The organism is Streptomyces sp. NPDC004126 (assembly GCF_050275515.1).
GTDB lineage: Bacteria > Actinomycetota > Actinomycetes > Streptomycetales > Streptomycetaceae > Streptomyces.
In genome coordinates this window covers 223,630-326,983 of record NZ_JBNNPF010000002.1, presented here as the reverse complement: position 1 = coordinate 326,983, position 103,354 = coordinate 223,630, and the positions used below count along the sequence as shown (strand labels likewise).

Sequence of the window (103,354 nt, the reverse complement as noted above, 5' to 3'; positions counted from 1 at the left end):
TCAAACGCCGGACGGGCTATCCATAGCCTCGCCGGCGTTTGAGGACCGGGGTCAGGGGCGGAGCCCCTGGGAACGGTGGAAGGGCGGGTAGGGGACCAGCCCCGCGCAGCGGCCCACCCACCCGCAGGCGACACACGCACCCCCACCCCGGCCCGGAGAAAGGCCGTGCCGCCGCGCACCGCACCGGCGTTGAACCGGCGCCGGCCGACCAGACTTCCGCCCCCGCACGCAGGGGCGGCTCACCGCTCCGGAGGAGCCATGCAGATCGCCGTACTGCTCTACGACCGCTTCACCGCGCTCGACGCCGTCGGGCCCTACGAGACCCTCAGCCGCATCCCCGAAGCCGAGACCGTGTTCGTCGCGGAGCGCCCCGGTCCCGTCCGGACGGACAACGGGGTGCTGGGGCTCGTCGCCGACAAGGCGCTCGACGAGGTGACCCGGCCGGACATCGTCATCGTGCCCGGCGGGCCGCACCCCGAGGTGGAGATGAAGAACCCCGCCGTGCTCGACTGGCTGCGGGCCGTGGACGCCACGACCACCTGGACCACCTCCGTCTGCACGGGCTCGCTGCTCCTCGCCGCCGCCGGCCTGCTCGACGGGCGGCGGGCCACCAGCCACTGGCTCTACCTCGACAAGCTGGTCCCCTTCGGCGCCCGGCCGACCGGCGAGCGGGTGGTCTTCGACGGCAAGTACGTCACCGCGGCCGGGGTGTCCTCCGGCATGGACATGGGCCTCGGCCTGCTCGGGCGGATCTCCGGGGACGAGTACGCGCAGGCCGTGCAGCTGCTGTGCGAGTACGACCCGCAGCCGCCGTACGACGCCGGCTCCCCGGAGAAGGCCCCGGCCGAGCTCGTCGCCCGGATGCGCGCCGCCAACCCGCTCAGCTAGGACGCCAGCCGAAGGCGGGAGCCCGCCGTTCCAGGAACGCGGCGACACCCTCCGCGGTGTCGCCGCTCGCGGCGGCCTGGGCCGCCCAGTACGCGTCCCGGCCGGTGCGGCCGTCCGCGAACTCCTTGGCGGCGGCCTGCGTCAGCCGCGAGCGGGTGGTCAGGGTCCGGGCGAAGGCGGCCACCCGCTCCTGCAGGCCGCCCGCCGGCAGCAGCTCGTTCAGGAACCCGGCCCGCAGGGCCGTCTCCGCGTCGATCAACTCTGCCGAGAAGAGGAGGTACTTGGCCCACGCCGGGCCGACCACCGAGGCCAGCCGCCGGGTGGAGGACGCCGGGTAGACGATGCCCAGCTTCGCCGGGGTCACCCCGAACGACGCGCCCTCCTCCGCGAAGCGCAGGTCGCACGCCGCCGCCAGCTGGCTGCCGCCGCCGACGCAGAACCCGCGGATCGCGGCCAGCGTCGGCTTCGGGAAGGCCGCGAGGGCCTCCTCCGCCGCCACGGACAGGGCCTGCGGGTCGTCCTTGCCGGTGAGCGAGGAGATGTCGGCCCCCGCGCAGAAGGTGCTACCGGCCCCGGTCAGCACCAGCACCCGTACGGCGTCGTCCTCGGCGAGCAGTTCCAGCAGCTCCGGCAGCGCCCGCCACATGGAGGCGGTCATGGCGTTCCGCTTGGCCGGGTGCGAGATGACGACGGTGGCGACCCCGTCGCCGACCGTGTGGTGGAGGGCTGCGTCCATGCGCCGGATGCTATCCCGGGCAGCCGATCCTATGATCAAGGGGAGTCCGACCCCCGGGGGGTGCCGAGGAGGTGGCACGTCCATGGGCGCCGACCGCAGTGACCCGGACCCGCGGCAGCGGGAGCAGAAGCAGCTGAAGCGCGGCTTCGGGCTGCTGGCCCTGCTCGGGGTGATCCTCGTCCTGGCCGGGCTGGTGGGTCTGGTGTACACGGGCGTGGCCACCCTGACCTCGATGTTCCTCTTCGGCTGGCTGCTGCTGATCGGCGGCGTCGTCGGCCTCGCGCAGGCCGTGCAGTCGCGGGGGACCCCCTACTTCTGGCTCGCCGTCATCGTCGCGGCCGTCAACCTGGCCGCGGGCTTCGTGATCCTGCGCCGCCCGGAGGCGAGCGCCGAGGCCCTGACCATGTTCGCGGCCCTGCTCTTCCTCACCGGCGGGGTGTTCCGCCTCGTCGGCGCGCTGGTGGTGCGCGGCCCGAACTTCGGGATCTCCCTGATCCAGGGCGCCTTCGGGCTGCTGCTGGGCATCCTGATCCTGTCCGGCTGGCCCGGCAACAGCCTGTACGTGATCGGAACGTTCTTCTCGCTCGCCCTGCTGTTCGACGGACTGAGCCTGGTGGGGCTGGGCATGGGCGCCCGCCGGATCCTCGGTCTGGTCAGGGAAGACGACGCGGCGGCCGTGCCGGGCGCGGCGGGCGGGACGCGGGAGGCGGCCGGGAAGGGGCCCGCACCGGATCAGGAACGGCCCAACAACTGACTCCGTCATAAACCAGTGGTCAGAAAGCGTCCGATTGACGCTGACTTCTGGTCAGCGGCGCGGTACGGACCAGGGTCTTCCCCACTCTTGACACGTGGAGACGATCGAGCGCGAAGACGGGGGCCGGAAGATGGACGACAGCGGGAGCATCCCGCCGGCCCGGGGAGGTGAGGTGTCGGCCCCGGCCGACCCCCTCGCTTACGAGGGAGTGTGGCGCTTCACCGCGCCGGCGGTTGAAGAATCCGTTCCGCAGGCCCGCCGGGCGGTCCGCGACCTGCTCGGCCGCCAGGGGGTGCCGGCCCAGCAGGACCTCGTGTACTCGCTGCTGCTGATCGTCTCCGAACTGGTGACGAACTCGGTCCGGCACGCGGCCCTGCTCTCCCCGGAAGTCGCCGTCGAGGTGGCGGTGGGCCGGGAGTGGGTACGGGTGGCCGTCGAGGACAACCACCCGTACCGGCCCAAGGCGCTGGAGGCCGACTTCGGCCAGACCGGCGGCCGGGGCCTGCTGCTGGTCCGGGAGATCACCCTGGAGGCCGGCGGGGTGTGCGACGTCGAGCACACCGCGACGGGCGGCAAGGTGATCTGGGCGGCACTGCCGCTCGCCGCCCCGGCCCCCGGGATCTGACCCCCGGGACGGCCGTCCCGGGCGTCCGCACCTGAACGGCGTAGCGGCTACCAGCCGGCCGCGTCGCCGGTCAGCTCGCGGATCGCGGGCCGCGCCGCGTCCAGCACCGTCATGAACCAGGCGGAGAACGGCTGCTCGGCGTGCCGCTTCTCCAGCTCCTCGGCCGTGACGAAGGCGGTGTCGCCGACCTCCTCCGGGTCCGGGTCCAGCACCGGCCGGGCCAGTCCCACGAACAGGTGGTTGTACTCCTGCTCCACCAGCCCGGAGTCCGGGTCCGGGTGGTTGTAGCGGACCGTACCCGCCTCCGCGAGCAGCGAGGGCGAGAGCCCGAGCTCCTCGTGGGTGCGCCGGGCCGCGGCCGCGAACGGAGACTCCCCGGGGTAGGGGTGGCCGCAGCAGGTGTTCGACCAGACGCCGGGGGAGTGGTACTTCCCGAGGGCGCGCTGCTGGAGCAGCAGCCGGCCCTGCTGGTCGAAGAGGAACACGGAGAACGCCCGGTGCAGCAGGCCCGGTGCCTGGTGCGCGGCGAGCTTCTCCGCCGTGCCGATGGTGTTGCCGGACTCGTCGACCAGTTCGAGCATGATCGGTTCTTGAGCTCCGGTGCCGGTGGACGCGCTGCTGGTGGCGTCGGTGGCTGGTGTGGTCGGCATACCCATCCTTCGCTTCGGACTTCGGCCTTCAGTCTGCCGTACAAAAGAGGCTTGTCCCCACTTCGGAGATCCGCGCATGTCCGCCCCCCTCCGCGTGGTAAGCGGAGAGGGGCGGACGTCCGGCAGGGGATCAGATCCCGAAGGGGGCCGGATAGGAGATCGTGCCCGCCGGCACCGGAACGGAATCGTCCAGCACCAGGGCCATCATCGCCTCGTCGGGCACCTCGAACGGCGCCCTGATCCCGAACCGCGAAGCCGGCGTGAAACCGAACCGCGGATAGTACGAGGGGTGCCCGAGGACCAGCACCAGCGCCTCCCCGGCTTCCCGCGCGGCCGCGAGCAGCGCCCGTACGACGGCGCTCCCGGCGCCCGAGCGCTGGAGCGAGGGATCGGCGGCCACCGGCGCGAGGGCCAGCGCGGGCACCCCGTCCACCCGGCAGCGGGTCAGCAGCGCGTGCGCGGCCACCTCGCCGTCCGGGCCCTCGGCCACGTACGAGAGCCCCGGCAGCCAGGCCTCGGCGTCGGCGCGCAGCGCGTCCACGAGATCAGCCTCCAGCGGGGTGCCGAGGGCCGCCAGGTTGACGGCCCGCACGGCCGCCGCGTCGGCCGGCGCCTCGGGGCGGGTCCGCCAGCGGTCCCCGTCCCCGGCGGTCACCGGGGCCAGCACGAAGCCCGTGTACCCGTACTCGTGCCCGTGCCGTTCCCGTACGGCGAGCTCCTCGCGCACGTATCCCAGCGCGGCCTCCGCCGCGGGCGAGGCGGGCACGGCGGCCCGGACCCGCTCGCCGAGCGGGCCGTAGTACTCGGCCCAGTCGGAGTCGGGCTGGAGCCGGGTGCCGAGCACCCGGTACCCGGCCGCCTGGGCGGCCGCGGTGTTGCGGGCGGTGGAGCGCAGCGGGTACTGCGGGTCCCAGAAGGCCCGGGCCCCGGCCGAGGGCTCCTCGGCGGTCCACTCGCACTCGGTCAGCACGAGCCGCCCGCCGGGTGCCAGCAGGCGCTTCCACTCGGCGAGCGCGCGGTCGAAACCGAGGATGTAGGCGGAGCCCTCCGCCCAGACGAGGTCGAAGGAGCCGTCCTCGAACCCCTCGGAGGGAAGCTCGCCCATGTCGGCGCGCACCGTGCGGACGCGCCCGTCCAGGCCCCGCGCGGAGGCGGCCGCGCGCAGCTCGTCGAGGAAGGGCTCGTAGAGGTCGACGGCGGTCACCTCGGCGAGGCCCGCCCCGCCCGCCTCGGCGGCGAGCAGCAGGGCGCTGCGGCCCGGACCGCAGCCCAGGTCGAGGACGCGGGGCCGCTCGGGGAGCGGTCCGCACAGGGAGAGCAGGTGCCGGGTGGAGTCGTCGGAACCGGGGGTCTGCCGGGGCAGCCCGCGGTGCAGCTCCATGAAGGCGGCGAAGACGCCGTCGTCGGAGCCGGAAGGAGATGCGGAAGAAGAAGCGGTGTTGTCGGTCAACGTGAACCCTTGAACGGGGGCTCCGGCCGACGAGGTCTTACCGGTGGTCGGTGTCAGACCCGGCCGGACGCCCGGAAGGAAACGGGGATGTACCGGAGTTCGCTGCGCACGGCAGCGACCACTGCGACGGTCATCAACCCACCTCGTTTCCCGAACAGGGCCGCTTCGACCCGCCTGGGCGCACCACGTGACCCGTGTGCGCCGCCGTCCACCCTAACATCCGGGCCCGAACGGCCCCGTTTCGGCCTGAACAGCTGATGAATGAGGCCTTCCATTCATCCGATAGCCTCTGCCGACAGCCCTGCCGACGCGCTGCCGCCGCCCCCACCCGGGCGCCCGGCCGTCGGGAATGTCCGTCGCAAGGAGTGAGTTCGTCTGCCGACCGTCATCCTCACCGGCCCGCCGGTACCCGGATCACCGCTCCAGGACGAGCTCCGGTCGCTCGGGTTCGACGTCCGCCCGGCCGCCGGTCCCGAAGACACCGCCACCGCCCTCGCCGGGGTCCCGGCCCAGGAGCGGGTGGCCGTCGTCGACAGCGCCTTCGTCGGGCACCCGCACGCGCTGCGCCTCGCCCTGACCGACCCGCGCTTCGACGCCTGCGCCGTGACCGGCGCCTTCGCCGTCCAGGCGGGGGCCCGCGCGGCCCTCGACAAGGCCGCCGCGCTGGCCCCGGCGGGCACCGGACCGTACGCGGACCGGCTCGCCGCCGCGGTGGAGGCCGCCGGGACCACCGTCCAGCGGCCCGAGCTGGGCAGCCTGGTCGCGGCCGTGCCGGACGGGGAGGCCGAGCGCACCGAGGCCCTCGCCGCCGTGGCCGCCGTCGACGACGAGGCCGTGCGCCTGCGCAGCGCGGTGAAGTCCCGCGACGGCTTCTTCACCACCTTCTTCATCAGCCCGTACTCGCGCTACATCGCCCGCTGGTGCGCGCGCCGCGGCCTGACCCCGAACCAGGTCACCACCGCCTCGCTGATCACCGCGCTGGTCGCGGCGGGCTGCGCGGCCACGGGGGAGCGCTGGGGCTACGTCACCGCCGGCGTGCTGCTGCTCGTCTCCTTCGTCCTGGACTGCACCGACGGGCAGCTCGCCCGCTACTCGCTCCAGTACTCGACGATGGGCGCCTGGCTCGACGCGACCTTCGACCGTGCGAAGGAGTACTCCTTCTACGCGGGCCTCGCGCTCGGCGCGGCCCGCAACGGCGACGACGTCTGGGCCCTCGCCCTCGCCTCGATGATCCTGATGACCTGCCGGCACGTGGTGGACTTCTCGTTCAACGAGGCCAACCACGACGCCACCGCCAACACGAGCCCCACCGCGGCCCTCTCCGGCCGGCTCGACAGCGTCGGCTGGACCGTCTGGGTCCGGCGGATGATCATCCTGCCGATCGGCGAGCGCTGGGCGATGATCGCGGTGCTGACCGCCGTCACCACCCCCCGCACCGTCTTCTACGCCCTGCTCGTCGGCTGCGCCTTCGGCGCGCTGTACACCACCGCCGGACGCGTCCTGCGCTCGGTGACCCGCAAGGCGAAGAGGACCGACCGGGCGGCCCGGGCCCTCGCGGACCTCGCCGACTCGGGCGTCCTGGCCTGGACCGGCTACCCCCGGCCCACCAGGCGGCCGGACCGCGCCGCGCCCTGGCTGGCCCTGGCCGCCGCGCTGCTGATCACCGGCAACGCGCTCACCGGGGACTTCGGGGACCCCTGGCTGATCGGGACCGCCGCCGGGTACGTGTTCTTCGCCGGCGCGGCGGTGGCCGCCCCCCTCAAGGGCCCCCTCGACTGGCTGATCCCGCCGCTCTTCCGGTTCGCCGAGTACGTGACGGTCCTCGTGCTGGCGGCCAAGGCCGACGTCCCCGGGGCCCTTCCCGCCGCATTCGGACTGGTCGCGGCGGTCGCCTACCATCACTACGACACCGTCTACCGCATCCGTGGTGGCTCGGGCGCTCCCCCGCACTGGCTGGTGCGGACGACCGGCGGTCACGAGGGCAGGGTCCTGCTGGCCGTGGTCCTCGCCACCGTCCTCGCCCGTGACGCGTTCCCCGTCGCGCTCACGGCCATGGCCGTGTTCGTGGCAATCGTGGTGCTCGTGGAGAGCATCCGCTTCTGGGTCTCCTCCGGGGCACCCGCCGTACATGACGAAGGAGAACCAGCATGATCGGCCTTGTCCTCGCTGCCGGTGCCGGACGCCGCCTGCGTCCCTACACCGACACCCTGCCCAAGGCCCTCGTGCCCGTCGGCCCCGAGGGGCAGGAGGACAGCCTCACCGTCCTCGACCTGACCCTGGGCAACTTCGCCGAGGTCGGCCTGACCGAGGTCGCGATCGTCGTCGGCTACCGCAAGGAGGCCGTGTACGAGCGCCGGGAGGCCCTGGAGGCCAAGTACGGCGTCAAGATCACGCTGATCGACAACGACAAGGCCGAGGAGTGGAACAACGCCTACTCCCTGTGGTGCGCGCGTGACGTCCTGGGGCAGGGTGTGATCCTCGCCAACGGCGACACCGTCCACCCCGTCTCCGTCGAGAAGACCCTGCTCGCCGCCCGCGGCGACGGCCGGAAGATCATCCTCGCCCTCGACACGGTCAAGAACCTGGCCGACGAGGAGATGAAGGTCGTCGTGGACGGCGACGAGGGTGTGCGGAAGATCACCAAGCTGATGGAGCCCGCCGACGCGACCGGCGAGTACATCGGCGTCACCCTCATCGAGCCCGAGGCCGCCGAGCAGCTCGCCGAGGCCCTGAAGACCACCTTCGAGCGCGACCCCGACCTCTACTACGAGGACGGCTACCAGCAGCTCGTCAACGACGGCTTCACCATCGACGTCGCCCCCATCGGTGACGTCAAGTGGGTCGAGATCGACAACCACGACGACCTCGCCAAGGGCCGGACGATCGCATGCCAGTACTGACGCGGCTGATCCCCTCGCCGGTCGTCGTCGACATCAGCTGCGGGGCGATGGACCAGCTGGACGGCATCCTCGCCGACCAGCGGATCTCCGCGTCCGGCCGGCTCGCGATCGCGATCAGCGGGGGCTCCGGACAGGCGCTGCGCACCCGTCTGGAGCCGGCCCTGCCGCTCGCCGACTGGTACCCGGTCGTCGACGGCACCATCGACTCGGCGGTCAAGCTCGCCGACGACATAAAGGGCCGCCGCTACGACGCCGTCGTGGGGCTGGGCGGCGGGAAGATCATCGACGTGGCGAAGTACGCCGCGGCGCGGGTCGGCCTGCCCATGGTGGCCATCGCCACCAACCTCTCCCACGACGGCATCTGCTCCCCGGTGTCCATCCTGGACAACGACAACGGCCGGGGCTCCTACGGCGTCCCCACCCCGATCGCGATGGTGATCGACCTCGACGTGATCCGCGAGGCCCCCACCCGCTTCATCCGCGCCGGGGTCGGCGACGCCATCTCCAACATCTCGGCCATCGCCGACTGGGAGCTCTCGCACAAGATCACCGGCGAGTCCGTGGACGGCCTGGCCGCCGCCATGGCCCGTACCGCCGGCGAGTCGGTGCTGCGCCACCCCGGCGGCTGCGGCGACGACGAGTTCCTCACCGTGCTCTCCGAGGCCCTCGTCCTCTCCGGCATCGCCATGTCGATCAGCGGGGACAGCCGCCCCTCCTCCGGGGCCTGCCACGAGATCAGCCACGCCTTCGACCTGCTCTACCCCGGGCGCTCCGCGCTCCACGGCGAGCAGGTCGGCATCGGCGCCGCCTTCGCCATGCACCTGCGCGGGGCCGCCGAACAGGCCGGCCTGTTCACGGAGGTGCTGCGCCGCCACGGCCTGCCCGTGCTGCCCGAGGAGATCGGGTTCAGCGTGGACGAGTTCGTCGCCGCCGTCGAGTACGCCCCCCAGACCCGCCCGGGACGCTTCACGATCCTGGAGCACCTCAACCTGTCCGCAGCCGAGATCAGGGACGCTTACGCCGACTATGCCCAGACCATCCGTAGCTGAACTCCGGCCCGTCGTTCACCCGCCGGGCGTCAAGGACCGGCGCAGTGGCGAGCACTGGGGCGGTCGCCTGTACATGCGCGAGGTCTCCCTGCGCATCACCCGGCTGCTGGTCACCACCAAAGTCACGCCGAACCAGCTGACCTACGTGATGACCGTCGCCGGCGTCCTCGCCGCCCCGGCCCTGCTGGTGCCGGGCGTGCTCGGCGCCGCCCTCGGCGTGGTCGCGGTCCAGCTGTACCTGCTGCTCGACTGCGTCGACGGCGAGGTCGCCCGCTGGAAGAAGCAGTACTCGCTCTCCGGCGTCTACCTGGACCGGGTCGGCGCCTACCTGTGCGACGCGGCCGTCCTCGTCGGCTTCGGCCTGCGCGCCGCCGACCTGTGGGGCAGCGGGCGGATCGACTGGCTGTGGGCCTTCCTGGGCACCCTCGCCGCCCTCGGCGCCATCCTGATCAAGGCCGAGACCGACCTGGTCGGCGTGGCCCGGCACCAGGCCGGCAAGCCCGTGGTCCAGGAGTCCGCCGCCGAGCCCCGCTCCTCCGGCATGGCCCTCGCCCGCCGGGCCGCCGCCGCGCTCAAGTTCCACCGGCTGATCCTCGGCATCGAGGCCTCCCTGCTGATCCTGGTCCTGGCCATCGCCGACCAGATCCGCGGAGACCTGTTCTTCACCCGCATCGGCGTGGCCGTACTCGCGGGCATCGCGATGCTCCAGACCGTGCTGCACCTGGTGTCGGTCCTGGCCTCCAGCAGGCTCAAGTGACCGCGCCGATGCGGCTGGGCGCCGTGATCATCACCATGGGCAACCGCCCCGACGAGCTGAAGGCGCTCCTCGACTCGGTCGCCCGGCAGGAGGGCGACCCCGTCGAGGTGGTCGTCGTCGGCCAGGGCGTCGAGGTCACCGGGCTCCCCGAGGGCGTGCGCACCGTCGGCCTCCCGGAGAACCTGGGCATCCCCGGCGGCCGCAACGTCGGCATCGAGGCCTTCGGGCCCGGCGGCTCCGACGTCGACGCCCTGCTCTTCCTCGACGACGACGGGCTGCTGGAGCGCACGGACACCGCCGAGCTGTGCCGGCAGGCCTTCGCCGAGGACCCGGAGCTCGGGATCGTCAGCTTCCGCATCGCCGACCCCGAGACCGGCACCACCCAGCGCCGCCACGTACCCCGGCTGCGCGCCTCGGACCCGATGCGCTCCTCCCGCGTGACCACGTTCCTGGGCGGTGCCAACGCCGTCCGCACGAAGGTGTTCGAGCAGGTCGGCACGCTCCCCGGCGAGTTCTTCTACGCCCACGAGGAGACCGACCTGGCCTGGCGGGCGCTCGACGCGGGGTGGCTGATCGACTACCGGGCGGACATGGTGCTGCTGCACCCGGCCACCGCCCCCTCCCGGCACGCGGTGTACCACCGTATGGTGGCCCGTAACCGGGTGTGGCTCGCCCGCCGCAACCTGCCCGCCCCGCTGGTCCCGGTCTACCTGGGCGTCTGGCTGGCGCTGACGCTCGTACGCAGGCCCTCGGCGCCGGCGCTCAAGGCCTGGTTCGGCGGGTTCAAGGAGGGCTGGACCACCCCCTGTGGTCCCCGGCGCCCCATGAGGTGGCGCACGGTCTGGCGGCTGACGCGGCTGGGCCGCCCGCCGGTCATCTGACAAGCTCGGGTCTGGGACCATGGGCCCTTCACGGGTCCGGCGTCCCAGCCCCCGATGCCCCTCCTGCCGCATCCAGAAGACGGAAAGTTCCAACTTGTGAGTGACACAACCCACGACGGTGCCCTCGCCACGAGCAAGCCGCCGTCCGACGACGCCGGGCTCAGCCCCGCGGAGCTCGCCCGGAAGTACGGCCTGTCCGTCAGTGGCGCGCGGCCCAGCCTGGGCGGATACGTGCGGCAGCTCTGGGGCAGGCGCCACTTCATCATGGCCTTCTCGCGGGCCAAGCTGGTGGCGCAGTACAGCCAGGCCAAGCTCGGCCAGGTCTGGCAGGTGGCGACCCCGCTGCTCAACGCGCTGGTGTACTACCTGATCTTCGGCCTGATCCTGAACGCCGGCCGGGGCATGGAGAAGGGGGTCTACATCCCCTTCCTGGTGATGGGCATCTTCGTCTTCACCTTCACCCAGAGCTCGCTGATGGCCGGTGTCCGGGCGATCCCCGGCAACCTCGGCCTGGTGCGCGCGCTGCACTTCCCGCGCGCCTCCCTGCCGATCTCCTTCTCGATGCAGCAGCTCCAGCAGCTCCTGTACTCGATGATCGTCGTGGTCGTCGTCGCCGTGGCCTTCGGGAACTACCCGCGCCTGTCCTGGCTGCTGGTGATCCCGACGCTGGTGCTGCAGTTCGTCTTCAACACCGGGCTCGCGCTGGTCTTCGCGCGCATGGGGTCCAAGACCCCCGACCTGGCGCAGCTGATGCCCTTCCTCACCCGTACCTGGATGTACGCCTCGGGCGTCATGTTCTCCATCAGCGAGATGCTGAAGGACCGGCCGGCGTGGATCGCGGACGTGCTCCAGTGGAACCCCGCCGCGATCTACATGGACCTGGTCCGCTTCGCGATGATCGACGGCTACGGCCCGGAGAACCTCCCGCCGCACGTCTGGGCCTTCGCGGTCGGCTGGGCCGTGGTGATCGGCCTCGGCGGCTTCGTGTACTTCTGGAAGGCTGAGGAGCGTTACGGCCGTGGCTGACAACACCCAGGGGCGCGTCCCCACCGTCATCGCGGACGAGGTGCACATCGTGTACCGCGTCAACACGGGCAGCTCCGGCAGGGGCAGCGCCACCGCCGCCCTGAGCAAGATCCTCCGCCGGGGGAAGGGCGACGCCCCCGGCGTCCGCCGCGTCCACGCCGTGCGGGGCGTCTCCTTCACCGCGTACCGCGGCGAGGCCATCGGCCTCATCGGCTCCAACGGCTCCGGCAAGTCGACCCTGCTGCGCGCCATCGCGGGCCTGCTGCCCTGCGAGTCCGGCAAGGTCTACACCGACGGCCAGCCCTCGCTGCTCGGCGTGAACGCCGCCCTGATGAACGACCTCACCGGCGAGCGCAACGTCGTCCTCGGCGGTCTCGCGATGGGCATGAGCCGCGAGCAGATCAAGGAGCGCTACCAGGACATCGTCGACTTCTCGGGGATCAACGAGAAGGGCGACTTCATCTCCCTGCCGATGCGCACCTACTCCTCCGGCATGGCCGCGCGCCTGCGCTTCTCGATCGCCGCCGCCAAGGACCACGACGTCCTGATGATCGACGAGGCGCTCGCCACGGGTGACCGCAGCTTCCAGGTGCGGTCCGAGAACCGCATCCGCGAGCTGCGGGAGAAGGCCGGCACGGTCTTCCTGGTGAGCCACAACAACAAGTCCATCCGCGACACCTGCGACCGGGTGCTGTGGCTGGAGAAGGGCGAGCTCCTGATGGACGGCCCCACCGAGGAAGTGGTCTCGGCGTACGAGAAGGCCAGCGGCCACTGACCCGAGGGTCCGCCGCCCCCGGCCCCGAGGCCCCCTCCGCTCCCCGCGGTGGGGGCCTCGCCATGGGGGAGGCGCCCGCGGACCGGCGGGCGGAGCGGGAGATCCGGGGCGGCGGCCGACATTCCGGGGCGCGGGGACACCCGATAGGCCCCCGCGGCGTTGTACAGCGTAAGCTGGACCAGTTCTCAATCGCGCCAAGAGTGGACGATTCCCCGCAGCCGGCTCCGTGGGGATACCCCCGGGTAAGGTCCGGCGGCGTGTCCGAAATAGGATGACTTGGGTCGGCAGTGTAGAACGGGAGACGTGACGGCAATGGCTACGGGAATTCTCCGGCCCCCAGGCACAGCGGCCGTCCCGGGCGGCGGGCGGTGACCCCCGGGCACGGCATCCGTCCCGCGCCGGCGGCCGGCGAAGGCGCCCCCGACCTGCACCACGCGCGGGCCACCCTCGGAAAGGCCGCGGCGGAGAACTTCCCCGTCGCCCCCGCCTTCCTCCCGCGCGCCTGGCGCGACGGCCTCATGGCGGTCTACGGGTACGCCCGCCTGGTCGACGACATCGGCGACGGCGACCTCGCCCCCGGCGGCCGCGACGCCGTCCTCCTCGGCCTCGACGCCGCCGCGGCCGACGACCGGCTCGCGATGCTCGACGCCCTCGAAGCCGACCTGCTGCGCGTCTTCGGCGGCACCGACGGCCCCCCGCGCCACCCCCTGCTGCTCGCCCTCCAGCCCGTCGTACGCGACCACGGCCTGAGCGCCGAGCACTTCCTCGGGCTCATCGAGGCCAACCGCCAGGACCAGCGAGTGGCCCGCTACGAGACGTACGGGGAGCTCCTCGGCTACTGCGAGCTCTCCGCCAACACCGTCGGGCGCCTCGTGCTGGAGCTCACCGGCACCGGCACCCCCGAGCGGATCCGCCGCTCCGACGCCGTCTGCACGGCCCTGCAGCTCGTCGAGCACCTCCAGGACGTCGCCGAGGACCTCGGCCGCGACCGGATCTACCTCCCCGCCGAGGACATGCGCCGCTTCCACGTCACCGAGGCCGACCTCGGGGCCCCGTCCGCCGGAGCCTCCCTGCGGTCCCTGATCGCCTTCGAGGCCGAACGCGCGAGCGACCTGCTGAATGAGGGCATCCCGCTCGTGGGTAGCGTGCACGGCAGGCTGCGGCTGTTGCTCGCGGGATTCACGGGAGGGGGGCGAGCCGCCCTGCGCGCGGTCTCCGCCGCCGGCTTCGACGTGCTGCCCGGCCCGCCCAAGCCCACCCGGAGCCTCCTGCTCCGCGAGGTGGCCGCCGTCCTGCGCACAGCGCCGAGAAAGGGGTGAGCCCGAACGTGGAGGGCACCGCACACGCGTCAGCACCGTCCGCCCAGGTCCTCGCGGCCTACAGCTACTGCGAGGCCGTCACCGGCACGCAGGCGCGCAACTTCGCGTACGGCATCCGGCTGCTGCCCACCGACAAGCGGCAGGCGATGTCCGCGCTGTACGCCTTCTCCCGGCGCGTCGACGACATCGGCGACGGCACCCTCGCGCCCGGAGCCAAGCTGGCCCGGCTGGAGGACACCCGCGCCCTGCTCGGCCGGATCCGCGGCGGGGAGGTCGACGAGGACGACACCGACCCGGTCGCCGTCGCCCTCGCGCACGCCGCGCGCCGCTTCCCGATCCCCCTCGGCGGCCTCGACGAACTCATCGACGGCGTCCTGATGGACGTCCGCGGCGAGGAGTACGAGACCTGGGACGACCTCGCGGCCTACTGCCGCTGCGTCGCCGGGGCCATCGGACGGCTCTCCCTCGGCGTGTTCGGCACCGTCGGCCCGGCCGACCGCGCCGACGAGTACGCCGACACCCTGGGCCTGGCGCTCCAGCTCACGAACATCCTGCGCGACGTCCGCGAGGACGCCGGCAACGGACGCACCTATCTGCCGGCCGAGGACCTCGCCAAGTTCGGCTGCTCCGAGGGCTTCCAGGGCGGCCGGGCCCCCGCCGGAGCCGACTTCGCCGGACTCGTGCACCACGAGGTCCGGCGCGCCCGGGCCCTGTTCACCGAGGGCTACCGGCTGCTGCCGATGCTCGACCGGCGCAGCGGCGCCTGCGTGGCCGCCATGGCGGGCATCTACCGCCGCCTCCTGGACCGCATCGAGCGCGAACCCGAGGCGGTGCTGCGCGGCCGCGTGTCGCTGCCGACCCACGAGAAGGCGTACGTGGCCGTACGCGGCCTGTCCGGCCTCGACGCCCGCACCGTCTCCCGCCGGACCACCCGGCGGCGACCCTGATGCCGCCCGCCCGCCCGGGCACCCGCCCGGCACCGGGCGGCGTCCGCCCGCAGGACGCGGCACCCGCCGCCGGCGGGTTCCCCGGCCCCGCGCGGTCCCTGCCGGCCGCCGCGCGGGCAACCGTGCGGGGCGGGGCCGCGTCTGTCCCTGCGGGCTTCGCAGCACCCTCCGGCCGGGCGGGCCGGCGTACCACCAGGGAGGCCTCATGAGCGGCAGCGGAACCGGCGGGAGCGACGACCGCGCCGTCGTCATCGGCGGCGGCCTCGCCGGCGTCACGGCCGCGCTGGAGCTCGCCGACGCCGGACTGCGGGTCACCCTCCTCGAAGGGCGGCCCCGGCTCGGCGGCCTCGCCTTCTCCTTCAAGCGCGGCGACCTGACCGTCGACAACGGCCAGCACGTCTACCTGCGCTGCTGCACCGCCTACCGGTGGTTCCTGGACCGCGTCGACGGCGCGGCCCTCGCCCCGCTCCAGGACCGGCTCGACGTGCCCGTCCTCGACGTGGCCCACCCCCGCGGGCCCCGCCTCGGGCGGCTGCGCCGCAGCGCGCTGCCCGTCCCCCTGCACCTGGCCGCCTCGCTGGCGACCTACCCGCACCTCTCCCTCGCCGAGCGCGCGAGCGTCGGCCGCGCCGCCCTCGCGCTGCGCCGCCTCGACCCCGCCGACCCGGCCCTCGACGGCCTCGACTTCGGCACCTGGCTGGCCCGCTACGGCCAGTCCCCCCGCACCGTCGACGCCCTGTGGGACCTCGTCGGCATCGCCACCCTCAACGCCACCGCCGGCGACTCCTCGCTGGGCCTGGCCGCCATGGTCTTCAAGACCGGCCTGCTCTCCGAGAACGGCGCCGCCGACATCGGCTGGGCCAAGGTCCCGCTCGGCGACCTCCACGACACCCTCGCCCGCAAGGCCCTCGACGCCGCCGGGGTGCGCACCGAACTGCGCACCCGGGTCACCGCGGTCACCCGCACCGGGGACGGCGGCTGGCGGGTCGACACCGAGGGCGAGTCCCTCGACGCGGGCACCGTCGTCCTCGCCGTCCCGCAGCGCGAGGCGCACGCCCTGCTGCCCGCCGGGGCGCTGGCCGACCCGGACAAGCTCCTCGACATCGGCACCGCCCCCATCCTCAACGTCCACGTCGTCTACGACCGCAAGGTGCTCAAGCAGCCCTTCTTCGCCGCGCTGGGCACCCCCGTCCAGTGGGTCTTCGACCGCACCGACGCCTCCGGACTCACCGACGGCGGCCAGTACCTGGCGCTGTCCCAGTCCGTCGCCCAGGACGACATCGACGAGCCCGTCTCCGTCCTGCGCGCCAAGTACCTGCCCGAGCTGGAACGGCTGCTTCCGGCCGCGCGCGGCGCGAAGGTACGGGACTTCTTCGTCACCCGCGAGCGGACGGCCACCTTCGCCCCCAGCCCGGGCGTCGGCCGGCTGCGGCCGGGCCCCCGCACCGACACGCCGGGGCTCTACCTCGCCGGTGCGTGGACCGCCACCGGCTGGCCCGCGACCATGGAGAGCGCCGTCCGCAGCGGCCTCGGCGCGGCGCACGCCGCGCTGGCCGCTCTCGGCCGCCCCCGCGAACACCCCCTGCAGGAGGCGGTATGAGCATCACCACCAGCACCACCGGCACAGCACGCACAGGAACCAGAGGAGAGCCAGTGAACCCGGGGAACCCGGCTGTCGAGAACACGGATGCCGGCACGGGCGCGGCCGGAGGGGGAGCGGGGAACGCCGACACCCTCGCCCTCCTCGAACGCGGCCGCGACCTGTCGACCCCCGTGCTCCGCGCGGCGGTGAGCCGGCTCGCGGCGCCCATGGACACCGTCGCCGCCTACCACTTCGGCTGGATCGACGCCCAGGGCAACCCGGCGGACGGCGACGGCGGCAAGGCCGTGCGCCCCGCCCTCGCGCTGCTCTCCGCCGAGGCGGCGGGCGCCGCCGCCGAGGTCGGCATCCCCGGCGCCGTCGCCGTCGAGCTCGTCCACAACTTCTCGCTGCTGCACGACGACCTGATGGACGGCGACGAGCAGCGCCGCCACCGCGACACGGTGTGGAAGGTGCACGGCCCCGCCCTCGCGATCCTCGTCGGCGACGCCCTGTTCGCCCTCGCCAACGAGGTGCTGCTGGAGCTCGGCACCGCCCCGGCCGCCCGGGCGACCCGCCGCCTGACCACCGCCAGCCGCAAGCTCATCGACGGCCAGGCCCAGGACATCTCCTACGAGCACCGCGAGCGCGTCAGCGTCCAGGAGTGCCTGGAGATGGAGGGGAACAAGACCGGAGCCCTGCTCGCCTGCTCGGTGTCGATCGGCGCGGTGCTCGGCGGCGCCGACGACCGCACCGCCGACAAGCTGGAGGAGTACGGCTACCACCTCGGCCTCGCCTTCCAGGCCGTCGACGACCTCCTCGGCATCTGGGGCGACCCGGAGTCCACGGGCAAGCAGACCTGGAGCGACCTGCGCCAGCGCAAGAAGTCCCTGCCCGTCGTCGCGGCCCTCGCCGCGGGCGGACCCGCGTGCGAGGAGCTCGGACGGCTGCTCGCGGCCGACGCCAAGAGCAACGACTTCGAGAACTTCTCCGAGGAGGAGTTCGCCCACCGCGCCGCCCTCATCGAGGCCGCCGGCGGTCGCCAGTGGACCGCCGACGAGGCGCGCCGCCAGCACGCGATCGCCATCCGGGCGCTCGACGACGTGGACATGCCGCAGCGGGTGCGGGAGCAGCTCGTGGCGCTCGCCGACTTCGTCGTCGTGCGCAAGAGGTGATCTCCGCCGGAAAGTGGATATGAATCGCGAGTCGCCGGCCGGGGACCCCGCCTAGGGACCCCCCGGCCGACGGCAGACCCGGGCACAGCCGAAGCTCTGTTCGAAGGGGAAGCCATGACAGCGACGACCGACGGCGGCGGTGCGATCACCGGCGGCGCGGATCCGCGACACGACAGCACGGCGGCCCCGGCCGCCGCTGCCGCCGGCCCGTCCGGCGGCGCCACCGGCCTGCCGAAGGGCGTACGGGAGGCCGTCGACCGGGCGACCGGCGAGCTGCTGGCCCGCCAGGACCCGGAGGGCTGGTGGAAGGGCGACCTGCAGACCAACGTCACCATGGACGCCGAGGACCTGCTGCTGCGCCAGTTCCTCGGCATCCGGGACGAGGCCGTCACCCACGCCGCCGCCCTCTTCATCCGGGGCGAGCAGCGCGAGGACGGCACCTGGGCCACCTTCCACGGCGGACCGCCCGAACTCTCCGCCACCGTCGAGGCGTACGTCGCCCTGCGGCTGGCCGGGGACCCGCCCGACGCCCCGCACATGACCCGCGCCTCGGCCTGGATCCGGGCCCACGGCGGGATCGCCGCCGCCCGCGTGTTCACCCGGATCTGGCTGGCCCTGTTCGGCTGGTGGAGCTGGGACCACCTGCCGGAGCTGCCGCCCGAGCTGGTGTTCCTGCCGCCCTGGGTGCCCCTGAACATCTACGACTTCGGCTGCTGGGCCCGCCAGACCATCGTCCCGCTCACCGTGGTCTCCGGGCTGCGGCCGGTCCGCCCGGCCCCCTTCGCGCTCGACGAGCTGCACACCGACGCCCGCGACCCCAGCCCCGTCAAACCCCTCGCACCGCTGGCCAGTTGGGACGGCGCCTTCCAGCGGATGGACAAGGCCCTGCACCTCTACCGGCGGGTCGCCCCGCGCCGGCTGCGGAAGGCGGCCATGGCCGCCGCCGGCCGCTGGATCATCGAGCGCCAGGAGAACGACGGCTGCTGGGGCGGGATCCAGCCCCCCGCCGTCTACTCCGTGATCGCCCTGCACCTGCTCGGCTACGACCTGGAGCACCCGGTGATGCGGGCCGGGCTGGACTCCCTCGACCGGTTCGCCGTGTGGCGCGCGGACGGCGCCCGGATGGTCGAGGCCTGCCAGTCCCCGGTCTGGGACACCTGCCTCGCCGCCATCGCCCTGGCCGACGCGGGCCTGCCCCCCGACCACCCCGCCCTGGTCAGTGCCGCCGACTGGATGCTGGGCGAGGAGATCCGCCGGCCCGGCGACTGGGCCGTACGCCGGCCCGGACTCGCCCCCGGCGGCTGGGCCTTCGAGTTCCACAACGACAACTACCCCGACATCGACGACACCGCCGAAGTGGTCCTGGCACTGCGCCGGATCCGCCACCCCCAGCCGGGCAAGGTCGAGGCGGCCATCGCCCGCGGGGTGTCCTGGAACCTCGGGATGCAGTCGAAGAACGGCGCCTGGGGCGCCTTCGACGCCGACAACACCAGCCCCTTCCCCAACCGGCTCCCCTTCTGCGACTTCGGCGAGGTCATCGACCCGCCCTCGGCGGACGTCACCGCCCACGTGGTGGAGATGCTCGCCGCCGAGGGCCGGGGCGCCGACCCGCGCGCCCGGCGCGGCATCGCCTGGCTGCTCGCCGAACAGGAGCCGGACGGCGCCTGGTTCGGCCGCTGGGGCACCAACTACGTCTACGGCACCGGCTCGGTGGTCCCCGCCCTCACCGCCGCCGGGATCGCGCCCTCGCACCCCGCCGTCCGGCGGGCCGTGGGCTGGCTGGAGTCCGTACAGAACGAGGACGGCGGCTGGGGCGAGGACCAGCGCTCCTACCAGGACCGCTCCTGGGCCGGGAAGGGCGCCTCGACGGCCTCGCAGACCGCGTGGGCCCTGATGGCCCTGCTGTCGGCGGGGGAGCGGGACGGCGGTGCCGTCGCACGGGGCCTCGCCTACCTGGTGGAGACCCAGCGCCCCGACGGGACCTGGGACGAGCCGTACTTCACCGGCACCGGCTTCCCCTGGGACTTCTCCATCAACTACCACCTCTACCGGCAGGTGTTCCCGCTCACCGCACTCGGCCGGTACCTCTACGGAGAACCGTTCGGCCCGGAGCGCCGCAGCGTCCCGCGGGCGGGGGAGTCCTGATGCCCGCCGGGCCCGCCGGGGCCGGCCCCCCGCCGCCGCTGCTGGTCGCCTGCGCCCTGCGCATCGAGGAGGCGGCCCTGCGCAGCGCGGGCCGCGCGGCCGCGGGCGGCGGAACGGTCCTGCGTACCGGCATGGGACCGCGCGCCGCCGACCGGTCCGTCGCCCGCGCCCTGGCCCGGCCAGGGATGCACCGGGCGGCCGTCCTCGCGACCGGGTTCTGCGCCGGCCTGGTGCCCGGCATGCACCCCGGCGACCTGGTCGTCGCCGAGGAGACCCGGGACCCCCGCGGGGCGGTCGGCTGCACCGGCACGGCCCTGCTCGCCGAGGCACTGGCCCGCGCCGCACCCGGCCGGACCGTGCACACCGGCGCACTGACCGGATCCGACCACGTCGTCCGCGGCCAGGAGCGGGACCGGCTGCGCGCCACCGGCGCCGTCGCGGTCGACATGGAGTCCGCGGCCACCCTGTGGACCGCCGCGGCGCCGGGACGCCCCGTAGCGGCCGTCCGGGTGATCGTGGACGCTCCGGAGCACGAGCTCGTCCGTATCGGCACGGTTCGCGGTGGAATATCGGCCTTCCGTGTACTACGTGCCGTACTGCCCGCGTTCTACGAATGGCACCGTTCGTTGCTGCTTCCCAGGAGGTGAATCCAGATGGCAATGCCCCTGCGACAGTCCATCAGGGTCGGGACCTATCTTCTCGAACAGAAGCTCCGCAAGCGCGAGAAGTTCCCGCTGATCGTCGAGCTGGAGCCGCTCTACGCCTGCAACCTCGCCTGCGAGGGCTGCGGGAAGATCCAGCACCCGGCCGGAGTGCTCAAGCAGCGCATGCCCGTCGCCCAGGCGGTCGGCGCGGTCCTGGAGTCCGGCGCGCCCATGGTCTCCATCGCCGGCGGCGAACCCCTGATGCACCCGCAGATCCACGAGATCGTGCGCCAGCTGGTGGCCCGCCGGAAATACGTGTTCCTCTGCACCAACGCACTGCTGCTCCGCAAGAAGATCGAGAAGTTCACCCCGTCCCCCTACTTCGCCTTCGCCGTCCACATCGACGGACTGCGCGAACGCCACGACGAATCCGTCGCCAAGGAAGGCGTCTTCGACGAGGCCGTCGCCGCGATCAAGGAGGCGAAGCGCCGCGGATTCCGGGTGACCACGAACTCCACCTTCTTCAACACCGACACCCCGCAGACGATCATCGAGGTGCTGAACTTCCTCAATGACGACCTCCAGGTCGACGAAATGATGATCTCGCCCGCCTACGCCTACGAAAAGGCACCCGACCAGGAACACTTCCTCGGCGTCGAACAGACCCGGGAGCTCTTCAAGAAGGCCTTCGCCGGCGGAAACCGGCGGCGCTGGCGGCTCAACCACTCCCCGCTCTTCCTCGACTTCCTCGAAGGCAAGGCCGATTTCCCCTGCACGGCCTGGGCCATTCCCAATTACTCGCTCTTCGGCTGGCAGCGCCCCTGCTACCTGATGAGCGACGGCTACGTGCCCACGTACCGGGAACTCATCGAGGACACCGACTGGAGCAAGTACGGCCGCGGCAAGGACCCGCGCTGCGCCAACTGCATGGCGCACTGCGGCTACGAGCCCACCGCCGTCCTCGCCACCATGGGCTCCCTCAAGGAGTCCCTGCGCGCCGCCCGGGAGACCGTGGCGGGCAACCGGGACGCGTCGGCATGACCGGCGGACAGGGAGCGCGGCGGGGCTTCGACCTCGCCGCGCTGCTCGCCGAGCGCGGCGGGGAGCGCTACGAGCTGCACGCCCGCCACCTCAACCACCAGCTGCCCCGCATGCTGCACACCATCGGCTTCGACAAGGTCTACGTGCGGGCCGAGGGCGCCCACTTCTGGGACGACGAGGGCAACGACTACCTTGACATGCTGGCCGGCTTCGGGGTGATGGGCCTGGGCCGGCACCACCCGGTCGTCCGCCGGGCCCTGCACGACGTCCTGGACGCCCAGCTCGCCGACCTCACCCGCTTCGACTGCCAGCCGCTGCCCGGCCTGCTGGCCGAGAAGCTGCTGTCGTACAGCCCGCACCTCGACCGGGTCTTCTTCGGCAACAGCGGCACCGAGGCGGTGGAGACCGCCCTGAAGTTCGCCCGGTACGCCACCGGGCGGCCCAGGATCCTCTACTGCGACCACGCCTTCCACGGGCTGACCACCGGCTCGCTGTCGGTCAACGGAGAAGGCGGCTTCCGCGACGGCTTCGCCCCGCTGCTCCCGGACACGAAGATCGCCCTCGGGGACCTGGCGGCGCTGGAACGCGAACTCGCGCGCGGGGACGTGGCCGCCTTCGTGGTCGAGCCGGTCCAGGGCAAGGGGGTGCACGCCGCCCCGCCCGGATTCCTGCGCGCCGCGCAGGAACTGCTGCACCGGCACAAGGCCCTGCTCATCGCCGACGAGGTGCAGACCGGCCTCGGACGGACCGGCGATTTCTACGCGTACCAGCACGAGCCGGGCGTGGAACCGGACCTGGTGTGCGTCGCCAAGGCCCTCTCCGGCGGGTACGTGCCCGTCGGCGCGACCCTGGGCAAGGACTGGATCTTCCAGAAGGTCTACTCGTCCATGGACCGGGTGCTGGTGCACTCCGCCAGCTTCGGTTCCAACGCCCAGGCGATGGCGGCGGGCCTCGCGGTCCTGTCCGTCATGGAGGACGAGCAGGTCGTGGCCAACGCCCGGGCCGTGGGAGACCTGCTGCGCGGACGCCTGGCGGCGCTCGTGGACCGGTACGAGCTGCTGCACGAGGTGCGCGGGCGCGGACTGATGATCGGCATCGAGTTCGGCAGGCCCTCCTCGCTGGGGCTGCGCAGCCGGTGGGCGATGCTCCAGGCGGCCCGCAAGGGCCTGTTCGCGCAGATGGTCGTGGTGCCGCTGCTGCGCAGGCACCGGATCCTCACCCAGGTCTCCGGGGACCACCTGGAGGTCATCAAGCTGATCCCGCCGCTCATCGTGGACGAGGCGGACGTGGAGCGCTTCGTCGGGGCCTTCCAGGAGGTCATGGACGAGGCGCACGGCGGGGGCGCCCTGATGTGGGACTTCGGGCGGACCCTGGTGAAGCAGGCGGTCGGCAACCGCTGAGGCGCGGCGGCGCCGGAGGGGGCCCGGACGGGCCCCCTCCGGCCGTCCGGGGGTCAGCCCTCCAGGAGCCGGTCCCGCAGCCGGTCCAGGGACTCGGGTGCGAGCGAGAGCCCCTCGGCGAGGTAGCGCTCCACCCCGCCCCACTGCTCGTCGATGACCGCGAAGGCCGCGAGCAGGTACTCCGCGCGGGCGTCGAACAGCGGCGCCAGCAGCTCCATCACCTCGGGGGAGCGGGCCTCGGGCGCGTCGCTGCCCCGGCGCACCCGGTAGCGGTTGTGCGGGACGTTGGACTCCAGGTAGTCCGCCACGATCGCCTCGCGCTCCACGCCCAGCGCGAGCAGCGTCACGGCGACCGACAGCCCGGCCCGGTCCTTGCCGGCGGCGCAGTGCATCAGCGCCGGCACGCTGTCCAGCGCGAGCGCGTGCACGACGCGGCTGTGTTCGGCGGTGCGGGTGCGGATGATCGTGCGGTACGAGTCCGTCATGCGGGCGGCGGCCCGGCCCTCGCCCAGGAGGCCGCGGAGCTGGTCGAGCTCGCCCTCGCGGACCATCTTCCAGAACTCCCGGCCGTCGGCCGGATCCGTCAGCGGGATGTTCACGTTGCGTACACCCGGCAGTTCGACGTCCGGGCCCTCCAGCGCGTGGTCCGCTCCGTTGCGGAAGTCGAAGACGGTGTGCAGCCCCAGCGAAGCGAGGAACTCTGTATCGGTTTCGGTGGCATGCGCCAGATGTCCGCTTCGGAACAGTCGTCCCGGCCTGACCCTCCGTCCGTCCGTGGTCGGCAACCCGCCCACGTCACGGAAGTTGCGCACTCCCGTCATCTCCGTGCCGCGTTCGGGTCCGGCCGGAAGGGGCTGGGGTATCTGCTGGGTCACGTGTACTCCTCCGCGTGGGTCCGTGGTGTCCGAATTGGTCCGGTTGGGAACAACTTGCCATATGTGGAGGCGAGATCGGGCCCGGCCCCGTGAGCCAGATCATACGGTGACCGTGCGTGCCTGATCGCGGGGACCGAATTGCCTTGTGAGAGCGGTTGTTGATGGTGCGGAATGGACGCAGGGTGACCGGAATTCCATTGATCCCCCATATCTGCGAATCCGTCAGGGAATTCGCGGCTTGTTGCCCGGCGCCCCGCTCGATTACCTTCGCGATCGATCCGGGTGGACCGCCTAATCCTGCCGCCGCCCGGGAACCGCACCCGACCATCGCGCGCGGCAGGAGCGGGGGAACCAGGTAGGCCGCTGTTCCGGATCATTTCCGGCGCAGCTAGGGGTGAAGCCGAACCCGTGCTCCGCACGTACGGCCGGACATCTCCAGTCCGAACCCGACAGCTCACCTCGCAGGCGCCGGAGAGGAATTCGCCATGCCCGCAAAGGGTAAGCACCGCCGTCCGAAGTCCCGTTCGATATCCCGCGGCTTCGCCGTCGCCGGAACCGGCGGAGCGGCCCTCGCGCTCCCGCTGATGGGTGCCGCCGGCGCCAACGCGGCCCCGGCCGCGTCCGTCCCCGCCCAGAGCGCGCAGGCCCCGGAGGCCCTCCGCACCGCGGCCCCCGCCACCGCGCCCGCGGCCGCCGCGCCCGGCGTCTACACGGTCGTGCCCGGCGACTACCTCTCCAAGATCGCCGCCGAGCGCCACATCGAGGGCGGCTGGGAGCAGCTGTACGCCGACAACCGCGAGGCCGTCGGCGCCGACCCCTCCCTCATCCACCCGGGCCTGAAGCTGAACCTCGTCGGCGGCCAGGGCGCGGCCCCCGCCCCGAAGGCCCCTGCGGCCCCGGTCGAGGAATCCTCCAGCGACGCTCCGGCCGCGCCCGAGGGCGTGGGCGGCAAGGCCCAGGCCCCGAAGGCCGCGGGCAAGGCCACCACCGGCAAGCCCGGCCGCACTTCCGGCGGCGCGGCCGCCCAGGGCTCCGGCGCCGCCGCCAAGAGCGAGAAGGCCTCCGCCCCCGCCGCCCCCGCCGCGCCCGCCGCGGCGTCCGGCTTCACCGCCCCCGTCGGCGGCGGCGTCTCCACCCAGTACCGCACGAGCGGCGCCATGTGGTCCTCCGGCTACCACACCGGCGTCGACTTCATCGCGAGCACCGGCACCACCGTCCGGGCCGTCGGCGCGGGCACCGTGGTTTCCGCAGGCTGGGGCGGCGCGTACGGCAACGAGGTCGTCATCAAGCACGCCGACGGCAAGTACTCCCAGTACGGCCACCTCTCCTCGCTCTCCGTCTCCGTGGGCCAGAGCGTCACCGGCGGGCAGACCGTCGGCCTCTCCGGCGCGACCGGCAACGTGACCGGCCCGCACCTCCACTTCGAGATCCGCACCGGCCCGTCCTACGGCTCGGACATCGACCCGCTCGCCTACCTCCGCTCCAAGGGCGTGAGCATCTGACGGCACCCGCCGTCGGCACGAGGACGCGCGCGGAGCCGGGACCCGAGGGGGGTCCCGGCTCCGCGTGTACTTATTCCTTATCCCCCGCGTGGTATAGATCACGGCCCGTCAACCCCTCATTACGTTGGCGTAGGTTGGTTGCCAAGGTGAAGGATGCTGTCCTGTGGCAGCGACGAAGACGACACTGAAGACCATCGGCTCGTACGCGGCGATCGGGGACAGCTTCACCGAAGGCGTGGGGGACCCGGGACCCGGGGATTCTTACCTCGGCTGGGCGGACCGCCTCGCCGTACTCCTGGCAGATCAGCGCGACGAGCACGACTTCCGGTACGCGAATCTGGCCGTGCGCGGCAAAATACTCGACCAGATCGTGGCCGACCAGATCCCGAGAGCCAAGGAACTCGCACCCGACCTCGTCACCTTCTGCGCGGGCGGCAACGACATCATCCGCCCCGGCAGCGACCCGGACGACGTCGCGGAGCGGTTCGAGGCGGCCCTCGCCGACCTCAAGGCCTCCGTGGGCCTCGTGATGATCACGACCGGCTTCGACACGCGGGGCGTGCCGGTCCTCAAGCACCTGCGGGGCAAGATCGCGACGTACAACGTCCACGTCCGCGCCATCGCCGACCGCTACGACTGCCCCGTGCTCGACCTGTGGTCCCTCAAGACCGTCCAGGACCGCCGGGCCTGGGACGGCGACCGGCTCCACCTCTCACCCGAAGGCCACACCCGCGTCGCGCTGCGCGCCGCACAGGTCCTCGGCTACGAGGTGCCGGCCGACCCGGACCAGCCCTGGCCGCCCGTCCCGCCGCGCGGCTCGGTGGACGTGACCCGCGACAACATCCAGTGGGCGCGCGAGCACCTCGTCCCGTGGATCGGCCGCCGGCTGCGCGGCGAGTCCTCCGGCGACCACGTCGAGGCCAAGCGCCCGGACCTGCTGCCGCTGTAGCGGACGCGGCGGAGGAGGACGCGGGGGAAGGAGACGTGGGGGAGGGGGAGCGGTGGACGGGCAGCGGTGGACGGGCAGCCGGGTTTCGGCCGTGACGGCGGCCCGGACACGCGCGGCGGAATCCTCCGGGGCCGGTGTGCGTTGGGATGGTCGTAGCACTCGACCGTCCCGTCCTGCACCTTCCCAGGAGGCGCCTTGACCGGCTCCCTTCCCCTGCGTCCCCGGCTGCGCGCCCTGCGGCCCGAAGCCTTCGGCGCGGACCCGTCCGGCGCACGGCTGGAGCGGATCCTGCGCTCGCCGAACTTCGCCGACGGCGTGTTCCAGAACCCGGTGGGGGCCCGGACCAGGCCTTCCGGATCGATGGCGGAGTTCGCCAAGATCTACTTCCACAAGGAGCAGCGGGCCCGCCGCAGCCCCGCGGCGCCCATCCCCGTCCACCCGACCACCCTCGCCGACCTGGCCAAGCCGCCGGCGAGCGGGCTCCGGCTGACCTGGATGGGCCACTCCAGCATCCTCGCGGAGATCGACGGCCGCCGCGTGCTCTTCGACCCCGTCTGGGGCGACCGGTGCTCCCCCTTCCCCTTCGCCGGTCCCAAGCGGCTGCACCCCGCCCCGGTGCCGCTGGCCTCCCTGGGCTCCGTCGACGTCGTCGTGATCTCCCACGACCACTACGACCACCTCGACCTCCCCACCATCAAGGCCCTCGCCCGCACGGACACGGTCTTCGCCGTCCCGCTCGGCGTCGGCGCGCACCTGGAGCACTGGGGCGTCTCCCCGGACCGGCTGCGCGAGCTCGACTGGAACGAGTCGACCGAGGTCGCCGGCCTCACCCTCACCGCCACCCCCGCCCGGCACTTCTGCGGGCGCGGCCTGCGCAACCAGCAGTTCACCCTGTGGGCCTCCTGGGTCGTCAGCAGCGCAGAGCACCGGATCTTCCACAGCGGGGACACCGGCTACTTCCCGGGCTTCAAGGAGATCGGCGCCGAGCACGGCCCCTTCGACGCCACGATGATCCAGATCGGCGCCTACTCGGAGTACTGGCCCGACATCCACATGACCCCCGCGGAGGGCCTCCGGGCCCACCTCGACCTCCAGGGCGGCGCCCCGGCCGGCACCCTGCTGCCGATCCACTGGGGCACCTTCAACCTGGCCTTCCACGCCTGGGCCGAGCCCGCCGAGTGGACGCTCGACGCCGCCGAGGGCGCGGGCCAGCGCGTCGCCGCCCCGCGGCCGGGGGAGCCGTTCGAGCCCGCCCGCAAGCTGCCGGTCGAGCCCTGGTGGCGTTCGGTCTCCACCCCGATCACCCACCCGTGGCGCACGGCGCGGCCCGCGGAACCCGCACCGAGCGAGCCCCGGGCCGGAGACCTGGACCTCGCCGGGGAGCGGTGACGCGAGGACGGGTACGACGGGTGTGACGGGTACGCCCCCGGCCGTCGTGGGCACGCGGAAGGTGCGCACGACGGCCGGGGGCGGGCTGATCACGGCCGGGAACGGGCGGCCAGGGCGGGCGGGAGCCGGCGTGGGAGCCGGCCGCGCAGGCGCGGGGCGTACGCGTCGATGCCGCGCGAGGCCGCGCACAGCACCGCGCCGATCATGATGAACCCGAAGGACACGATGCCGATCTGAACGATGATCAGCACGTGCAGGGCCCCGCTGATCACCGCGGCCACCACCTGCCGGGACCCCCGGCGCAGCAGGAACAGCGCGATCACGGATTCCGCGAGGACCGTCCCCCAGGTGGTCAGCAGGGCGACCAGGGTGATGCCCGTCGCCCACCGGAACAGGTCGGCGAACAGGCCGGCCGCCCCGAAGTTCTCCATCCGCGCGACGTAGTACGTCGCGCTGCCCTCCGACCACGGGCCGACGGGCAGCTTCGCGAGCGCGCTGTTGAGGTAGACGTACGCCACTTGGAGCCGCACCCCCCACCAGCCCGCCCAGGCCAGGCCCTGCCAGGGCGACCCCGTCCGGTCCTCGCCGCCCGGCCGCTGCCAGTGCCACGTCCTGCGGTCGTTGGCGCAGGCCAGGACGAGGAAGAAGGTGACGACCTGGGCGACGGCGTCGCCCCCGTCGGGCAGCGAGACCGACTGGCCGAGGGAGAAGGACGCCCAGAAGTGCAGGACGGTCGTGAAGCGGGGCAGGATCCCGCTCGCGACGACGAGGAGCAGGGCCAGCACCAGCAGGCTGACCAGCTGCCGGTCCGCGGAGCCGGCCACGCAGTACAGCGACGCGGCCTGCACCGCCGTCGAGCAGTCGGCCCCGGTCTCCGTCCCGCCCACCGGCACGAAGAGGTGCGAGGCGGGGGTGAAGACCAGGACGGACGCCTGGGCCAGGGCGATCACCGACCTGCCCGCCCCGAGGGCCCGGGACTCGGCGGGGAAGCGCAGGACGGACCGTTCCAGCCAGGCTGCCGGCCCCGTTGTCAGTCGTTCCGCGAACACTTCGCCTCCACCACGGCGGCCCTCTTGTCGAGCCGCCATCCTTCGTACCGGTCCCGGAACTCCCACGGGACGGGCCGCGTCTCCACGAGCACCACCCGCCCGCACAGGGTCGGGACCGGGGAGGAGTTCTCGACGGGGACGGGCTCCGGGGCACCGGCGACCACGGTCGGGCAGTCCCCCTCGATCTCCTCGCAGTTCCGCCACGTCCGCACCTGGTTCGCCATGGCCGCCACCTCGGGGCCCTGCGCACGCTGGCGGCGGGTCAGGCCGTAGAGGTTCTCCGCGCGCGAGTTCGGCAGCAGCGCCGCGTGGACGACGTCGCCGTCGGAGACGAGGTACGGCACGAACTCGGGGTCGCTCGGGGGCTTCGTGAAGAAGGCCCAGCTCTGCGGCAGGACCCGTGCCGACAGGGCCCGGAGAGCGCCCCCGTCGCGCGTGGAGAGCACGTTGCTCGGGAGCGAGAAGAAGACCGACCCGGCCAGCAGGGCCCCGACCAGGAGGACGCCTCCAGCGGCGGAGACCAGGGCCGGGACCGGCATCCGGGGCCCGGCGCGACCGGCCGCGTCCTGCTCGGCGGCCGTCGTGCCGCGCCTCACGTCAGGGCGGAGGTCAGGGCGCTGACGAAGGCGTCCCGCTCGATGTCCGAGCCGCTCGGGCTGCCGTCCTCCAGGTACCAGGTGACGACGACGAGCGTGGCGAGGGCGTTGGTGGCGACTCCCGCGTTCGTGTAGGCGACGGCGTTGGCGGCGCCCACGGCGTTCACGTAGACGGCCACGTAGGCGCCCATCCAGAACCAGCCCCGGGCCTGTGCCACGGCCGGTGCCCCGCTGGCGGCCGCGGGCTGGGCGGTCGCCTTCAGCCAGTCGTTGAAGGAGAGGGAGAAGTCGCGCAGGGCGGCGTCGACGCGCACCGGGTCGCCGCTCTGGAAGGGCACGGCCAGGTCCTGGTGGAACCCGGGGTGGGCGGCCAGGTATTCCGAGACGACCCGGTCCAGGGCCGCGTCGTCCGTCTGCGGCTTGTCGGGATTGAAGCCGAGCATCCGCTTCAGTTCCGGGTGTGCGTCGGCGATCGGCCCCTGCGCGGCGAGCAGCAGCCGCAGGAGATCCGCATCGCTGTATTCGGCGGTCTTCTTCGCCGCTTCCTTGAGCCGCGCCTTGCCGGGCGCGGAAGTTCCGTGGCCGGTGTCCGCGAATGCGGTCTGGGCGGTGATGCCGCCCCCGACGAGGAGGGAGGCGAGCGCCACTGCGGCAATGGTCTTTCTGGATGCGAAGTTCATGCTGTCCTCCTGGGACGTGTGGGGTATCGGTATCGGTATCGGTGTCGTTCAGTGCGGTGCGGACGTGCCGTCCGGACCGCCGGCCGCGCGTGCGGCCGAATTCGCCTTGACCGCCGCCGTGGTGAGGAGCGCGAGGAACACGAGCATCCCGGCCGCAGGGACGATGACGGCCGCCGGGCTCCCGAAGCCGGTGAGCGCCAGGGTCAGGGCCAGCGCCAGCGAGGTCCCGGCCGCGGTGTAGGCGGTCAGGAACGCGGCGGTCAGCATCGGGGCGGCCGCGGCGTGTCCCGCCTGCCAGGCGCCGTCCGAGGCCATGGTCGCCGCGGTCCGGATCCCCACCGCGGAGTTGCGCCCGAGCGCCCCGCTCGCCACCTGGTTCCTCAGGTAATGGACCACCCCGCCCAGCGCGACGAGTCCTGCGGCGAAACCGAATCCCGCGGTCGGATCCACTGTTCGTCCTCCAAGAACGCAGACATCAACGGCATGCGGCCGGAAGCCGCAAACGATCATGAACATTCTGGTCCGCCGGGCCGCGGTATTTCACTGCCGGATTCCGGCAGTCTCTCCGCCGCCGCGTTGCCGCAGTCCGTCACTCGCGCCGCATCCCGGGTCCCGGTCCGGCGAATTGGCGGATTTCGTGGTTCTTTACGTACCCTTGACGCTGCATTGGCGGTGTGGAAAACAGAGGAGAACGGGGTGGCGGAGCGCCGGATATCCCCCGAATACCTGGCCGGCTACGAGTGGTTGCTCGCCGACGTGGCCGAGACCGGACGGACCCTGACCCGGGACGAGCTGCGGACCCGCAGGGAGGTGGGGGAGCGGGCCGCCGAGGCCGGCCACGGCCTGCGTGCCCTGGTCGGCGGGCACTTGCTCGCCACCCGCGCCGCGTGGCCCGGCCCGGACGCACCCGCCGACCGCCTCCTCGCCGCCGTCGAGCAGGCGATCGACGCCTTCGTCGCGGGCTTCGAGCAGGCGCAGGACGCGGCCGTCCGCCAAGAGGAGTCCGCCCGAAGGGAGTTCGTCGACGACCTCCTCTACGGACGCAGCGACCTCGGCCGGCTCGCCGAGCGCGCCGAGCGCTTCGGACTGCGCTTCTCGCACACCCATGCCGTGGCCGTCACGGGCCACCGCGTGCCCGACGAGGAGTCCGGCTTCCTCCTGCGCCGCGTGGAACAGGCGCTGTTCGCCCGCTTCGGCAACCGCCGCATCCTGCTCACGGCCAAGGACGGCCGGATCGTCTGCATCGCCCCCGGCGACCAGGACGAGGTGCTCACCCACTTCGCCCAGCAGGCCCGCGCCGCCGTCGACGGCACCCGCGTCGCCATCGGCCGCCCGCACGACGGAGCCGGCGGCGTCGTCCACTCCTACGAGGAGGCCCTCGGCGTCCTCGACCTCGCCGAGCGCATGGACCTCGCCGGGCCCGTGCTGCGCGCCGCCGAACTTCTCGTCTACCCCGTCCTGACCCGGGACCGCGACGCCATGGCCGACCTCGTGCGCCACACCCTCGGCCCGCTCCGCAACGCCCGCGGCGGCGCCTTCCCCCTGCTCGACACGCTCACCGTGTACTTCGCCGCGGGCTGCAACGCGGCCGCCGCGGCCCGGCAGCTCAGGCTGGGCGTACGCACCCTGACCTACCGCCTCGAACGCATCCACCAGCTCACGGGCGCCGACCCCGCCGACCCGGAACACCGCTACATGCTGCAGACCGCTGTGATCGGCGCCCGCCTCCTGGACTGGCCGCGCCAGGAGCTCTGAGCACCGCACCCGCCCGGAGGCGCGCGCCCCCGGCCGTGCGGGAGTACGCGCTCCCGGCGCATTCGGGCTGCCGTACGAGCGCTCCATCGGGAGCGGGAAGCACCCCGGTGAAGTTCCCCAACTGGGCAACAGCTGCGGGATCGTGCGGTCTAGCGTGGGTGTCCGGTGATCAACACCGGGCCCCGCGACTCGCTGGGGGCCGGGCCCCACGTACCGAGGACGCCGATGTCCGGACTCCGCGCCGCCCGCCACTCCCCGTCGAGACACGCCGTGAAGGGACCGGGCCGGCAGATACGCCCCCAGCTGATCCGCGCCGCCGTACTGCCCACGCTCGCCGCCGGGCTCAGCGGCGCCGCCGCGGTCATGTTCACCCTCCACCTCGGCGGCGGCTCCGGCGCGCGCGACGACCGGCTCTGGCCGGTGCTCGCGGGCTGCGCCCTGCTCGCCGTCGGAGCGCTCGCGGCCGCCCTGCTCGGGGCCCAGCGCGCCGCCAAGGCCGTCCGGGACCGCTGTGAGGCGCTGCGCCGCTCCAGCGTGCGCGGACGCGAGGAGCTGCGCACCGCCGCCGAGCGGCTCGAACGCGGGGAGGGCGCGGGCCGCCCCGTCCGCGGGGACCGGGGCGCCGCCCCACCGGAGGGCGAGCAGGCCGGCGTGGACGAGTTCTGGCTGCTCGCGCAGGAGTTGCGCAGCGCCCGGGAGCAGGCGCAGACGACCCTCGTACGGCTGGCCCTGCCGGCCGCGCCGACCGACAGCGACCGCAAGGTGGAGGTCTTCGTCAACCTCGCGCGCCGGCTTCAGTCGCTCGTGCACCGCGAGATCTCGCTGCTCGACGGGCTGGAGGACACCGTCGAGGACCCCGACCTGCTCAAGGAGCTCTTCCACGTCGACCACCTCGCCACCCGGATCCGCCGGCACGCCGAGAACCTCGCGGTGCTGGGCGGGGCCGCCTCCCGCCGCCAGTGGACCCGGCCCATCGACCTGAGCGAGGTGCTGCGGTCCTCGGTGGCCGAGGTCGAGCAGTACACCCGGGTCAAGGTGGTGCCCCCGGCGGGCGGCACCGTACGGGGCCACGCCGTCGCGGACGTGGTGCACCTGCTGGCCGAACTCGTCGAGAACGCCACGGTGTTCTCCGCCCCCGACACGGACGTGGTGGTGCGGGCCGAGCGGGTCACCGCCGGGATCGCCGTCGAGGTCGAGGACCGCGGGCTGGGCATGCCGGCGGAGGAACAGCACCGGATGAACACCCTGCTGGCCGACCCCGACCAGGTGAGCGTCCGGCACCTGCTGGCCGACGGGCGGATCGGCCTGTTCGTGGTCTCGGCGCTGGCCCGGCGGCACGGCATCGCGGTCGAGCTGAAGTCCAACATCTACGGCGGGGTGCTGGCGGTCCTCGTACTGCCCCAGGGCCTGCTGGGCGCGGAGGCACCGGGCGCGGCCGACGCGGCGGGCGGCTCGCGGGCCACCTCGTGGGGCACCGTCTCCTGGCCGGACACGCTACGCCCCGCACCCCGCGAGCCCCAGCCCCCGCGGCCGGGCCCGCCCGCGGAACCGGCGCCGATGCCGTACGCGGCCGCGGGCCGCGGTGCGGATCCGTACGCGGCCCAGGGCCACGGTGCCGACGCCCCGCCCCCGGCACACACCGCCCACCCGGCCCCGGCCCCGCTGCCGTACGCGGCCCAGGGCCGGCCCGCGGCAGCCCTGCCCCCGGCACACGCCGCCGATCCGGACCCGGACCAAGTGCCGCTGTCCCACGCGCCCCAGGCCCGGCCCGCGGGCGGTGCCGACGTCCCGGAAGCGGCGCATGCCATCGGCGTGGCCCGGGGCTTCTGGCAGGCGCCCGAAGGGGGCCCGGCAGCTGCCCCGGCCGCCCGGCCGGAGCCGGCCGGGGGACTGGACGGCGTCCTGACCCCGGCCCTGCCGGCGGCCCCGGCCCCGGCCCCGGGTTCCGAGCCCGCGGCGTGGGGCGCGGAACCCGGCACGCCCGAGCTCGGACCGGTCGTCGTGGCTCCGGGAGCCGGCGGGTCGGTCTGGGCCTGGGGCCCCGCGGCCGAAGAGGCCCCGGACCCCGTACCGGAGCCGGACCCGCTCTGGCCCCTGGACACCGGCACCGGCGCGGCACCCGGCCTGGAGCCGGCCTGGCCCCGGCACCCCGGCACCCCGGAACCGGCCGCGCGGCCCGGCCCCGCCGCGGCCTGGGCGGCGCAGCCGCAGCCGTATCCCGACCCCGCCCCCCTGCCGCACCGAGTCCCCCCGCAGCACCCCGCCCCCGAGGCGGCGCGACCGCCCCTGCCCCGGCGCCGCGCCCAGCAGCACCTCGCGCCCCAACTGCGCGAGGCCCCCGCCCCCCGGCGGACCGACGAAACCGAACAACCCGTGCACGACCCCGGCCTGATGGCGGCCTTCCAGCGGGGCTTCGGCCTCGCCCAGTCGGACGAACAGGCATGACCCCCAGCAAGGAGCACACCCCCATGGCCGGCGAACTGGCGACGAAGACAGGCAGCCTCTCCGATCTCGACTGGCTGCTCAGCGGTCTGGTCCAACGGGTCCCGTACACCCGCAGCGCGGTACTGCTCACCGCCGACGGACTCGTCACCTGCGTCCACGGCCTGGACTCCGACAGCGCCGACCACATGGCCGCCCTCGCCTCCGGCCTCTACTCCCTCGGCCGCAGCGCCGGCGCACGCTTCGGGGACGGGGCCGAGGTCCGGCAGGTGGTCGTGGAACTCGACACCGCGCTCGTCTTCGTCTCGGCGGCCGGCTCCGGCACCTGCCTGGCGGTGCTCGCGGACCGGGAGGCTGACGCCGGCGTGCTCGGCTACGAGATGGCGATGCTGGTCAAGAGCGTACGGCCGTACCTGGCCGCCCCGCCGCGCCGGCCCGTCGCCGACGCGGAGCGATGAGGGCCTGGGCGAGGGGGGTCCACGGTTTCCCGCCGGCCGGCTTCGCCACGCCCCGGGACACGCCCTGGCTGGACGACTCCGCCGGCCGGGTCATGCGCCCGTACACCGCCTGCGGCGGCCGGACCCGACCCGCCGTCGCGCTCGACCTGCTGTCCCGGATGACCGCCACCGGCGTCCGCCCGGGCATCCCGCTCGGGGCCGAGCACACCCTCGCCCTGCGCGCGTGTGCCGGCGCGGCGGCGGTGACGGTCGCCGAGGTGGCCGGGCAGCTGCGGCTCCCGGCCGTGGTGGTGAAGGTGCTGCTGTCCGACCTGATGGAGTACGGGGCCGTCATGGCACAGTCGCCCCGCTTCCCGAACGGCGGCGGTTCCTTCGCCGCCGACGACCTGTGCCTGCTGCGGGCGGTGCTCGATGGCCTTCGCCGACGGCTGTGAGACGGCCGCCCCGGCCCTGCCCGCGACCTTGAAGATCCTGGTCGCGGGCGGTTTCGGGGCGGGGAAGACCACCTTCGTCGGGGCGGTCAGCGAGATCGAACCGCTGTGCACGGAGGAACTCCTGAGCGGGCTCGGCGAGAGCTCCGACCGGCTCGACGGGGTCACGTCCAAGACGGCCACCACCGTCGCCCTGGACTTCGGCCGCCTCACCCTGGACGACCGGCACGTCCTGTACCTCTTCGGCACGCCCGGGCAGGAGCGCTTCTGGTTCCTGTGGGAGGAACTGTGCGCGGGAGCGCTCGGAGCGGTCGTCCTCGCCGACACCCGCCGGCTCGCCGACTGCTTCCCCGCCGTGGACTTCTTCGAGCGGCGCGGGATCGGCTTCGTCGTCGCCGTCAACGAGTTCGACGGCAGCCACCGCTACACCGCCCAGGAGGTCCGCGACGCCGTCGGCCTCGACCCGGACGTACCCGTCGTCCGGTGCGACGCGCGCCTGACCCGCTCCGGTACGGGGACCCTGGCCGCCCTCGTCCACCACCTGCTGTCCACGGCCCGCCAGGGCCGCCCACCACACTCGGATCCGGGGGAACCGCCATGACCCACTACGAATCGACCGGCCACCTGCTGCTCACCCCCGTGGACCGGGAGGCGCCCGCACGGGCCGTCCGGCTGCGCGAGATGGACCTCGGCGAGCGGGCGGACCCGGAACTCGACGAGTACGCGCGCCGGGTGGCCCGGACCCTGGAGGCCCCCCACGCGGGCGTCAACTTCATCGGCGAGGAACGGCAGTTCTTCGCCGGCCTGCACCACGGCCCGGACGCCGCCGCCAGCGGCTACCCGGCCCGGGTGCTGCCCCGGGACCACGGCTACTGCCCCCACGTCGTGGTGCGGCGGCGGGCCCTGGTCCTGGAGGACGTACGCGACTTCGCGCGCTTCGCGGGCAACGCCGTCGTCGACGAGAGCGGGGTGCGCTCCTACCTCGGAGCGCCCCTCACCGACCGGCGCGGCTTCGTCCTCGGCACCGTCTGCGCCGTGGATGTGGTGCCGAGGAGGTGGGGGACCCAGGGCCTCGCGACGGTCAAGGACCTCGCCGCCGAGCTCGCGGAGCTGCTGCACGCCCGGCCCGACCGCCGGGGGTGATCAGCGCAGGAAGCCGGTGATCCGCTCCCGCAGGGATCCCGCGTCCAGGCCGTGGGCGGCGGTGTGCTCGTCGATCGTGCCGTAGCGGCGCAGCTCGGCGCGCCCCACGCCCAGCGGCAGCACCCGGTGCGGCACGTCCGCGAGGGCCTGCCCGGCGGCCGCCGCCGAGGTGCCCGCGAGGTACGGCTCCACCAGCACCACGTCCGCCGCGGCCCGTCCGGCGGCGGCGCGCAGGGCCGCGTCGTCGAAGGGGCGCACGGTGGCCGCGTACAGGACCGTGACGTCGAGCCCCTCGGTCGCCGCGAGGACGTTGTCCAGCAGCGGCCCGACGGCCAGCACCACGCCCGCGCGGCCCTCCCGTACGGTCTGGAAGCGCAGGTCGCCCAGGGGGCGCGGGGCGGCGTTCGACTGCTGGGAGAGCCGGACGTACACCCGGTCGTCCCCGGCGGCGTACGCGTGCCGCAGCAGCGCCTCCGCCTCGTCGGGGTGGCCGGGCACGTGGACGGTCCAGCCGTCGAGCGTGTCGAGCAGCGCCACGTCCCCGGGTGCCATGTGGGTGAACCCGCCGGCGGGCCAGTCGTAGCTGGCGCTGGCGCTGACCAGCACCCCGCCCGTGCCCTGGTGTCCGAAGTCCAGCTTGACCTGCTCGAACGGCCGCTCGACGAGGAAGCTGGCGAAGGTGTGCAGCACGGGCCGCAGCCCGGTGAGGGCCAGCCCGCCGCCCACCCCGACGAGCAGCTGCTCCCGGATCCCGACGTTGATCACCCGGTCCGGATGCCGCTCCTGGGCGGGCCGGAAGCCGTCCATGGAGATCTCGGCGAGCACGAGCGCCAGCCGGGGGTCCTCGTCGAGCAGCCGCGACGTGACCGTGATGAACCTCTCCCGCATGGTGTCCATGGCGTCCATGTCCCCTCCCCCTCAGAACTTCTTCTCGACACGGGCGACGACGGCGTGCGGCCGGCCCGGATGCGGTGTGGTGAAGGCGGCGTGCAGCGCCGCGTGGTCCCGCCCGTCCACGGTGACGGCGCTCCAGCCGGCCGCCTCGAAGCGGGAGGCGATCCCGCCGGGCCAGCCGTGGGTGGCGGAGTCGTTGTCGACCACCACGGTGTGCAGCGCCTCCAGCCCGGCCGACCCGGCGTGGGCGATGGCCTCGTGGTTGCTGCCCTCGTCGAGCTCCGCGTCCCCGATCAGCACCCACACGGCGGCCTCGTCCAGCCCCCGCGCCCGCAGCCCGAGCGCGGTGCCGACGCCGAGCGGCAGTCCGTGCCCGAGGGAGCCGCTGGAGATCTCCACGCCGGGGACCAGGGTGCGGTCGGGGTGGTGGCCGAGCGGGGAGTCGTACGCCCCGAAGCCGGGCAGCCAGTCGACGGGGAAGAACCCCTTGGCGGCGAGCACGGCGTAGTAGGCCATCGGCCCGTGCCCCTTGGAGAGCAGGAACCGGTCCCGCCCGGCGTCCCGCGCACTTTCGGGCCCGACGCGCAGCACCCGGTCGTAGAGCACCCACAGCACGTCGAGGGTGGAAGTGGCGGCGGGCCCGTGCTTCTCGGCCCCTGTCATGAGCGCGATCAGCCGGTCCAGATCCTCGTAGCGGAGCCCGGTGTCCGCGGATACCTGTGTCATGCACCAACCGTGCAACCTCAAGCGGACTTGAGGTCAACTCCCGCCCGCCCCGAAAAGGTGCGCGCGACCACCCCCCGAAGTGCGGTATTGTTCTCGTGCCGGTCAGGCCAAGGGGAAACCCCAGGTCAGCAGGCATCGGGACGTGGCGCAGCTTGGTAGCGCACTTGACTGGGGGTCAAGGGGTCGCAGGTTCAAATCCTGTCGTCCCGACCATGCGGAAACGCTGGTCGGAGGCCGTTCTCTCATCCATGAGAGGGCGGCCTTTCGTGTGTCCGGGGCCGAGTGGCTGTGTGGCATGTGCGGCATGTGTGGAATGTGGTGATGCGCACCCTATGGTGCTCGGGTGAGACGTCGCGCTTTCCTCCTGCTCGCAGCGGCAACCGGTATCCCGGGGTGCGGATCCACGTCGGGCCGCCCCGACGGGCCGGCGACCGGCCGGCCGACAGAAGGCGGCACCTCCGCCGGCCCGCTGCGGATCCCGCCCCTGCTGGAGCCCGTCGTCGACGGGGCCGGGGTGAAGACCTTCACCCTGACGGCACAGCGCGGGGAGACCGAGTTCCTGCCCGGCAAACCGGCCCCCACCTGGGGGTTCAACGGTTCCTACCTGGGGCCGACGCTGCGGGCCTCGCGCGGGGACCGGATCCGGGTCAACGTCGTCAACCGCATCGGTGAGGCCACCACCGTCCACTGGCACGGCATGCGCTTGCCGGCCCTGATGGACGGCGGACCCCAGCGGATCATCGAACCGGACGCCACCTGGACCCCGCACTGGACCGTCGACCAGCCCGCGGCCACCACCTGGTACCACCCCCACCCGCACGGCTACACCGTCCAGCACGTGTACCGGGGCCTGGCCGGGCTGTTCCTGCTCGACGACCCCCAGGCCCAGGCCCTGGACCTGCCCAGGACCTACGGCGTCGACGACTTCCCCCTGATCGTCCAGGACAAGGTGATCAACGACGACGGCACCCTGTCGGAGAAGAGGCTCGACGACTCGGTGTTCTTCCTCGGCGACCGGATCCTCGTCAACGGCACCCTCGACCCCCACCTGGAGGTCGGCTCCCAGCGGGTGCGCCTGAGGATCCTCAACGCCTCCAACTCCCGGCTCTTCCACATCGGTTTCGCCGACGGCCGCGGGTTCGAGGTCGTCGGGGCCGACGCCGGCCTGCTCCCGGCGCCGGCCCGGGTGGACCGGATCTCGCTGAGCCCGGCGGAACGTGCCGAGATCGTCGTCGCCTTCTCCCCGGGCGAGAGCGTCGTCCTGCGCAGCTCCGGTGGCCGGGACCCCATCGACAAGGGGGACTTCGACCTGCTGAGGATCACCGCCGCCGAGCGGCTGCGCCCGTCACCCGAGGTGCCGGGCCGCCTGGCGACGACGCCGCCGATCGAGGTGCCCGCCGGGTCCCGGGTCCGCGCCTTCCGCCTCGACGGGGACGACGAGATCAACGGCCGCGACTACGACGCGGACCGCATCGACGAGGTCGTACCGGCCGGGGCCAGGGAGATCTGGGAGGTCGAAGCCCGGGACCACGCGCACAACTTCCACATCCACGAAGTCGCCCTCCGGGTCCTCGACATCGACGGCAGGCCGCCTCCGCAGTGGTACCAGTCGCAGAAGGACACCGTCTTCCTGCCCGCGAAGTCGAAAGCGAGGCTCGCCGTGGAGTTCGGGCGTTTCGCCGATCCGAAGACGCCCTACATGTTCCACTGCCACATCCTGCGCCACGAGGACCGCGGCATGATGGGCCAGTTCGTGATCGTCGAGCCGGGCACGGAGGACCAGGTCCCCCGCACCCTTCCGACGGGGCACGACACCACGCACGGCTGACGCCGCAAGGCCTTCGTCATCGGGGTCGCGGCGCTCGCCTCGGTCACTTCCGGGCGGTGTCCGCCGGGTCCGCCCTGGTGAGGGTGCAGACGCCGTCCGTGCACCGGCGTTCCAGGCGGCCGCGGGAGACCGTCTGGGCCAGGCCGACCATCCAGCACGTCGGGCAGCCGCGGAAGGCGATCAGGGACAGCGGGGCCGCCAGCAGGGCGGCCGGGCCGGCCGTGGGGACCAGGGCGATCGAGCCGATGATCAGGCCGAAGCCGAGGGCGCCCCGGGCCAGGTGGCGCGGGACGGAGCTGCTGGCGAAGTCCGGCCGTGCGTTCGCCGGGCGTGCGTTCGCCGGGCGTGCGGTCTTCGTGGTCTTCGTGGTCGTCATGGTCGGGGGTCTCCTGTCGCCGAGATGGTGGCCTGTGCGAGTGAGAGCCGCAGCGTCGCGCGGGCCCTGTGCAGCCGGGACTTCATCGCGGGAGTGCTCAGGCCGAGCGCGTCCGCCACGGCCCTGCCGGGCAGGCCCTGTACGTCCCGCATGATCAGGACCTGCCGCTGCTCCCGGGGGAGGGCGCTCACCGCCGCCGCGATCCGCTCCGCCTCCAGCCCGCGCAGCACCGCCTCTTCGGCGGACGGTTCCGCCGGGGCGTCCGGGGTGCCCGGGGCGTCGTCGTTCCGCGAGACGAGCAGCCGTACCTGGCGCAGGCACTCGTTGCGCACGATGCGGAACATCCACGAGGCGAGCGCGCCCGTCGCCCGCAGGGTGCCGATCTTCCGGTAGAGGATGATCAGCGCCTCCTGCGCGGCGTCCTCCGCGTCCTGCGGCGAGGAGCACAGCGAGAGGGCGAACTTGCGTACGTGGGGCTGCGATTCCATGACGACGGTCGTGAGGGACGTGACGTCGCCGTCCTGGGCGGCCTTGATCAGCCGGTCGTCCGGCCAGGTGAAGCGTTGTTTCATGTGCTGCTCGTCTCCGACGGGTGCCTCGGGGTGCCTCGGGGTGCGTTCGGTGCTCAGCCGCGGCTCTTGAAGCGCCGCAGCAGGTGCCAGGAGCAGGCGCCGACGAGCAGGGCTGCGACGACTGCGAGGGCGGTGATCAGCATGGGGTTCCTCCGTGGGGTGCGGTGTGTCCGGTGGGCTCGTACGCGGATAAGAGGCGGGGAGGCGCCCAGAGGATTCGCCCCCGGCCGAAATTTCCTCCGCCGGTCCCGGTTCGGCCGGTTCGACCGTTTCGGCCGCGTGGCGGGAAGGCGCGCTGTAGCGTGAAGTCGCACCCCACGACGGACCCCTCCCGGGATCCGTGTGCCTTGCCGTGCCCCGATCCTCCCCCCACCCGGTCCAGCGTTCCGTGTCCGACCGAAGGGAAGACCATGAGCACCCAGACCCAGCCCGTCCCGTACCCGAGCCTGCTGAGCTGGCTGGCCGGTGGAGCGCCCGACACCACGAAGATCGCCGCCGACCTCAAGGCCATGGCCGACAACCAGCACTACGAGCGGTTCCTGCTGGACCTGGAGGACGAGCAGGCCGCCTTCAAGGCCGCGCTGCTCGCGGCCTTCCCGCAAACCGCCCTGGACAAGCGTGAGTTCACGAAGGCGGCGGGCAGCCTGGCCGCCGTGGCCTCCCCGACGCTGAAGACGGCCGGACCCGTCTGCCTGACCTCCCTCGCCGGGCCGCGCGACGCCTTCGACCGCGCGTACCTGTGGACCGCCCCCGACGGGGTGCTCCGCTACAAGGGCGGCACGGTGTACGGCAGGACGTCGAACACGCGGATGCGGCTCTCCGCCGACAACGGCCGGCGGCTGTACGTCGCTTCGGCGAACCACCCGCTCAAGCTGTGGCTCCGCAAGAACAACCAGGACGCCACCATCCAGGAGATCTTCTCCGTCGTGGCCGGTGCGGGCGGGTACGACGCCCTCGTGGCGCAGAACGCCGTCGACTGGGAGAGCTCGGCCGGCGGCCCGCTGACCACCCCCAAGGGGCTGGTCCAGGTGATCACGAAGAGCGGTGCGTTCCACTCGATCAGCTGGAACACCCCGTACTGCACGGCCGGCTGGGTCGACTCGCTGCTGCCGACCCTCATCACCCAGGGCACCATTCCGGCCCCCGGCGGGCCGAAGACGATCGGGCAGAACGTCCACTCCACGCAGATTGTCGGCAGCGCGTGGATGCCGGGCGTCGACAACCAGGACTGCAAGCCGGGCGAGATGCCCGGGCAGTGGCACACCGACGTGGCGGCCACGCTGTGCCCGCTCGCGGCGAACCACGTCCAGCTCCGCCACATCACGGAGTTCTGCGACATCCTGAAGAAGGCGGGCTTCACCGCGGGAGGCACGGACCTGGTGGCCCGCATCACCTACCTGCTCGCCAACCACCCGCAGCGCCGGGCGGACCTGGAGTCGCTCCCCAACATCAAGGCCTACTACAAGCAGTGCTTCTGAGCGGTACGGCCGGTAGGCGCGGGCCGGTACGGCCGGTACGGCGCAGGGCCCCCGCGCACCGAACACCGCGATCGGTACGCGGGGGCCTCCTGCCGTTCGTCCCGTGGCGGCGAGAGCCGCTCGTCCGCACGGAACCGGCGGCACGGGCCGCTGGGGCCCGCGCGAGCCACAGTCTCTCATTCAAGAGGAAAATGCGCCACCATGGCCAGCATCTGCCAGGCAGGATGCAGGCTCGGCTGTGCTTCTGCGTGTGGGCGGGTGTGTGCGTGCCGTCGCCCGGGGCCGCCGCGGGCGGTCCCGGGCGACGACGGTGCAGACACCATCCGATCGGCGGAAAGACGGAGAAAACGCTTGGACGGGGCAAGCGGCCCTGCGGAACACTGCGACTCCTGTCCTCCCACCGCTCACACCGCACGCACAGGGTTGGTATGGGATCTCCCGAATCACGCCAAAGTCCGCCGGGCAGGGGCCCGGTCCTCCTCGCACTGCGCCACTACGGACGGGAGCTGTTCCGGCTCCGCCGCCTGGCCGCACCCGCCATGCTGTTCCCGGCGCTGGGCAACATCGGCATCAACTACGTCGCGCCGCTCGTCGTCGCCAAACTCGTCGGCCGGATCGCGGACGACCGCGGCGCCGTCGCCTCCGGCATCGGCCCGGTCCTGCCCTACGTCCTCGGGTTCGCCGGCGCCCTGCTGCTGTCCGAGGCGCTGTGGCGCCTCGGGCTGCACTGCCTCAACCGGCTCGACGCCCTCGGCGTCGAGCGGCTCTACGTCGTCGGGATGGACGAGCTGTTCGCCCAGGACGCCGCGTTCTTCCACGACAACTTCGCCGGCTCGCTCACCAAGCGGGTCCTGAGCTTCGCCTCCCGTTTCGAGGAGTTCGTCGACACGCTGACCTTCCAGATCGTCGGCAAGTTCGTGCCCCTCGTCTTCGGCTCGGTGGTGCTGTGGCAGTACGAACCGCTCCTCGTCGTCGGCCTCTTGACGATGATCGCGGTCACCGGGCTCCTCGTGACACCGCTGATCCGCCGCCGGCAGCGGCTCGTCGACGAGCGCGAGGCGGCCATCGCCCGCGTCTCGGGCCACGTCGCCGACAGCCTGATGAACATGGACACGGTCCGCGCCTTCGCCGCCGAGGAACGCGAGGCCGCCGAGCACCGCTCGCGGGTCGCCGAATCGCGGCGGCTCATGCTGCGGTCCTGGGACTACGGCAACCTGCGCATCGACACGATCGTCGCGCCCATGTCCGTACTGACCAACGCCCTCGGCCTGCTGGTCGCCGTCGGGCTCGCCGCACGCGGGCACGGCGTGGAGACGGTCGTCGTCGCCTTCACCTACTACGGCAACGCGACCCGGATCATGTTCGAGTTCAACCAGATCTACCGCCGCCTGGAAAGCTCGATGACGGAGGCCGCGCAGTTCACCGCACTGCTGCTGACCCCGCCGACCGTCCTCGACCCCAAGTCCCCGGAGCCGCTGCTGTCCCAGGGCGCGGAAGTGTGCTTCGAGAAGGTGGACTTCGCCCACGCGGGCGGGGAACCCCTCTTCACCGGGCTCGACCTGGACGTGCCCAGCGGGACGAAGATCGGCCTCGTCGGCCGGTCCGGCGGCGGCAAGACCACCCTCACCCGGCTGCTGCTGCGGATGACCGACATCGACGGAGGGCGGATCACGGTCGGCGGGCAGGACATCAGCCGGCTCGCCCAGTCCGACCTGCGCGGCCTGATGGCGTACGTACCGCAGGAGCCGGCCATGTTCCACCGCACCCTGCGCGAGAACATCGCCTTCGCCCGCCCGGACGCCACCGACGCCGAGATCCGCCGGGCCGCCGAGGCCGCGCACGTGACGGAGTTCGCCGACGCCCTGCCGGACGGCTTCGACACCATGGTGGGGGAGCGCGGGGTGAAGCTCTCCGGCGGACAGCGCCAGCGGGTCGCCCTGGCCCGGGCGATCCTGCGGGACGCCCCCATCCTGCTGCTCGACGAGGCCACCAGCGCCCTCGACTCCGAGAGCGAGATCCTCGTCCAGGACGCCCTCTGGCAGCTCATGGAAGGGCGGACGGCGCTCGTCGTCGCGCACCGGCTGAGCACCGTCGCCACCATGGACCGGCTCGTCGTCCTCGACCGCGGCCGGATCGTGGAGCAGGGCACCCACCAGGAACTGCTCGACGCGGAGGGCGCCTACGCGAAGCTGTGGCAGCACCAGTCGGGAGGCTTCCTCGACGACACCCCCACGGCCGGAGCCGACCTGCGGCCGTGACCCGTACCGGCCCCCGCGCCGTGCCGGCCGGGCACGGCGCGGGGGCCGGCCGACTACCCCGGCGCGCCCGGCAGGGTCAGGGTGAAGACCGCGCCGCCCTCCGGACCGTGCCCCACGGCGCTGAGGCTGCCGCCCAGCCGGGCCGCCAGACGGTGCGCGATGGCCAGCCCCAGCCCGCTGCCGACGGGGCGCTCACCCCGGTACCGCTCGTACAGCGCACCCCGCTCGAACGCCACCGTCACGTCGTCCTCCGTCAGCCCCGGACCCCCGTCCCGGACCTCGACCCGTACGCCGCCCCCCGCGGCCGCGGCGAGCGCCAGCACCACCGGCCGCCCCGACGGGGTGATCCGCAGGGCGTTGGCCAGCAGGCAGTCCGCCAGCTGCCGGACCCGGAAGCCGTCGGTCCGTACGGTCGGGGCCTCCCCGTCCGCCGGGGGCTCCCAGCGGAACACGACGCCGTGCCGGGCACAGCGCTCCCGCCACACCCCGGCGGCCCGGCCCAGCAGCGCCACCAGGTCCGTCTCGGCCGGCTCGACGGGGAACTCGTCCGCCTCCAGCCGGGCCAGGTCGAGCAGGTCCGACAGGAACCGGTCCAGCCGGTCCGACTCGGCCACCAGGACCCGGCCCGTCTCCGGCACCCGCTCCGGCGGGATCACCCCGTCGGCCAGGGCCTCCGCGTAGCCGCGCACCGCGGTCAGCGGGGTGCGGATCTCGTGCGACACGGACAGCAGGAACTCGCGCCGGCGGTGCTCGCTGAGCTCCAGGGCGCCGTCCAGTACGGCCATGGCACGGTTGAGCTCCGCCACCTCCCGCGGGCCGCGCCCCGGGTGGCCGCCGTCGGGGCCGCCGTCCGGGGCGGACGCCGCGAAGCCGCGCTCGCCGTCGGCCAGGCGGCCCGCCACCGCCGCCGCCCGGGTCAGCGGGCGGGAGATCCGCCGCGCCAGCAGCAGCCCGGCGACAGCGGCCCCGGCCAGTCCCGCGCACAGGGGCAGGACCAGGCTGCGGCGCATGCGGGCGGCGGCCGCGTCCACCTCCGCCATCGGCTTGGCCAGCACCACCCCGCCCGACCCGAACGTCCGCCCCTCGACCAGGACCGGCCGCCCGTCCAGCGTCCCGGTCGCCGACAGCGGCCGCCGGGTCAGCATCCGGTCCCGCCCGGCGTGCGACACCGCACCCGCGGCCGGCCCGCGCAACGCCCCCGAGGGCTCCAGCACCGCCAGGCGGACCCCGTCCGACCCCGCGATCAGCTGCTCCGTGTCCAGGAGCAGCGCCGACAGCCGCGGCACCCGGCTGAGCACCGCCGCCTGCCGGCCCAGCCGGTCGCGCTCCTGCGCCTCGGCGGTGGCCCGCGCCGTGTACCAGGCGGTCGCCCCGCTCAGCAGTACGGCGACCAGCGCGACCAGCCCCGCGAACAGCACCAGCTCCCGGGCGAGCGAACCGCGCCCCGCCCGGGCCGCACTCACCCGGGCTCCCCGGCGGCCGCGCCGTAGCCGACGCCCCGCACCGTGCGGATCGGGCTCGCGGCGCCGAGCTTGCCTCGGATCTGCGACACGTACACGTCCACCACCCGCTGGTCGCGGTGCGCCGAATCCCCCCACACCCGGTCCAGCAGCTGCGCCCGCGTGAAGACCTGGCCCCGGTGCTCCAGCAGGTGGGCGAGCAGGCCCAGTTCCAACGCGGTGAACTCCACCGGCACCCCGTCGACGTGCACCGTGTGCCGGACCGGGTCGACCCGCAGCCCTCCCGCCACGTGCACGGCCGCCGCGGCCCCGGCCCGGCGGCCCCCGCGGCGGAGCACCGCGTTCACCCGCGCCACCAGCTCACCCGGCGAGAACGGCTTCGTCAGGTAGTCGTCGGCGCCCAGCTCCAGGCCGAGGATCCGGTCCGCCTCGTCTCCGCGCGCCGTCACCAGCAGCACCGGCGTCCAGTCGCCCCGCTCCCGCAGCCGACGGCACAGCGTCACCCCGTCCATCCCCGGCAGCCCCACGTCCAGCACCACCGCCGCCGGAGCCAACCGGGCCACCGCCTCGAACCCCGCCGGGCCGTCGACGGCCGTCTCCGTCCGGTAGCCGTCCCGCTCCAGGTACAGCCGCTGCAACGCGGCGATGTTCGGGTCGTCCTCCACGATCAGGACGAGCCCCTTGCGGGGGTGCATGACGACTCCGGTGGGGTACGGGCACGGTTCGCCGTTCATGCTAGGTGCGTCCACGAGGTCCCGCCCGCCACGGGAAGCGGCCTCACACAGCCCTAACAATCGGCTCACGGCCCCCGAGCAATCACCCGCCAGGATCGGCCCATGAATCCCACCGACCAGGCCGGGCCGCCGCCCGGCGCCACCCCGCGCGGACTGCTCCACCGGACCGGCCGCGGCTGTGCCCGCCGGCCCTGGCTCGTGATCGCCTGCTGGCTCCTCGTCCTGCTGGCCGCCGTCGGCGCCGACCGGGCCTGGGGCGGCCGCTACGAGGACGACTTCACCCTCCCCGGCACCTCCGTCCAGACCGGCGCCGACCTCCTCGCCGCCCACGCGGGCCCCACCGCCCAGGGCACCCCCGCACAGATCGTCCTCACCGTCCCGGACGGGGACCTGGCGGCACACCGCCAGGCCGTCGAGGCCACCGGTAAGCGGCTGGCCGCCCTCCCCGGGGTGACCGCCGTCGCCGACCCGCTCGCCACGCCCGGCGCCACCACCCCGGACGGCCGCACCGGCTACTACACCGTCCGCTTCGACTCCAACCCGGCAGGCTTCGACCACTCCTACGCCGACCGGGTCGACGCGGCCACGGGCCCGCTGCGCGCCGACGGCGTCACCGTCGAGTACGGCGGCCCCCTCGGCAAGCTCGCCGCGCCCGCCGGCGCCGACCGCGCCTCCGAGGCCATCGGCATCGCCACCGCCGTGATCGTCCTGCTCCTCGGCTTCGGCAGCGTGGCCGCCGCCGCGTTCCCCCTGATCAGCGCCGTCATCGGGCTGCTCGCCGGGCTCGCCGGACTCGGCCTGCTCGCCGCCGGCCTCAGCTTCGCCGCCGTATCGCCCACCCTCGCCGTGATGATGGGCCTCGGCGTGGGCCTGGACTACTCGCTGTTCCTCGTCACCCGCCACCGCAAGCTGCTCCACACCCTCCCCGACCCGGCCGACGCCGCCGGACGCACCGTCGCCACCAGCGGCCGGGCCGTCCTCGTCGCCGCCCTCACCGTGACGGCGGCCCTCGGCGGCCTGTTCGCCTCCGGCGTCGGCTTCATCGGCATGCTGGGCATCGCCGCCGGGGCCACCGTACTGACCGGCGCCCTCGCCGCACTCACCCTGACCCCCGCCCTGCTGGGCCTGGCCGGCCACCGCATCGACCGGTTCCGCGTCCGGCCGCCCGTCGACGAACCCGACGGCGACGGGGACGTCTGGCAGCGCTGGGCCGCCGTCGTCGGCCGCCGCCCCTGGACCTTCCTGCTGCTGGGCGCCACCCTGCTCGCGGTGCTCGCCGTACCGGCCGCGTCCATGCGGCTCGGACACGTCGACGCGGGCGCCTCCCCGGCCCGGTCCACCGAACGCCGTGCCTATGACCTGCTCTCCGACGGCTTCGGACCGGGTGCCAACGGCCCCCTGACCGTCGTCGTCACCCTCGACAAGGACGGAGCCTCCGCCGAAGAGCGCACCGCCCTGGCCCGGGACCTCCAGCAGGCCCTCGCCCGCACCCCCGGAGTGGCCTCCGCCACCGCGCCCGCCCCCACCGCCGACGGCGCCCTGCTCGTCTCCACCGTCGTACCCGACAGCTCCCCGCAGGACCCGGCCACCGCCGCCCTGCTGCACAGGCTCGCCGACGACACCCTCCCCGACACCCTCGGCCCGCACCACGCCACCGGCTACCTCACCGGCCAGACCGCCGCCCAGCAGACCTTCCGCGACGTGCTCGCCGACCGGCTGCCCCTCGTCGTCGGCCTGGTCGTCGCGGCCGCCTTCGTCCTGCTCCTCGCCGTCTTCCGCAGCCCGCTGATCGCCCTCAAGGCGGCCCTGCTCAACCTGCTGTCGATCGGAGCCTCCTTCGGCGTCGTCGTCGCCGTCTTCCAGTGGGGCTGGGGGTCCGCCCTGCTCGGCGTCGACGAGAGCGTCCCCGTCGAGTCGTACGTGCCCATGATGATGTTCGCGATCGTCTTCGGCCTCTCCATGGACTACGAGGTCTTCCTGCTGGCCCGGATCCGCGAACACTGGCTGTCCGGCCGGGACAACGAGGCCGCCGTCGCCGCCGGACTCGCCTCCACCGCCCGCGTCATCACCTGCGCCGCGCTCATCATGACCAGCGTCTTCCTCGCCTTCCTCCTCTCGGAGAACCCGGTCGTCAAGATGCTCGCCCTCGGCCTCGGGGTCAGCGTCGTCCTCGACGCCACCGTCGTCCGGCTGGTCCTGGTCCCGGCCACCATGAACCTCCTCGGCCGCGCCAACTGGTGGATCCCCGCCTGGCTGGACCGGATCCTGCCCCGCCTGGACCCCGAGGGCGGCCCCGGCCACCAGGCACCGGAGGCACGGGCATGAACCCCACCACCACCGCACCACCGCCCCGGCCCGCCCCGGCCCCGGGCACCCCCCGCCGCCGACGCGCCCGGCTGCTCCTCGCCGGCGCCCTCGCCGCGGCCCTGCTGACCGGCGCCGCCGAGGCCGCCGCCACCGACGCCGTCGAAGGCCGCGTCGAGGACGCCCTGCGGCCCCGCCTCGGGCCCACCCGCGCCGACCTGCACGGATCCGGCCTGCTGGCCCTCGCCCGGGGCCGGGCCGACGGGATCACCGTCTCCGGGGACGAGGTCCCCCTCGGCCCCGTCACCGGAGCCTCCGTACGGCTGCGCCTCGACGGGCTCACCCTGCGCGGCGGCGGACGGGGCACCGCGGACGCCGCCAACGGGCGGATCACCGTACCCGCCGGAGCCGTCAGGGCCTGGCTCGGCGCGTCCGGCCTGCCGGTCACCGAGGTGACCCCCGACCCGGCCGCCGGCACCCTGCGCCTCGGCGCGGGCCCCGGCGGCGCGCTCACCGTCACCCTGCGCCCCGAACTGCGCGACGGACGGCTCGGCTTCACCCTCGACGGCGCCGCCCTGATGGGCGCCCCGGCCCCCGAGCGCCTCACCCAGGGCATCCGCGACCGCCTCGCCGCCCGCCCCCCGGCACCGCCCGGACCGGCCCTGGAACCCACCGCCGTACGGGTCACCGAGCGCGGCGTCGAGCTCACCCTCGACACCGGGCGGCTGCACCTCGCAGGCGGCGGGTAGCGGGCCCCGGGAGGCGGCGGCACCCGGACCGGCAGACGATGGAGGCGTGCAGGTGCCACCCGACCCGGCCGCCGCCGGCGGGCCCAGATGAGCGAGGCCCCGTGAACGAACAGGTCCCGGTCGACGAGCTGATCAGCAGCGCCGCGCAGGCCGCCGGAGGCTGGCTGGGCGCGCTGCCCGTCGCGCTCGTCGCCACCGGCGCCGACGGGACCGTCGTCCGCTGGAACCAGGTCGCGCAGGAGCTGCTCGGCTACACCCCGCCCCAGATGCTCGGCCGCAACATCGCCGACCTGCTGCACCCGGGGGCCGACCGCAGCCTCGGCCGCTCCCTGTGGGAGGCGGCCGCCTCCGGACGCGGGGTGATGGGCACCGTCACCGCCTGGCACCGCGACGGGCACCCCCTGGAAGTCGAGATCTGGGCCTCCCCGGTCTCCGACCGCCAGCACGGCTCGTCGGTGCTGGTCTTCGTCGCCGACGCGCACGCCGCCCGCCGCATCCGCGGGTCCTCGGCGGTCTGGGACGGCCTCTTCGCCCGCTCGCCCGTCGGCATCGCCATCCTCGACACCCAGCTGCGCTTCCTCCAGGTCAACGCCGCCCTCGAAGCCATGAACGGCCTGCCCGAATCCGCGCACGTCGGACGCCGCCTGGCCGAGATCCTCCCCGAGGTCAACGCCCTGGAGATGGAGGAGGCCATGCGGCAGGTCCTGGAGACCGGGAGACCGGTCCTGGACCGCCGCCGCGTCGGACGGACCCCCTCCGAACCGGAACACGACCGCGTGTGGTCCTGCTCCTACGTCCGGGTGGAGGACCCCGCCCGCATGCCGATCGGCGTGATCGCCTCCCTCGTCGACATCACCGAGCAGCAGCGCGACCACGTCGAAGCCGAAGCCGGCCGCCGCCGCCTCGCCCTGCTCAGCGAGGCCAGCATGCGCGTCGGCTCCAGCCTCGACCTGGAACGCACCGCACAGGAACTCGCCGACCTCGCCGTACCGCGCCTCGCCGACGCCGTCACCGTCGACGTCCTCGACGCCCTCGCCCGCGGGGACGAGCCCGGCATGGGGCTGACCGGCGGCGCGGCCCTGCGCAGGCTCGGCCGGGCCCCCCTGTCCGGGTCCCGGGTCACCGACATCCTCGCCCCCCTCGGCCGGACCCTCACCTTCCCCGCGACCGCCCCCTACACCCAGGCCCTCGCCGCCCGGCAGCCCTTCCTCATCGCCCGCCTCGACGACCAGGCCATCGCCCCCGCCGCACGCCACACGGCGAAACCCGCCCAACTGCTCACCGCGGGGGTGCACTCCTTCGTCATGGCCCCCCTCGTCGCCCGGGAATCGGTCCTCGGCGTCGCCACCTTCTACCGCACCCGCCCGGTCGGGCCGTTCACCGCCGAGGACGTCACCCTCGCCGGGGAACTCGCCGCCCGCGCCGCCCTCAGCATCGACAACGCCCGGCTCTACCACCGCGAGCACGAGACCGCCGTCATCCTCCAGCGCAGCATGCTCCCGCAGCACATCACCCCGCCGCCCGGCATCGAGGTCAGCCACCGCTACCTGCCCGCGAGCGACGTCAACGAAGTCGGCGGCGACTGGTACGACGTCCTCGCCCTCTCCGGAGGCAAGGCCGCCCTCCTCATCGGCGACGTGATGGGCCACGGCATCGCCGCCGCCGCCGTCATGGGCCGCCTCTCCGCCTCCGTCCGGTCCCTCTCGCGCCTGGACCTCTCGCCCGTACGGCTGCTGCACCAGCTCGAAGCCGCCCTCGCGGACCTCGCCGAACCGATGCTGGCCACCTTCCTCTACGTCGTCTGCGACCCGGCCACCGGACGCTGCACCGTCACCCGCGCCGGACACCCGCCGCCGGCCCTCGCCCTCCCGGACGGAACCGTCCGCCTCCTCGACACCCCGCCCGGGGTCCCGCTCGGCGTCGGGGGCATCGCGTTCACACCCACCGAGGTCGAGGTGCCGCCGGGCAGCCTCCTCGTCCTCTACACCGACGGCCTCATCGAAGCGCGCGGCAGCGACCTCGACGAACGGCTCGGCGAACTGACCCAGCTGCTCGCCGACCCCCAGCGCCAGCTGGACCACCTCTGCGACTCGCTGATCACCCACCTCGTCCCGGCGGCGGCCGACGACGACATCGCCCTGATGGTCGCCCGGGTCGGCGGCTGAACCCGCCACCCCGCCGGGCCCGTTGCCAGCGCTCCCGGGCATGATCGGACGCATGACACAGGGGGCGGGCGCGGTGCGCGCGAGGGTGCTGGTGCTGGACGCGGCACCGGGGAAGCTGCTCGGACGGGAGCTGGAGCGGCTCCTCGGCCACGGCCTGGAGGTGACGCTGAACCTGCGCCGCGTCGCCGACCCCGGCGCCGCCCGGGCCGAGTGGGCCGGGCGGGTGGAGTTCACCGACTTCGACGCCTTCGACGGGGAGGCGCTGCTCGCCGAGACCCTCCGGGACGGGGCCGGTCACGACGCCGTCAAGTCCCGGGGCGGCGTGCTCATGCGCGCGGGCTTCCTCGCCGCGGCCGCGGACCCCGCGCTCGCCCGCCCGCTGCGGGTCGTCGGCCGGGCCGGAGCCGGGACGGACCACGTGGACCTGGCCGCCGCCGCCCGGCACGGCGTCACCGTCACGCACACCCCGGGATCCAACGCGGCGGCCGTCGCCGAGTTCGCGCTGGCCCAGCTGCTCGCCCTCACCCGTGACCTCCGCGCGTACGACGAGGCCGCGCACCAGGGCCGCTGGCGGTCGCCCGCCGCACCGCCCCGCGGCCTGTCGGAGCTGACCCTCGGCATCGTCGGACTCGGCCGGATCGGGCTGGCCCTGGCCGAACGGGCCGCCGCCCTGGGCATGGACGTACGCGGCCTCGCGCGCCGCGCCCCGGCGGACGGCGCCCCGATACCCCTGGCGGAGTCCCTCCCGGCGCTGCTGGCCGGCAGCGACGTCGTCTCCCTCCACGTACCGCTCACCGACAGCACCCGCGGGATGATCGGGAAGGCCGAACTGGCGCTGATGCGCCCGGGGTCGGTCCTGCTCAACACCGCCCGGGGCGGCATCGTCGACGAGCAGGCCCTCGCCGACGCGCTGCGCGACCCCGGCCACCCCCTGGCGGCGGCCGCCGTGGACACCTTCGCGCACGAGCACGCCGCCTTCGCCTCGCCCCTCTTCGGCCTGCCGGGCGCCCTGCTGACCCCGCACGTCGCCGGGATGACCGGCAGCGCCATGACCACGGCGGCCCTGAGCTGCGCGGACCACGTCGCGGCCCTGCTCGGCGGACGCCCGCAGGGGATACCCGTGGCGACGGCCTGACGACGTCCAGGGCCGGGCGGGGACTCGTTCGGGTGAAGTCAGGCCTCAGGGCGAGAGGGGTGGGTAGGCCTGCCGCCGAGGTTCCGCGCACCATGCACCGGAGCCGATCGTCCCGGCCGCCCCTGGAGGGCCCATGTCCATCGCACGCCGTATCCCCCAGCTGCTGACCGCCGCCTCCGTCGCCGTGCTCCTCTCCGTCGCCGGAGCGGGACTCGCCGCCCCGGCGACCGGAGCCACGTCCGCCGCGGCGGCGGAGCGTTCGGCCCGGGTGCCCGGGTTCAACGCGGGCGGGGTGTACGACATCTACCAGAGCAACGCGACCGTCCACGTGGACTTCTCGCAGAACGCGGAGGGGCGCCTTTTCGGCTCGGTGAGCTCCGGCAACACCGTCGGCAACGTCCGGGAGGGTTCGGTCGACGGCCAGCAGATCTACTTCGTGATCGCCTGGTCGCACGGCCCGGTGGGCCGCTACACGGGAACGCGGGGCCCGGACGGCCGCCTCTCGGGTACGACGTACGACCTGACCAACCCGTCCAGCCAGGCGACCTGGCGCACCGAGCGCCGGTTCTGAACGGCCCGGTTGCCGGATGGCCGGAGGACCGGGTGGCCGGATGGCCGGGGAGCCCCGCGGGTCCGTGCGGGGCTCCCCGGCCGCCGGGGTCAGCCCTTGCCGAGGAGCTTGTTCATCCGGGTGATCTCGGCGCTCTGCGAGCTGACGATGGCGGCGGCCATGTCCTTGGCGGGCTGGTACTTCCCGTCGGCCTGCTCCGTCTTGGCCATGGCCACGGCACCCTCGTGGTGCTTGACCATCAGGTCGAGGAACGCGGTGTCGAAGGCCTTCCCGCCGGCCTTCGTGAGCTGGTCCATCTCCTCGCCGGTCATCATCCCGGACATGGAGTGGCCGCCGTGCCCGCCCTGTGCGGCATCGGCCGCCGGGACCTGCTCGCCCCAGGCGGTCAGCCAGCCGGACAGGGTCTTGATCTCCGGGTCCTGGGCCTTCTTGATCTCGGCGGCGAGCTCCTTGACCTCGGCCGATTCGGCGCGGGTCGCGGCGAGGTCCGCCATCTCCACCGCCTGGCGGTGGTGCGGGATCATCCCCTTGGCGAAGGCGGTGTCGGCGGCGTTGTTCGCGGCCTGCGTCCGGCCGGCGGAGGCCGACGGCGAGGCGGACGCCGACGCGGATGCCGGGGCGTCGTGGCCGCCGCCGTGGGCGGAGGAGCCGGAGTCGCCCTGCCCGCCGCAGGCGGCGAGGACGAGGGCGGCGGTGGCGGCCGCGGCCAGGGCGGTGGTGCGGCGGATCAGGGAACGCTTGACGGTCATGGTGGTGCTTCTCCTGTCGGGGTGCGTACGGGCGTGCGTGCTCGGCCGGCGGGAAGCCGGCGGGCCGCGCCTATACGCGCAGGAGTTGCAGTTCGCTCAGGGACGGGGGCGCGCGCCCGCAGGCCGTCGCCCCGAGCACGGCCCCGAGCGCGACCCCGGCACCGGCGGGGGTCCCGCCGGGCGCGGCCGCCGGGGCGTACAGCACGGGGGCGCCGCTGGTGCCGGACGCGGCGCAGGTCGGGTCGGCGTGCTGGGCGTGGCCGCCGGCGGGCCCCTCGTGGTCGGGGCCGTCGGCGTGGACGCAGTCGCAGGGGTCGGCCGGCGGGTGCGCCGCGGCCGCCGCGTGGGCGGCGGCGTGCGCCGCGGCCGGCGGGAGGGCTCCCGGGCCGAGGCCGTGCATGCCGACGATCCCCATGAGCACGGCCAGTACGAGGAGCAGCCGCGCGGGCGGCCCGGAGGGCCTCCTCGTGCGTCCGGCCTGCGTACTCGTCCTCATGGCGGCATCGTAGAGGACCCTCCGGAGATACTCCAAAGGGGTAGGGGGTATGTCCCGGAACCCGTTCCTCCCGCTCCTCCGGTTCCTCCGCGCCCGCTCACGGGGCGGCGTACCGGTAGCCGACCGCGTCGACCGTCGCGGTGTCCAGCATCCCGCGCACCGTCGCCGCCGGTTCGGCGGAGAAGTCCGGCAGCAGCGGCTTGACCGCGGGGTCGAGGTCGACGTCGAAGCCCGCCGCGCCGTGCACCCAGGGCCACATCACGTCGTCGATCCGGTGCCCCTGCGGCGCCTCCTCCAGGCTGAAGGGGGAGCGCTGGTGCTGCGGCGGATAGTGGTCGGACGGTGTGGAACCGGGCACGGCGGCGAGCCGCCCGCGCTGCCAGTTCGCCCACAGCCGGTCCACGTTCGCGTGGTGGAGCCAGAACACGGGGTCGTTGGGGGAGTAGGCCCCCGACATGTGGCCGCCGACGAAGTTGTGGCCCCGGTTGTGCGTGCGCGGGGTGACCGACGCCGCGCCCTGCTCCAGGACCAGCCAGAAGAACCAGAGCGGATGCGCCCCGGGCTGCACCACGAGGAGCTGCTCCAGCTGGGCGATGCGCGCCGCCGGGGGCGGCCAGCCCACCCCCACGCTGCCCCGGGCCAGGCGGCTGCCGAACTCCTCCGCCAGCAGCGGGTGCACGGGGAAGCCGTTCGCCCCCGCCGGCCACCAGGCCGGCCGCTCCGGCACCGGCAGGGGGTCGCGCAGCGGCCCGTCGGCGACCGGTGCGGGGCCGCCCGTGCGCAGCGAGCCGAGGAACTCCGGCACGAACACCCTGGCCATGGCGCCGGTGTGGTCGCTCCAGTCCCAGTAAGGGATCGTGACGCCCGGCACCTCCGCCTGCAGGGCCCGCTCGAACTCCCTCAGGTACCTGCGGTGCCAGGCGCAGAAGCCGATGTCCCAGTGGCCGTAGTTGACGCGCTCGCCGGGCGGCAGTCCGGGGGCGATGACGGCCATCACGGCTCCGTGCAGCGCGACGAACTGGTCGTAGACGCTCACCCCCGCCGGACCGCCGGGTGCGGGGCGGTGCTTGAGCCGTACGACGGCCTGCAGGAACGCGTCCCGCTGGTCGGCGGTGAGCGAGGCCGCGCTCCTACGGATGTCCATGGCCGCCGTGGTGGTGTTCGAGGTGCCCCGCCGCCGGGACCGGGTGCAGCCCGGCGAAGAACGGGCGCGCGGGGTCGTCGCTGAGCAGCCGGGTGAGCAGCGCGCGGAAGGTCTCGGTGGTCGTCGTGTGCAGCACCAGCTCGCTCTGGTACATGCTCGCCGGTCCGAGCCCGATCTCCAGGACGGCGCCCGCGCGGTGCGTCTCCACCGTGACCGGCGCTTCCTGGATGCCCGTGAGCCCGCAGTGGAGGGTGCCCTCCAGGCAGCCCGCCAGCTCTTCGAGCCGCTGCGCCGTGCAGCCCTCGAAGGGGGAGAGGGTGGTCAGCAGCCGCAGCCGCTCGAAGAGCATCAGCGGACCGGTGACGGTGATCCGCAGCTCGGTGCTGTCGGCCAGCAGGTCGACGAGGCCGGGCCCGCCCTTGGACAGCACCACCGAGGCGGTGCTGGGTGGCGCCGGGGGCATGGGCCGCCCCTTTCGGTGGTGGGAGCAGGTCCGGCCGGGTGCGCGGGAGCCACCGGGCCGTCGCCGTCGAGTCTCCCGCCGCCCGGCCGCCCCGGCGATCCCGCGAAGGCCGAACGGGTCTCAGGGCGGGCCCGCCCGGCGCCCCGAGTGGAGTTCCAGCGGGCCGGAGCCCTCGGCCAGGGCCGTCAGACAGGCCTCGATCTGGCGGCGCAGCTTGGGCTTCACCAGACCCCGCAGCTCCTCGCGGCGCGCCGTGCGCCACTCCAGCAGCTCGGCGGGCGGCAGCCGGATCGCCGCGAACTCGGCCGGGCCCAGGACCCCGCCGTCGTAGAGGAAGCGGATCCGCGCCGGGTAGCCGGGCCGGTGGGTCCAGTTGACGGCGAGGAGGCGGCCGGGGTCCCGCTCCAGTCCGGTCTCCTCGCGGACCTCGCGCGCCGCCGCGTCCCGCGGGGTTTCGCCGAGGTCGCTGTCGACGCCGCCGCCGGGCAGCAGCCAGCGGCCCGGCTCGCCGTAGCCGGGCCGGACCAGCAGGATCCCGCCGGCCCCGTCGGTGAACAGCACATTCGCGGCGGTGAGGGCCTTGGGCCGGGCCGCGCGGTGGCCGGCCGGGTCGTAGCGGCCGGAGTGCTCCAGGGCGGCGCGGTCGGCCGGGTCCAGCCCGGCGGGTGAGCCGGGCTGCGGGACGCCGTCGACCAGGTGCGCGACGGAGCCGGAGTACAGGGCGGCCAGCCCGGCGCGCAGCCGGGGCGCCAGCCGGTCGGGCAGCTGCGCCCCGGCCTCGTCCGGGGTGAGCCAGCGGGCCTCGGCGACCTCCCCGTCCGCGTAGGCGATCCCTTCGGCGTCTTCGTCGGTCAGCGGCCCCACGAGGTGGACGTGGACCACGAGCGAACGGCCGAGCGCGCCCGGCGGACAGGAGTCCACGGCCAGCAGCCGGCCGACCGGGACGGACAGGTCCAGCTCCTCCGCCAGCTCCCGGGCCAGGCCCTGTTCCGGGGTCTCGGTCTCCTCCACCGTGCCGCCGGGCAGTTCGAGCCCGTCCTTGTACGAGGGGGTCAGCACGAGGACCCGGCCCCGCCGGTCCAGCACGATGCCGGTCGCGGCGACGAGCGGGGACGGCCGGGCCGCGTAGTAGGCGCGCACGGCCTCGGGCGACGGGCGGTCGGGCACGGCGGCGGCTCCGGGGTCGGGGGCGATGGGGAGCGGGGAGGGGACGGCGTACCGGAACGGGTACCGGCCCACCGGAAGCAGTACCACGTCCCGTCCCGGCCCTGCCTCAGGCGCGGGCGAGGAGCATTCCGCCCATCGTGACCATCGTGGCGGCCACCAGCCCGTCCAGCACCCGCCAGGCCCCCGGCCGTGACAGCGGGCCGCTGAGCAGCCGGGCGCCGTAGCCCAGGGTGGCGAACCAGATCAGGCTGGCCAGCCCGGCGCCGATGCCGAAGGCCCAGCGCAGGTCGCCCCGGTCGGCGGCAAGCGAGCCCACCAGCAGGACGGTGTCCAGGTAGACGTGCGGGTTGAGCCAGGTCATGGCCAGGCAGGTGAGCACCGCCGCCCGGACGGACCCGGTGGTGGTGCCCTCGGCGGTGAGGGCCGCGCCGGGGGCGGGGCGCAGCACCCGCCGGGCCGCGAGGATCCCGTAGCAGATCAGGAAGCCGCCGCCGGCGATGCCCACGGCGGTCAGGGCGGCGGGCCAGGCGGTGACGAAGGCGCCGACCCCGGCCACGCCGAGGAAGATGAGCACCGCGTCGGAGACGGCGCAGATCGCGACCACCGCCAGGACGGCGTGCCGCCGCGCGCCCTGGCGCAGCACGAAGGCGTTCTGCGCGCCGATCGCGACGATGAGGGAGAGGCCGGTACCGAAACCGGCCAGTAGTGCTGTGGTGATGCCGTTCGTCATGGTCCGACCGTAAGGACCCGCGCGCCCTCCCGTACAGCTAAAGATTTTTACGTATCATTAGCGCCCGTGATGGACGAGCTTCCCCTGGAACAGGTCCGGACCCTCCTCGCGGTCGTCGACGAGGGCACCTTCGACGCGGCCGCCGCCGCCCTGCACGTGACGCCCTCGGCCGTGAGCCAGCGGGTCAAGGCCCTCGAACAGCGCACCGGACGGGTGCTGCTGATGCGGACCAAGCCGGTCCGGGCGACGGAGTCCGGAGAGGTGGTCATCCGCTTCGCCCGGCAGCTGGCCCGGCTGGAACGGGACGCGCGTGCCGAGCTGGGCATGGGGATGGCCGACGGCCTCGGCCCGGTCCGGATGCCGATCGCCGTCAACGCGGACTCGCTGGCCACCTGGTTCCTGCCCGCCCTCACCCGGGTGCCGCAGGAGCCGCCCATCTGCTTCGAGCTGTACCGCGAGGACGAGTCCCACACCACGGCCCTGCTGCGGGAGGGCCAGGTCATGGCGGCCGTCACCTCCTCGCCCGACCCGGTGGCCGGCTGCACGGTACGGGCGCTGGGGCTGGTCCGCTACCTGCCGGTGGCGAGCCCCGACTTCGCCGCCCGGCACCTGACCGGGGCGCCGGCCCGGGACCTGCGGGAGGCCCCGCTGGTCGTCTTCGACCGGCGCGACGTCCTCCAGGACGACTTCGTCCGCGCGCTCACCGGCGGCGCCTCGCCCGCCTCGGCCGCACGTCACCTCGTACCCACCTCGGAGGGCTACCGGGACGCGGTGGCGGCGGGCCTCGGCTGGGGGCTGGTACCCGAACCGCAGGCGGAACCGCTGCTGGAGAGCGGCGCGCTCGTGCCGCTCGTCCAGGGCCGGTGGCTGGACGTACCGCTGTACTGGCAGCAGTGGAAGCTGGACTCGCCCGCGCTCGCCCTGGTCGCCCGGGTGGTCGCCGAAACGGCCATGGACGAGCTGCGGCCGGTCTAGGCAGCGTCCCCGGGGGCGTGCGGGGCCGCCCCGGGCAGGACGACGGCCGGGTAGTCCTCGGTGTAGGACTCGCCGCGGGTGCCGTGGTAGGTGCAGGTGCGGGCCGCGGTGTCCACGTCGTACCAGACGACGCCGGCGTCCCAGGAGGCGCGGACGAACTCGGGGAACGTCGTCTTCCCGGCCTGGTCCGCGCGCAGCGCCGCCACCAGGGCCTCCCGGTCGAACGGCGGCGCCTGCACCGGGCCGGTGACCAGCGGCTCGCCCTGGATCACGACGTCGCCGTGTTCGGTCAGGTAGAGGAACGCGTTGGACGGGACGGCCATGCGGCAGCGGGTCACGCCGGACCGGCGCAGGCTCTCGGCCAGGTAGGGGAAGCCGCCGACCTCGGGGCGGACGGCGGCGCCCCGCTCCAGGGCGGCCTGGAGGTTGGCGATCGCGGCGGTGGTGGGGGTGGTCATGGTGTCTCCCTGGTGCTGCGGTGGGGGGGGCGTGCGTCGGGGACGGGATGCGCGCCGGATATGCCATCATGGTGACATAGCGACAACATGTTGTCGAATATGTCGAGGGGAGCCGAGGTAATGACGCAGGAGCTGGCCCTGCTCGTGGCCGACGTGTTCGAGGCCGCGGGCGCGCTGCGCCGCGCGGGCGAGGCGCTGGCGGCGGCGGAAGGGCAGACGCAGGCCCGCTGGCAGCTGATGAGCGTGGTGAGCGAGGAGCCCCTGCCCGTGGCACGGGCCGCACGCCGCCTCGGGGTCACCCGGCAGGGCGTGCAGCGCATCGCCAACGAACTCGTACGCGACGGCCTCGGCGAGTTCCGCGACAACCCCGACCACCGGACCTCGCCCCTGCTCGCCCTGACCCCCGGCGGTCGCGGCGCACTGGCGGCGATCACCCGCCGGGCCGAGGCCGCGCACGCGGTGATGGGGGAGGGGCTCTCCCCGGCCGACCTCGCGGCCGTACGGACCCTCCTGCGGCGGCTGACGAGGCAGACGGACCAGTGGGCCGAGGTCGAGGCCGGCGGCGATGCCGGCGGCGTGCGACGCGGCCCACGCTCCCGCGCCGCGGCCGGCCGCGCGGCGGAGGACGGATCGTGAACCGCGACGGCGACGGCGACGGCACCGCGGCGGCGGCCGACCCGGTCCGGGAGCTACGGGCCGCACTGGACGCACTCGCGGACCCGGTCCGCGCGGCGAGCCAGCGCGCCTACCTCAAGAGCGACCTGCACCACCTCGGGATCGGCGTCCCCGACCTCCGCCGCTGCGTCACCCGCGGCCGCCGGCGGCTCGGCCGGCTCCCGGCCCCCGAGATCACGGCCCTCGCCCGCCGCCTGTGGTCCCCGCCCGACGGCGGCGGAACGCCCGTGTACGAATACCGCTGGGCGGCCGTCGAGACGCTGGTGCAATACGCGGGAGCGCTCCGCGCCGCGGACCTGGAGGACGTCGAGGCCCTGCTGCGGGAGTGCCGGACCTGGGCGCTCGTCGACCCCCTCTCCGTGCACTGCGCCGGCGTGATCGCGCTGAGCGATCCGGCCGCCGGCGCCGTGCTCGACCGGTGGGTCCGCGACCCCGACTTCTGGCTCCGCCGCGCCGCGCTGCTGGCCCTGCTGCCCGGGATCCGCGCCGGCCGCCCCGACACCGGCCGCCTCACCCGCTACGCGGACGCCCTCGTCGACGAACGGGAGTTCTTCCTCCGCAAGGCCCTGGGCTGGGTGCTGCGCGAGACCTCCACCCGCGACCCGGACTTCGTCGTCGACTGGCTCGACCGCCACGGATCCCGCGTGGCGCCGCTCACCCGCCGGGAGGCGCTGCGCCGCCTGGGCGCTGCGGACACCCCCTAGTCCGCCGGACCGGGCGGGCGGGTCACGGGCCCAGTTCCCTGCTGAAGTGGAAGGCCACGATGTCCATGCGCTCGCGCAGGTAGAAGCGGTGGGCGTCGGTGCGCTGGGTGCCCGAGTCGAGGTTGAGCTCGTGGCACCCGGCCGCGCGGGCGTGCGCCTCCAGGTGGGCGAGGAGTCCGTGCCCGACACCGGTGGAGCGGGCGGACGCCGCCGTCACCAGGTCGTCGACGTAGAGCCCCCGCAGCGAACTGGTGTTGTCGATGATCCGCCAGCCGGCCGCCCCGACGCAGCTGCCGTCGTCCGCGTAGGCGGCGGTGAAGCGCAGCCCCTGCGCCCGCCCGTTCTCGTACACCTGCCGGAAGAGCTCTTCGGTGAGATGGGGGCGCAGCTCGCGCAGGACCGGCAGGAGGTCGTCGGTCAGGCGCGGGTCGCCGGGTTCGAAGTCGATGATCTTCACGCCCGCACGATACCGCCGGCCCCTTCCGCACGGCCCGGGTGTGGCCCTCCGGGGCGGGGCGTCTACTGGGTGGGAGAGCCCCGACCTCCCTGGAGCGCCCCGATGAGGAAGATCACCGCAGAGCTGTTCATCTCGCTCGACGGCGTCGTGGAGGCGCCGCACGAATGGCACTTCCCCTACTTCGACGACCGGATGGGTGCGGCCGTCGACGCCGTCGTCGGCTCCGCCGACACCCTGCTCCTCGGCCGCAGGACGTACGACGGCTTCGCCGGCGCCTGGCCCGGCCGGGAGGCGGACGGCGGCGAGGACGCCGACTTCGCCAAGCGGCTCGGCGACGCCCGGAAGATCGTCGTTTCCCGGCAGCCGCTCGACCTCACCTGGCGCAACTCCGAACTCCTCGACGGGGAACTCGTCGAGGCCGTCGCGGCGTTGAAGGAGGAGCCGGGCGAACGGCCGATCGTCATCAGCGGCTCGGTGTCCGTCGTCCGCCAACTGCTGGCCGCCGGACTGCTGGACCGGCTCCACCTGCTCGTCCACCCCGTCGTGCTGGGCAAGGGCATGCGCCTCTTCGAGGAGGGCGAGCCCCCGATCCCGCTCGAACTGCTCTCCAGCGAGGCCTTCGGCACCGGCGTCCTCAACCTCTTCTACGCCCCCGCCGAGCGGCCCGGCCGGGCCGGTTACGAGGAGGCGAAGGCCCATCTGCCGCGCGGTGAAGGGTAGGGGGTGTCCGCCCGGAGCGCCCGCCGATCATGCCTCTACGCTTGTGCCCCGTCAGATCGTCGAGACGGACGACCGGTCGTGGAACGGAGCATGCGGTGCCAGCGGGCCAAGCGGGGGAAGCGAACGACGGGGACCTCGTCGGCAAGGTGCTCGGAGGGCGCTACCGGGTGACCTCCGTGGTCGGCCGGGGCGGCATGGGCGTGGTCGCCCGCGCCGTCGACGAACTGCTCGCCCGCGAGGTCGCCGTCAAGGTCCTGCGGGCTTACACCGACGCCAGCGACGAGGAACTGGCCGACCTGCGCACCCGGATGGAGCGCGAGGCACAGGCCGCCGCACGCATCCGGCACCCCGGCGTGGTCACCGTCCACGACGTCACGCACGAGCAGGGCCTGCCCGTCATCGTCATGGAACTCGTCGACGGGCCCTCGCTCGACGACTCGGTCACCCGGTACGGCGCGCTCGACCCGCAGGAGGCCGCCGCGATCGGCGCCAAGCTGATGGACGCGCTGGACGCCGCGCACCGGGCCGGCGTCCTGCACCGGGACGTGAAGCCGGGCAACGTGCTGCTGGAGCGGGGCGGCCGGGTCGTGCTCACCGACTTCGGCATCGCCACCATCGAGTCCTCCGACGACGAGGCCCTCGCCAAGCTCACCCGCAGCGGCCAGCTCGTCGGCTCCCTCGACTACCTGCCCCCGGAGCGCGCGCAGGGCCGGGAGCCCGGACCCGCCTCGGACATCTGGTCGCTCGGGATGACCCTGTACGCGGCGGTGGAGGGGGTGTCGCCGTTCCGCCGCACCTCGGTGTGGTCCACGCTCGCCGCGATCGTCGGGGACCCGCTGCCCGAACCGCGCCGCGCGGGGCCGCTCGCGCCGGTGCTGCGGGCGCTGATGGCGAAGGAGCCGGAGCACCGGCCCACGGCCGAGCAGGCCCGCGCGATGCTGGAGCGGGTCGCGGCGGGCGGCGCGGCCGAGCCGTCGCCGTACGCGCCCGGGGCCGCGGCGGTGCCGGCCGCCCCCGGGTTCGGGCCCCCGCCGGCGGCGGGCCCCGGTCCCGGTCCCGGGCCTCGGCCCGGTCCGGGCGGCGGCGTAACGTTTCCGCAGCCCTACGCCCCCGCCGCCCCACAGCCGGGCTTCCCCCCGCAGGGCCCCCCGCCCGGCCAGTCGCCCACGGTCGCCCGGTCCGGATCGGCGGACGCCGACCGGGCGCGCCGCCGCAGCCGCGCCGCGATCGCCGTCGCGGTGGCCGCCGTACTCGCCGCGGGCGGGGTCACCTACGCCGTGACCTCGGACGGCGGCGGCGCGGTGGCCGCGGCGCCCACACCGGCGCCCGGCGGCTCCCCGACGGGCGGCGGGCAGCCCGCCACGGCCGCCCCGGGCCCCTCGCCCTCCGTCTCCGGGCCCACGGCCAAGCCCTCCGCGAGCACCTCGAAGAAGCCGGGCACGCCGTCGCCCTCCGGGAAGCAGTCCTCGCCCGCGCCGGGCGGGCCCAGCCCCGTACCGACGGGCTGCGCCGGCTGGACCCACCGGGACCCGAAGCCGGGGACGTACGGGTACATATCCGGCGACCACCACCTGCTGGCCGCGCCGTACCAGCAGTGCGCCCAGGGCGCCCTGGTCAAGGACGGCACGAAGCTCTGGTACCACTGCTACATCGTCAACTCGTACGGCAACCAGTGGACGTTCGTGCGCGTGGAGGGCACCAACGCCACCGGGTGGCTCTACAACCGCGACCTCAAGGGACAGAAGGGCTCCTCCCCGGCCTGCTAGGCGGTGGGCGCGGGCGGGTGGCGGAGCCGCCGGCCGGGCGGTGGCAGACTGGCCGCTGATCCGCCGAAGGGGAGTACGCCCGTGTCCATGTTCAGCAACCTGCGCCGTGCCGTGCGCCGCGGCTACCGGCGGGCCGTCGACCTCAGCCACCCCGCCCGCTCCCCGCTCGGCAGCGCCGTCGTCAACTGCGTGGTCTACCAGGACGGCATCCGCCAGGACGGCTGCGCGGAGGTGGAGGAGGCCCTGCGCCGGGTGCGCAAGACGGGCGCCGGCTTCGTCTGGATCGGCCTGCACGAACCCTCGCAGCAGGAGCTGGCCGGCCTCGCGGAGCTGTTCGGCCTGCACCCGCTCGCCGTCGAGGACGCCGTCAACGCCCACCAGCGGCCGAAGGTGGAGCGCTACGACGAGACGCTCTTCGCCGTCTTCAAGACCGTGCGCTACGTCGAGCACGAGGAGCTGACCGCGACGAGCGAGGTGGTGGAGACCGGCGAACTGATGGCCTTCATCGGCGAGGACTTCGTCATCACCATCCGGCACGGCGGACGCGGCACCCTCGGCCCGGTCCGGGAGGCCCTGGAAGCGGAGCCGGACCAGCTGGCCAAGGGGCCGGCGGCCGTCCTGCACGCCATGGCGGACCACGTGGTGGACGACTACGTGGCCGTGACGGACGCGGTGCAGAGCGACATGGACGCCGTGGAGACGGCCGTGTTCAGCGAACACGGCGGCCGGGGCGACGCGGGCCGGATCTACCAGCTCAAGCGCGAGCTCCTCGAACTCCGCCGCGCGGTGGCCCCCCTCGACCGGCCCCTCCAGCACCTGGCGACACAGCCGATACCGGTGATCCCGGCGGAGGTCCGCGCGTACTTCCGCGACGTCGCCGACCACCTGACGCGGGCCACCGAGCAGATCGGCGCGTACGACGGCCTCCTCGACTCCATCCTCCAGGCGCACCTGGCGCAGGTGACGGTCGCGCAGAACGAGGACATGCGCAAGATCACGGCGTGGGCGGCGATAGTGGCCGTGCCGACGATGGTCTGCGGGGTGTACGGGATGAACTTCGACCACATGCCCGAGCTGCACTGGACCTACGGCTACCCGCTGGTCCTCGCGGTGATGGCGACCGCCTGCTTCGTGATCCACCGGGGGTTCAGGCGCAACGGCTGGATCTAGGCGGCTGCCGCTGCCCTGCCGGGGCCGTTGTCCCGGCGGCCCCGTCAAGGGGGAGGGGTGTATTCCGGACGGGGTCGCCGGAGGGGTGTTCCCTGCCTCCAAGGTCTGGTAGGAAAGTTTCCTAACGGATCAGGGACAGCCCAACCACCCCATGGAGGCCCTGTGTTCACTCCCCGTCGCAAGACGATGGCCGCCGGCGCCCTGCTCGGCGCCGCCCTCCTCACCGCCCCGGTCGCGGCGCACGCCACCGCCGCCCCGCCCGCCCCCACGGCCGGGGTCACGGCCGCCGCCACCGGACTCGACGACCCGGCGAAGAAGGACATCGCCATGCGGATCGTCTCCAGCGCCGAGAACTCCTCCCTCGACTGGAAGGCCCAGTACAAGTACATCGAGGACATAGGCGACGGCCGCGGCTACACCGCCGGCATCATCGGCTTCTGTTCCGGCACCGGCGACATGCTCGACCTCGTCGAGTACTACACCCAGGTCAAGCCCGGGAACGTGCTCGCCAAGTACCTCCCCGCCCTCCGCAAGGTCAACGGCGGAGACTCGCACGCCGGACTCGATCCGAACTTCACCAGGGACTGGGCCAAGGCCGCCCAGGACGCGGAGTTCAAGAAGGCCCAGGACCACGAGCGCGACCGCGTCTACTTCAACCCCGCCGTCGGGCAGGGCAAGTCCGACGGGGTCGGCACCCTCGGCCAGTTCATCTACTACGACGCCATCGTCATGCACGGCGACGGCGGCGACTCCACCAGCTTCCGCAACATCCGCAAGCGGGCCCTCGCCAAGGCCAAGCCGCCGGCCCAGGGCGGCAACGAGACCGCGTGGCTGAACGCCTTCCTCGACGCCCGCGTCTGGGCGATGAAGCAGGAGGAGGCCCACAGCGACACCAGCCGCGTCGACACCGCCCAGCGGGTCTTCCTGAAGAAGGGCAATCTGGGCCTCGACACCCCGCTGGAATGGAAGGTCTACGGGGACTCCTACCGCATCGGCTGAGGCACCCGGGGCACCAGTGGCAGACGTCGTCAACTCCCCCTGAAAACAACCCCGGTGGCCTAAATCAGGCACCCGGCGATGGCTTGGGCGCGACGGCCCCAGGGCATAACCCGGGCCCGGCCCCTTTCAGGCCGAAGGGCCGTCGATGCCGTCCTTAGGGGGGACTCGTGCACTACTACGTCGACGTCATCAAGCGCTACGCGGACTTCTCCGGCCGCGCGCGCCGCCAGGAGTACTGGATGTTCGTCCTGTGCAGCATCCCGATCATGATCGTGGCGATCGCGGTGGACTTCGCGCTCGGCAGCTACCCGGTCATCTTCTACATCTACAACCTCGCCGTCTTCCTCCCCACCCTGGGCCTGAGCATCCGCCGGCTGCACGACACCGGCAGGTCCGGCTGGTGGTACCTGGTCGGCTTCATCCCGTTCGTCGGCTGGATCGCGATCATCGTCCTGATGGCCCTGGAGGGCGACGCCGGTCCGAACGAGTACGGCGCGAACCCCAAGCAGGTCACCGCCTGAAACGCACGGCGCAGCGGCGCCGCCGCGGGCCCCCGGGGCCCGCGGCGGCGCCTTTCGCGTTGCCGTGACGCGCGTCTCCCCGGCTCTTGGGGCAGGGGGCTGTCCAGACATGCCCGATCACGAGATATCTTGATGTCGAGCAATGTTGCAGACGAGAGACGCAGACTGTGGAGCGGAGCATCCGGTGACTGACTCGACCATCATCTACACGCACACTGACGAGGCCCCGGCCCTCGCGACGTATTCCTTCCTGCCTGTGATCCAGGCCTACGCGTCGACGGCCGGTGTGAATGTCGAGACCCGTGACATCTCCCTGGCCGGTCGGATCATCGCCGTCTTCCCCGAGTACCTCGAGGAGGGGCAGCGGATCGCCGACGCCCTCGCCGAGCTCGGCGAGCTGGCGAAGACCCCCGAGGCCAACATCATCAAGCTGCCCAACATCTCGGCCTCGATCCCGCAGCTGAAGGCCGCGGTCGCCGAGCTCCAGGGCCAGGGCTACGCCCTTCCGGACTACCCGGACGACCCGAAGTCGGACGAGGAGCGCGAGATCCGCGCCCGCTACGACAAGGTCAAGGGCAGCGCCGTCAACCCGGTCCTGCGCGAGGGCAACTCCGACCGCCGCGCCCCCGCCTCGGTGAAGAACTACGCGAAGGCCCACCCGCACCGCATGGGTGCCTGGTCCTCCGAGTCGAAGACGAACGTCGCCACCATGGGCGAGAACGACTTCCGCTCCACCGAGAAGTCCGCCGTGATCGCCGAGGCCGGCGCGCTGCGCATCGAGCACGTCGCCGCCGACGGCACCACCACGGTGCTGCGCGAGTCCGTACCGGTCCTCGCCGGTGAGGTTGTGGACGCGTCCGTCCTGCACGTCGACGCCCTGCGCACCTTCCTGAACGACCAGATCGAGCGTGCCAAGGCCGAGGGCGTCCTGTTCTCCGTGCACCTCAAGGCCACGATGATGAAGGTCTCCGACCCGATCATCTTCGGCCACGTGGTCCGCGCCTTCTTCCCGAAGACCTTCGCCCGCTACGGCGAGACCCTCGCCGCCGCCGGCCTGTCCCCGAACGACGGCCTCGGCACCATCCTGAACGGCCTCGGCGGCCTCGCCGACGGCGACGCGATCAAGGCCTCCTTCGACGCCGAGATCGCCGAGGGCCCGGCCCTCGCGATGGTCGACTCCGACAAGGGCATCACCAACCTGCACGTGCCGTCCGACGTCATCGTCGACGCCTCCATGCCGGCCATGATCCGCACCTCCGGCCACATGTGGGGCCCGGACGGCGCCGAGGCCGACACCCTCGCCGTCCTCCCGGACAGCAGCTACGCGGGCGTCTACCAGGCCGTCGTCGAGGACTGCCGCGCCCACGGCGCGTTCGACCCGGCCACCATGGGCTCGGTGCCGAACGTCGGCCTCATGGCCCAGAAGGCCGAGGAGTACGGCAGCCACGACAAGACCTTCGAGATCGCCGCCGCGGGCACCGTCCGCGTCGTCGACGCCGCGGGCGACGTGCTCATCGAGCAGGAGGTCGCCGTCGGCGACATCTTCCGCGCCTGCCAGACCAAGGACCTGCCGATCCAGGACTGGGTCAAGCTCGCCGTCACCCGCGCCCGCGCCACCGGCGCCCCGGCCGTCTTCTGGCTCGACGAGACCCGCGCCCACGACGCGCAGCTCATCGCCAAGGTCAAGACGTACCTCGCGGACCACGACACCGAGGGCCTGACCATCGAGGTCCTCTCCCCGGTCGAGGCCACGAAGTACTCCCTGGAGCGCATCCGCCGCGGCGAGGACACCATCTCGGTGACCGGCAACGTGCTGCGCGACTACCTGACCGACCTCTTCCCGATCCTGGAGCTGGGCACCAGCGCCAAGATGCTGTCGGTCGTCCCGCTGATGGCGGGCGGCGGCCTCTTCGAGACGGGCGCCGGCGGCTCCGCCCCGAAGCACGTCCAGCAGCTGGTCAAGGAGAACTACCTCCGCTGGGACTCGCTGGGCGAGTTCTTCGCGCTGGCCGCCTCCTTCGAGCACCTCGCCGCCACCACCGGCAACGCCCGCGCCCAGGTCCTGGCCGACACCCTGGACCGCGCCACCGGCACCTTCCTCAACGAGGACAAGTCGCCGACCCGTCGCCTCGGCGGCATCGACAACCGCGGCAGCCACTTCTTCCTCGCCCTGTACTGGGCGCAGGAGCTGGCCGGCCAGAGCGACGACGCGCAGCTCGCGGAGGCCTTCGCGCCGCTCGCCAAGACGCTGGCCGAGCAGGAGACGGCCATCGTCGCCGAGCTGAACGCCGTCCAGGGCTCCCCGGCCGAGATCGGCGGCTACTACCAGCCCGACCCGGCCAAGGCCGCCGAGGTCATGCGTCCCTCCGCGACGCTGAACCAGGCGCTCGCCATCCTGGGCTGACGCCCACGGCGGTAGCCAGTCCGCGTTCCGCCCCGGCCGGGCCCCGTGCCCGGCCGGGGCGGACGCGTGTCCGGACGCCCGCGGCTCAGAGCCGGTGCACCCGGCCCTGGCCCACGGCGAGGGGATGCCGGCCGGCCGCCAGGATGCGCAGCCCGGGTGCGGCGGCGAGCAGCTCCCGCAGCCAGGTCAGCGCCTCGGGGTCGAGCCGGTCGCTGCCGTCCAGGACCAGCAGCATGTCCCGCTCCGCCATCCAGGACGCGGCGTTGGCCGTGCCGCAGGGCAGGAAGGGCATGCCCGGTACGCAGCCCAGCGCGGCCACGAGGCCGCGTACGCCGCCGTCCGGGCTGACGGTGACCACCGCGGCCCCGTCGCAGAAGTTGGACGCCAGCCGCCGGGCGACGTCCCGCACCAGCAGGCTCCGGGCCTCGTGGAACCGGCCCGTGACCGTCAGCACCCGGCCCCGCCGGACGGCGGTGAGCAGGTGGGAGAGTTCGGTGGACGTGGTCGGCAGTGTTCCGGTCGCTCCGCCCGATGGTGTCGGCCGGGAGTCCCCCATCATCACGATGCCCCCCGTTGCATACGTGACCCAGTGCGGCACGAGGGTTGTTTCGAGCCGCGTGACGATGATTATGCGTCAATTCGGCAGTATGGCCAGGGGAATGTCGTATTCCGGCGCATGCTCCGGAAACGCCCTGGTCAGCCGTTGCCCTGCCGGGCCGGTGGATGCGCTGTGCCACTGACCGCCCGGCCCCGGCCGCGGGTCCGGCGCGGGGCCGCGCGGGGTGCCGGAGCCGTACGTGCCGAGCCCGGCTCAGGCGGCGGACGGTTGTCCGCGGGACGCCGATCGGCTCTACTGCCGGAAGGCCCCGGCTGCGGGGCGGGGGCGATTGCACCGGGAGGGGACCGGATGACGGCACAGGGGCCGCGCTCACGCCGGTCCGGGCACCGGACCGCCGTGCTGGTCGCCGTCCTCCTGCTGGCCGGCGCCGCGGCCGGCATCGCCTGGGACCCCTTCACCGCCGCGGCCGGCCGGGACGGAGCCGCGTCCGCCGCCGCGCCCCGGACGCCGGGGCCCTCCGCCAGACCGGACCACGGCGGGGAGACCCCGGCCCCGCCCTCCCCGGCGGCACCGGCCCCGAGCGCCGCCCCCGCCCGCCCCGCCGCCGGGCCCCTGCCGTTCGACCTGCCCGCACCGGCCGTGCTCCGCTCCGGCGATGCCGGACGCAGGCTGGTGTTCGCCCACTACTTCCCCCCGTACCCGCTCTCCCTCGACAACGCGAGCGCGGAGGACGACTACTACACCCGCCACTACCTCGACCCCCGCGGTGAGAACGGCAGGCACCAGCGGTACGGCGGCCTGCTCCGCGACCGCCCGCCGCCCGTCCCGCCCAAGGGCGGTGACTGGGAGTACGCCAACCTCCGGCAGGAGGTCCGCACCGCCCGCGACGCCGGCATCGACGGCTTCACCCTCGACCTGCTCTCCCTCTCCGGGAAGAACCGGGAGCGCGCGGAGCTCCTGATGAAGGCGGCCCACGCCGTCGACCCGGCCTTCAAGGTCATGCTGATGCCGGACATGACCTCCCTGGACACCGACGACCCCGCCGTGCTCGCCGACGCCCTCGCGGCCCTCGGCGGCAACCCCGCCGCGCACCGGCTCGACGACGGCCGGCTCGTCGTCTCCCCCTTCAAGGCCGAGCAGAAGGGCGCCGACTGGTGGCGCCGCGTCCTGGACCTGCTGCAGTCCCGGCACGGAGTCCGCACCGCCCTCGTCCCGCTCTTCCTCGACCTCGGCGCGAACGCCGACGCCTTCGCACCCATCAGCCACGGCTTCTCGGAGTGGGGCAGCCGCAGCCACACCGGCCAGGAGGGCGCGGCCGACGACGTCCGGCGGGCCCACGCCAAGGGCCGGATCTGGATGCAGCCCGTGTCCGTCCAGGACGCCCGCCCGAACCAGGGGATCTACGACGAGGCCGGCAACACCGCCACCCTGCGCTCCACCTGGACCCACGCCATCGAGGACGGCGCCGACTGGGTGCAGCTGACCACCTGGAACGACTACTCCGAGAGCAGCCAGTTCGCCCCCTCCGAGCACAACGGCCACGCCTACCTGGACCTCGCCTCGTACTATCTGACCCGCTTCAAGACCGGCGGCTGGCCGCCGATCGTCCGCGACACGCTCTACCTCACCGGCCGCACCCAGTTCGCGGCCGCCGCTCCGGCGGGCGGCCAGTCGCTGCTGATGTCCCTGCGCAAGGGCAGTGCCCCCGCCCGGGACACCGTGGAGGTGCTCAGCTTCCTGACGGAGCCCGCGACCGTCCGCGCCGCCGTCGGCCCCACCGCGCGGGAGCACCCGGCCCCGGCCGGCGTCCACGCCGAACTGCTGCCGCTGCGGCCCGGCACCAGCGCGGCGGAGGCGGTCCGCGGCGGGAGGACCACCGCCCGGGTGGAGCTGCCGTACGCCGCGGACGACCGGGTACCGGTGCAGGACCTCCAGTACCACGCGGCGACCAGCGGCCGCCCGCGCTGACGGGACACCGGGCGGAGGACGGGCGGACGTCCGGCCGCCAGGCAGGCCAATCCGGCCCAAGCGGCCCTTCCCTCCCGGGGAACGAGACCCCATGCTCCGGATGCGGGCTCACGAGGCCCGCACCCGACACGTCCCGCTCCGGAGGTACCCGTGCCCGCGCCGTCCGCCCCTTCAGCCCCGCCCGCCTACCCGGGCGGCCCCGGCCTCTTCCGGCTGGACCCCGCCGTCGCCCACCTCAACCACGGCTCCTACGGCGCCGTCCCGCTGCCCGTCCAGGAGGCCCAGGAGGCCCTGCGGGCCGAGGCCCACGCCGACCCGGACGCCTTCTTCGCCGCCCTCCCCGACCGGCTGGCCGCCACCCGCACCCGGATCGCGGCCCGGCTGGGCACCGACCCGGACGGCCTCGCGTTCATCTCCAACGCCACCGAGGGCGCCAACCTCGCCTTCGAGGCCATCGCGCTCACCGGGGACGACGAGGTCCTCGTCACCGACCACGGCTACGGAACCGTCACCGCGGCCGCCGCCCGCCGCGCCCGCGTCACCACCGTGGCCCTGGACCCGCACCTGCCCGACGAGGACGCCGTACGCGAGACCGTGCTCGCCGCGCTCACCCCCCGTACCAAGGCGGTCCTGCTCGACCACGTCAGCTCGCCCACCGCCCGGCTCATCGCCTCGCCCCGGCTGCTCGCCGAGCTCTCGGAGCGCGGCATCACCACCGTCGTCGACGGCGCCCACACCCCCGGCATGCTGGCCGAGCCGGTCGCCGGCGCCGACTTCTGGTTCGGCAACCTCCACAAGTGGGGCTACGCGCCCTCCGGCACCGCCCTCCTCGCCGTCGCCCCCGGCCACCGGGCCCGGGTCCGCTCCCTCTCCCCGTCCTGGCAGGACCACCTCGGCTACCCGCGCTCCGTCGAATACCGCGCCACCGCCGACTACACCGGCTGGCTGGCCGCCCCCGAGGGCCTCGACCTCATCGAACGGCTCGGAGCCGACGGGGTCCGCGCCCACAACAGCGCCCTCGCCGCCTACGGGGCGGAGCTCCTCGCCCGGATCCCCGGCCTGACCCCGCTCACGCACACCCCGGGCCTGGCCATGCGCTCCCTGCTGCTGCCGCCCGGCACCGCCGAGACCCAGGACGCCGCCGCGGCCATGCGCGAGGAGATCGCGGCCAAGGCCCGCATCCGCACCCTGATCTGGGCCCGGCCGGGCGGCGGCGGCATCCGGGTCTGCGGGCAGCTCTACAACCGCGCCGAGGAGTACGAACGCCTCGCCGAGGTCCTGCCCGCCTTCCTGCCGGCTACGGGCGCCTGAGCAGGTAGGTGTCCATGATCCAGCCCTTGCGGGCGCGGGCCTCGGTCCGCAGCTCCTCGATGCGGCCGGACACCTCCGCCAGCTTCCCCTGGACCAGGATCTCGTCCGGGGTGCCCACGTAGGCGCCCCAGTAGATGTAGAGGTCCTGGTCCAGGTGGGCGGTGAAGGCGTGCCGGGCGTCCAGCATCACCACCACGTCGTCCACGTCCTGCGGCCAGCCCTCCGCGAGCCGGCGGCCGGTGGTGATCTGGACCGGCCGCCCCACCCGGTTCAGGTTGGTCCGGTGCCGGGCCAGCAGCGCCGACACGCTGCTGATGCCCGGCACCACCTCGTGCTCGAACGCCACCCGGCCGTGCTCCAGCACCTCTTCGAGGATCGCCAGGGTGGAGTCGTACAGGGAGGGGTCGCCCCACACCAGGAACGCGCCCGTCTCGCCCTCCGCCAGGTCCTCGGCGATGAACCGCTCGAAGATCCCGGCCCGCGCGCTGCGCCAGCCGTCCACCGTCGGGGTGTAGTCGGCCGGGGTGCGGTCCCGGTCCGGGTCGCGGCCCTCCACCAGCCGGTGGCCGGGACGGGCGTGGGCGTCGAGCATCGCCCGCCGCAGACCGGTCAGGTCCGACTTCTCCTCCCCCTTCTCCAGGATGAGGAATGCGTCCGCCGCGCCGATCGCCCTGACCGCCTGGAGGGTCAGGTGGTCCGGGTCGCCCGCGCCTATGCCGATGACTGAGAACTTCTTCACCGGGCTATTGTGCCCATCATGCGTGCCGCCCTGTTCGTCACCTGCGTCAACGACGCGCTGTACCCCCGCACCGGCATCGCCGTCGTACGGCTGCTGGAGCGCCTCGGCGTCCGGGTGGACTTCCCCGCGGCCCAGAGCTGCTGCGGCCAGCCCCAGTACAACACCGGCTACCGCCGCGAGGCCGAGCCGCTGCTGCGCCGCACCGCCGCCGCCTTCGCCGGGTACGACCACGTGGTCACCCCCTCCGGCTCCTGCGCCGCGATGATCCGCGAGCACTACCCGCGCATCGGCCGCCGGGCCGCCGAGGAGGGCCGGGGCGGCGAGCTGGCGGAACTCGCGGAGGACCTCGTACCGCGCGTCCACGAGCTCACCGAGTTCCTCGTCGACGTCCTCGGCGTCACCGACGTCGGCGCGTACTTCCCGCACACCGTCACCTACCACCCCTCCTGCCACGGCCTGCGCTCCCTCGGTCTGGGCGAGCGCCCCCGCCGGCTGCTGGCCGCCGTCAAGGGCCTGGAACTGGTCGAGCTGCCCGGCGCCGAGGAGTGCTGCGGCTTCGGCGGCACCTTCGCCGTCAAGAACCCGGACGTCTCCGCCGCCATGGGCACCGACAAGACCGCCGCCGCCCGTGCCACCGGCGCCGAGGTGCTCTGCGGGGCCGACAACTCCTGCCTCGCCCACCTCGGCGGCATCCTCCACCGTGCCGGGGACCCGATGCGCACCCTGCACCTCGCCGAGATCCTGGCCGCCACGGAGGAGGACCCCGCCGAGGAGGTCCCGACGGAGGAGGACCCCCTGCCATGACCGGTACGCACCTCGGCATGCCCGCCTTCCCGCCCTTCCCCGACGCCGCCCGCGAGGCCGTACGGGACGGCGTGCTGCGCGCCAACCTCCGGCACGCCACCCACACCATCCGCGACAAGCGCGCCCGCGCGGTCGCCGAACTCTCCGACTGGGACCGGCTGCGCGCCGCCGGCAAGGCCGTCAAGGACCACACCCTGCGCCACCTCGACCACTACCTGCTCCAGCTGGAGGCCTCCGTCACCGCCGCCGGCGGCACCGTCCACTGGGCCGCCGACGCCGACGAGGCCAACCGCATCGTCACGGACCTGGTCCGCGCCACCGGCGAGAGCGAGGTCGTCAAGGTCAAGTCCATGGCCACCCAGGAGACCGGCCTCAACGAAGCCCTGGAAGCCGCCGGGATCGCCGCCTACGAGACCGACCTGGCCGAACTCATCGTCCAGCTCGGCCACGACCGGCCCTCGCACATCCTCGTCCCCGCCATCCACCGCAACCGGCGCGAGATCCGCGACATCTTCCGCTCCGAGATGGGCGACTGGGGCCGCCCCGCCCCCGAGGACCTCGGTGACGACCCCCGCGAACTCGCCGAAGCCGCCCGCCTCCACCTGCGCGAGAAGTTCCTGCGCGCCAAGGTGGCCGTCTCCGGCGCCAACTTCATGGTCGCCGAGACCGGCACCATGGTCGTCCTCGAATCCGAGGGCAACGGACGCATGTGCCTGACCCTGCCCGACACCCTCATCTCCCTCGTCGGCATCGAGAAGGTCGTCCCCACCTTCCGCGACCTCGAAGTCTTCCTCCAGACCCTGCCCCGCTCCTCCACCGCCGAGCGGATGAACCCGTACACCACCATGTGGACCGGCACCCACGACGAGGACGGCCCCTCCGCCTTCCACCTCGTCCTCCTCGACAACGGCCGCACCGACACCCTCGCCGACGCCACCGGCCGCCAGGCCCTGCGCTGCATCCGCTGCTCCGCCTGCCTGAACGTCTGCCCCGTCTACGAACGCGCCGGCGGCCACGCCTACGGCTCCGTCTACCCGGGCCCCATCGGCGCCGTCCTCAGCCCCCAGCTGCGCGGCACCGGCAGCCCCGTCGACGCCACCCTGCCCTACGCCTCCACCCTCTGCGGGGCCTGCTACGAGGTCTGCCCCGTCGCCATCGACATCCCCGAGATCCTCGTCCACCTCCGCGAACGCGTGGTCCAGGGCGGCCCCGTGACCCGCGAGGGCGTCCGCGTACACCTGCGCCCCGCACACGGCCACACCGCCGAGCGGGCCGCCATGCGCGCCGCCCGGCTCCTCCTCGACCACCCCGGTGCGCTGCGCGCGGGCGAGCGGCTGCTGGCCCGCGCCCGCCGGCTGCGCCCCCGCCGCCTCCCCGGCCCCGGCCGGGCCTGGACCGACACCCGCGAACTGCCCCAGATCCCGGCGGAATCCTTCCGCGACTGGTGGCTCCGAGAACGGGGGAACCGACCTTGAGCACCAAGGACCTCATCCTGTCCCGCATCCGGCGGGCCACCGCCGGGGCCCCGGACGCCCCGCCCGTCCCCCGGGACTACCTCCGCGTCCACGGCAGCCGCACCCCGGCCGAGACCGCCGACCTCCTCGCCGCCAACCTCACGGAGTACCGCGCGAAGGTCCACCGCACCGACGAGGACGGCATCGCACTGCTGCTGATGCGGCTGCTCGCCGCACGCGGCTCGGAAACGGTCCTCGTCCCCCCGGACCTGCCCCCGCACTGGCTCTCGGCGGCCGACGCGACCCGGATCCCCGACCGCGCCCGCTCCACCCCGCACGACCTCGACCGCGTCGACAGCGTGGTCACGGGCTGCGCCCTGGCCGTCGCCGAGACCGGCACCATCGTCCTCGACGGCGGCCCCGGCCAGGGCCGGCGCCGCATCACCCTGGTCCCGGACCACCACGTCTGCGTGGTCCGCGTCCCCGCCCAGGTCGTGGACTCCGTCCCGCAGGCCCTCGAACGCCTCGACCCGACCCGCCCGCTGACCTGGATCTCCGGCCCCTCCGCCACCAGCGACATCGAACTGGACCGGGTCGAGGGCGTACACGGCCCCCGTACCCTCGACGTCGTCCTTCTCGGCGCACAATAGCCGCATGCCATCCCACATCGCCCTGACCGCCCTCGTGGTCCACGACTACGACGAGGCCATCGACTTCTACACCCGCGCCCTCGGCTTCGAACTCGCCGAGGACACCCCGAGGCCGGACGGCTCCCGCTGGGTCGTGGTCCGTCCGCCCGGCGCCAAGGAGTCCGCCCTGCTGCTGGCCCGCGCCAAGGACGAGGCCCAGCGCTCCCGCGTCGGCGACCAGACCGGCGGCCGCGTCGGCTTCTTCCTCTACACCGCCGACTTCGCCGCCGACCACGCCCGGATGACCGCCGAGGGCGTCCGCTTCCTGGAGGAGCCGCGCCACGAACCGTACGGCTCCGTCGCGGTCTTCGAGGACCTCTACGGCAACCGCTGGGACCTCCTCCAGCCGGCCTAGGGGGCAGCCGTCAGCCGGGGGGCCTCGGCCGCGGCGTCGACCCGCTCCCCGGCCTCCACCCGCCCGGCCAGCTCCCGGGCCCACCCGACGAGCCCGGGCACGTCCATCCCGTACGCCTCCCCGGACCCGAGCCCGGCCAGCGCCCCGGCCCCGCGCCGCAGCAGCCGCGCCCCGCCGACGGAGTTCCCCCGCGCCGCGTGCGTCAGCCCCACCGCCAGCTGCGCCAGCGCCCGCCACAGGCCGGCGTCCTCGGCCCGCCCCGTCTTCCACGCGTCCTCGAACACCTCGTGCGCGTGGAAGGGCATCCCGGCATCCAGCAGCCGCTGCGCCTCCGCCACCGTCAGCCCCGGCGTCCGCACCACCCCTTCGGGCTGCCGCGCCACGCCCTCGGCCCCGTACGGCAGCGGCCGCCCCAGCCCGTCCCGCGGCCGCGCACTGCGCGCCCGCCCCTCACCGTCCCGGTCGCGTTCCCGTTCCATCACCCGGCCATCCTGCCCGCCGCCGATTACCCGTGCACACGCACCCCTCAGCGTGGGGTAATGTTCTGCATGTGCCCGGCACGAGGGGGAAACCCCAGGTGAGGGGCACGAAGCAGTAACGGGACGTGGCGCAGCTTGGTAGCGCACTTGACTGGGGGTCAAGGGGTCGCAGGTTCAAATCCTGTCGTCCCGACTTCGCGGAAACGCAAGTCGGAGGCCGTTCTCTCATCCACGAGAGAACGGCCTTTCGTGCGTCCGGTGCCGGAACGCGAGAAGAGGCCCGACCGTGCCCGACGGTGCGGCCCCCGCCGGTGGGCAGGGAGCCGGGGGCCGCGAGGCTGCCTGCATCGCGCGCGCGACGGAGGCGGTGGGTCAGTTGTGGGGGCCGTACACGATCGCGCCGGGCGACTGGGGGTCGTTGCTGCTGTAGAGGTCGCGGGTTGCGCGGACGCACTCGTCCACGCTGACGTAGCCGTCGCCGTCGAGGTCGATCCGGGCGAACACGTCCTCGCTGAACTGCTCGTTGAGGCCGAAGGCGCGGTAGATCCGCTCCATCTCGACAGGGGTGAGCCGGCCATCGCCGTCCTCGTCGGCCGCGCGGAAGGTCAACTCGGCGTGCCGGACCATCGTGTCGCCGTAGTCGGCATCGTTTTCCAGGCCGTTCTCGATGGCGGCCACGAACTCCTCGCGGCTGACCTCGCCGTTGCCGTCCGCGTCGGCGGCCACGCGGATCGCCTCCCACCAGGCGTCGAAGGCGTCGTCGATCTCGGCGGCGAGGTCCGCGTCCATGGAGGGGCTCATGCCGCGCACGCGCTGCGCCATGATCTCGAAGTCGGCCTTGCTGATGACGCCGTCACCGCTGACGTCGATGGTGTCGAACATGCGGTTCATGTTGGTGCGCTGCACGGTTCCGAGCATGATTGCTCACTCCAAGGTGGGTGTGGGGGTGTGGCGAAGCGTAACAGAATCAGCACTTTCCGTGACGTCCGCGACGTGGCACCCGCCACGCGCGGACGGGAGCGGACGGGAGTGGGGCGAGGGGCCACACGCACCCGTGTGCACCCGTGCGCACGTGTGTGCACCCATGTGCGCCTGAGGTCGATTCCGTACTGCGCATGGGTGTGTGGCCGCTGGGGATGTCTGGAATGCCTTGATGATCCGCCTGCTGCGGGCAGGTGGCGCTCCCTCTGTCCGGGAGCCTGCTGAAGGGGTGGCTCCTGACGATGACCGGTTTGCCTGGGGGCGCGGCCCACGACGATGGGGTTGGCCGTCCATGACCACGCTCGCGCGGGCCACAGGGTTGCCGCCGGAGCCCGAGGACCTGGACCCCTCCCTCGTGCGGCGGCAGGTCGCCACGGTCCTGGACACCTTCCTGGACGCCAAGAAGGCGCTTGCTCAGGTACAGGGACTTCCGCTGGACGTTCCCCTGGCGGTGGCGGAGTTCCTGAACGCGGGCGGCAAGCGCATCCGTCCCCTGCTGTGCGTGCTGGGCTGGCACGCGGCAGGCGGGGCGGGGCCTACGACATCGGCCGTCCAGATCGGGGCCTCCCTGGAGATGTTCCATGCCTTCTGCCTGATCCACGACGATGTGATGGACCACTCGGACACCCGCCGGGGGCGCCCCACCGTGCACCGCTCCCTGGCCGGCCGCCACCGCCCCGGCCGCACGGCCGCGGCCGCCGACGACGTGGGGGTGGGCGCGGCGATCCTCGCCGGTGATCTCGCCCTGATCTGGGCCGACGAACTCATCCACCGGCCGGAGTCGGGTCTCGATCCGGACCAGCGCCGCCGCGTCGTCCCCTTGGTCGACCTGATGCGGACCGAAGTGCTGTACGGGCAGTACCTCGACCTGTCGGCGACCGGACGGCCCAGCACGGACCTGGACCAGGCTCTGGCGATCGTGCGCAACAAGACCGCGAAGTACACCACCGAACGGCCTTTGCAGATCGGGGCGGCTCTCGCGGGTGCCGACGACGAGTTCCTCAGCCGCCTCTCGGACTTCGCTCTCCCGCTCGGAGAGGCATTCCAGTTCCGCGATGACCTGCTCGGCACCTTCGGTGACCAGACGGCGACCGGCAAACCGGCGCTGGACGATCTGCGCGAGGGCAAGCACACCGTTCTGGTCGCCCTCGCTCTGCGGGCCGCGGAACCGACGCAGGCGCGGACGCTGCGCGCGCTGTACGGTCACCCGCACCTCGGCAAGGAGGACGCGGACACCCTGCGCGGGGTGCTGCGGGCCACGGGAGCCGAGCAGCTGGTCGAGGACATGATCCGCGCCCGCCACGAACGGGCCCTGACCGTACTGGAAGCGCTGCCGCTGCCCGGCGCCGTCCGCGCCGTCCTGACGGGGCTCGCCGACCAGACCGTATGGAGATCGGCCTGACCGCCAGGGACCGCCCCGCTCACGGCGCGGCACGCCCTCGGGCGATGAGCACGTCCGCGCATCAGTCGCTGCCCAGCACACGCGTGTCCGGAATGCCGGAGGACCGGCCGGCCCCGGCGCGCGGCAGAGGAGAGCCAGTTGACCGAGAACGACATCGCCACCGGATACCCCAACACCTGGTACGCCGCCGCGTTCAGCACCGAGCTCCGCCGGGGCAAGACCCTGCGTACCCATGTCGCGGGCCGCCCCGTCCTGCTCTACCGCACCGCCGACGGGCAGCCCCGTGCCGTCGACCCCGTCTGTCCGCACCTCGGAGCCGACCTCGGCGGCGGCTTCGTCCGCGGCAACGACATCGTCTGCCCGTTCCACCACTTCGCCTTCGCCCCCGACGGCCACTGCGTCCGCACCGGCAGCGGTGTTCGCCCGCCCAAGGCCCAGCTGGCCTCGTATCCCGTCCGGGAGCGCAACGGCTTCGTGCACGTCTGGGTGCACCACACCGGCGCCGCGCCCACGTGGGAGGTCCCCGAGGCTGACACCAGCGGCTACGAGGGGACCCACACCTGGGTCCTGAATTACCGGGCCCATCCCATCGACATGATCGAGAACGCCCACGACTACACCCACTTCGCGTTCGTCCACGACGGGACCTTCGCGGAACCCGCGGGTGAGCCGAAGGCCGAAGGCCACATGATCACCCAACGCCTGTTCTTGACGGACTTCTGGTTCAGGACGGAGAAGAACCGCGTCGACTCCACCCTCACCTTCTACGGCCCGAACCTGGTGATCGGAGAGATCAAGATCCCCGCTGTCAACGCCCGTGTCCTCGCCATCGGGGCGCACACCCCCCGCAAGGGCCGTGAGGTGACCGGAATGACGACCACCCGAGCGCAGGTCACCCTGCCGAAGGGCACCCCCGCGACGCTCGTCCGCGGAGTCAACCGGCTGCTCACGACCTTCGCGGGCTACACCTCGGGCCGGCAGATCGAACGCGACGGGCCCATCTGGACCGATCGGACCTTCCTGCACCACCAGCGCGTCACCGAAGGGGAACAGCACATCCCCCTCATCCGCCGCTGGGCGCAGCAGTTCTATTCCGATCCTGCCTGAACGAGCCGTACGCCGGGCGCGACCGCCTCGCCATGCGCCCGTCCGGCATCCGGACCCCCGTTCCGCGCGGGCGGAAAGAGAGATGGAAAGAATGAATCCCCCTTCGCTGCCCCCACTCTCCCCGACGGTCGAGCTTCTCGTCACCGTCGGATCGGTTCTCTGGCTCGTCCTCGTCGCGGTCTGGGGCGTCAGGAGGCTCGACCGGCGGGAGTTCACCGTTCTGGTGGTCCTGATGGCGGCTTTCCTGGTGGCGGTGTTCGGGGAACCGGTCCTGGACCTGCTCGCCAACTGCCAGTGGGCACGCAACAGCGGCTCCGTCGTGGTGTACTCCAGCCACGGACGCGACATCCTGCTCTGGTACGTGATCATCGCTCCACCGTGGGGCGCGACCATGGCCTACTCCGTGTACGCCGCCACGCAACGCCGGTGGAGCGTGCGCAGGATGTGGGGGCTGTACGCGGGCCTGGTGGCCGTGCACTTCGTCCTCGACGCCCTCCTGCAGTTCCTCGGGCTCTACGACTACTTCGGAGCCCAGCCCTTCGAGGTCTTGGGCGTCCCGTTCAACTGGCCGTTCGTCTACTCCGCCGGCTTCGTCGCGAGCGGGATGCTGCTGTACCGCGCCGCCCCGTACTTCACGGGCCGCAGGCTCTTCCTCCTGGTGCCGTTCGCCGGGACCGTCTTCACGGCCTTCGGGGACTTCGCGGGCTGGCCCGTCACCCTGGGCCATGGTGTGGCCGACGCCCCGTCCTGGCTGATGGCGGTGCTCGCCCTGGCCAGCGTCGGCATCGCCCTGCTCGCCCTCCACCTGGGCTTCCTGATCAATGACAGGACACCCCGGGCCGGCCGGAGCGACCCAGGCTCACAGCTGCCCGGAGGCCGCACCGAGCAGGTCCCGGAGAACGCTCCCCACGCCTGATCCGCAGAGACGTCACACCCCTGTTCCGCGAACCCACCGAAAGGGGACCCCTGTCCATGGCGAGGAAACGCGTGGCGGTGATCGGTTCCGGTGTGAGCGGCATGACCGCCGCCTACCTCCTGGAGCGCGCCTACGACGTCACCCTGTTCGAAGCCGGCAGCCGCTTGGGCGGCCACGCCCACACGCACCTCATCCCCGCCCCGTCCGGGAAGACCGTCGTGGTCGACAGCGCCGTGATGATCGTCCGCCCGGCCAGCTACCCGACCCTGATGCGGCTCTTCGGCGAACTCGGCACAGCCACACGGGACCACGGTCCTATCACCCTCAGCGTCACCTGCACCGCCTGCGGATTCGCCAACCCCGAGGCCCACGACCTCCAGGCCGTCCCGCCCCGCCCGCCCGGCGTCGCCGAACCGGAGTGGAAACGGTTCACCGACGACGCCGCACGCCTCACCACCGACCTCCTCACCGCCCTCACCAGCACCTCCGACGACCACACCATCGGTGACTTCATCGATGCCGGCGCGTACTCCTCCTACTACGTCGAGCACCTGCTGATGCCCGCCATGGTCACCAACAACACCCAGTACGCCGAGCAGGTCCGCCGCTTCTCGCTCCGCGCCATGTTCGACGTGTGGAACCAGCACGGACTCCTGAACGGCAACACCGGATGGCGGTCCGTGGTGGGCGGCACCAAGAGCTACCTGGACGCCATCGCCGCGCGGCTGTCGGCCGTTCGCCTCTTCACCGCCGTCGACGAAGTCCGACGTACCGCAGACGGCGTCGACGTGCGCGACCGCACCGGAGCAGTGCACGCCTTCGACAAGGCCGTCATCGCCACCCACCCCCGTCAGGCCCTGAACATGCTCGCCGAGCCCACCGACCTCCAGGCCGAGCTGCTCGGCGCGGTCGAATACACCACCAACACGGGAGTCCTGCACACCGACACCTCCCTGCTGGCCGTCGGAACCGACATGCACCGGCTCATGAACTACCGCCGCACCACCTGCGAGCCGAGCACCACCGAACAGGCCGTCAGCCTCGAACTCAGCCTGACCCAGGGCATCTCCGAACAGGACACCTACATCGCCACCTACAACGGCGAAGCCCACCTCATCGCCCCCGACCACCGCCACGCCGAGCTCACCTACGAACACCTCGTCCTCACCCCGCGGACCGCAGCCGCGCAACAGCGCCTGCGGGAGATCTCCGACGACCGGATCGCCTTCGCCGGCGCCTACCACTCCATGGGCGGCTACCACGAGGACGGATGTCGCTCCGGCGTACTCGCGGCCGAACACCTCGGCGTCACCTGGCTCTGACCCGCCCGGACCGGCAGCCCAACAAGGAGACGCTGTGACCACCGCACTCGTACGAGCCTCCCACGACCCCCTCTCCATGCTGCGGGCCACCGCCCGCACCTTCGCCGTACCGATCATGTGGCTGCCTCCCGGCATCCGGCACTCCACCACCGCGGCCAATCTCTGCCTGCGCGCCGTCGACGAGATCGAGGACCACCCCACCCTCCCGCCCGCCACCCGGATCCGGCTGCTCACCGACATCGCCGGTGCCCTCTGCACAAGCGACCCCGCCCAGGCCGTCACCGCCGTCCTGGCACCCCACGCGGCGGACCTGCCCGAGGTCAGCCGGCGGCTGACCGAATGGCTCGACCACGCTCCGCCGCCCACCCGCGCCCGTATCCGCGAGGAGACCGCGGCCATGGCCCTGCGCATGGCCGAGTGGGTCCGCCGGGACTGGCAGGTACACACCGAAGGCGATCTCGACCACTACACCTACAGCGTCTTCGGGTCGGTCGGCCTGCTGATGAGCGACCTGTGGTTCCACCACGACGGCACCCGCATCGACCCCGACCTGACCATCACGTTCTTCCGCGGCCTGCAAGCCGTCCACATCCTCCAGGTCTGCGCCGGCGACCCCGTCCGCCGGGCCAAGCTCCTGCCCGACGGATGGAGCGAGGAGGACCTGGCCCGCCACATCGAGGTCCGCCTCCGCGCCGGTGACCGCTGCGTCGGACTCCTGCCCCCCGGCACGGCCCGCAGCTGCTACTCGGCACTGCTGGCCATAGCCCGCCCCACCACCCGGGCCGCCCTGCGCGGGCAGCCCAAATTGAGCCGGCCCGAGGCCATCCGCCTCATGGCCGACGCCCTGTTCGCCCGGTAGACCACGGCTTCCGCACGAAGGGTCCCCCACATGTCGCAGTGGCGCATCCGTCCTCCCCGGCCGCCGGCCCCCGAGTCCCCGTACGCGCGGGGAGAGCCACCCCTGCCCTACCCGGAAGGCTGGTTCGTGCTCGCCCCGTCCCGCGACGTCAAGCCCGGCCAGGTCGTGATCCGCCGGTTCATGGGCGAGGACGTCGTCGTCTACCGCACCGCCCGCGGCCGCGTCCGCGCGACCCGCCCCTACTGCCCGCACCTGGGTGCCCATCTCGGACACGGGGGCCGCGTCGCAGGGGAGACGATCGTCTGCCCGTTCCACGGATTCGCCTTCGACGCCACCGGAACCGCGGTCTGCGCGGGACCCGGATACACCGGCCTGCCCGTCCAAGAACGCCTCGCCGTCCTGGACTGCGAGGAGGTCAACGGTGTCATCCTGGCCTGGTACGGCCACGACCCGAACCGACCGCCGGCCTGGACCATCCCACCCCTCCTGCGCGTCCCGGCGCACGACATGCGCTTCACACGGACCACCGTCGCCTCCCACCCGCAGGAGACCGGCGAGAACACCGTCGACTCGGGCCATGCCGAAGCCCTGCACGGCTTCACCGGCATCGACATGCACACACCTCCCGTCGCGGACAAACACCAGCTGTCCCTGGCCCTGACCGTCACCCGCCGCTACCCGCCGCTCGGGACCATCGCCGCGGACATCGCCTTCACCTTCCACGGCCTCGGCTTCATCCACCTGGAGCTGCGCGTGCCGGTGCGCGGTCTGAGCGTCGACGTGGTCGTCTCCCCCCGCCCCACCGCCCCCTGGCAGGTGGAACTCCTCGTCGGCACCGCCATGGCCGTCCACCCCGGCGAAGGTCCCCTCGGCCGCCTCCCGCGCTCCGCCGCCCGCCTGGCGTGCTGGACCGCCACTTGGCTCAACCTCCGCGCCCTCAGCTCCGACACCAGCGCGGACCTGCCGATCTGGACCGCGAAACGCTACACCGACCCTCCCCGCCTCGCCCCTGGGGACGGCCCGATCGGCCCCTACCGCAAGTGGGCACGGCAGTTCTACCCCGACACGGCCGCCCAGCCCGGTCCCGAGAATTAGCCGCACCGGTCGGCGGACTCCGCCACCAGTCGTCCCGCACACCCGAGGATGTGGTCCGCCCATGCCGTCCCCCGCCCCCCAAGCCCCCGGGGCCGTCCCGGTACTCGGGCACGTCATCCCGTTCGCCCGGGACCCACTGCGCTTCCTGAGCACCCTTCCCGTGTACGGAGACCTCGTCCGGATCCGCGTGGGCCCCTTCCACACCGCAGTGGCCTGCACGCCCGAACTCACCCACGAGATGCTGCTGAACGAGCGGGCCTTCGACAAAGGCGGCCCCATGTTCGAGCGCCTCCGCGAAGTCCTCGGAAACAGCCTCGGCATGTGCCCGCACCGCGCGCACCGGCGCCAGCGGCGACTCACCCAGCCCGCCTTCCACCGGGACCGCATCGAGCGGTACGCACACGCCATGACCGAACAGATCTCAGCGGGCATCGCCGGCTGGCAGGACGGCCAGGTCATCGACGCACTGGCCGCGATGTACGGCATCGCCGGCCGCGTGGCGGTCGCCACCATGTTCTCGAGCCTGCCGCCCTCGGTGAACGTCGAGGAGATGACGGACGACTCGGTCGTGGTGAACGTCGGCGCCTTCCGCCAGGTCTTCATGCCACCGTCGATCAAGAAACTTCCGGTACTCGGCAACCGCCGCCACCAGATCTCCCGCGACCGTCTGCGCCGCTCCATCAACGAGATCATCGCCCACCACCGCAAGTCCGGCGAGGACCAAGGAGACCTGCTGTCCGTCCTCCTCTCCTCCCGCATCCCGGCGACGCCCGGGGCCGGCTGCCCCGTGGCGCCCGAGGACGGCCTCTCGGACAGCGAGATCAGCGACCAGGTCGTCGGCTTCTTCATCTCGGGCATGGAGACCACGGCCCTGGTCCTGACCTGGGCCCTGTACCTCCTCGCACGACACCCCTCGGTCCAGACGGCCGTGCAGGCGGAAGTCGACGGCGCCGTCAGCGGCCCGCGCACCTCCCTCGACGACGTCTCACGGCTGCCGCTCATCGGGCGCGTCGTGGCCGAGACCCTCCGGCTCTACCCGCCGGGATGGCTCTTCACCCGGACGGTCACGGAGAACACCTTCCTCGGAGGGCACAGGGTCACGGTCGGCGACACGGTCGCCTACAGCCCCTACGTCCTGCAGCGCGATCCGGTCGCCTATCCGGAACCCGAACGGTTCGACCCCTGCCGCTGGGAGGGCCGGGAGCGCATCCACATGCCCCGGGACTCCTTCGTCCCGTTCGGCGCGGGCGCCCGCAAGTGCATCGGCGACACCTTCGGAACCATCGAGGCCACGCTGGCAATTGCCGCCATCTGCTCACGCTGGCAGCTCGACCTCGTCCCCGGATTCCAGGTCGCCACCCGAACCGCCATCACCCTCAGCCCCAAGGAGATGCCGCTGCGAATCACGCGGCGCGGCTGATGCGTGCGCTGTGGCGGCAGCCGGCCGAGGCCGACGGAGACGGGCAGGAGCGGCCTTTACCGCTCCGTGGCCGGAACGGGTACGCGTCCCCTGTGCAGGGACCCGGGCAGGGGTTCACAATGGCCGACGCCCACCAGCTGGAGGTACCGGATGGCCGCCGCCCTGATGACCGGCTTCGACGAGGTCTACTCCCTGCCTGACGCGCGCGGCTACTTCAGCGCGCTGCGCCCGTACGAGTACCAGAGCCCGCACCATGCCCAGCGCCTGTTCAAGGGCTTGCTGGAGGAGCTGGGGCCGGGGCCGCACACGGTGCTCGACCTGTGCTGCTCGTACGGGGTGAACGCGGCGCTGCTGACGTGCGCCGTCACCCTGGACGAGTTGTACGAGCGCTACACCTCGCCTGCCGTGGCCCGGCTCGGCACGGACGAACTGATCGGCCTGGACCGGGCGTTCTACGCCGAGCGACGGTTGCCGGGGGCCGTGCGCGTCGTCGGGGTCGATGCCTCGCGGCCGGCCGTCGACTACGCGCTGGCCGCCGGGCTGCTCGCCGAGGGCTATGCCGAGAACCTCGAAACCGAGGGCGCCGAGCCGAGCAAGGGCCTGCTGCGGGCCGCTGCCGGGGCGTCGCTGATCACCGTGACCGGCGGCAGCAGCTTCCTGACGCCGCGCACCTACGGCCCCCTGGCCGCCGCCTCCGACGGCCGTGCCGCGGTGGCCTCGGCCGTGGTGCGCCACCACGACTACGGGCCCGTGGCGGCCGCGCTGCGGTCGTACGGCCTGACCGACCGACGCTCGCAGGCGACGTACCGGCACCGCCGCTTCACCGACGAGGCGGAACGGGCCCGCGTGGTCGCCGCGGTCCTGGCCAGGGGCGAGGACCCCGCGGGCCGGGAGTCCGAGGGCTGGATCCACACCTGGATGCACATCGCCCGCCCGCACCGCTGAGCGCGGCCCGGCCGGCCCGGTGCCGACGAAGCGTCAGCACGCGGTCACCGGCCCGCGGGGAACCGTCCGCGCCGGGGCACGGAGTCCAGGAGGAGCCGGGTGTACGGATGTTCCGGGGCCTGGAGGACCCGCGGGACCGGGCCCGACTCCACGACGCGGCCGGACTTGAGGACGAGGACCTCGTCGGCGATGTGCCGGACCACCGCCAGGTCGTGCGTGACGAACAGGTAGCCGATCCCCGATGCCCTGCGGATCCGGCCGAGGAGTTCGATGATCTGCGCCTGGATCGACACGTCGAGCGCGGCGACGGCCTCGTCGAGGACGAGGACCCGGGGCTCCACGGCAAGGGCGCGGGCGATCGCCACGCGCTGCCGCTGGCCGCCCGAGAGGTCGCGGGGGAGGGCGGCGGCCTCGCGCGTGCCGAGGCCGACCTGGTCCAGGAGCCGGGTGACCCGGGTGCCGCGGCCGGCCGCGTCGAGATCCGTGTGGAGGCGCAGCACCTCGTCCAGGCATCCGGAGACGGTCACCCGGGGATCGAGCGAGAGGTACGGATCCTGGAAGACCATCTGGATCTCCCGGGCCCTGGCCAGCCGTTCCGCACGCCGCCGGGGCAGCGCGGAGCGGTCGCGGCCGTCCAGGCGGACGGTCCCGCCGTCCGGGCGTTCCAGGCCGACGAGCATCCGGACCGTGGTGGTCTTGCCGCTGCCGGACTCCCCGACGATCGCGAGCGAGGCCCCGGGCGCCAGGGAGAAGGACACGCCGTCGACCGCCGTGTGGTCCCCGTACGTCTTCCGCAGTCCCTCGACGACCAGTCCCAGGGCGGTCGGTCCTCCTTTCGCTGAGGTGGTCACAGCGTGATCCCTTCGTCGGCACGGTGGCAGGCGGCGAGTCCGTCGCCGTGCCGGGTGAGTGCGGGCTCCTCCTCGGAGCAGCGCGGCAGCGCGTGCGCGCAGCGCGCGGCGAAGGCGCAGCCCGGCGGGGCCTCGGCCAGGGAGACCGGACGTCCGGGGATGGGGCGGGGCGCGGGGGAGCCGGCTTCGATGCCGGGCGTGCAGGCGAGCAGCCCCGCCGTGTACGGGTGCCGCGGCCGGTCGAACAGTTCGTCGGTGCCGCGCGTCTCCACGATCCGGCCCGCGTACATCACGTAGACCCGGTCGCAGACGGTGGCGGCCAGTTCGAGGTCGTGGGTGACGAAGAGCAGGCCCGTGCCGCGTTCGGCCCGCAGCCGGGCGAGGAGTCCGACGATCTCCGCCTGGGTCGTGACGTCCAGGGCCGTGGTCGGCTCGTCGGCGACGATCAGCGCGGGTTCGGCGGCGAGCGCCGCGGCGATGACCACCCGTTGGAGCATGCCGCCGGAGAACTCGTGGGGGCGGCGGCGCAGGGCGCCGCGCGGGTCCCGGATGCCGACCGCGTCGAGGAGTTCGAGGGCCCGCGCGTCCGCCGTGGCGGTCGGCGTCCCGGCCGCGCGGAGCCCTTCGGTGAGGAAGTCGCCCACCCGGCGCAGCGGGTTCACGGAGGCGCGCGGGTCCTGGTAGACCATCGCGACCTGCCGGGCCCGCAGTCCGGCCAGCTCGGAGCGGCTCATGGTGAGCACGTCCCGGCCGGCGACCCGGACCTCGCCGCTGGTGCGTGCTCCCGCGGGCAGCAGCCCGAGGACGCTGCGGCACGCCACCGACTTGCCGGAGCCCGACTCGCCCACGAGGCCGACGCTCTCCCCGGGCCGTACCCGCAGGCCGACCCCGTCCAGGATCGGCCGCCCGGCCCGGTCGTCGGGCAGCCGGACCCCGAGCCCGTCGATCTCCAGGACCGCAGTCGCGTCCTTCTGTTCCCGCTGTTCGTTCATGAGGTTCACCGCTTCCGCCTCGCGATCCGGTCGGCGAGGCCCTCGCCGACGATGCCGAACGCCACCACGGCGAGCACGATGCACGCGGAAGGCGCGAGGGCGGGCAGCATCGCCCCCTGCTGGACGGCCGCCTGGCCTTCGTTGATCATGGCGCCCCAGTCGGCGGTGGGCGGCTGCACGCCGAAGCCGAGGTAGGAGAGCGCCGCGAGGTCCATCAGCGCGTACCCGAAGTTCATCGCGGACTGGGCGAAGACCGTGGCGGCGATGTTGGGCAGCAGGTGGCGCAGGCACACGGTCCAGCCGGACCAGCCCTGTACCCGGTAGGCCTCGATGTACGGGCGGGCCTTCTCCTGGCGCGCGATGCCGCGCACCAGGCGGCCCACGTACGGGGTGTAGGCCACCGCCATCGCGATCACGGGCGCGGTCATCCCCGAGCCGACGACGGAGACGAGCAGGATCGCGAGCAGGAGTCCGGGGATCGCGAAGACCATGTCCATCGAGCGGGACAGGACGGAGTCGGCCCAGCCGCCCCGCCAGGCCGCCACCACGCCGAGCAGGGTGCCGAGCAGGGTGGAGACGCCGACGACGAGCAGCGGGCCGAGCAGCCCGGTGCGGGCGCCGTACATCAGCCGCGACAGGACGTCCCGTCCGGACTGGTCGGTGCCGAGGAGGTGTTCGCCGGTGGTTCCGGCCAGGCTCGCCGTGAGGTCGAGGGCCTCGGGGTCGTACGGGGCGAGGACGGGGGCGAGCGCGGCGATCAGGACGAGGACGGCGAGCACCGCGACCGAGGCGGTGAACAACGGGCCCTGGGCGAGGAGGCGCAGGGGGCGCAGGCCGGGCCTGCGGCGCAGGACCGCGGGCTCCGTCGGAGCGGTGGTGGTCATGAGGGGCCTTCCCCGTGGAGCGACAGCCGGGGGTCGATGAGGGGTGCGAGCAGGTCGACCGCGAGGTTGACGAGGACGAAGGCGCCCACGCTGAGCAGGGTGATCGCCTGTACGACGGCGAAGTCCTTGGCGGTGACGGACTGTACGAGCAGGGAGCCGAGGCCGGGCACGTCGAAGGCGGTCTCGACGATCGAGGTGCTGATGAGGAGTCCGGCGAGCATGGTGCCGCCGACGGTGACGACCGGGCCGAGCGCGTTGCGCAGGACGTGGCGGCGGACGACGGTCCGTCCCGGGACGCCGCGGGCGCGTGCCACTTCGACGTGTTCGCGGCCGAGTTCGTCGAGCATCGCCGAGCGCGTCACCCGGGCGAGCAGCCCCGCGAAGGTCAGCGCGAGGGCGAAGGCCGGCAGGGTCAGGTGGTACAGCTTCTCGGGGAGTCCGACGGGCGTGCCGCCGGGGCCGGGGAACCAGCCCAGGCGGACGGAGAACAGGGACACGAGCGCGATCGCGGTCACGAACGAAGGGGTGGCGGTGGCGACTCCGCTGCCGAGGAGCACCGCCCGGTCCAGCGGCCCGGGCCGCAGCGCGGCGAGGACCCCGGCGGTCACGCCGACGAGGGCGACGAGCAGCGCCGCGTACCCGACGAGCAGGGCGGTGCCGGGCAGCCGGGATCCGATGAGCGCGGAGACGTCCTGGTGGAACTGGGCGGAGCTGCCGAAGTCGCCCTGGAGGACGCCGCCGAGCCACTTGGCGTACTGGACGGGCAGCGGGTCGTCCAGGTGGTACTGGGAGCGCAGGGCCGCCACGGCCTCGGGGGTCGCGGGGCGGCCGTGGAGCAGGAACGACACCGGGTCGCCGGGGGCCAGGTGGATGCTGCCGAAGACCACGAGGGAGGTCACGAGCAGCACTGCCAGCAGGCCGAGGGTGCGTCCGACGAGGTAGCGCGTCATTTCGCGGAGGCCCCGATCGTCGCGGCCCACGGGTAGTACAGCTGGGCGATCCCGGTCGGGGCGCCGGTCACGCGCTTGCCGAGGAAGACCATGTAGGGCGCCTCGTAGAGGGGGATGACCGGCAGCTCGCGCATCGCGATCCCCTGGAGTTCGGCGGTCAGCTCCGCACGTCTGGCGGCGTCGGGTTCGGCGTTGGCCCGGTCGAAGGCGGCGTCGTACTCGGCGTTGGTCCAGTTGCCGTAGTTCCCGAAGTCGCCGGTGCGCAGGTACTGGTAGAACTCCAGCGGGTCGGGCGTGTTGTCGTACCCGTTGGTGATGACCAGGTCCAGGCCGGCGCGGGCGTTCGGGTCGACGAAGATGCTGCTGTACGCCTCGGGGGCCACGGACTTCAGCTCCACGTCGAGGCCGATCTCCTTGCCGGTGGCCTGCACGGCGTTGGCGACGACGCTGATCTCGGGGGCGAGCGTGCTGGTGACCAGGGTGATCTTGCGGCCGGCGGCACCGGCCTCCTGGACGAGCTTCTTCGCGGCGCCGACGTCGTAGCCGGGCTCGGGCAGGCTGTCGTGGAGCGCGGCGGTCTTCTCCGGGGCCAGCGCCCACGCGCCGCGCGCCGCGGGGGCCTTGGCGGGGACGCCGATGCCGCCGGCCGCGGCCTTGACGATGTTCTTCCGGTCGAGCGCCAGGGAGAGGGCCTTGCGCACCTTCAGGTCGCCGAGCGGGCCGCCGAAGTCGAGCACGGCGAGGTTGGACGCGGCGGTGTTGGGGCCGAAGAGGACGCTGCCCTTGTTGCCGGAGCGCAGCTGTCCGATCGTGGCGGGGGCCACCATGTACCCGCCGTCGGCGGTGCCGGACAGGAAGGCGTTGGTGCGGGCCGCCACGTCCTCGACGAAGGTGAACTTCACGGTGTCGGACTTGGGGGCGAGCCCGGGGTCCCAGTACGCGCCGTGCTTCTTCAGGGTGATCCCGGTGCCCTGGGACCAGGTGTCGAGGGAGTACGGGCCGGTGCAGTTGACCTTTCCCGCGGGGGTGCCGTAGTCCTTGCCGGCCTTGGCCAGGGTGGCGGCGCTCTCGACGGTGCCGGGGGAGGCGGCCATCAGCTCGTGGAGCAGGACGTCGGGCTTGGTGAGGCGGAGCGTCACCTCCAGCGGGCCGGTCTTCTCGACGGCCTTGACGTTCTTGAACGCCGAGCCCCAGGGGGAGCCGGTCGCCGGGTCCATCTGGCGCTGGAGGGAGGCGACCACGTCGTCGGCGGTCATGGTCGTGCCGTCGTGGAACTTCACGTCGGGGCGCAGGGTGTAGACCAGCGTGAGCGGGTCGGGGCGGTCGAACTTCACCGCGAGGCCGGGCTCGATCCGCATGTCGGGGGTGACCCGCATGAGCTGCTCGCACACGTTGGCGAGGACGGTGTTCGGCGGGTAGTCGTACGCGAGGGCGTAGTCGAGCGTGTAGGGCTCGGCGTACAGGGACCAGGTGAAGGAGTCCAGGGGGCCCTGGGCGGGCGGCGAGAGCGGAGTGACCTCGAAGCCGGCGCCGCCGGAGGCCTTGGGGGTGGCGGCGCCGGAACAGGCGCCGGCGGTGGCCGCGAGGACGGCGGTACAGAGGAGAAACGCGGTGGTCCGGGGCATGCGCATGCAGACCCACCCCTTTACGGGTGTAGTGACGGGCGCTGGGGGATGGAGCGAGTATTGATGCGGGAACGTTCCCGCACAAGGCTGTGCGGGAACGGTTTTGCAAAGGTCGCGAGGGTGGCAGCATCAGTCGCATGACCGACGTCTCACCGCATGGCGGGCAGCCCTCGCCGCCCCTCCCGCGCGTCCGCCTCGTCGACGTGGCCCGCGAGGCGGGCCTCTCCAAGACGACCGTCTCGGCGGCACTGAACGGCACCGGAAGGCTCTCTCCCGAAGTCCGGGAGAAGGCCCGCGAGACCGCGCGCAGAATGGGCTACCGGCCCAACGCGACCGCGCGCCGGCTGCGCGCGGGACGGGCCAGACTGATCGGATACGTGGTCGGGGAGTTCGCCGACGCCCCCTGGACCTTCCTGGAGTCGCCGTACTTCGCCCGGCTGACCGCGGCCACCGCGGCGACGTCGCTGCGACGCGGCTACGCCGTGGTCCTGCTGCCCGCCGGGTCCCTGCAGAGCGAGTGGGCGGACCTGTCGCTCGACGCCGTGGTCGTCGCCGACCCCGTCGCCGACGACCCGATCGTCGAGGACCTCCTCGCCGCCCGCATCCCCGTGTTCAGCGACCGCTCCGTCGAGGGGCGGCCCGGGGCGTACTGGGTGGACGTGGACGCCGGCGCCGCCGTGCGCGGGGCCCTCGACCACCTCCGCGGGCAGGGCGCCCGCCGGCCCGTCCTCCTGGTGCCCGACAGCACGACCCGCTTCCACACCGAGGTGTTCGCCGCACACCGCGCGTGGTGCGCGGAACACGGCGTGCCGGAACGGGCCGTACGCGTCGGCGCACCGGGCAACGGCCCCGTCATCCGCGCCGTCGAGACCGCCCTCGCGGGCGATCCGGCGGCCTCGGGAGCACGGCCTGACGCCCTGCTCGTCGTGGCCGAGGCGAGTCCGCCCCTCGTCCTCGACGCGGCGCGCCGGCTCGGCTACGAGGTCCCCGGCGACCTGCTCCTCGTCTGCGTGAGCGAGGACGTCACCGCCGAGCACACCGAGCCGCCCGTGACCACCCTGAGCCTGCGGCCCGAGGCGATCGCGGAGGCGGGCGTCGAAACCCTGGTGGCGGTCCTGGAGCACGGCGACCGGGAGGCGTCGGGGGTGCTCGTCCAGACCCGCCTCGACGTACGGGCGTCATCCGTCCGGTCCGCTCAGGCCGAGTGCACGAGCCGGCCGCCGACGTAGGTCCGCTCCACCCGGGCCCCGGCGATCTCCTCCGCGGGCGCCGTGAGGATGTCGCGGTCCAGGACGACCAGGTCGGCGAGGTTGCCCACCCGCAGGCTGCCCGCGTCGTCGTGACCGTTCACATGGGCGGCCCCGGCGGTGTACGCGGCCAGCGCGGTCGGCAGGTCGAGCCGCTGCTCGGGGTAGAAGATCCGCTCGTGGCCGGCTTCGGGGTCCCGGCGGTTCACGGCCACGTGCAGGCCCGCCAGCGGATCGGGGCTGCTCACCGGCCAGTCGCTGCCCGCGACGAGGGTCGCGCCCGCGCGCACCAGGTCGCCGAACGGGTACTGCCAGGCGGAGCGCTCCGGACCCAGGAACGGGATGGTCAGCTCGTCCATCTGGGGCTCGTGGGCCGCCCACAGGGGCTGGATGTTGGCCAGGGCGCCGAGCGCGGCGAAGCGGGTGAGGTCCTCGGGGTGGACGACCTGGAGATGGGCGAGGTGGTGGCGGTTGCCGCGGTGTCCGTTGGCCGCCACCGCCGACTCGATCGCGTCGAGGGCCTCGCGCACGGCCCGGTCGCCGAGGGCGTGGAAGTGCACCTGGAAGCCGAGGGCGTCGAGCTCCGTCACGTATCCGCGCAGCGCCCCGGGCTCGACGAAGCTCAGACCGGTGTTGGCGGTGGCGCAGCCGCAGCCGTCCAGGTAGGGGGAGGTCATGGCGGCGGTGAAGTTCTCCGCGACGCCGTCCTGCATGATCTTCACCGAGGTCGCGCGGAACCGTCCCGCCCGCAGCTTCTCGCGCCGGGCCACCAGTTCGGGGATCTGCTCGGCGCCCCGGGCCCGGTCCCACCACAGCGCCCCGGTCACCCGGGCCGTGAGGGAGCCGTCCCCCGCCGCGGTCAGGTACGCGTCCGAGGGATCGGGCCGGCCGCCCAGTTCGCCGAGCATCGCGTCCTGCCAGCCCGTGATGCCGAGGGAGTGCAGCAGCTTCTGGGCCCGCAGCAGCCCGGCGAGGAGCTCCTGCGGCGTGCTCTTCGGCAGCAGCCGGCCGACCAGCGAGGTGGCGCCCTCCTGGAGCATGCCGCTGGGGGTCCCGTCCGGCTCGCGCTCGATCCGGCCGTCGGCCGGGTCGGGGGTGGCGGCGGTGATCCCGGCGAGTTCGAGCGCCCGGGTGTTGGCCCAGGCGCCGTGGTGGTCCCGGTTGGCCAGGAGGACCGGGCGGTCCGGGACGACGGCGTCGAGCAGCTGCCGCGTCGGCAGCCCGCCCTCGAAGCTCTCCATCGACCAGCCGCCACCGGTGATCCACTCGCGGTCGGGGTGCGCGTCGGCGTATGCCCGGATCCGGGCCAGGTAGCCGTCCACGGTGACGGTCTCGGTCAGGTCGCACTCGGCCAGCTCCACCCCGGCGAAGACCGGGTGCATGTGGGCGTCCTGGAAGCCGGGGAGCAGCAGCTTCCCCGTCAGGTCGACCACCTCGGTGCCGGGCCCCACGAGTTCGCGCACCTCGTCGTGGCCGACGGCCGCGATCCTGTCGCCGATGACGGCGAGCGAGGTCGCCCGGGTGCGGGCCGGGTCCACCGTGAAGACGGGGCCGCGGGTGAAGACCAGATCGGCCTTGGCCATGTGAAGGCTCCAGAGCGTGAGGCGACGGGGATGGGCGCCATGGAAGCCGCAAGGCCGTTTACACGTCAATGGTGTTGTCGTAAGGTCCCGGCCATGTCTGAACGTGTCACAGTCGAACGTGTCATCCCCGAAGGCGGCCGCCGACGCCGCAGACCCACCAAGCAGGGTGCTGTCCTCTCGGAGCAGCTCATCGTCGAGACGGCGCTGCGGCTGGTCGCCCAGCACGGCGCCGAAGCGCTCTCCGTGCGGAGGCTGGGCGCCGCACTCGGCGCCGACCCGAGCGCGCTCTACCGCTACTTCCGCAACACCGACGCCCTGCTCCTCGCCCTCGCGGACGAACTGATCGGCAGGGCGCAGGAGGGCTGGCGGGCGACCGGGGACTGGCGGGAGGACCTGCGCTCGATGGGCCTGCGGATCCACGCCTGCTACCTGTCCCACCCGCAGGCGGCCGTGCTGGGGGCGTACCGCACGACGGGGCGCCCCCACGAGACCCGGGCCGTCGAGCGGATCCTCGGCATCCTCGCCGCGGCGGGCTTCCCGGCCCCCTTCGCCGTCCGCGCCTACCACGCGTTCATCGACCAGGCCCTGGCCTTCGCCGCCCAGGACGCCGCCGCGCTCGCCCTGCCCAAGGCCGCCCGGGAGGCGGACGAGGCGGTCTGGAACTCGGTCTACGGCAGGCTGTCGGCCGACACCCACCCGCACATCGCCGCGGCCTTCCCGCTGCTCGCCGCGGACATGCAGGGCAGCGGGTACCCCTTCGCCCTGGAGCTGCTGCTCGGCGCCATGGCGGCGGCGCTCCCGGCGGCGAAGCTCCCGGCGGCGGCCGGGAGCTGAGGGGTCCCGGTTCCGCGGGCGGTCAGGACAGGGCCCGCCAGGCCTCGTTCAGCGCCGCCCGGAACGCGGCGGTCTCCTCGGGGCCCAGGCCGGCCGTCATGCGCTCCTCGATCCGGCGGGCCGGCTCCGCGTACTCGGCGAGCAGCCGCCGCCCGGGGTCGGCGAGCAGGATGAGGCGTTCGCGGCGGTTGGCCGGATTGGGCTCGCGGCGGATCAGTCCGCGGCCCTCCAGCGCGCGGACCATGTCGGCCATCGACTGGGCGGTGACGAAGGAATCGCGGGCGAGCTGCGCCGCGGAGATGCCGTCGTGCCGCTCCAGCACCGTGAGGGCGGTGTACTGCAGTGCCGTGATCCCGGCGGGCTTGAGCATCTCGTCGAGCCGGGCGCGCACCGCCAGCTCCGTCCTCTTGACCAGGTAGAGCAGCGACGTGCTCACGTCCATCCTCCCGTGGTGACGGCCCGCACGGGGCGCCTCGTGCCGCTCCCGGCGCCGTGTGACCGGGGCGGGGTCCCACCCTAGGGCATTGACAGGAATCCTGCCGATTATCCAGACTGCGTTCATCAGGATTCCTGTCGATCCCGGCTCGGCCGGCGCTTTCGGCATCCCCTCCCACCACTTTCGAGAGGCACCCCTCATGGATCTTCAGGGCAAGGTCGCCGTCGTCACCGGCAGCGGACGCGGCCTCGGACTGGCGTACGCCCAGGCCCTCGCCGCCGCGGGCGCCGCCGTCGTCGTCAACGACGTCGACAAGGACACGGTGGACGCCGCCGTCACCTCGATCACCTCCCGCGGCGGCACCGCGGCCGGCGTCGCGGCGGCCGTGGGCGACAGCGAAGCCGCCCGACTGCTCGTGGACACGGCTGTCCGGGAGTTCGGCCGCCTGGACGTACTGGTCACCAACGCCGGCATCCTGCGCGACCGCGTGCTGTGGAAGATGACCGACGAGGACTTCGACGACGTCGTACGGGTCCACCTGCGCGGCACGTTCACCTGCGCCCGCGCCGCCGCCGTCCGCATGCGCGAGCAGGGCACCGGGGGCCGCCTCGTCCTGATCTCCTCGCCCGCCGGCCAGCGAGGCAACTTCGGCCAGGGCAACTACGCCGCCGCCAAGGCCGGCATCGTCGCCATGGCCCGCACCTGGGCCATGGAGCTGGGCCGCGCCGGGATCACCGTGAACGCCGTCGTGCCCGTCGCCGCCACCGAGATGACCAGGACCGTCCCGGCCTTCGCCCCGGCCATCGAGGAGTCCGAGCGCACAGGCGAGCCGCTCCCGGACCGGCTGCGCAAGGACGAGGGCCTCGGCACCGTCGAGGACGTCGCCGGCCTGATCACCTTCCTGGCCTCGGACGCCTCCGACGGAGTGACCGGGCAGGCGATCGGCATCGGCGGCGACCGCCTCGCCCTGTGGGCCCACCCGAAGGAGAAGGCGGTCGCCTTCGCCGACGGGGGCTGGAGCGCCGACGCCATCGCCGCCGGGTGGCCGGACGGCGTCGGCGCCGAGCCCGAGACCTACGGCATCCCCGCGCCCCAGGCCCCGGAGGCGTGAGATGACCGACCGCCCGTACGCGCCCGCGTTCGACCTCGACGCGCTGACCGCCATCGACGTGCACACCCACGCGGAGGTCTCCAAGGACGGCCACGGGGCCCTCGGCCCGGAGCTGTTGGGAGCCTCCGAGGCCTACTTCAAGGCCCACGGCCACCGGCAGCCCACCATCGACGAGATGGCCGCGCACTACCGCGAACGCCGCATGGCGGCCGTCGTCTTCACCGTCGACGCCGAGCACGCCACCGGCCACCCGCGGATCTCCAACGAGGAGATCGCCGAAAGCTGCGCCGCCCACGCCGACGCCCTGATCCCGTTCGCCAGCATCGACCCGCACAAGGGCCGCGCGGGGGTCCGCGAGGCCCGCCGCCTGGTGGAGGAGTACGGAGTGCGCGGGTTCAAGTTCCACCCGAGCATCCAGGCCTTCTCCCCGGACGACCGCCTCGCCTACCCGCTGTACGAGGCCATCGAGGAACTCGGCGTACCCGCCCTCTTCCACACCGGCCAGACCGGGATCGGCGCCGGCGTCCCGGGCGGCGGCGGCATCCGGCTCAAGTACTCCAACCCCATGGCGGTCGACGACGTCGCCGTCGACTTCCCCGAGCTGAGGATCGTCCTCGCACACCCCTCCTTCCCCTGGCAGGACGAGGCGCTCGCCGTCGCCACCCACAAGCCGCACGTCTACATCGACCTGTCCGGCTGGTCCCCGAAGTACTTCCCGCCGCAGCTCGTGCGCTACGCCGACACCCTGCTCAAGGACAAGGTCCTCTTCGGCTCCGACTACCCGGTCATCACCCCCGACCGGTGGCTCGCCGACTTCGCCGCACTCGACATCAGGCCCGAGGTCCGGCCCAGGATCCTCAAGGAGAACGCCGCCCGGCTGCTCGGCCTGTCCACCGACTGAAGGAAACGCTCGTGCTGAACCAAGGCATCGGCTCCTGGCCGGCGCGCCGGGCCCGCAGGACACCCGACCGGACCGCCGTCGTCCACGGCGACCGCACCCTGACCTACCGGGAACTCCACCGCCGCGTCCTGCGGCTCGCCCACGGCCTGCGGGCCCTGGGCGTCGGGAGCGGCGACCGGATCGCCTACCTGGGCCCCAACCACCCGGCCTTCCTGGAGACGCTGTTCGCCGCCGGAACACTCGGAGCGGTCTTCGTCCCCCTCAACACCCGCCTGGCCGCCCCGGAGCTCGCCTACAACCTCTCCGACTCGGGCAGCGTCGTCCTCGTCCACGCCCCGGAGCAGGCCGAGGCCGCACGCGCCGCCGCCGACGAGGCCGGGGTGCGCCACCGGATCGCCCTCGAAGGGCCCGCCGGACCCGGTGACGGCGCCCTCGCGTACGAGGAGCTGCCGGCCGGCGCCGCCGACGGGACCCCGTCCGAAACCATGGACGTGGCCGTACGCCCCGAAGACCCGTGCATGATCATGTACACCTCCGGGACCACGGGCCGCCCCAAGGGAGCCGTCCTCTCCCACGGCAACATCCTCTGGAACAGCGTCGACGTCCTCGTCGACACCGACCTCACCGCGGACGAGGTCACCCTGGTCGTGGCCCCGCTGTTCCACACCGGCGCCCTCAACATGACCTGCCTGCCCACCCTCCTCAAGGGCGGCCGGGTGGTCCTGCTCCCCGCCTTCGACGCCGACCTGGTCCTCGAAACCGTCGAGCGCCTGCGCGTCACCTACCTGTTCGGCGTCCCCACGATGTACGACGCCATGGCCGCCCGGCCGCGCTGGGCGCGCACCGACCTCTCCAGCCTGCGCACCCTCAACTGCGGCGGCGCACCGGTCCCGGCGCGCACCATCGCCGCGTACACCGACCGCGGCCTCGCCTTCAGCCAGGGCTACGGCATGACCGAGGCGTCCCCCGGCGTCCTCTTCCTCGACCGGGAGCAGGCGGCCGCCAAGGCCGGCTCCGCAGGCGTCCCGCACTTCTTCACCGACACCCGCATCGTCCGGCCCGACGGCAGCGACACCGCACCCGGCGAACGCGGCGAGGTCCTCGTCCAGGGCCCCCACGTCATGACCGGCTACTGGAACAGGCCCGAGGACACCGCCGCCGCCTTCACCGACGGCGACTGGCTGCGCACCGGCGACATCGCCCGGACCGACGCCGACGGCTACGCCTACATCGTCGACCGGGTCAAGGACATGTACGTCTCCGGCGGCGAGAACGTCTACCCGGCGGAGGTCGAGGACGCGCTCCTCGACCACCCCGCCGTCGCCGAATGCGCGGTCATCGGCATCCCCGACCCGGTCTGGGGCGAGGTCGGCCGAGCCGTCGTCGTCCTCAAGCCCGGGGCCCGCGCCGGCGAGGACGACATCCTCGGCCACCTCCGGGGCAGGCTCGCCAAGTACAAGATCCCGAAGTCGGCCGTCCTCACGGGCAGCCTGCCCCGTACGGCCTCCGGAAAGGTCGTCAAGTCCGCCGTCCGCGACACCTTCGCCACCGGTTCGCCCGCACCATCGAAAGGTTTCCTCATGCCCATCGCCATCGCCGACGGCCTCGACGCACTCACCTCCCTCAGCGGAGCCGACCTCGGCCGCACCGAGTGGCTCGACATCACCCAGGACCGGGTGGACACCTTCGCCGACGCCACCGACGACCACCAGTGGATCCACACCGACCCGGAGAGGGCCAAGGACGGGCCGTTCGGCGCCCCCATCGCCCACGGCTACCTCACGCTCTCCCTGATCATCCCGCTCTTCGGCGAGCTGCTCGGCATCACCGGCACCCGGATGAGCGTCAACTACGGCCTGGACAAGGTCCGTTTCCCCAGTCCCGTCCGGGTCGGCGCGCGGATCCGCCTCCACGGGGTCGTCGGCACGGTGGAGGCGGTCAAGGGCAACGGCGTGCAGATGCCGATCACCTTCACCGTCGAGGTCGAGGGCGGCGACAAGCCGGCGTGCGTCGCCGACGCCGTCTACCGCCACTACGCCTGACATGACAGAACGGGCTCCCCGTGCCGGCCGGCACGGGGAGCCCGTTCTGTCATGTCAGGCGGCGGTGAGCTGTGCCTCCAGGGCCGCCAGCGTCCGGTAGCAGGACAGGACCTGGGCGATGGAGGAGTTCGGTTCGCGGCCCTCGCGGATGGCGGCGACGAACTCGCGGTCCTGCAGCTCGATGCCGTCCGTCGAGACGTCGAGCCCGCTGACGTCGATCGGCTCGTCCTTCCCGGTGAACAGGTCGTCGTAGCGGGCGGTGTAGGTGCCGGAGTCGCCGATGTAGCGGAAGAAGGTGCCGAGCGGTCCGTCGTTGTTGAACGACAGGGACAGGGTGCAGATGGCACCGTTCGCCGCGCGCAGCTGGACCGACATGTCCATCGCGATGCCGAGCTCGGGGTGGACCGGGCCCTGGACCGCGTTGGCCTGCACGATCGGCGAGCCGGTCTGGTAGGCGAAGAGGTCGACGGTGTGCGCCGCGTGGTGCCACAGCAGGTGGTCGGTCCAGGAGCGCGGAGCGCCCAGCGCGTTGAGGTTCGTGCGGCGGAAGAAGTACGTCTGCACGTCCATCTGCTGGATGTTGAACCGCCCGGCCTGGATCCGCCGCCGCACCCACTGGTGGCTCGGGTTGAAGCGCCGGGTGTGGCCCACCATGGCGACCAGCCCCGTGCGCTCCTGCGCCGCCAGACAGGCCTCGGCGTCGGCGAGGGAGGCGGCCAGCGGAATCTCGACCTGGACGTGCTTGCCCGCGTCGAGGCAGGCGAGCGTCTGCGCCGCGTGCATCGGGGTGGGGGTGGCGAGGACGACGGCGTCGACGTCGTCCATCGCGAGCACCTCGTCCAGGGAGGCCACGGCACGGCCGACCCCTTGCGCCGCGGCGAACTCCTGCGCGCGTTCGAGGGTGCTGCTCACGACGGCGGCCACCTCGACGCCCTCGATCCGCCTGAGCGCGGCCGCGTGCTTGGCGCCGAAGGCGCCACCGCCGGCCAGGGCCACCCGGATGCTCCGGTCGTCGCTCATGTCACTTCACTCCTTCAGCGGGCTCCTGGGCCCGGGTGCGGTTCTCGACTATCAGGTGGCCGACGGCGGTGTTGGACGCCGGCACGTGGTAAAAGCGGTGCTTGACCTCGATGTCCCCCGACCCGTCGAGGTCGCTCATCGCCCCGCGGGCGATCAGCCACATCACCAGCTCGATGCCCTCCGAGCCCGCCTCCTCGACGTATTCCAGGTGCGGTACCCGCGACAGGCCGACCGGGTCCTCGACGAGCCGGTCGAGGAAGGCGTTGTCCCACTCGCGGTTGATGAGTCCGGCGCGCGGGCCCTGCAACTGGTGGCTCATGCCGCCGGTGCCCCACACCTGGACCTTCAGCGGCCGGTCGTACGACTCGATCGCCTTCCGCAGCGCCCGGCCGAGGGCGAGGCAGCGCGCGCCCGAGGGCACGGGGTACTGCACCACGTTGACGTGGAACGGGACCACCTTGCACGGCCACTTCTCGACGTCCCCGAACATCAGCGACAGCGGGACGGTCAGGCCGTGGTCGACGGTCATCTCGTTGGCGAGCGTGAGGTCGAAGTCGTCCCTGATCAGCGAGTGCGCGATGTGGGCGGCCAGATCGGGGTCGCCCTCGACACCGGGGACCGGGCGGGGGCCGTACCCCTCGTCGGCGGTGGCGAAGGCCGCGCCGGTGCCGAGCACGAACGTCGGGATCAGAGACAGGTCGAACGCGGACGCGTGGTCGTTGTAGACCAGGAGGACCACGTCCGGGAGGTTCTCCCGCGCCCAGGCCCTGGAGGGCTCGTAGCCCTCGAAGACCGGCCTCCAGTAGGGCTCGCCGGTCTTGCCGTGGTCCATCGCCGCGCCGATCGCCGGCACGTGGGAGGTGAAGACCGCACCGGTGATCACGGCGTGTTCGGCAGGGGGAGTCCGATCGGCGTGCGCCGCCTCCAGGACGGCGTGATCGATGCGGTTGCCCTCGACGGAGCGGCCGCCGCCGGCCATCATCGCCCGGTACTCCTCCTCGGTCATGCCGGTCATCGAACCGGCCATCCGCTGGAAGGAGAACCCCAGCGTCGCACCCCACTTGGCGAGGAAGTAGATGTTGCCGCCCTCGCGCATCGCGGCGTTGAGGTCACGGTCCAGCAGGGCCCGCTTCTGCTCCTCGCGCAGCGGCCACGCGTCCAGGTAGGCACGCTCGTCGGCGAGGTAGAGGGCGCGGTTCTCCGCCGTCATCAGCGACATGCAGAACTGGTTGAGGTGATAGCCCCTGGCGGACTGCTCGGCGTCGAAGACGGTGGTCCCCGGCACCAGTTTGTACGTCTTGTCCAGCGACAAGGTCGGGCTCCGATCGTGAGACGGGTCAGCCGGCTTCCGGCCAGTACAGGCGCATCGGGTTGTCGACGAGGAGCCGCTGCCGCAGCTCCGGCGTCGGCGCGATGCCCGGGACGAAGTCGACGAGCAGTCCGTCGTCGGGCATGTGGGCGGCGAGGTTCGGGTGCGGCCAGTCCGTGCCCCACAGCACCCGGTCGGGGAACTCCTCGACCACGCGGCGTGCGAACGGGACGACGTCGCGGTACGCCGACCGCTCGCCGTCGAGAGCCGGCGGGCCGCTCACGGACAGCCGCTCGGGGCAGGTCA

Annotated in this window: 99 protein-coding genes, 2 tRNA genes, 1 pseudogene and 1 riboswitch (1 of these 103 cut by a window edge); of the genes and pseudogenes, 66 read left to right on the top strand and 36 right to left on the bottom strand. The window is 73.4% G+C overall.

Annotated elements, in window-relative coordinates; genetic code table 11:
* The first annotated feature begins 258 nt into the window (after positions 1-258).
* Positions 259-888: a DJ-1/PfpI family protein gene (locus ACQKM2_RS04030; protein WP_427706273.1), complete on the top strand. Its 630-nt coding sequence runs from the start codon at positions 259-261 to the stop codon at positions 886-888.
* On the opposite strand, the gene ACQKM2_RS04025 is transcribed toward ACQKM2_RS04030, so the two are convergent.
* Positions 881-1,624, bottom strand: a complete 744-nt coding sequence (locus tag ACQKM2_RS04025) for an enoyl-CoA hydratase/isomerase family protein (RefSeq protein WP_427706271.1) — start codon at positions 1,622-1,624, stop codon at positions 881-883. The genes ACQKM2_RS04030 and ACQKM2_RS04025 overlap by 8 nt on opposite strands.
* An 82-nt stretch (positions 1,625-1,706) precedes the next feature.
* On the opposite strand from ACQKM2_RS04025, the gene ACQKM2_RS04020 reads away from it, so the two are divergent.
* Positions 1,707-2,378 carry an HdeD family acid-resistance protein gene (locus ACQKM2_RS04020; RefSeq protein WP_427706269.1) on the top strand — a complete coding sequence of 224 codons (672 nt, stop codon included), beginning with the start codon at positions 1,707-1,709 and terminating at the stop codon, positions 2,376-2,378.
* 130 nt (positions 2,379-2,508) lie between these two features.
* The gene (locus ACQKM2_RS04015; protein ID WP_260618579.1) at positions 2,509-3,003 is read left to right on the top strand and encodes an ATP-binding protein; all 495 of its coding nucleotides are present in this window, start codon (positions 2,509-2,511) and stop codon (positions 3,001-3,003) included.
* A gap of 47 nt (positions 3,004-3,050) precedes the next feature.
* On the opposite strand, the gene idi is transcribed toward ACQKM2_RS04015, so the two are convergent.
* The gene (gene idi, locus ACQKM2_RS04010) at positions 3,051-3,653 is read right to left on the bottom strand and encodes an isopentenyl-diphosphate Delta-isomerase (protein ID WP_427706267.1); all 603 of its coding nucleotides are present in this window, start codon (positions 3,651-3,653) and stop codon (positions 3,051-3,053) included.
* Positions 3,654-3,783: 130 nt separating this feature from the next.
* Positions 3,784-5,103, bottom strand: coding sequence for a GNAT family N-acetyltransferase (locus tag ACQKM2_RS04005; RefSeq protein WP_427706265.1), 1,320 nt, complete (start codon positions 5,101-5,103; stop codon positions 3,784-3,786).
* 375 nt (positions 5,104-5,478) lie between these two features.
* Between ACQKM2_RS04005 and ACQKM2_RS04000 the strand changes: the two genes are divergently transcribed.
* From ACQKM2_RS04000 to ACQKM2_RS03930, 15 genes are all read left to right on the top strand, one after another.
* Entirely contained in the window at positions 5,479-7,254 is a 1,776-nt protein-coding gene (locus tag ACQKM2_RS04000) for a DUF5941 domain-containing protein (RefSeq protein ID WP_427706310.1), read from the top strand.
* The gene (locus tag ACQKM2_RS03995) at positions 7,251-8,003 is read left to right on the top strand and encodes a sugar phosphate nucleotidyltransferase (protein WP_427706263.1); all 753 of its coding nucleotides are present in this window, start codon (positions 7,251-7,253) and stop codon (positions 8,001-8,003) included. Before ACQKM2_RS04000 ends, ACQKM2_RS03995 begins: the two co-directional genes overlap by 4 nt.
* Positions 7,991-9,052, top strand: a complete 1,062-nt coding sequence (locus tag ACQKM2_RS03990; protein ID WP_427706261.1) for an iron-containing alcohol dehydrogenase family protein — start codon at positions 7,991-7,993, stop codon at positions 9,050-9,052. Before ACQKM2_RS03995 ends, ACQKM2_RS03990 begins: the two co-directional genes overlap by 13 nt.
* Complete coding sequence (locus tag ACQKM2_RS03985; protein WP_427706259.1) at positions 9,030-9,809, top strand: CDP-alcohol phosphatidyltransferase family protein; 780 nt, start codon at positions 9,030-9,032, stop codon at positions 9,807-9,809. Before ACQKM2_RS03990 ends, ACQKM2_RS03985 begins: the two co-directional genes overlap by 23 nt.
* 8 nt (positions 9,810-9,817) lie before the next feature.
* A complete protein-coding gene (locus ACQKM2_RS03980) occupies positions 9,818-10,690 on the top strand; it encodes a glycosyltransferase family 2 protein (RefSeq protein WP_427706308.1) in 873 nt (290 codons plus the stop codon).
* A gap of 96 nt (positions 10,691-10,786) precedes the next feature.
* Positions 10,787-11,716, top strand: coding sequence for an ABC transporter permease (locus ACQKM2_RS03975; RefSeq protein WP_427706257.1), 930 nt, complete (start codon positions 10,787-10,789; stop codon positions 11,714-11,716).
* Positions 11,709-12,491 (top strand): ABC transporter ATP-binding protein, encoded by a 783-nt coding sequence (locus ACQKM2_RS03970; protein WP_427706255.1) that lies wholly within the window; start codon positions 11,709-11,711, stop codon positions 12,489-12,491. The genes ACQKM2_RS03975 and ACQKM2_RS03970 overlap by 8 nt, the downstream gene beginning before the upstream one ends.
* A gap of 425 nt (positions 12,492-12,916) precedes the next feature.
* Positions 12,917-13,810 carry a squalene synthase HpnC gene (hpnC, locus tag ACQKM2_RS03965; protein WP_427706306.1) on the top strand — a complete coding sequence of 298 codons (894 nt, stop codon included), beginning with the start codon at positions 12,917-12,919 and terminating at the stop codon, positions 13,808-13,810.
* Positions 13,811-13,818: 8 nt separating this feature from the next.
* A complete protein-coding gene (gene hpnD, locus ACQKM2_RS03960) occupies positions 13,819-14,757 on the top strand; it encodes a presqualene diphosphate synthase HpnD (protein WP_427706253.1) in 939 nt (312 codons plus the stop codon).
* 205 nt (positions 14,758-14,962) lie between these two features.
* Complete coding sequence (gene hpnE, locus ACQKM2_RS03955; protein ID WP_427706251.1) at positions 14,963-16,357, top strand: hydroxysqualene dehydroxylase HpnE; 1,395 nt, start codon at positions 14,963-14,965, stop codon at positions 16,355-16,357.
* A 53-nt stretch (positions 16,358-16,410) separates the two neighbouring features.
* Complete coding sequence (locus ACQKM2_RS03950) at positions 16,411-17,511, top strand: polyprenyl synthetase family protein (protein WP_427706304.1); 1,101 nt, start codon at positions 16,411-16,413, stop codon at positions 17,509-17,511.
* 114 nt (positions 17,512-17,625) lie between these two features.
* A complete protein-coding gene (gene shc / locus ACQKM2_RS03945) occupies positions 17,626-19,656 on the top strand; it encodes a squalene--hopene cyclase (RefSeq protein ID WP_427706249.1) in 2,031 nt (676 codons plus the stop codon).
* A complete protein-coding gene (locus ACQKM2_RS03940; protein ID WP_427706247.1) occupies positions 19,656-20,303 on the top strand; it encodes a 1-hydroxy-2-methyl-2-butenyl 4-diphosphate reductase in 648 nt (215 codons plus the stop codon). The genes shc and ACQKM2_RS03940 overlap by 1 nt, the downstream gene beginning before the upstream one ends.
* A 6-nt stretch (positions 20,304-20,309) precedes the next feature.
* On the top strand, positions 20,310-21,341 hold the full coding sequence (gene hpnH, locus ACQKM2_RS03935) for an adenosyl-hopene transferase HpnH (protein WP_427706245.1): 1,032 nt from the start codon (positions 20,310-20,312) through the stop codon (positions 21,339-21,341).
* Complete coding sequence (locus tag ACQKM2_RS03930; RefSeq protein WP_427706243.1) at positions 21,338-22,741, top strand: aspartate aminotransferase family protein; 1,404 nt, start codon at positions 21,338-21,340, stop codon at positions 22,739-22,741. The genes hpnH and ACQKM2_RS03930 overlap by 4 nt, the downstream gene beginning before the upstream one ends.
* Positions 22,742-22,794: 53 nt before the next feature.
* On the opposite strand, the gene ACQKM2_RS03925 is transcribed toward ACQKM2_RS03930, so the two are convergent.
* Positions 22,795-23,616 (bottom strand): tyrosine-protein phosphatase, encoded by an 822-nt coding sequence (locus ACQKM2_RS03925; protein WP_427706241.1) that lies wholly within the window; start codon positions 23,614-23,616, stop codon positions 22,795-22,797.
* Between the two features lie 318 nt (positions 23,617-23,934).
* A riboswitch (cyclic di-AMP (ydaO/yuaA leader) is annotated at positions 23,935-24,097 on the top strand.
* 4 nt (positions 24,098-24,101) lie between these two features.
* On the opposite strand from ACQKM2_RS03925, the gene ACQKM2_RS03920 reads away from it, so the two are divergent.
* From ACQKM2_RS03920 to ACQKM2_RS03910, 3 genes are all read left to right on the top strand, one after another.
* Positions 24,102-25,118 carry a peptidoglycan DD-metalloendopeptidase family protein gene (locus tag ACQKM2_RS03920; protein ID WP_427706239.1) on the top strand — a complete coding sequence of 339 codons (1,017 nt, stop codon included), beginning with the start codon at positions 24,102-24,104 and terminating at the stop codon, positions 25,116-25,118.
* A 163-nt stretch (positions 25,119-25,281) separates the two neighbouring features.
* A complete protein-coding gene (locus tag ACQKM2_RS03915) occupies positions 25,282-26,067 on the top strand; it encodes an SGNH/GDSL hydrolase family protein (RefSeq protein WP_427706238.1) in 786 nt (261 codons plus the stop codon).
* A 195-nt stretch (positions 26,068-26,262) separates the two neighbouring features.
* A complete protein-coding gene (locus ACQKM2_RS03910) occupies positions 26,263-27,456 on the top strand; it encodes an MBL fold metallo-hydrolase (RefSeq protein ID WP_427706236.1) in 1,194 nt (397 codons plus the stop codon).
* Positions 27,457-27,545: 89 nt separating this feature from the next.
* Here the strand turns inward: ACQKM2_RS03910 and ACQKM2_RS03905 are convergent, their stop codons facing one another.
* The 4 genes from ACQKM2_RS03905 to ACQKM2_RS03890 are packed head-to-tail and all read right to left on the bottom strand — an operon-like array spanning position 27,546 to position 30,231.
* Complete coding sequence (locus ACQKM2_RS03905) at positions 27,546-28,505, bottom strand: sporulation-delaying protein SdpB family protein (RefSeq protein WP_427706234.1); 960 nt, start codon at positions 28,503-28,505, stop codon at positions 27,546-27,548.
* Positions 28,487-29,101 (bottom strand): SdpA family antimicrobial peptide system protein, encoded by a 615-nt coding sequence (locus ACQKM2_RS03900; RefSeq protein WP_427706232.1) that lies wholly within the window; start codon positions 29,099-29,101, stop codon positions 28,487-28,489. Before ACQKM2_RS03900 ends, ACQKM2_RS03905 begins: the two co-directional genes overlap by 19 nt.
* Positions 29,098-29,781: a hypothetical protein gene (locus ACQKM2_RS03895; RefSeq protein WP_427706229.1), complete on the bottom strand. Its 684-nt coding sequence runs from the start codon at positions 29,779-29,781 to the stop codon at positions 29,098-29,100. The genes ACQKM2_RS03900 and ACQKM2_RS03895 overlap by 4 nt, the downstream gene beginning before the upstream one ends.
* 48 nt (positions 29,782-29,829) lie before the next feature.
* Positions 29,830-30,231: an SdpI family protein gene (locus tag ACQKM2_RS03890; RefSeq protein ID WP_401239885.1), complete on the bottom strand. Its 402-nt coding sequence runs from the start codon at positions 30,229-30,231 to the stop codon at positions 29,830-29,832.
* 246 nt (positions 30,232-30,477) lie between these two features.
* Here ACQKM2_RS03890 and ACQKM2_RS03885 point away from each other — a divergent pair, with 246 nt between their 5' ends.
* From ACQKM2_RS03885 to ACQKM2_RS03860, 6 genes are all read left to right on the top strand, one after another.
* Complete coding sequence (locus ACQKM2_RS03885; protein WP_427706227.1) at positions 30,478-31,536, top strand: PucR family transcriptional regulator; 1,059 nt, start codon at positions 30,478-30,480, stop codon at positions 31,534-31,536.
* Between the two features lie 225 nt (positions 31,537-31,761).
* Positions 31,762-33,981, top strand: a complete 2,220-nt coding sequence (locus ACQKM2_RS03880; protein WP_427706225.1) for an ATP-binding protein — start codon at positions 31,762-31,764, stop codon at positions 33,979-33,981.
* A 23-nt stretch (positions 33,982-34,004) separates the two neighbouring features.
* Positions 34,005-34,436, top strand: coding sequence for a roadblock/LC7 domain-containing protein (locus ACQKM2_RS03875; protein ID WP_007267614.1), 432 nt, complete (start codon positions 34,005-34,007; stop codon positions 34,434-34,436).
* Positions 34,433-34,870, top strand: a complete 438-nt coding sequence (locus ACQKM2_RS03870; RefSeq protein ID WP_427706223.1) for a DUF742 domain-containing protein — start codon at positions 34,433-34,435, stop codon at positions 34,868-34,870. The genes ACQKM2_RS03875 and ACQKM2_RS03870 overlap by 4 nt, the downstream gene beginning before the upstream one ends.
* The gene (locus ACQKM2_RS03865) at positions 34,848-35,468 is read left to right on the top strand and encodes a GTP-binding protein (protein ID WP_427706221.1); all 621 of its coding nucleotides are present in this window, start codon (positions 34,848-34,850) and stop codon (positions 35,466-35,468) included. The genes ACQKM2_RS03870 and ACQKM2_RS03865 overlap by 23 nt, the downstream gene beginning before the upstream one ends.
* Entirely contained in the window at positions 35,465-36,010 is a 546-nt protein-coding gene (locus ACQKM2_RS03860) for a GAF domain-containing protein (protein ID WP_427706219.1), read from the top strand. Before ACQKM2_RS03865 ends, ACQKM2_RS03860 begins: the two co-directional genes overlap by 4 nt.
* Here ACQKM2_RS03860 and ACQKM2_RS03855 read toward each other — a convergent pair whose 3' ends face one another.
* Positions 36,011-36,907 carry a transketolase family protein gene (locus ACQKM2_RS03855; protein ID WP_427706301.1) on the bottom strand — a complete coding sequence of 299 codons (897 nt, stop codon included), beginning with the start codon at positions 36,905-36,907 and terminating at the stop codon, positions 36,011-36,013.
* 21 nt (positions 36,908-36,928) lie between these two features.
* Positions 36,929-37,630 carry a transketolase gene (locus ACQKM2_RS03850; RefSeq protein WP_427706217.1) on the bottom strand — a complete coding sequence of 234 codons (702 nt, stop codon included), beginning with the start codon at positions 37,628-37,630 and terminating at the stop codon, positions 36,929-36,931.
* A gap of 136 nt (positions 37,631-37,766) precedes the next feature.
* On the opposite strand from ACQKM2_RS03850, the gene ACQKM2_RS03845 reads away from it, so the two are divergent.
* A tRNA-Pro gene (locus ACQKM2_RS03845) sits at positions 37,767-37,843 on the top strand.
* 130 nt (positions 37,844-37,973) lie between these two features.
* The gene (locus tag ACQKM2_RS03840) at positions 37,974-39,458 is read left to right on the top strand and encodes a multicopper oxidase family protein (RefSeq protein ID WP_427706215.1); all 1,485 of its coding nucleotides are present in this window, start codon (positions 37,974-37,976) and stop codon (positions 39,456-39,458) included.
* 43 nt (positions 39,459-39,501) lie between these two features.
* Here ACQKM2_RS03840 and ACQKM2_RS03835 read toward each other — a convergent pair whose 3' ends face one another.
* Complete coding sequence (locus ACQKM2_RS03835; protein ID WP_427706213.1) at positions 39,502-39,834, bottom strand: hypothetical protein; 333 nt, start codon at positions 39,832-39,834, stop codon at positions 39,502-39,504.
* A complete protein-coding gene (locus ACQKM2_RS03830) occupies positions 39,831-40,406 on the bottom strand; it encodes an RNA polymerase sigma factor (RefSeq protein WP_427706211.1) in 576 nt (191 codons plus the stop codon). Before ACQKM2_RS03830 ends, ACQKM2_RS03835 begins: the two co-directional genes overlap by 4 nt.
* Positions 40,407-40,816: 410 nt before the next feature.
* Here ACQKM2_RS03830 and ACQKM2_RS03825 point away from each other — a divergent pair, with 410 nt between their 5' ends.
* Complete coding sequence (locus ACQKM2_RS03825; protein ID WP_427706209.1) at positions 40,817-41,884, top strand: hypothetical protein; 1,068 nt, start codon at positions 40,817-40,819, stop codon at positions 41,882-41,884.
* Between the two features lie 428 nt (positions 41,885-42,312).
* Entirely contained in the window at positions 42,313-44,142 is a 1,830-nt protein-coding gene (locus ACQKM2_RS03820; protein ID WP_427706207.1) for an ABC transporter ATP-binding protein, read from the top strand.
* Positions 44,143-44,195: 53 nt separating this feature from the next.
* On the opposite strand, the gene ACQKM2_RS03815 is transcribed toward ACQKM2_RS03820, so the two are convergent.
* Entirely contained in the window at positions 44,196-45,605 is a 1,410-nt protein-coding gene (locus ACQKM2_RS03815; protein WP_427706205.1) for a sensor histidine kinase, read from the bottom strand.
* Entirely contained in the window at positions 45,602-46,336 is a 735-nt protein-coding gene (locus ACQKM2_RS03810; RefSeq protein WP_427706203.1) for a response regulator transcription factor, read from the bottom strand. Before ACQKM2_RS03810 ends, ACQKM2_RS03815 begins: the two co-directional genes overlap by 4 nt.
* Positions 46,337-46,438: 102 nt before the next feature.
* Between ACQKM2_RS03810 and ACQKM2_RS03805 the strand changes: the two genes are divergently transcribed.
* From ACQKM2_RS03805 to ACQKM2_RS03785, 5 genes are all read left to right on the top strand, one after another.
* On the top strand, positions 46,439-48,661 hold the full coding sequence (locus tag ACQKM2_RS03805) for an MMPL family transporter (protein ID WP_427706201.1): 2,223 nt from the start codon (positions 46,439-46,441) through the stop codon (positions 48,659-48,661).
* On the top strand, positions 48,658-49,389 hold the full coding sequence (locus ACQKM2_RS03800) for a hypothetical protein (RefSeq protein ID WP_427706199.1): 732 nt from the start codon (positions 48,658-48,660) through the stop codon (positions 49,387-49,389). The genes ACQKM2_RS03805 and ACQKM2_RS03800 overlap by 4 nt, the downstream gene beginning before the upstream one ends.
* A 101-nt stretch (positions 49,390-49,490) precedes the next feature.
* The gene (locus ACQKM2_RS03795) at positions 49,491-51,554 is read left to right on the top strand and encodes a SpoIIE family protein phosphatase (protein WP_427706197.1); all 2,064 of its coding nucleotides are present in this window, start codon (positions 49,491-49,493) and stop codon (positions 51,552-51,554) included.
* 52 nt (positions 51,555-51,606) lie between these two features.
* Complete coding sequence (locus ACQKM2_RS03790; protein ID WP_427706195.1) at positions 51,607-52,689, top strand: NAD(P)-dependent oxidoreductase; 1,083 nt, start codon at positions 51,607-51,609, stop codon at positions 52,687-52,689.
* 133 nt (positions 52,690-52,822) lie between these two features.
* Entirely contained in the window at positions 52,823-53,260 is a 438-nt protein-coding gene (locus tag ACQKM2_RS03785; protein ID WP_427706193.1) for a hypothetical protein, read from the top strand.
* A gap of 89 nt (positions 53,261-53,349) precedes the next feature.
* Here the strand turns inward: ACQKM2_RS03785 and ACQKM2_RS03780 are convergent, their stop codons facing one another.
* The 6 genes from ACQKM2_RS03780 to ACQKM2_RS03755 all read right to left on the bottom strand — a co-directional run bounded on the left by ACQKM2_RS03780 (position 53,350) and on the right by ACQKM2_RS03755 (position 58,009).
* Entirely contained in the window at positions 53,350-54,009 is a 660-nt protein-coding gene (locus tag ACQKM2_RS03780) for a DUF305 domain-containing protein (protein ID WP_427706191.1), read from the bottom strand.
* A gap of 70 nt (positions 54,010-54,079) precedes the next feature.
* Positions 54,080-54,505, bottom strand: a complete 426-nt coding sequence (locus ACQKM2_RS03775) for a DUF6153 family protein (protein WP_427706189.1) — start codon at positions 54,503-54,505, stop codon at positions 54,080-54,082.
* A 97-nt stretch (positions 54,506-54,602) separates the two neighbouring features.
* Positions 54,603-55,649 carry a tyrosinase family protein gene (locus tag ACQKM2_RS03770; protein WP_427706187.1) on the bottom strand — a complete coding sequence of 349 codons (1,047 nt, stop codon included), beginning with the start codon at positions 55,647-55,649 and terminating at the stop codon, positions 54,603-54,605.
* Positions 55,636-56,112 (bottom strand): hypothetical protein, encoded by a 477-nt coding sequence (locus ACQKM2_RS03765; protein WP_427706185.1) that lies wholly within the window; start codon positions 56,110-56,112, stop codon positions 55,636-55,638. The genes ACQKM2_RS03770 and ACQKM2_RS03765 overlap by 14 nt, the downstream gene beginning before the upstream one ends.
* A gap of 120 nt (positions 56,113-56,232) precedes the next feature.
* Entirely contained in the window at positions 56,233-57,366 is a 1,134-nt protein-coding gene (locus ACQKM2_RS03760; RefSeq protein ID WP_427706183.1) for an NUDIX domain-containing protein, read from the bottom strand.
* Positions 57,367-57,385: 19 nt separating this feature from the next.
* Positions 57,386-58,009 carry a LysE/ArgO family amino acid transporter gene (locus ACQKM2_RS03755; protein WP_427706181.1) on the bottom strand — a complete coding sequence of 208 codons (624 nt, stop codon included), beginning with the start codon at positions 58,007-58,009 and terminating at the stop codon, positions 57,386-57,388.
* 69 nt (positions 58,010-58,078) lie between these two features.
* Here ACQKM2_RS03755 and ACQKM2_RS03750 point away from each other — a divergent pair, with 69 nt between their 5' ends.
* Complete coding sequence (locus ACQKM2_RS03750) at positions 58,079-58,984, top strand: LysR family transcriptional regulator ArgP (RefSeq protein ID WP_427706179.1); 906 nt, start codon at positions 58,079-58,081, stop codon at positions 58,982-58,984.
* On the opposite strand, the gene ACQKM2_RS03745 is transcribed toward ACQKM2_RS03750, so the two are convergent.
* Complete coding sequence (locus ACQKM2_RS03745; protein ID WP_427706177.1) at positions 58,981-59,442, bottom strand: DUF1398 family protein; 462 nt, start codon at positions 59,440-59,442, stop codon at positions 58,981-58,983. The genes ACQKM2_RS03750 and ACQKM2_RS03745 overlap by 4 nt on opposite strands.
* Positions 59,443-59,562: 120 nt before the next feature.
* Between ACQKM2_RS03745 and ACQKM2_RS03740 the strand changes: the two genes are divergently transcribed.
* Together ACQKM2_RS03740 and ACQKM2_RS03735 are read left to right on the top strand one after the other, a co-directional pair.
* Complete coding sequence (locus ACQKM2_RS03740; RefSeq protein WP_427706175.1) at positions 59,563-60,078, top strand: MarR family winged helix-turn-helix transcriptional regulator; 516 nt, start codon at positions 59,563-59,565, stop codon at positions 60,076-60,078.
* Complete coding sequence (locus ACQKM2_RS03735; protein ID WP_427706173.1) at positions 60,075-60,821, top strand: DNA alkylation repair protein; 747 nt, start codon at positions 60,075-60,077, stop codon at positions 60,819-60,821. Before ACQKM2_RS03740 ends, ACQKM2_RS03735 begins: the two co-directional genes overlap by 4 nt.
* A 22-nt stretch (positions 60,822-60,843) precedes the next feature.
* Here ACQKM2_RS03735 and ACQKM2_RS03730 read toward each other — a convergent pair whose 3' ends face one another.
* Positions 60,844-61,278, bottom strand: a complete 435-nt coding sequence (locus ACQKM2_RS03730) for a GNAT family N-acetyltransferase (RefSeq protein WP_427706171.1) — start codon at positions 61,276-61,278, stop codon at positions 60,844-60,846.
* Positions 61,279-61,380: 102 nt separating this feature from the next.
* On the opposite strand from ACQKM2_RS03730, the gene ACQKM2_RS03725 reads away from it, so the two are divergent.
* The 6 genes from ACQKM2_RS03725 (at position 61,381) to ACQKM2_RS03700 (ending at position 68,858) form a co-directional block, all read left to right on the top strand.
* Entirely contained in the window at positions 61,381-61,998 is a 618-nt protein-coding gene (locus ACQKM2_RS03725) for a dihydrofolate reductase family protein (protein ID WP_427706169.1), read from the top strand.
* A 29-nt stretch (positions 61,999-62,027) separates the two neighbouring features.
* Complete coding sequence (locus ACQKM2_RS03720) at positions 62,028-63,764, top strand: protein kinase domain-containing protein (RefSeq protein ID WP_427706167.1); 1,737 nt, start codon at positions 62,028-62,030, stop codon at positions 63,762-63,764.
* Positions 63,765-63,851: 87 nt separating this feature from the next.
* On the top strand, positions 63,852-64,934 hold the full coding sequence (gene corA / locus ACQKM2_RS03715; RefSeq protein WP_427706299.1) for a magnesium/cobalt transporter CorA: 1,083 nt from the start codon (positions 63,852-63,854) through the stop codon (positions 64,932-64,934).
* A gap of 186 nt (positions 64,935-65,120) precedes the next feature.
* Entirely contained in the window at positions 65,121-65,933 is an 813-nt protein-coding gene (locus ACQKM2_RS03710) for a chitosanase (RefSeq protein WP_427706297.1), read from the top strand.
* A 167-nt stretch (positions 65,934-66,100) separates the two neighbouring features.
* On the top strand, positions 66,101-66,454 hold the full coding sequence (locus ACQKM2_RS03705; protein WP_427706165.1) for a DUF805 domain-containing protein: 354 nt from the start codon (positions 66,101-66,103) through the stop codon (positions 66,452-66,454).
* 184 nt (positions 66,455-66,638) lie between these two features.
* Positions 66,639-68,858, top strand: a complete 2,220-nt coding sequence (locus tag ACQKM2_RS03700) for an NADP-dependent isocitrate dehydrogenase (RefSeq protein WP_427706163.1) — start codon at positions 66,639-66,641, stop codon at positions 68,856-68,858.
* An 85-nt stretch (positions 68,859-68,943) separates the two neighbouring features.
* Here ACQKM2_RS03700 and ACQKM2_RS03695 read toward each other — a convergent pair whose 3' ends face one another.
* Positions 68,944-69,417 (bottom strand): hypothetical protein, encoded by a 474-nt coding sequence (locus ACQKM2_RS03695; RefSeq protein ID WP_427706161.1) that lies wholly within the window; start codon positions 69,415-69,417, stop codon positions 68,944-68,946.
* Between the two features lie 348 nt (positions 69,418-69,765).
* Here ACQKM2_RS03695 and ACQKM2_RS03690 point away from each other — a divergent pair, with 348 nt between their 5' ends.
* The gene (locus ACQKM2_RS03690) at positions 69,766-71,385 is read left to right on the top strand and encodes a glycoside hydrolase family 71 protein (RefSeq protein WP_427706159.1); all 1,620 of its coding nucleotides are present in this window, start codon (positions 69,766-69,768) and stop codon (positions 71,383-71,385) included.
* Between the two features lie 150 nt (positions 71,386-71,535).
* On the top strand, positions 71,536-72,696 hold the full coding sequence (locus tag ACQKM2_RS03685; protein ID WP_427706157.1) for an aminotransferase class V-fold PLP-dependent enzyme: 1,161 nt from the start codon (positions 71,536-71,538) through the stop codon (positions 72,694-72,696).
* On the opposite strand, the gene cobF is transcribed toward ACQKM2_RS03685, so the two are convergent.
* Positions 72,683-73,435 carry a precorrin-6A synthase (deacetylating) gene (cobF, locus tag ACQKM2_RS03680; RefSeq protein WP_427706155.1) on the bottom strand — a complete coding sequence of 251 codons (753 nt, stop codon included), beginning with the start codon at positions 73,433-73,435 and terminating at the stop codon, positions 72,683-72,685. The genes ACQKM2_RS03685 and cobF overlap by 14 nt on opposite strands.
* 18 nt (positions 73,436-73,453) lie before the next feature.
* Between cobF and ACQKM2_RS03675 the strand changes: the two genes are divergently transcribed.
* Genes ACQKM2_RS03675 through ACQKM2_RS03660 form a run of 4 tightly spaced genes read left to right on the top strand, consistent with a single transcriptional unit; the run spans position 73,454 to position 76,737 of the window.
* Complete coding sequence (locus ACQKM2_RS03675) at positions 73,454-74,239, top strand: (Fe-S)-binding protein (protein WP_427706153.1); 786 nt, start codon at positions 73,454-73,456, stop codon at positions 74,237-74,239.
* Positions 74,236-75,714, top strand: a complete 1,479-nt coding sequence (locus tag ACQKM2_RS03670) for a lactate utilization protein B (RefSeq protein ID WP_427706151.1) — start codon at positions 74,236-74,238, stop codon at positions 75,712-75,714. Before ACQKM2_RS03675 ends, ACQKM2_RS03670 begins: the two co-directional genes overlap by 4 nt.
* Positions 75,711-76,343, top strand: coding sequence for a LutC/YkgG family protein (locus ACQKM2_RS03665; RefSeq protein WP_427706149.1), 633 nt, complete (start codon positions 75,711-75,713; stop codon positions 76,341-76,343). Before ACQKM2_RS03670 ends, ACQKM2_RS03665 begins: the two co-directional genes overlap by 4 nt.
* A 4-nt stretch (positions 76,344-76,347) precedes the next feature.
* Positions 76,348-76,737 carry a VOC family protein gene (locus ACQKM2_RS03660; RefSeq protein WP_388931210.1) on the top strand — a complete coding sequence of 130 codons (390 nt, stop codon included), beginning with the start codon at positions 76,348-76,350 and terminating at the stop codon, positions 76,735-76,737.
* Here the strand turns inward: ACQKM2_RS03660 and ACQKM2_RS03655 are convergent.
* Entirely contained in the window at positions 76,734-77,219 is a 486-nt protein-coding gene (locus ACQKM2_RS03655) for a DUF309 domain-containing protein (RefSeq protein WP_427706146.1), read from the bottom strand. The two genes, ACQKM2_RS03660 and ACQKM2_RS03655, sit on opposite strands and share 4 nt — an antisense overlap.
* Before the next feature lie 116 nt (positions 77,220-77,335).
* On the opposite strand from ACQKM2_RS03655, the gene ACQKM2_RS03650 reads away from it, so the two are divergent.
* Positions 77,336-77,409, top strand: a tRNA-Pro gene (locus ACQKM2_RS03650).
* A gap of 179 nt (positions 77,410-77,588) precedes the next feature.
* Here ACQKM2_RS03650 and ACQKM2_RS03645 read toward each other — a convergent pair.
* On the bottom strand, positions 77,589-78,134 hold the full coding sequence (locus ACQKM2_RS03645) for an EF-hand domain-containing protein (protein ID WP_427706144.1): 546 nt from the start codon (positions 78,132-78,134) through the stop codon (positions 77,589-77,591).
* Between the two features lie 355 nt (positions 78,135-78,489).
* On the opposite strand from ACQKM2_RS03645, the gene ACQKM2_RS03640 reads away from it, so the two are divergent.
* The 8 genes from ACQKM2_RS03640 to ACQKM2_RS03605 all read left to right on the top strand — a co-directional run bounded on the left by ACQKM2_RS03640 (position 78,490) and on the right by ACQKM2_RS03605 (position 87,263).
* Positions 78,490-79,599: a polyprenyl synthetase family protein gene (locus ACQKM2_RS03640; protein WP_427706142.1), complete on the top strand. Its 1,110-nt coding sequence runs from the start codon at positions 78,490-78,492 to the stop codon at positions 79,597-79,599.
* A 138-nt stretch (positions 79,600-79,737) separates the two neighbouring features.
* Positions 79,738-80,706, top strand: coding sequence for a Rieske 2Fe-2S domain-containing protein (locus ACQKM2_RS03635; protein WP_427706140.1), 969 nt, complete (start codon positions 79,738-79,740; stop codon positions 80,704-80,706).
* A gap of 91 nt (positions 80,707-80,797) precedes the next feature.
* On the top strand, positions 80,798-81,622 hold the full coding sequence (locus ACQKM2_RS03630) for a hypothetical protein (protein WP_427706138.1): 825 nt from the start codon (positions 80,798-80,800) through the stop codon (positions 81,620-81,622).
* Positions 81,623-81,678: 56 nt separating this feature from the next.
* A complete protein-coding gene (locus ACQKM2_RS03625) occupies positions 81,679-82,944 on the top strand; it encodes an FAD-dependent oxidoreductase (RefSeq protein ID WP_427706136.1) in 1,266 nt (421 codons plus the stop codon).
* Between the two features lie 34 nt (positions 82,945-82,978).
* Positions 82,979-83,803: a squalene/phytoene synthase family protein gene (locus ACQKM2_RS03620; protein ID WP_427706134.1), complete on the top strand. Its 825-nt coding sequence runs from the start codon at positions 82,979-82,981 to the stop codon at positions 83,801-83,803.
* A 30-nt stretch (positions 83,804-83,833) separates the two neighbouring features.
* Positions 83,834-84,898, top strand: coding sequence for a Rieske 2Fe-2S domain-containing protein (locus tag ACQKM2_RS03615; protein WP_427706132.1), 1,065 nt, complete (start codon positions 83,834-83,836; stop codon positions 84,896-84,898).
* 61 nt (positions 84,899-84,959) lie between these two features.
* Complete coding sequence (locus ACQKM2_RS03610) at positions 84,960-86,318, top strand: cytochrome P450 (RefSeq protein ID WP_427706130.1); 1,359 nt, start codon at positions 84,960-84,962, stop codon at positions 86,316-86,318.
* A 150-nt stretch (positions 86,319-86,468) separates the two neighbouring features.
* A complete protein-coding gene (locus ACQKM2_RS03605) occupies positions 86,469-87,263 on the top strand; it encodes a hypothetical protein (protein WP_427706128.1) in 795 nt (264 codons plus the stop codon).
* A gap of 44 nt (positions 87,264-87,307) precedes the next feature.
* On the opposite strand, the gene ACQKM2_RS03600 is transcribed toward ACQKM2_RS03605, so the two are convergent.
* Genes ACQKM2_RS03600 through ACQKM2_RS03580 form a run of 5 tightly spaced genes read right to left on the bottom strand, consistent with a single transcriptional unit; the run spans position 87,308 to position 92,571 of the window.
* On the bottom strand, positions 87,308-88,114 hold the full coding sequence (locus tag ACQKM2_RS03600; protein ID WP_427706126.1) for an ABC transporter ATP-binding protein: 807 nt from the start codon (positions 88,112-88,114) through the stop codon (positions 87,308-87,310).
* Complete coding sequence (locus tag ACQKM2_RS03595) at positions 88,111-89,106, bottom strand: ABC transporter ATP-binding protein (RefSeq protein ID WP_427706124.1); 996 nt, start codon at positions 89,104-89,106, stop codon at positions 88,111-88,113. Before ACQKM2_RS03595 ends, ACQKM2_RS03600 begins: the two co-directional genes overlap by 4 nt.
* A 5-nt stretch (positions 89,107-89,111) precedes the next feature.
* Complete coding sequence (locus ACQKM2_RS03590) at positions 89,112-89,990, bottom strand: ABC transporter permease (protein WP_427706122.1); 879 nt, start codon at positions 89,988-89,990, stop codon at positions 89,112-89,114.
* Positions 89,987-90,940, bottom strand: coding sequence for an ABC transporter permease (locus ACQKM2_RS03585; RefSeq protein WP_427706120.1), 954 nt, complete (start codon positions 90,938-90,940; stop codon positions 89,987-89,989). The genes ACQKM2_RS03590 and ACQKM2_RS03585 overlap by 4 nt, the downstream gene beginning before the upstream one ends.
* Positions 90,937-92,571, bottom strand: a complete 1,635-nt coding sequence (locus tag ACQKM2_RS03580; RefSeq protein ID WP_427706118.1) for an ABC transporter substrate-binding protein — start codon at positions 92,569-92,571, stop codon at positions 90,937-90,939. Before ACQKM2_RS03580 ends, ACQKM2_RS03585 begins: the two co-directional genes overlap by 4 nt.
* Before the next feature lie 131 nt (positions 92,572-92,702).
* On the opposite strand from ACQKM2_RS03580, the gene ACQKM2_RS03575 reads away from it, so the two are divergent.
* Entirely contained in the window at positions 92,703-93,794 is a 1,092-nt protein-coding gene (locus ACQKM2_RS03575; protein WP_427706116.1) for a LacI family DNA-binding transcriptional regulator, read from the top strand.
* Here the strand turns inward: ACQKM2_RS03575 and ACQKM2_RS03570 are convergent.
* The gene (locus ACQKM2_RS03570; protein ID WP_427706114.1) at positions 93,761-95,395 is read right to left on the bottom strand and encodes an amidohydrolase; all 1,635 of its coding nucleotides are present in this window, start codon (positions 95,393-95,395) and stop codon (positions 93,761-93,763) included. The two genes, ACQKM2_RS03575 and ACQKM2_RS03570, sit on opposite strands and share 34 nt — an antisense overlap.
* Positions 95,396-95,488: 93 nt before the next feature.
* Here ACQKM2_RS03570 and ACQKM2_RS03565 point away from each other — a divergent pair, with 93 nt between their 5' ends.
* Positions 95,489-96,229, top strand: coding sequence for a TetR/AcrR family transcriptional regulator (locus ACQKM2_RS03565; RefSeq protein WP_427706112.1), 741 nt, complete (start codon positions 95,489-95,491; stop codon positions 96,227-96,229).
* Between the two features lie 22 nt (positions 96,230-96,251).
* Here ACQKM2_RS03565 and ACQKM2_RS03560 read toward each other — a convergent pair whose 3' ends face one another.
* On the bottom strand, positions 96,252-96,671 hold the full coding sequence (locus ACQKM2_RS03560; protein WP_427706110.1) for a MarR family winged helix-turn-helix transcriptional regulator: 420 nt from the start codon (positions 96,669-96,671) through the stop codon (positions 96,252-96,254).
* Positions 96,672-96,864: 193 nt separating this feature from the next.
* Between ACQKM2_RS03560 and ACQKM2_RS03555 the strand changes: the two genes are divergently transcribed.
* The 4 genes and pseudogenes from ACQKM2_RS03555 to ACQKM2_RS03540 all read left to right on the top strand — a co-directional run bounded on the left by ACQKM2_RS03555 (position 96,865) and on the right by ACQKM2_RS03540 (position 100,719).
* A complete protein-coding gene (locus ACQKM2_RS03555) occupies positions 96,865-97,776 on the top strand; it encodes an SDR family oxidoreductase (RefSeq protein WP_427706108.1) in 912 nt (303 codons plus the stop codon).
* 1 nt (position 97,777) lies between these two features.
* Positions 97,778-98,677 (top strand): amidohydrolase family protein, encoded by a 900-nt coding sequence (locus ACQKM2_RS03550; RefSeq protein WP_427706106.1) that lies wholly within the window; start codon positions 97,778-97,780, stop codon positions 98,675-98,677.
* Between the two features lie 11 nt (positions 98,678-98,688).
* Positions 98,689-100,233: pseudogene (locus tag ACQKM2_RS03545) on the top strand (acyl-CoA synthetase); the annotation flags it as partial.
* A gap of 24 nt (positions 100,234-100,257) precedes the next feature.
* A complete protein-coding gene (locus ACQKM2_RS03540) occupies positions 100,258-100,719 on the top strand; it encodes a MaoC family dehydratase (protein ID WP_427706295.1) in 462 nt (153 codons plus the stop codon).
* 54 nt (positions 100,720-100,773) lie between these two features.
* On the opposite strand, the gene ACQKM2_RS03535 is transcribed toward ACQKM2_RS03540, so the two are convergent.
* The 3 genes in view from ACQKM2_RS03535 to ACQKM2_RS03525 are tightly spaced (at most 25 nt apart) and all read right to left on the bottom strand, a layout consistent with a single transcriptional unit that may run on beyond the window.
* Entirely contained in the window at positions 100,774-101,739 is a 966-nt protein-coding gene (locus tag ACQKM2_RS03535; RefSeq protein ID WP_427706104.1) for a Gfo/Idh/MocA family oxidoreductase, read from the bottom strand.
* 1 nt (position 101,740) lies between these two features.
* Positions 101,741-103,051 (bottom strand): protocatechuate 4,5-dioxygenase subunit alpha, encoded by a 1,311-nt coding sequence (gene ligA / locus ACQKM2_RS03530; protein ID WP_427706102.1) that lies wholly within the window; start codon positions 103,049-103,051, stop codon positions 101,741-101,743.
* Positions 103,052-103,076: 25 nt separating this feature from the next.
* Positions 103,077-103,354 carry the end of an amidohydrolase family protein gene (locus ACQKM2_RS03525; protein ID WP_427706100.1) on the bottom strand. Its footprint extends 646 nt past the window's final position, so 278 of the gene's 924 nt are visible here — the last part of the coding sequence; its start codon lies beyond the right edge, outside the window — the gene reads right to left on this strand; it ends in the stop codon at positions 103,077-103,079.

Coding starts and splice junctions, on each gene's coding strand:
- ACQKM2_RS03580 (WP_427706118.1), bottom strand. CDS start 92,571: ATGCGCATGCCCCGGACCACCGCGTTTCTCCTCTGTACCGCCGTCCTC.
- ACQKM2_RS03585 (WP_427706120.1), bottom strand. CDS start 90,940: ATGACGCGCTACCTCGTCGGACGCACCCTCGGCCTGCTGGCAGTGCTG.
- ACQKM2_RS03855 (WP_427706301.1), bottom strand. CDS start 36,907: ATGGACACCATGCGGGAGAGGTTCATCACGGTCACGTCGCGGCTGCTC.
- ACQKM2_RS03895 (WP_427706229.1), bottom strand. CDS start 29,781: ATGAACTTCGCATCCAGAAAGACCATTGCCGCAGTGGCGCTCGCCTCC.
- ACQKM2_RS03660 (WP_388931210.1), top strand. CDS start 76,348: ATGCCATCCCACATCGCCCTGACCGCCCTCGTGGTCCACGACTACGAC.
- ACQKM2_RS03550 (WP_427706106.1), top strand. CDS start 97,778: ATGACCGACCGCCCGTACGCGCCCGCGTTCGACCTCGACGCGCTGACC.
- ACQKM2_RS03775 (WP_427706189.1), bottom strand. CDS start 54,505: ATGAGGACGAGTACGCAGGCCGGACGCACGAGGAGGCCCTCCGGGCCG.
- ACQKM2_RS03675 (WP_427706153.1), top strand. CDS start 73,454: ATGCGTGCCGCCCTGTTCGTCACCTGCGTCAACGACGCGCTGTACCCC.
- ACQKM2_RS03830 (WP_427706211.1), bottom strand. CDS start 40,406: ATGAAACAACGCTTCACCTGGCCGGACGACCGGCTGATCAAGGCCGCC.
- ACQKM2_RS03725 (WP_427706169.1), top strand. CDS start 61,381: ATGAGGAAGATCACCGCAGAGCTGTTCATCTCGCTCGACGGCGTCGTG.
- ACQKM2_RS03770 (WP_427706187.1), bottom strand. CDS start 55,649: ATGGACATCCGTAGGAGCGCGGCCTCGCTCACCGCCGACCAGCGGGAC.
- ACQKM2_RS03755 (WP_427706181.1), bottom strand. CDS start 58,009: ATGACGAACGGCATCACCACAGCACTACTGGCCGGTTTCGGTACCGGC.
- ACQKM2_RS03810 (WP_427706203.1), bottom strand. CDS start 46,336: ATGAACGGCGAACCGTGCCCGTACCCCACCGGAGTCGTCATGCACCCC.
- ACQKM2_RS03595 (WP_427706124.1), bottom strand. CDS start 89,106: ATGAACGAACAGCGGGAACAGAAGGACGCGACTGCGGTCCTGGAGATC.
- ACQKM2_RS03825 (WP_427706209.1), top strand. CDS start 40,817: ATGAGCACCCAGACCCAGCCCGTCCCGTACCCGAGCCTGCTGAGCTGG.
- ACQKM2_RS03835 (WP_427706213.1), bottom strand. CDS start 39,834: ATGACGACCACGAAGACCACGAAGACCGCACGCCCGGCGAACGCACGC.
- ACQKM2_RS03875 (WP_007267614.1), top strand. CDS start 34,005: ATGGCCGGCGAACTGGCGACGAAGACAGGCAGCCTCTCCGATCTCGAC.
- ACQKM2_RS03645 (WP_427706144.1), bottom strand. CDS start 78,134: ATGCTCGGAACCGTGCAGCGCACCAACATGAACCGCATGTTCGACACC.
- ACQKM2_RS03930 (WP_427706243.1), top strand. CDS start 21,338: ATGACCGGCGGACAGGGAGCGCGGCGGGGCTTCGACCTCGCCGCGCTG.
- ACQKM2_RS03995 (WP_427706263.1), top strand. CDS start 7,251: ATGATCGGCCTTGTCCTCGCTGCCGGTGCCGGACGCCGCCTGCGTCCC.
- ACQKM2_RS03745 (WP_427706177.1), bottom strand. CDS start 59,442: ATGACCACCCCCACCACCGCCGCGATCGCCAACCTCCAGGCCGCCCTG.
- ACQKM2_RS03985 (WP_427706259.1), top strand. CDS start 9,030: ATGCCCAGACCATCCGTAGCTGAACTCCGGCCCGTCGTTCACCCGCCG.
- ACQKM2_RS03805 (WP_427706201.1), top strand. CDS start 46,439: ATGAATCCCACCGACCAGGCCGGGCCGCCGCCCGGCGCCACCCCGCGC.
- ACQKM2_RS04015 (WP_260618579.1), top strand. CDS start 2,509: ATGGACGACAGCGGGAGCATCCCGCCGGCCCGGGGAGGTGAGGTGTCG.
- ACQKM2_RS03780 (WP_427706191.1), bottom strand. CDS start 54,009: ATGACCGTCAAGCGTTCCCTGATCCGCCGCACCACCGCCCTGGCCGCG.
- ACQKM2_RS03800 (WP_427706199.1), top strand. CDS start 48,658: ATGAACCCCACCACCACCGCACCACCGCCCCGGCCCGCCCCGGCCCCG.
- ACQKM2_RS03740 (WP_427706175.1), top strand. CDS start 59,563: ATGACGCAGGAGCTGGCCCTGCTCGTGGCCGACGTGTTCGAGGCCGCG.
- ACQKM2_RS03590 (WP_427706122.1), bottom strand. CDS start 89,990: ATGACCACCACCGCTCCGACGGAGCCCGCGGTCCTGCGCCGCAGGCCC.
- ACQKM2_RS03765 (WP_427706185.1), bottom strand. CDS start 56,112: ATGCCCCCGGCGCCACCCAGCACCGCCTCGGTGGTGCTGTCCAAGGGC.
- ACQKM2_RS03820 (WP_427706207.1), top strand. CDS start 42,313: ATGGGATCTCCCGAATCACGCCAAAGTCCGCCGGGCAGGGGCCCGGTC.
- hpnE (WP_427706251.1), top strand. CDS start 14,963: ATGAGCGGCAGCGGAACCGGCGGGAGCGACGACCGCGCCGTCGTCATC.
- shc (WP_427706249.1), top strand. CDS start 17,626: ATGACAGCGACGACCGACGGCGGCGGTGCGATCACCGGCGGCGCGGAT.
- ACQKM2_RS03535 (WP_427706104.1), bottom strand. CDS start 101,739: ATGAGCGACGACCGGAGCATCCGGGTGGCCCTGGCCGGCGGTGGCGCC.
- ACQKM2_RS03625 (WP_427706136.1), top strand. CDS start 81,679: ATGGCGAGGAAACGCGTGGCGGTGATCGGTTCCGGTGTGAGCGGCATG.
- corA (WP_427706299.1), top strand. CDS start 63,852: ATGTTCAGCAACCTGCGCCGTGCCGTGCGCCGCGGCTACCGGCGGGCC.
- ACQKM2_RS03785 (WP_427706193.1), top strand. CDS start 52,823: ATGTCCATCGCACGCCGTATCCCCCAGCTGCTGACCGCCGCCTCCGTC.
- ACQKM2_RS03540 (WP_427706295.1), top strand. CDS start 100,258: ATGCCCATCGCCATCGCCGACGGCCTCGACGCACTCACCTCCCTCAGC.
- ACQKM2_RS03860 (WP_427706219.1), top strand. CDS start 35,465: ATGACCCACTACGAATCGACCGGCCACCTGCTGCTCACCCCCGTGGAC.
- idi (WP_427706267.1), bottom strand. CDS start 3,653: ATGCCGACCACACCAGCCACCGACGCCACCAGCAGCGCGTCCACCGGC.
- ACQKM2_RS03605 (WP_427706128.1), top strand. CDS start 86,469: ATGGCCGCCGCCCTGATGACCGGCTTCGACGAGGTCTACTCCCTGCCT.
- ACQKM2_RS03670 (WP_427706151.1), top strand. CDS start 74,236: ATGACCGGTACGCACCTCGGCATGCCCGCCTTCCCGCCCTTCCCCGAC.
- ACQKM2_RS03690 (WP_427706159.1), top strand. CDS start 69,766: ATGACGGCACAGGGGCCGCGCTCACGCCGGTCCGGGCACCGGACCGCC.
- ACQKM2_RS03880 (WP_427706225.1), top strand. CDS start 31,762: ATGTCCGGACTCCGCGCCGCCCGCCACTCCCCGTCGAGACACGCCGTG.
- ACQKM2_RS03920 (WP_427706239.1), top strand. CDS start 24,102: ATGCCCGCAAAGGGTAAGCACCGCCGTCCGAAGTCCCGTTCGATATCC.
- ACQKM2_RS03990 (WP_427706261.1), top strand. CDS start 7,991: ATGCCAGTACTGACGCGGCTGATCCCCTCGCCGGTCGTCGTCGACATC.
- ACQKM2_RS04020 (WP_427706269.1), top strand. CDS start 1,707: ATGGGCGCCGACCGCAGTGACCCGGACCCGCGGCAGCGGGAGCAGAAG.
- ACQKM2_RS03630 (WP_427706138.1), top strand. CDS start 80,798: ATGAATCCCCCTTCGCTGCCCCCACTCTCCCCGACGGTCGAGCTTCTC.
- hpnH (WP_427706245.1), top strand. CDS start 20,310: ATGGCAATGCCCCTGCGACAGTCCATCAGGGTCGGGACCTATCTTCTC.
- ACQKM2_RS03565 (WP_427706112.1), top strand. CDS start 95,489: ATGTCTGAACGTGTCACAGTCGAACGTGTCATCCCCGAAGGCGGCCGC.
- ACQKM2_RS03850 (WP_427706217.1), bottom strand. CDS start 37,630: ATGACACAGGTATCCGCGGACACCGGGCTCCGCTACGAGGATCTGGAC.
- ACQKM2_RS04030 (WP_427706273.1), top strand. CDS start 259: ATGCAGATCGCCGTACTGCTCTACGACCGCTTCACCGCGCTCGACGCC.
- ACQKM2_RS03575 (WP_427706116.1), top strand. CDS start 92,703: ATGACCGACGTCTCACCGCATGGCGGGCAGCCCTCGCCGCCCCTCCCG.
- ACQKM2_RS03870 (WP_427706223.1), top strand. CDS start 34,433: ATGAGGGCCTGGGCGAGGGGGGTCCACGGTTTCCCGCCGGCCGGCTTC.
- ACQKM2_RS04025 (WP_427706271.1), bottom strand. CDS start 1,624: ATGGACGCAGCCCTCCACCACACGGTCGGCGACGGGGTCGCCACCGTC.
- ACQKM2_RS03555 (WP_427706108.1), top strand. CDS start 96,865: ATGGATCTTCAGGGCAAGGTCGCCGTCGTCACCGGCAGCGGACGCGGC.
- ACQKM2_RS03980 (WP_427706308.1), top strand. CDS start 9,818: ATGCGGCTGGGCGCCGTGATCATCACCATGGGCAACCGCCCCGACGAG.
- ACQKM2_RS03750 (WP_427706179.1), top strand. CDS start 58,079: ATGGACGAGCTTCCCCTGGAACAGGTCCGGACCCTCCTCGCGGTCGTC.
- ACQKM2_RS03615 (WP_427706132.1), top strand. CDS start 83,834: ATGTCGCAGTGGCGCATCCGTCCTCCCCGGCCGCCGGCCCCCGAGTCC.
- ACQKM2_RS03940 (WP_427706247.1), top strand. CDS start 19,656: ATGCCCGCCGGGCCCGCCGGGGCCGGCCCCCCGCCGCCGCTGCTGGTC.
- ACQKM2_RS03710 (WP_427706297.1), top strand. CDS start 65,121: ATGGCCGCCGGCGCCCTGCTCGGCGCCGCCCTCCTCACCGCCCCGGTC.
- ACQKM2_RS03695 (WP_427706161.1), bottom strand. CDS start 69,417: ATGATGGGGGACTCCCGGCCGACACCATCGGGCGGAGCGACCGGAACA.
- ACQKM2_RS03560 (WP_427706110.1), bottom strand. CDS start 96,671: ATGGACGTGAGCACGTCGCTGCTCTACCTGGTCAAGAGGACGGAGCTG.
- ACQKM2_RS03570 (WP_427706114.1), bottom strand. CDS start 95,395: ATGGCCAAGGCCGATCTGGTCTTCACCCGCGGCCCCGTCTTCACGGTG.
- ACQKM2_RS03790 (WP_427706195.1), top strand. CDS start 51,607: ATGACACAGGGGGCGGGCGCGGTGCGCGCGAGGGTGCTGGTGCTGGAC.
- ACQKM2_RS03610 (WP_427706130.1), top strand. CDS start 84,960: ATGCCGTCCCCCGCCCCCCAAGCCCCCGGGGCCGTCCCGGTACTCGGG.
- ACQKM2_RS03865 (WP_427706221.1), top strand. CDS start 34,848: ATGGCCTTCGCCGACGGCTGTGAGACGGCCGCCCCGGCCCTGCCCGCG.
- ACQKM2_RS03720 (WP_427706167.1), top strand. CDS start 62,028: ATGCCTCTACGCTTGTGCCCCGTCAGATCGTCGAGACGGACGACCGGT.
- ACQKM2_RS03640 (WP_427706142.1), top strand. CDS start 78,490: ATGACCACGCTCGCGCGGGCCACAGGGTTGCCGCCGGAGCCCGAGGAC.